The 94,680-nt window shown below is 59.5% G+C and carries 89 protein-coding genes; 39 read left to right on the top strand and 50 right to left on the bottom strand.

All coding sequences use genetic code 11. The annotated features are described in order from the left end of the window. Positions 1 to 108 precede the first annotated feature (108 nt). Both MSNKSG1_RS12665 and MSNKSG1_RS12660 read left to right on the top strand, forming a co-directional pair. A complete protein-coding gene (locus tag MSNKSG1_RS12665) occupies positions 109 to 747 on the top strand; it encodes a thiol:disulfide interchange protein DsbA/DsbL (protein WP_008939675.1) in 639 nt (212 codons plus the stop codon). A 68-nt stretch (positions 748 to 815) separates the two neighbouring features. Beyond that, the gene (locus MSNKSG1_RS12660) at positions 816 to 1,676 is read left to right on the top strand and encodes an endonuclease/exonuclease/phosphatase family protein (protein ID WP_008939674.1); all 861 of its coding nucleotides are present in this window, start codon (positions 816 to 818) and stop codon (positions 1,674 to 1,676) included. 67 nt (positions 1,677 to 1,743) lie between these two features. Here the strand turns inward: MSNKSG1_RS12660 and rpmG are convergent, their stop codons facing one another. The 3 genes from rpmG to radC form a co-directional block, all read right to left on the bottom strand. Next, positions 1,744 to 1,899, bottom strand: coding sequence for a 50S ribosomal protein L33 (gene rpmG, locus MSNKSG1_RS12655; RefSeq protein ID WP_008939673.1), 156 nt, complete (start codon positions 1,897 to 1,899; stop codon positions 1,744 to 1,746). An 11-nt stretch (positions 1,900 to 1,910) separates the two neighbouring features. Next, on the bottom strand, positions 1,911 to 2,147 hold the full coding sequence (gene rpmB, locus MSNKSG1_RS12650; protein WP_008939672.1) for a 50S ribosomal protein L28: 237 nt from the start codon (positions 2,145 to 2,147) through the stop codon (positions 1,911 to 1,913). 219 nt (positions 2,148 to 2,366) lie between these two features. Further along, the gene (gene radC / locus MSNKSG1_RS12645; RefSeq protein WP_008939671.1) at positions 2,367 to 3,041 is read right to left on the bottom strand and encodes a RadC family protein; all 675 of its coding nucleotides are present in this window, start codon (positions 3,039 to 3,041) and stop codon (positions 2,367 to 2,369) included. 187 nt (positions 3,042 to 3,228) lie between these two features. Between radC and coaBC the strand changes: the two genes are divergently transcribed. The 7 genes from coaBC to argA all read left to right on the top strand — a co-directional run bounded on the left by coaBC (position 3,229) and on the right by argA (position 12,377). Beyond that, the gene (coaBC, locus tag MSNKSG1_RS12640; protein ID WP_008939670.1) at positions 3,229 to 4,425 is read left to right on the top strand and encodes a bifunctional phosphopantothenoylcysteine decarboxylase/phosphopantothenate--cysteine ligase CoaBC; all 1,197 of its coding nucleotides are present in this window, start codon (positions 3,229 to 3,231) and stop codon (positions 4,423 to 4,425) included. Further along, positions 4,422 to 4,883: a dUTP diphosphatase gene (gene dut / locus MSNKSG1_RS12635; RefSeq protein ID WP_008939669.1), complete on the top strand. Its 462-nt coding sequence runs from the start codon at positions 4,422 to 4,424 to the stop codon at positions 4,881 to 4,883. The genes coaBC and dut overlap by 4 nt, the downstream gene beginning before the upstream one ends. Positions 4,884 to 4,982: 99 nt before the next feature. Further along, positions 4,983 to 7,622: a phosphomannomutase/phosphoglucomutase gene (locus tag MSNKSG1_RS19645; RefSeq protein WP_008939668.1), complete on the top strand. Its 2,640-nt coding sequence runs from the start codon at positions 4,983 to 4,985 to the stop codon at positions 7,620 to 7,622. Between the two features lie 55 nt (positions 7,623 to 7,677). After that, complete coding sequence (gene argB / locus MSNKSG1_RS12625) at positions 7,678 to 8,574, top strand: acetylglutamate kinase (RefSeq protein ID WP_008939667.1); 897 nt, start codon at positions 7,678 to 7,680, stop codon at positions 8,572 to 8,574. 23 nt (positions 8,575 to 8,597) lie between these two features. Further along, entirely contained in the window at positions 8,598 to 9,851 is a 1,254-nt protein-coding gene (locus MSNKSG1_RS12620; protein ID WP_008939666.1) for an LSm family protein, read from the top strand. Positions 9,852 to 9,886: 35 nt separating this feature from the next. Beyond that, the gene (gene argE / locus MSNKSG1_RS12615; protein ID WP_040886909.1) at positions 9,887 to 11,056 is read left to right on the top strand and encodes an acetylornithine deacetylase; all 1,170 of its coding nucleotides are present in this window, start codon (positions 9,887 to 9,889) and stop codon (positions 11,054 to 11,056) included. Between the two features lie 13 nt (positions 11,057 to 11,069). Next, positions 11,070 to 12,377, top strand: a complete 1,308-nt coding sequence (argA, locus tag MSNKSG1_RS12610) for an amino-acid N-acetyltransferase (protein ID WP_008939664.1) — start codon at positions 11,070 to 11,072, stop codon at positions 12,375 to 12,377. Here the strand turns inward: argA and MSNKSG1_RS12605 are convergent. After that, positions 12,351 to 13,421, bottom strand: coding sequence for an aminopeptidase (locus MSNKSG1_RS12605; protein WP_008939663.1), 1,071 nt, complete (start codon positions 13,419 to 13,421; stop codon positions 12,351 to 12,353). The two genes, argA and MSNKSG1_RS12605, sit on opposite strands and share 27 nt — an antisense overlap. A gap of 165 nt (positions 13,422 to 13,586) precedes the next feature. Between MSNKSG1_RS12605 and MSNKSG1_RS12600 the strand changes: the two genes are divergently transcribed. Then, positions 13,587 to 17,336, top strand: a complete 3,750-nt coding sequence (locus MSNKSG1_RS12600; protein WP_040886908.1) for a DUF1631 family protein — start codon at positions 13,587 to 13,589, stop codon at positions 17,334 to 17,336. 20 nt (positions 17,337 to 17,356) lie between these two features. Next, positions 17,357 to 18,223 (top strand): phosphoribulokinase, encoded by an 867-nt coding sequence (locus tag MSNKSG1_RS12595; RefSeq protein WP_008939661.1) that lies wholly within the window; start codon positions 17,357 to 17,359, stop codon positions 18,221 to 18,223. 8 nt (positions 18,224 to 18,231) lie between these two features. Here the strand turns inward: MSNKSG1_RS12595 and MSNKSG1_RS12590 are convergent, their stop codons facing one another. The 4 genes from MSNKSG1_RS12590 to MSNKSG1_RS12575 form a co-directional block, all read right to left on the bottom strand. Next, the gene (locus MSNKSG1_RS12590; RefSeq protein WP_008939660.1) at positions 18,232 to 19,077 is read right to left on the bottom strand and encodes a pirin family protein; all 846 of its coding nucleotides are present in this window, start codon (positions 19,075 to 19,077) and stop codon (positions 18,232 to 18,234) included. A 33-nt stretch (positions 19,078 to 19,110) separates the two neighbouring features. Further along, positions 19,111 to 19,713 (bottom strand): FMN-dependent NADH-azoreductase, encoded by a 603-nt coding sequence (locus tag MSNKSG1_RS12585; protein WP_008939659.1) that lies wholly within the window; start codon positions 19,711 to 19,713, stop codon positions 19,111 to 19,113. Between the two features lie 156 nt (positions 19,714 to 19,869). Beyond that, entirely contained in the window at positions 19,870 to 20,661 is a 792-nt protein-coding gene (speD, locus tag MSNKSG1_RS12580; RefSeq protein WP_008939658.1) for an adenosylmethionine decarboxylase, read from the bottom strand. A 227-nt stretch (positions 20,662 to 20,888) separates the two neighbouring features. After that, entirely contained in the window at positions 20,889 to 21,311 is a 423-nt protein-coding gene (locus tag MSNKSG1_RS12575) for an OsmC family protein (protein ID WP_008939657.1), read from the bottom strand. 243 nt (positions 21,312 to 21,554) lie between these two features. On the opposite strand from MSNKSG1_RS12575, the gene crp reads away from it, so the two are divergent. Next, on the top strand, positions 21,555 to 22,196 hold the full coding sequence (gene crp, locus MSNKSG1_RS12570; RefSeq protein WP_007153756.1) for a cAMP-activated global transcriptional regulator CRP: 642 nt from the start codon (positions 21,555 to 21,557) through the stop codon (positions 22,194 to 22,196). Positions 22,197 to 22,224: 28 nt separating this feature from the next. Here the strand turns inward: crp and MSNKSG1_RS12565 are convergent, their stop codons facing one another. The 9 genes from MSNKSG1_RS12565 to MSNKSG1_RS12525 form a co-directional block, all read right to left on the bottom strand. Further along, a complete protein-coding gene (locus MSNKSG1_RS12565; RefSeq protein ID WP_008939656.1) occupies positions 22,225 to 23,280 on the bottom strand; it encodes an alpha/beta fold hydrolase in 1,056 nt (351 codons plus the stop codon). Between the two features lie 99 nt (positions 23,281 to 23,379). Beyond that, positions 23,380 to 24,276 carry an alpha/beta fold hydrolase gene (locus MSNKSG1_RS12560; protein ID WP_008939655.1) on the bottom strand — a complete coding sequence of 299 codons (897 nt, stop codon included), beginning with the start codon at positions 24,274 to 24,276 and terminating at the stop codon, positions 23,380 to 23,382. Between the two features lie 106 nt (positions 24,277 to 24,382). Then, the gene (gene modC / locus MSNKSG1_RS12555; protein ID WP_008939654.1) at positions 24,383 to 25,459 is read right to left on the bottom strand and encodes a molybdenum ABC transporter ATP-binding protein; all 1,077 of its coding nucleotides are present in this window, start codon (positions 25,457 to 25,459) and stop codon (positions 24,383 to 24,385) included. Further along, entirely contained in the window at positions 25,456 to 26,136 is a 681-nt protein-coding gene (gene modB / locus MSNKSG1_RS12550) for a molybdate ABC transporter permease subunit (protein WP_008939653.1), read from the bottom strand. Before modB ends, modC begins: the two co-directional genes overlap by 4 nt. 13 nt (positions 26,137 to 26,149) lie before the next feature. Further along, positions 26,150 to 26,932 (bottom strand): molybdate ABC transporter substrate-binding protein, encoded by a 783-nt coding sequence (gene modA, locus MSNKSG1_RS12545; protein WP_008939652.1) that lies wholly within the window; start codon positions 26,930 to 26,932, stop codon positions 26,150 to 26,152. Then, positions 26,932 to 27,882, bottom strand: a complete 951-nt coding sequence (locus tag MSNKSG1_RS12540) for an alpha/beta hydrolase (RefSeq protein ID WP_008939651.1) — start codon at positions 27,880 to 27,882, stop codon at positions 26,932 to 26,934. The genes modA and MSNKSG1_RS12540 overlap by 1 nt, the downstream gene beginning before the upstream one ends. Beyond that, positions 27,857 to 28,822: a sterol desaturase family protein gene (locus tag MSNKSG1_RS12535; protein ID WP_008939650.1), complete on the bottom strand. Its 966-nt coding sequence runs from the start codon at positions 28,820 to 28,822 to the stop codon at positions 27,857 to 27,859. Before MSNKSG1_RS12535 ends, MSNKSG1_RS12540 begins: the two co-directional genes overlap by 26 nt. A gap of 107 nt (positions 28,823 to 28,929) precedes the next feature. After that, positions 28,930 to 29,673, bottom strand: a complete 744-nt coding sequence (locus tag MSNKSG1_RS12530) for a glutathione S-transferase family protein (protein WP_008939649.1) — start codon at positions 29,671 to 29,673, stop codon at positions 28,930 to 28,932. A 93-nt stretch (positions 29,674 to 29,766) separates the two neighbouring features. Further along, positions 29,767 to 31,437, bottom strand: a complete 1,671-nt coding sequence (locus MSNKSG1_RS12525) for a CocE/NonD family hydrolase (RefSeq protein WP_008939648.1) — start codon at positions 31,435 to 31,437, stop codon at positions 29,767 to 29,769. A gap of 333 nt (positions 31,438 to 31,770) precedes the next feature. Here MSNKSG1_RS12525 and MSNKSG1_RS12515 point away from each other — a divergent pair, with 333 nt between their 5' ends. Together MSNKSG1_RS12515 and MSNKSG1_RS12510 are read left to right on the top strand one after the other, a co-directional pair. Further along, a complete protein-coding gene (locus tag MSNKSG1_RS12515) occupies positions 31,771 to 32,670 on the top strand; it encodes a PEP-CTERM sorting domain-containing protein (RefSeq protein ID WP_008939647.1) in 900 nt (299 codons plus the stop codon). Between the two features lie 113 nt (positions 32,671 to 32,783). Next, positions 32,784 to 33,755 (top strand): META domain-containing protein, encoded by a 972-nt coding sequence (locus MSNKSG1_RS12510; RefSeq protein ID WP_040886905.1) that lies wholly within the window; start codon positions 32,784 to 32,786, stop codon positions 33,753 to 33,755. Here MSNKSG1_RS12510 and MSNKSG1_RS12505 read toward each other — a convergent pair. From MSNKSG1_RS12505 to MSNKSG1_RS12490, 4 genes are all read right to left on the bottom strand, one after another. Further along, the gene (locus tag MSNKSG1_RS12505) at positions 33,725 to 34,573 is read right to left on the bottom strand and encodes a substrate-binding periplasmic protein (RefSeq protein WP_008939645.1); all 849 of its coding nucleotides are present in this window, start codon (positions 34,571 to 34,573) and stop codon (positions 33,725 to 33,727) included. The two genes, MSNKSG1_RS12510 and MSNKSG1_RS12505, sit on opposite strands and share 31 nt — an antisense overlap. A gap of 82 nt (positions 34,574 to 34,655) precedes the next feature. After that, positions 34,656 to 35,714, bottom strand: a complete 1,059-nt coding sequence (locus MSNKSG1_RS12500) for a quaternary amine ABC transporter ATP-binding protein (RefSeq protein ID WP_008939644.1) — start codon at positions 35,712 to 35,714, stop codon at positions 34,656 to 34,658. Positions 35,715 to 35,723: 9 nt separating this feature from the next. Next, positions 35,724 to 36,761 carry an ABC transporter permease gene (locus tag MSNKSG1_RS12495; RefSeq protein ID WP_008939643.1) on the bottom strand — a complete coding sequence of 346 codons (1,038 nt, stop codon included), beginning with the start codon at positions 36,759 to 36,761 and terminating at the stop codon, positions 35,724 to 35,726. 110 nt (positions 36,762 to 36,871) lie between these two features. Continuing rightward, the gene (locus MSNKSG1_RS12490; protein WP_008939642.1) at positions 36,872 to 37,843 is read right to left on the bottom strand and encodes an ABC transporter substrate-binding protein; all 972 of its coding nucleotides are present in this window, start codon (positions 37,841 to 37,843) and stop codon (positions 36,872 to 36,874) included. A 279-nt stretch (positions 37,844 to 38,122) separates the two neighbouring features. Here MSNKSG1_RS12490 and MSNKSG1_RS12485 point away from each other — a divergent pair, with 279 nt between their 5' ends. The 3 genes from MSNKSG1_RS12485 (at position 38,123) to MSNKSG1_RS12475 (ending at position 40,674) form a co-directional block, all read left to right on the top strand. Continuing rightward, positions 38,123 to 39,223 carry a M14 family zinc carboxypeptidase gene (locus MSNKSG1_RS12485; protein WP_008939641.1) on the top strand — a complete coding sequence of 367 codons (1,101 nt, stop codon included), beginning with the start codon at positions 38,123 to 38,125 and terminating at the stop codon, positions 39,221 to 39,223. 1 nt (position 39,224) lies between these two features. Next, on the top strand, positions 39,225 to 39,962 hold the full coding sequence (locus tag MSNKSG1_RS12480) for an alpha/beta fold hydrolase (protein ID WP_008939640.1): 738 nt from the start codon (positions 39,225 to 39,227) through the stop codon (positions 39,960 to 39,962). Between the two features lie 94 nt (positions 39,963 to 40,056). Beyond that, on the top strand, positions 40,057 to 40,674 hold the full coding sequence (locus MSNKSG1_RS12475) for a glutathione S-transferase family protein (RefSeq protein WP_008939639.1): 618 nt from the start codon (positions 40,057 to 40,059) through the stop codon (positions 40,672 to 40,674). An 8-nt stretch (positions 40,675 to 40,682) separates the two neighbouring features. Here MSNKSG1_RS12475 and MSNKSG1_RS18730 read toward each other — a convergent pair whose 3' ends face one another. Both MSNKSG1_RS18730 and MSNKSG1_RS19235 read right to left on the bottom strand, forming a co-directional pair. Further along, complete coding sequence (locus MSNKSG1_RS18730; RefSeq protein WP_051067788.1) at positions 40,683 to 41,600, bottom strand: GGDEF domain-containing protein; 918 nt, start codon at positions 41,598 to 41,600, stop codon at positions 40,683 to 40,685. Positions 41,601 to 41,651: 51 nt separating this feature from the next. Beyond that, positions 41,652 to 41,816 carry a hypothetical protein gene (locus tag MSNKSG1_RS19235; RefSeq protein ID WP_160164274.1) on the bottom strand — a complete coding sequence of 55 codons (165 nt, stop codon included), beginning with the start codon at positions 41,814 to 41,816 and terminating at the stop codon, positions 41,652 to 41,654. Positions 41,817 to 41,951: 135 nt separating this feature from the next. Here MSNKSG1_RS19235 and MSNKSG1_RS12465 point away from each other — a divergent pair, with 135 nt between their 5' ends. Continuing rightward, the gene (locus MSNKSG1_RS12465; RefSeq protein WP_040886904.1) at positions 41,952 to 42,560 is read left to right on the top strand and encodes a DUF4202 domain-containing protein; all 609 of its coding nucleotides are present in this window, start codon (positions 41,952 to 41,954) and stop codon (positions 42,558 to 42,560) included. Positions 42,561 to 42,719: 159 nt separating this feature from the next. Here MSNKSG1_RS12465 and trpC read toward each other — a convergent pair whose 3' ends face one another. The 6 genes from trpC to rpe all read right to left on the bottom strand — a co-directional run bounded on the left by trpC (position 42,720) and on the right by rpe (position 48,446). Beyond that, complete coding sequence (gene trpC, locus MSNKSG1_RS12460; RefSeq protein WP_008939636.1) at positions 42,720 to 43,532, bottom strand: indole-3-glycerol phosphate synthase TrpC; 813 nt, start codon at positions 43,530 to 43,532, stop codon at positions 42,720 to 42,722. Positions 43,533 to 43,707: 175 nt separating this feature from the next. Further along, on the bottom strand, positions 43,708 to 44,736 hold the full coding sequence (gene trpD, locus MSNKSG1_RS12455) for an anthranilate phosphoribosyltransferase (protein ID WP_008939635.1): 1,029 nt from the start codon (positions 44,734 to 44,736) through the stop codon (positions 43,708 to 43,710). 16 nt (positions 44,737 to 44,752) lie between these two features. Next, a complete protein-coding gene (locus MSNKSG1_RS12450) occupies positions 44,753 to 45,334 on the bottom strand; it encodes an aminodeoxychorismate/anthranilate synthase component II (protein WP_008939634.1) in 582 nt (193 codons plus the stop codon). Between the two features lie 16 nt (positions 45,335 to 45,350). Further along, on the bottom strand, positions 45,351 to 46,838 hold the full coding sequence (trpE, locus tag MSNKSG1_RS12445; RefSeq protein WP_008939633.1) for an anthranilate synthase component I: 1,488 nt from the start codon (positions 46,836 to 46,838) through the stop codon (positions 45,351 to 45,353). Between the two features lie 235 nt (positions 46,839 to 47,073). After that, complete coding sequence (locus MSNKSG1_RS12440) at positions 47,074 to 47,763, bottom strand: phosphoglycolate phosphatase (protein WP_008939632.1); 690 nt, start codon at positions 47,761 to 47,763, stop codon at positions 47,074 to 47,076. Continuing rightward, positions 47,763 to 48,446 (bottom strand): ribulose-phosphate 3-epimerase, encoded by a 684-nt coding sequence (gene rpe / locus MSNKSG1_RS12435; RefSeq protein ID WP_008939631.1) that lies wholly within the window; start codon positions 48,444 to 48,446, stop codon positions 47,763 to 47,765. Before rpe ends, MSNKSG1_RS12440 begins: the two co-directional genes overlap by 1 nt. 112 nt (positions 48,447 to 48,558) lie before the next feature. Between rpe and MSNKSG1_RS12430 the strand changes: the two genes are divergently transcribed. After that, on the top strand, positions 48,559 to 49,464 hold the full coding sequence (locus MSNKSG1_RS12430) for a DUF3530 family protein (RefSeq protein ID WP_040886903.1): 906 nt from the start codon (positions 48,559 to 48,561) through the stop codon (positions 49,462 to 49,464). An 8-nt stretch (positions 49,465 to 49,472) separates the two neighbouring features. On the opposite strand, the gene MSNKSG1_RS12425 is transcribed toward MSNKSG1_RS12430, so the two are convergent. The 3 genes from MSNKSG1_RS12425 to MSNKSG1_RS12415 are packed head-to-tail and all read right to left on the bottom strand — an operon-like array spanning position 49,473 to position 51,959. Continuing rightward, entirely contained in the window at positions 49,473 to 50,231 is a 759-nt protein-coding gene (locus MSNKSG1_RS12425; RefSeq protein ID WP_008939629.1) for a DnaJ domain-containing protein, read from the bottom strand. Positions 50,232 to 50,235: 4 nt separating this feature from the next. Beyond that, positions 50,236 to 50,916 carry an N-acetylmuramate alpha-1-phosphate uridylyltransferase MurU gene (murU, locus tag MSNKSG1_RS12420; RefSeq protein WP_008939628.1) on the bottom strand — a complete coding sequence of 227 codons (681 nt, stop codon included), beginning with the start codon at positions 50,914 to 50,916 and terminating at the stop codon, positions 50,236 to 50,238. Beyond that, positions 50,913 to 51,959: an aminoglycoside phosphotransferase family protein gene (locus tag MSNKSG1_RS12415; protein ID WP_008939627.1), complete on the bottom strand. Its 1,047-nt coding sequence runs from the start codon at positions 51,957 to 51,959 to the stop codon at positions 50,913 to 50,915. The genes murU and MSNKSG1_RS12415 overlap by 4 nt, the downstream gene beginning before the upstream one ends. A gap of 286 nt (positions 51,960 to 52,245) precedes the next feature. Between MSNKSG1_RS12415 and MSNKSG1_RS12410 the strand changes: the two genes are divergently transcribed. The 9 genes from MSNKSG1_RS12410 (at position 52,246) to slmA (ending at position 60,755) form a co-directional block, all read left to right on the top strand. Further along, positions 52,246 to 54,546, top strand: coding sequence for an LPS-assembly protein LptD (locus MSNKSG1_RS12410; protein ID WP_008939626.1), 2,301 nt, complete (start codon positions 52,246 to 52,248; stop codon positions 54,544 to 54,546). A 58-nt stretch (positions 54,547 to 54,604) separates the two neighbouring features. After that, positions 54,605 to 55,951 carry a peptidylprolyl isomerase gene (locus MSNKSG1_RS12405; protein WP_040886917.1) on the top strand — a complete coding sequence of 449 codons (1,347 nt, stop codon included), beginning with the start codon at positions 54,605 to 54,607 and terminating at the stop codon, positions 55,949 to 55,951. After that, complete coding sequence (gene pdxA / locus MSNKSG1_RS12400; RefSeq protein WP_008939624.1) at positions 55,948 to 56,958, top strand: 4-hydroxythreonine-4-phosphate dehydrogenase PdxA; 1,011 nt, start codon at positions 55,948 to 55,950, stop codon at positions 56,956 to 56,958. The genes MSNKSG1_RS12405 and pdxA overlap by 4 nt, the downstream gene beginning before the upstream one ends. Next, the gene (gene rsmA, locus MSNKSG1_RS12395; RefSeq protein WP_008939623.1) at positions 56,955 to 57,779 is read left to right on the top strand and encodes a 16S rRNA (adenine(1518)-N(6)/adenine(1519)-N(6))-dimethyltransferase RsmA; all 825 of its coding nucleotides are present in this window, start codon (positions 56,955 to 56,957) and stop codon (positions 57,777 to 57,779) included. The genes pdxA and rsmA overlap by 4 nt, the downstream gene beginning before the upstream one ends. Beyond that, positions 57,772 to 58,572, top strand: a complete 801-nt coding sequence (locus MSNKSG1_RS12390; protein WP_040886916.1) for a symmetrical bis(5'-nucleosyl)-tetraphosphatase — start codon at positions 57,772 to 57,774, stop codon at positions 58,570 to 58,572. The genes rsmA and MSNKSG1_RS12390 overlap by 8 nt, the downstream gene beginning before the upstream one ends. After that, positions 58,562 to 58,984, top strand: coding sequence for a DUF423 domain-containing protein (locus MSNKSG1_RS12385; protein WP_008939621.1), 423 nt, complete (start codon positions 58,562 to 58,564; stop codon positions 58,982 to 58,984). The genes MSNKSG1_RS12390 and MSNKSG1_RS12385 overlap by 11 nt, the downstream gene beginning before the upstream one ends. Positions 58,985 to 58,991: 7 nt before the next feature. After that, entirely contained in the window at positions 58,992 to 59,192 is a 201-nt protein-coding gene (thiS, locus tag MSNKSG1_RS12380) for a sulfur carrier protein ThiS (protein WP_008939620.1), read from the top strand. Positions 59,193 to 59,267: 75 nt separating this feature from the next. Next, entirely contained in the window at positions 59,268 to 60,077 is an 810-nt protein-coding gene (locus MSNKSG1_RS12375; RefSeq protein ID WP_008939619.1) for a thiazole synthase, read from the top strand. 90 nt (positions 60,078 to 60,167) lie between these two features. Continuing rightward, positions 60,168 to 60,755 carry a nucleoid occlusion factor SlmA gene (gene slmA / locus MSNKSG1_RS12370; RefSeq protein WP_008939618.1) on the top strand — a complete coding sequence of 196 codons (588 nt, stop codon included), beginning with the start codon at positions 60,168 to 60,170 and terminating at the stop codon, positions 60,753 to 60,755. 408 nt (positions 60,756 to 61,163) lie between these two features. Here slmA and MSNKSG1_RS12365 read toward each other — a convergent pair whose 3' ends face one another. From MSNKSG1_RS12365 to MSNKSG1_RS12345, 5 genes are all read right to left on the bottom strand, one after another. Beyond that, on the bottom strand, positions 61,164 to 61,988 hold the full coding sequence (locus MSNKSG1_RS12365) for an inositol monophosphatase family protein (RefSeq protein ID WP_008939617.1): 825 nt from the start codon (positions 61,986 to 61,988) through the stop codon (positions 61,164 to 61,166). Positions 61,989 to 62,037: 49 nt separating this feature from the next. Then, on the bottom strand, positions 62,038 to 63,333 hold the full coding sequence (locus MSNKSG1_RS12360; protein ID WP_008939616.1) for a pyridoxal phosphate-dependent aminotransferase: 1,296 nt from the start codon (positions 63,331 to 63,333) through the stop codon (positions 62,038 to 62,040). 121 nt (positions 63,334 to 63,454) lie between these two features. After that, positions 63,455 to 64,765, bottom strand: coding sequence for a substrate-binding domain-containing protein (locus MSNKSG1_RS12355; RefSeq protein WP_008939615.1), 1,311 nt, complete (start codon positions 64,763 to 64,765; stop codon positions 63,455 to 63,457). Positions 64,766 to 64,929: 164 nt separating this feature from the next. Beyond that, positions 64,930 to 65,241 (bottom strand): DUF3301 domain-containing protein, encoded by a 312-nt coding sequence (locus tag MSNKSG1_RS12350; protein WP_040886902.1) that lies wholly within the window; start codon positions 65,239 to 65,241, stop codon positions 64,930 to 64,932. Between the two features lie 51 nt (positions 65,242 to 65,292). Next, positions 65,293 to 66,963 carry a methyl-accepting chemotaxis protein gene (locus MSNKSG1_RS12345; RefSeq protein WP_008939613.1) on the bottom strand — a complete coding sequence of 557 codons (1,671 nt, stop codon included), beginning with the start codon at positions 66,961 to 66,963 and terminating at the stop codon, positions 65,293 to 65,295. A gap of 241 nt (positions 66,964 to 67,204) precedes the next feature. Between MSNKSG1_RS12345 and MSNKSG1_RS12340 the strand changes: the two genes are divergently transcribed. Continuing rightward, a complete protein-coding gene (locus tag MSNKSG1_RS12340) occupies positions 67,205 to 68,872 on the top strand; it encodes a putative bifunctional diguanylate cyclase/phosphodiesterase (RefSeq protein WP_008939612.1) in 1,668 nt (555 codons plus the stop codon). A 140-nt stretch (positions 68,873 to 69,012) separates the two neighbouring features. Further along, positions 69,013 to 69,933, top strand: coding sequence for an AraC family transcriptional regulator (locus MSNKSG1_RS12335; RefSeq protein WP_227498020.1), 921 nt, complete (start codon positions 69,013 to 69,015; stop codon positions 69,931 to 69,933). Positions 69,934 to 70,009: 76 nt separating this feature from the next. Here MSNKSG1_RS12335 and MSNKSG1_RS12330 read toward each other — a convergent pair whose 3' ends face one another. The 3 genes from MSNKSG1_RS12330 to MSNKSG1_RS12320 all read right to left on the bottom strand — a co-directional run bounded on the left by MSNKSG1_RS12330 (position 70,010) and on the right by MSNKSG1_RS12320 (position 75,285). Then, positions 70,010 to 73,090: an efflux RND transporter permease subunit gene (locus tag MSNKSG1_RS12330; protein ID WP_008939610.1), complete on the bottom strand. Its 3,081-nt coding sequence runs from the start codon at positions 73,088 to 73,090 to the stop codon at positions 70,010 to 70,012. Continuing rightward, positions 73,090 to 74,193 carry an efflux RND transporter periplasmic adaptor subunit gene (locus MSNKSG1_RS12325; RefSeq protein WP_008939609.1) on the bottom strand — a complete coding sequence of 368 codons (1,104 nt, stop codon included), beginning with the start codon at positions 74,191 to 74,193 and terminating at the stop codon, positions 73,090 to 73,092. Before MSNKSG1_RS12325 ends, MSNKSG1_RS12330 begins: the two co-directional genes overlap by 1 nt. A gap of 294 nt (positions 74,194 to 74,487) precedes the next feature. Then, positions 74,488 to 75,285, bottom strand: a complete 798-nt coding sequence (locus tag MSNKSG1_RS12320; protein ID WP_008939608.1) for a secretin N-terminal domain-containing protein — start codon at positions 75,283 to 75,285, stop codon at positions 74,488 to 74,490. Positions 75,286 to 75,639: 354 nt separating this feature from the next. Here MSNKSG1_RS12320 and MSNKSG1_RS12315 point away from each other — a divergent pair, with 354 nt between their 5' ends. Beyond that, positions 75,640 to 76,692: a 3-deoxy-7-phosphoheptulonate synthase gene (locus MSNKSG1_RS12315; RefSeq protein WP_008939607.1), complete on the top strand. Its 1,053-nt coding sequence runs from the start codon at positions 75,640 to 75,642 to the stop codon at positions 76,690 to 76,692. Here the strand turns inward: MSNKSG1_RS12315 and MSNKSG1_RS12310 are convergent. After that, complete coding sequence (locus MSNKSG1_RS12310; RefSeq protein WP_008939606.1) at positions 76,637 to 77,308, bottom strand: LysE family translocator; 672 nt, start codon at positions 77,306 to 77,308, stop codon at positions 76,637 to 76,639. The genes MSNKSG1_RS12315 and MSNKSG1_RS12310 overlap by 56 nt on opposite strands. A 181-nt stretch (positions 77,309 to 77,489) precedes the next feature. On the opposite strand from MSNKSG1_RS12310, the gene MSNKSG1_RS12305 reads away from it, so the two are divergent. The 4 genes from MSNKSG1_RS12305 (at position 77,490) to MSNKSG1_RS12295 (ending at position 80,808) form a co-directional block, all read left to right on the top strand. After that, positions 77,490 to 78,932, top strand: a complete 1,443-nt coding sequence (locus tag MSNKSG1_RS12305; protein WP_008939605.1) for a dihydrolipoyl dehydrogenase — start codon at positions 77,490 to 77,492, stop codon at positions 78,930 to 78,932. A 159-nt stretch (positions 78,933 to 79,091) separates the two neighbouring features. Next, the gene (locus tag MSNKSG1_RS12300; RefSeq protein WP_008939604.1) at positions 79,092 to 79,565 is read left to right on the top strand and encodes a Dps family protein; all 474 of its coding nucleotides are present in this window, start codon (positions 79,092 to 79,094) and stop codon (positions 79,563 to 79,565) included. Positions 79,566 to 79,784: 219 nt separating this feature from the next. Beyond that, positions 79,785 to 80,033, top strand: a complete 249-nt coding sequence (locus tag MSNKSG1_RS19450; RefSeq protein WP_227498019.1) for a porin — start codon at positions 79,785 to 79,787, stop codon at positions 80,031 to 80,033. Next, positions 80,026 to 80,808: a porin gene (locus MSNKSG1_RS12295; RefSeq protein WP_264622972.1), complete on the top strand. Its 783-nt coding sequence runs from the start codon at positions 80,026 to 80,028 to the stop codon at positions 80,806 to 80,808. The genes MSNKSG1_RS19450 and MSNKSG1_RS12295 overlap by 8 nt, the downstream gene beginning before the upstream one ends. Before the next feature lie 52 nt (positions 80,809 to 80,860). Here the strand turns inward: MSNKSG1_RS12295 and MSNKSG1_RS12290 are convergent, their stop codons facing one another. From MSNKSG1_RS12290 to MSNKSG1_RS12265, 6 genes are all read right to left on the bottom strand, one after another. Next, entirely contained in the window at positions 80,861 to 82,027 is a 1,167-nt protein-coding gene (locus MSNKSG1_RS12290; RefSeq protein WP_008939603.1) for an NAD(P)/FAD-dependent oxidoreductase, read from the bottom strand. Continuing rightward, positions 82,027 to 83,340 (bottom strand): SAM-dependent methyltransferase, encoded by a 1,314-nt coding sequence (locus MSNKSG1_RS12285; protein ID WP_008939602.1) that lies wholly within the window; start codon positions 83,338 to 83,340, stop codon positions 82,027 to 82,029. The genes MSNKSG1_RS12290 and MSNKSG1_RS12285 overlap by 1 nt, the downstream gene beginning before the upstream one ends. 185 nt (positions 83,341 to 83,525) lie before the next feature. Beyond that, complete coding sequence (locus tag MSNKSG1_RS12280; RefSeq protein ID WP_008939601.1) at positions 83,526 to 84,827, bottom strand: TRAP transporter large permease; 1,302 nt, start codon at positions 84,825 to 84,827, stop codon at positions 83,526 to 83,528. Continuing rightward, positions 84,824 to 85,369 (bottom strand): TRAP transporter small permease subunit, encoded by a 546-nt coding sequence (locus MSNKSG1_RS12275; RefSeq protein ID WP_008939600.1) that lies wholly within the window; start codon positions 85,367 to 85,369, stop codon positions 84,824 to 84,826. The genes MSNKSG1_RS12280 and MSNKSG1_RS12275 overlap by 4 nt, the downstream gene beginning before the upstream one ends. Positions 85,370 to 85,474: 105 nt before the next feature. After that, positions 85,475 to 86,551 (bottom strand): TRAP transporter substrate-binding protein, encoded by a 1,077-nt coding sequence (locus MSNKSG1_RS12270; protein ID WP_008939599.1) that lies wholly within the window; start codon positions 86,549 to 86,551, stop codon positions 85,475 to 85,477. Positions 86,552 to 86,706: 155 nt separating this feature from the next. Continuing rightward, a complete protein-coding gene (locus tag MSNKSG1_RS12265; protein ID WP_008939598.1) occupies positions 86,707 to 87,165 on the bottom strand; it encodes a hypothetical protein in 459 nt (152 codons plus the stop codon). 185 nt (positions 87,166 to 87,350) lie between these two features. Between MSNKSG1_RS12265 and MSNKSG1_RS12260 the strand changes: the two genes are divergently transcribed. Then, positions 87,351 to 88,418 (top strand): beta-N-acetylglucosaminidase domain-containing protein, encoded by a 1,068-nt coding sequence (locus MSNKSG1_RS12260; protein WP_040886911.1) that lies wholly within the window; start codon positions 87,351 to 87,353, stop codon positions 88,416 to 88,418. Between the two features lie 11 nt (positions 88,419 to 88,429). Here MSNKSG1_RS12260 and MSNKSG1_RS12255 read toward each other — a convergent pair whose 3' ends face one another. Further along, a complete protein-coding gene (locus tag MSNKSG1_RS12255) occupies positions 88,430 to 89,140 on the bottom strand; it encodes an SIMPL domain-containing protein (protein WP_008939596.1) in 711 nt (236 codons plus the stop codon). Between the two features lie 95 nt (positions 89,141 to 89,235). Between MSNKSG1_RS12255 and MSNKSG1_RS12250 the strand changes: the two genes are divergently transcribed. Then, positions 89,236 to 89,763, top strand: a complete 528-nt coding sequence (locus MSNKSG1_RS12250) for a macro domain-containing protein (protein WP_008939595.1) — start codon at positions 89,236 to 89,238, stop codon at positions 89,761 to 89,763. Here MSNKSG1_RS12250 and MSNKSG1_RS12245 read toward each other — a convergent pair whose 3' ends face one another. Both MSNKSG1_RS12245 and MSNKSG1_RS12240 read right to left on the bottom strand, forming a co-directional pair. Further along, complete coding sequence (locus MSNKSG1_RS12245; protein ID WP_008939594.1) at positions 89,764 to 90,768, bottom strand: ChaN family lipoprotein; 1,005 nt, start codon at positions 90,766 to 90,768, stop codon at positions 89,764 to 89,766. It abuts the gene before it with no gap. A gap of 17 nt (positions 90,769 to 90,785) precedes the next feature. After that, positions 90,786 to 90,968, bottom strand: a complete 183-nt coding sequence (locus MSNKSG1_RS12240) for a hypothetical protein (RefSeq protein WP_008939593.1) — start codon at positions 90,966 to 90,968, stop codon at positions 90,786 to 90,788. Positions 90,969 to 91,092: 124 nt separating this feature from the next. Between MSNKSG1_RS12240 and dauA the strand changes: the two genes are divergently transcribed. Both dauA and MSNKSG1_RS12230 read left to right on the top strand, forming a co-directional pair. Beyond that, entirely contained in the window at positions 91,093 to 92,823 is a 1,731-nt protein-coding gene (gene dauA, locus MSNKSG1_RS12235; RefSeq protein ID WP_008939592.1) for a C4-dicarboxylic acid transporter DauA, read from the top strand. A 189-nt stretch (positions 92,824 to 93,012) separates the two neighbouring features. Then, positions 93,013 to 94,605 carry an isocitrate lyase gene (locus MSNKSG1_RS12230; RefSeq protein ID WP_008939591.1) on the top strand — a complete coding sequence of 531 codons (1,593 nt, stop codon included), beginning with the start codon at positions 93,013 to 93,015 and terminating at the stop codon, positions 94,603 to 94,605. Positions 94,606 to 94,680: the final 75 nt, after the last annotated feature.

Below are 94,680 nucleotides of genomic sequence, written 5' to 3'. Positions count from 1 at the left end.
GGCTGCTTACCATCACGTAATGTGGCATCGGCCGCTGCGGCGTGGAACTTTTGGCGGTGTGTGGGTCATAATCCCTTTCAAACCAATTCGGGAAAACGGAGTTGTTTCATGTTCAGAACCTTTGGAGTGGCCGCCTTCCTGGCACTGGCGGTGATGGTGACCGGTACAGCCAGTGCTGAAACCCAGTGGCAAGAGGGTGTTCATTATAAAAAGCTGGAGACCCCTGTGCCCACGGAGAGCGAAAAAGGCATCGAGGTGGCTGAGGTGTTCTGGTACGGCTGCCCGCATTGTTACCACTTCAAGCCCCTGGCCGAGGCCTGGGAGAAGAATGCCCCGGATTATGTCAACTTTGTCCGCATCCCGGCTGCACTGGGTAAATCCTGGGAGCCGCATGCCCGGGCGTTCTATGCCCTGGAGGCCATGGGACAGCGGAAGAAGGTTCACGATGCGCTCTTTGAAGCACTGGCGGGCGAGCACAAGCGGCTGAACGACGGAAAATCTCTGGCGGCCTTCCTGGCCACGAAAGGGATTGATCCTGACGAATTTCTGAAGAATTACAATAGCTTCGGTGTGAACGCGAAGCTTCAGCAGGCCCAGGCGAAAGTGCGGGGCGCGCGCGTGACCGGCACACCGACTATGCTGGTAAATGGGAAGTACACTGTCACGGCCACGATGGCCGGCAGCTTCGAAAACATGCTCAAGGTAGTGGACTTCCTGGTCGCAAAAGAGCACGCGCAAAGCCAGTAGCCGGTGGCTTGCTGGCTGGTCCATATCGGTCATACCCGGGGTATCGGGCAGGGTAATACTGCCGCATCATGTACAAACGTATTCGGAAACAGTTCAACGAGTTGATCCGGTCGGAGCAGGTCCCGAGGGGGCGCTGCTCCGGGCTTGAGCACGTTCCCGAGTTCGAGCCCCACCGTCACATCCGTCTGCTGACCTTTAATATCCAGGTCGGTATCAATACCTCCTCTTACCGGCATTACCTGACCCGAAGCTGGCAGCACGTGTTGCCACACCGCAATCGCATTGAAAACCTGGATCGCATTGCTCGCCTGATCAGCAGTTACGATGTGGTGGCGCTGCAGGAATGCGACGGAGGCAGCCTGCGAAGCGGCTATATCAACCAGGTTCAGTATCTCGCCGAAGCCGCCGGCATCCCCTATTGGTATCAGCAGCTCAACCGCAATCTCGGTCAGTTTGCACAGCATTCCAACGGCCTGCTCAGCCGGTTCCGCCCCCTTGATGTGACGGAGCACCGGCTACCCGGACTGATCCCCGGGCGCGGAGCGATCATTGCCCGTTATGGCGCTGAAGACGACCCCCTGGTTCTGGTTCTGATGCACCTGTCGTTGAGCAAAGCGGCGCAGCAGCGTCAGCTGGGGTACATTCGCGAGCAGATTGCCGATTATGAGCATGTCGTGCTGATGGGGGACATGAATAACCATGCGGAAGAGCTGCTCTCCAATACTCCGCTGAAAGAGACGGATCTTGTGCCCTTGCCGGCGACTGCCCACAGTTTTCCGAGCTGGCGGCCGGAGAAGGCGCTGGACCATATTCTGGTCAGTCCCAGCCTGGAGATTCGTCGATCCGAAGTGGTGAGTTATCCGGTGTCAGACCATCTTCCCATCGCCATGGATGTGGCCTTGCCCAAGGGCTACCTGGAAAAGTTCTGAACACGGCATTTTCCCCAGGCATAAAAAAACCCGGCAGATGCCGGGTTTTTCGAAAGCCTGATCAGGATTACTTGATCTTGGCTTCCTTGTACTCAACGTGCTTGCGCACAACCGGATCGTACTTTTTGATCGCGATTTTTTCCGGAGTGTTACGCTTGTTCTTTTTGGTCGTGTAGAAGTGACCAGTGCCTGCTGATGAAACCAGCTTGATTTTCTCGCGCATGATGCGGCTCCTTATACTTTCTCGCCGCGGGCACGAAGATCGGCCAGCACAGCGTCAATGCCTTTTTTGTCGATGATGCGCATGCCCTTGGTGGATACGCGCAGCTTCACGAAACGCTTCTCGGACTCAACCCAGAAACGGTGGTTCTGCAGATTCGGCAGAAAACGGCGACGAGTGTGGTTCATCGCGTGGGAAACGTTGTTACCGGATACCGGACGCTTACCGGTAACCTGACAAACTCTGGACATACTTGCCTCCGACCTGAGCAGTGGTCTCAATCAATACGAATTCGTTGTTTATGCGTCTCTGGTTGCCGGGGAGCCTGCTTGCTCCCGGTTCGCGCCTTGAAAACGGAACGCTGCCTGCCAGACGCCGCCAGAAAGGGACGCTTTTATACCAGAACTGGCCCCCCAACGCAAAAAATTGTTGGGAAATTGGCCAGCTTTTCAGCGTCCCGAAGGTTTTACCTACATCAATCCTCGTTCAGCGAGGGATATTACCTCACCATGCCCGACAACCATATGGTCAAGAACCCTGATATCGACGAGTCCCAGTGCGTCCTTCAGTCGACGGGTCAGGGAAATGTCGGCCTGGCTGGGTTCTGCGACACCCGAGGGATGGTTATGGGCGAAGATGACCGCCGCGGCATTGTCCTCAAGCGCCTGACGGACCACTTCCCTGGGATAGACCGCGGCGCCGTCTATGGTTCCCCGGAAAAGTTCACGGTACTGGATCACTCTGTGCCGGTTGTCCAGAAACAGGCCCGCGAAGACTTCATGAGGATAGGTGCCGAGACGGCTGGTCAGGAACCGTCGGGTGTCAGCGGGGGAGCGGAGTGGATCTCCCTGTCGCAGGGGCTCGTCCATGACCCGGCGGGCCATTTCCATGGCTGCCTGGACCTGGGCGTACTTGGCAGCGCCCAGTCCTTTGACCTCGCAGAACTGACGGCGGGACGCGCTCAGTAGCGTCCGCAGACCACCGAATTGCTGAATTAGACTGCGTGCCAGCGCCATGACCGGAGTGCCCGGTGTGCCGGTTCGCAGGAAGATGGCCAGAAGCTCGGCATCGGAGAGGATTTCGGGGCCGTGCTGAAGCAGGCGTTCCCGCGGGCGTTCGTCCGCAGGCCAGGGATCGAGTGTCATGAAACGCATTCCTTGCAGGTGTCAGGGTGACCTCCGGCGCATCCGGCACCGGAACCCGTTCTCGGGGTTACAAAGGTTACTTTAAAAAGTAACATTCAGTAAACGTTGAGGGGGTTCCGCCGGCTGCCCTGTCTGGTCGGGCGTGCTATCTTATACCCCTTTCTTTTTAAGGAATTACGGAACCGGTATGGGTGCCAGGCGAATTCTCGTGGGAGTAACCGGCGGCATAGCCGCCTATAAAAGTGCAGAGCTGGTCCGCCACCTGAAAAAGGCGGGGTGTGAGGTCCGGGTGGTCATGACCCGGGGTGCCGAAGCATTCGTAACGCCCCTCACCTTTCAGGCATTGAGTGGGGAGCCGGTGCGCACGTCGCTTCTGGATCCCGAAGCTGAAGCCGGTATGGGGCACATCGAACTGGCCAAATGGGCCGAGCAGATACTGGTGGCCCCGGCTTCTGCGGATTTCATGGCCCGGCTCGCCAATGGTCTTGCAGACGACCTGCTGACGACCGTTTGCTGTGCGACGGAGGCGCCGATCGCGATTGCCCCGGCGATGAATCAGGCCATGTGGCGCAATCATCGAACGCAGCGCAACCTGTCCCTGCTGTTGTCTGATCCCCAGATCCGCGTCTGGGGGCCGGACCTGGGCGATCAGGCCTGTGGCGATACCGGGCCCGGCCGGATGCTCGAACCGGAGGCGCTGGCAGCGCGGATCCTGGATCCTCAGGATGGTCCGCTTCGCGGCAAGCGCGTCGTGATTACCGCTGGCCCCACGCGGGAGCCGATCGACCCGGTGCGATACATCAGCAATCACAGCTCCGGCAAGATGGGCTATGCGCTGGCTGCGGCTGCCCGGGATGCCGGGGCTGATGTGGTGTTGGTCAGTGGTCCTGTGTCGATACCCGTACCCGCCGGCGTAGAACTCCGGTCGGTCGTTACCGCCGACGACATGCTGCGCGAATCGATGGCCGCAGTCGATGACGGAAGCGATGTGTTTATCGCCACAGCGGCGGTGGCGGACTATCGTCCCGAAACCTGCGCCGGCGACAAGATCAAGAAAACCCGAGAGGCTCTCTCCCTTGATCTGGTCAAGAATCCGGACACGCTTGCCACGGTTGCCGCTCGACCGGATGCTCCGTTTACCGTCGGCTTCGCGGCAGAAACCAACGATGTCGCCCGGTATGCGCTCGACAAGATGGTCCGGAAGAAGCTCGACATGATCGTGGCCAACGACGTGTCCACGCCCGGCATGGGGTTCAACAGCGACAATAACGCAGTCACGGTGTTCTGGCCCGATGGCCGGGAGCATATCGGCCCGGACACCAAGCAGAACATTGCCACCCGTCTGGTGGCGCTGATCAGTCACCACCTGGAAACCGATTCATGAGCAAGAAAAATTTGCAGGTCCGGATTCTCGATGACCGGATTGGAACAACCATTCCTTTTCCTGAATACGCCACTGAAGGCTCCGCCGGTCTGGACCTGCGTGCCTGTCTCAGTGAGCCCCTGGTGCTGGAACCGGGTCAGACATCACTGATTCCAACGGGGCTTTCGATCCATATCGGCGATCCCTCGCTGGCGGCAATGATTCTCCCGCGCAGCGGATTGGGCCACAAGCATGGCATCGTACTGGGCAATCTTGTGGGGCTCATCGACTCGGATTACCAGGGCGAACTGATGGTGTCCTGCTGGAACCGAGGCAACGCCACGTTTTCAGTGGATGTGGGAGAGCGTATCGCCCAGTTGATTCTGGTGCCGGTTGTTCAGGCCGAGTTCGAGGTCGTGGAGCAGTTTGACAGCAGCAGCCGGGGTGAGGGCGGCTTCGGCTCGACGGGTACCCGTTAACGGGTACGGTCGGGAGGCGCGCAAGGGCTTGTTGCGCCGTCTATACTTGGCGGATAACCGCTTGTCCAGAACCAAAAAAATAGAATCGCAGGATGGACTATGAAGCTGGGTAGAAAGAAGTCTTCCGAGGATGTATCGGACGCAGCGCCGGTCAGCAAGAAATCCGCTGGCAAAACCCGTGAAAAGACCGGCGGCCCGAAACGGCGCGGATTGGGAACCGTCGCAATCAGTCAGGCACTGGTGGTCCTCATTGCCGGTATTGTGGCCGTGGCTCTGGCCCATTTCCTGGTGGTGGAGCCCGCCGGTGGCGATCGTCTGGAATCTCAGAAAAATCAGGAAGTTGCTGCCGCTGCGCAGCGCTTCGACCAGTATCTCAGTCTGATGGCTCGTAGCGTTGACGGTCTGGCCTCCCAGGCATACGTGGCAGAGGCCATCGCTAACCGTGTGCCCCTGGAATCGGTACAGCAGGAGTTGGCAAACGCCTTGCCCGGGGTTGCCGCTGTTTACCTGTTTCCCTATCGACAGATTCCCCGTTCCGCCAACGGTGACGAGCTGCTCGGCTTCGCGGGCCTTGAGCTGGCGCGCAAGGCAGCCGACGGAAAGCGTGTAACGCCGGAGGCCGTGCCCCGGAATGCCCAGTGGTATCTGCAGATGGCATCGCCTGTGCGTAATCCGTCCTCCAACGCTGTGGTTGGCAGCATGCTGGTGGTCTTTGACGCATCGGTTCTGCAGCCCCTGTTGAATGTGGTCAATACCAGCCTGGGTGGACGGCTTGCTCTGGTCCAGACCGTGTCCGGAACCTCCCGGGTGGTGGTCAGCAAGGGCAATGGCTCGGGTGATGCGGTGACGCGCGATTTGTCGAACCCCGACTGGTCCGTCACTTATACGCCGGCGCAAAAGCCGGCGGCGCCCGTGGATCTTGTGATGTTGGCGCTGCTGATTGGCCTGCCGACATTGCTGGCGGCTATTGTGGTCTGGTTGCTGCTCAGTAATGCCCAACGGGGCCTGCGTCAGGATGTTGCTGCGCTGATCCAGTGGTCCCACAAAGTCTTTGGCGGAGAGCGGGCCAAGCAGCCTGGCCTGCGCTGGGAGATGGTGGCCTCCATGGCAGAAGTCCTGGGTCGGCTCTCCCAGGTGGTGGAGAAACGACTGGCCAAGGCGGTGGAAACCGCCCGTCCGAAGGTGGCACCGGCGGCCGGCCCGTCACCTCAGGCTTCGGGAGATGAGCCGCTGTTCCAGGACAAGGAAATGCCGGACATTGATATGCTCGATGGTGACGAGGATGTCCTGGGCTTCGGCAGCAGTGATGAGACGGTGTTTGGTGCCTCCGACGCCCCGCAGGTCGAGGAAGTCTCGGTGCCGGCGGTCGATCTCGCGCCCGAAATTTTCCGGGCGTACGACATTCGCGGCATTGTCGGCGAGACCCTGTCCCCCGAGATTGTGCAGGTGATCGGTCGCGCCATTGGTTCGGAGGCTGTGGCACGAGGCGTAAGTAGCTTGTGCATTGGCTACGATGGCCGCCACTCCAGTCCGGAACTGGCCAGCGCCCTGGCCCGCGGTGTCATGGCCGCCGGCTGTGATGTCATCGACATCGGCGCCGTGCCGACACCGGTTCTCTACTTTGCCACCCACGAATTGCAGACCGGCTCCGGCGTGATGGTGACCGGTAGCCACAACCCGGCCAACTACAACGGCCTGAAAATCATGCTGGGGGGTGAAACCCTCTCCGGTGAGGCGATCCAGGGGCTGTATCAGCGTGTACAGACCGGCGACCTGGCCTCGGGGCAGGGCAGCCAGTCGGCCGAGGATGTCCGCAGGGCCTATCTTGACCGTATTTTCGGAGACGTGGCGGTGGCCGCTCCACTCAAGGTGGTGGTGGACGCGGGCAACGGCATTGCCGGCGAACTCGGCCCCATGCTCATCGAGGAACTCGGGTGCGAGGTGATCCCGCTTTACTGTGAGGTCGATGGCGATTTCCCGAATCACCATCCGGACCCCGGAAAGCCGGATAACCTTGCGGACCTGATTGCCCGGGTCAAATCGGAAGGTGCCGATCTGGGCATTGCTTTCGATGGCGATGGTGATCGCCTGGGCGTGGTCACCAATACCGGCAAGATCATCTGGCCCGACCGGTTGCTGATGCTGTTTGCCCGGGATGTGGTTTCCCGCAATCCCGGAGCCGACGTGATCTACGACGTCAAATGCACCCGACGCCTGGCGAGCATCGTGTCGGAGGCTGGCGGTCGTCCCATCATGTGGAAAACCGGCCATTCCCTGATCAAGGCCAAAATGAAGGAGACCGGAGCTCTGCTGGCCGGTGAGATGAGCGGCCACATCTTTTTCGGAGAGCGCTGGTATGGCTTTGATGATGGCCTCTATTCCGCTGCCAGGCTGCTGGAAATTCTCGGGATCGAGGATCGCCATTGCGACGAGGTGTTCGCGGATTTCCCCGAGGATATCAGCACGCCCGAGCTGAATGTCGAGGTGACTGAGAGCACCAAGTTCGCCATTATTGAGCGCCTTGGCCAGGAGGCTGACTTCGGCGATGGCAACATCAGCACGATCGATGGCATCCGGGTCGACTATGCGGATGGTTGGGGCCTTTGCCGGGCCTCGAACACGACGCCGGTACTGGTGCTCCGTTTCGAGGGCGAGACCAGAGAAGCCCTCGAGCGAATCGAGGCCGTGTTCCGCGAGCAGTTGGCCAAAGTGGCGCCGGATCTGCAGATGAGCTTCTGATGTCCGGTCGCTCTCCGTCCCCGTATCAACGTTTTTTGTAAAGGTAAGGAACAACATGGCGCTGGATCGTGATACAGCTATGCAGGTGGCCTCGGTACTGAGCAAGGGCCTCCCCTACATTCAACGGTTTACCGGCAAGACCGTGGTGATCAAATATGGCGGCAACGCCATGGAAAACGAGGAACTCAAGAGCAGTTTTGCCCGCGACGTGGTGCTGATGAAGCTGGTGGGTATCAACCCGATTGTGGTTCATGGAGGCGGGCCCCAGATCGGTGACCTGCTCAAGCGGTTGAATATCGAATCCCGGTTCGTCAATGGCATGCGGGTGACCGATGAGGAAACGATGGACGTGGTCGAGATGGTCCTTGGCGGCCAGGTGAACAAGGAAATCGTCTCATTGATCAATGCCCATGGGGGCACCGCCGTCGGGCTGACCGGCAAAGATGCGAATCTGATCCGTGCCCGTAAGCTCGAAGTGGTCAACCGGACCGATGAATTCGCCAAGCCGGAGATTATCGATATCGGACACGTGGGTGAGGTTGCCAGTGTCAATGTCGAGGTCATCGACATGCTGACCCGCAGCAACGTGATTCCGGTGATCGCGCCGATCGGGGTCGGCCCTGACGGTGCGTCATACAACATCAATGCCGATCTGGTGGCCGGCAAGGTGGCAGAGGCCATGAAGGCCGAGAAACTGATGCTGCTGACCAATGTCTCCGGGCTCAAGAGCAAGGACGACAAGGTGCTGACCGGCCTGACCGCGCAACAGGTGAACGATCTGATTGACGACGGAACCATCCACGGTGGCATGCTGCCGAAAATCCGCTGTGCACTCAGCGCAGTGGAGAACGGCGTTCGTACCTCCCACATCATTGACGGGCGCGTCGCCCATGCCTGTCTGCTGGAAATCTTTACTGACGAGGGTGTCGGTACACTGATTTCCCGTAACTGACCCGTGGTTTCTGGAGTTTCCGCATGAAGCGTCTACTGACATGGTTGATCCTGCTCGCCATCCTGGGCTTTGCCGCCTTCAAGGGGGCAGTCTGGTGGCTGGCAGATCAGCGACTGGCGGAGCTCCGACTGGAACTGGAGACGGCCGGCGTTCTGGACCGGGGCAGCCTGAGTTCAGGGCTGGATGGCCACATCCGCCTGACCAACGCCAGCTGGCAGGATTTCCGGTTGACCCGGCCCCTGGACGTCGGCCATGTCGTCTTTGATGCCGGGTCACCCCTGACGCTGCTTGAGGTACTCGTAGATCCATCCCGCATGCCGCCGCAATGGAGTCTTCAGGCGGACGGCCTGGGTATGGTGCTTGAGTCCACGATGTTCCGGAACTGGGTGACGGCAGAGGGTCGGAAGGTCGATGGCAAGCCGGCACTCATTCAGCTCTCGTGCGCCCCGGATCCGCGACAACAGCTTGGAAGCGGAGACCTGATGCGCATGGGCATTACCGGCCTGGCCGGCGAGGCACTTGTGCAGCAGCAGGCCGATGGCGTGCATGCCGAGCTGAATACTGCCGGCACCGGAAGCCTGGAGCTTCAATGGAAGGGTGCCCGCATTGATCCAATGTCACTTGATACCCTGCTTGCAAGTACCAGAGAGCCGATGATCGTGACCGTCCGGGATGGAGGGCTCATGCGACGTGTCGCGGCTTACTGTTCCCGGGAAGTAGGGGAGCAGGCGGGCGACTGGGCCTCGCAGGCGGCCAGTGCTCTGGAGACGGCTCTCGAGGCCCGCGGGATGATGGCGAGTGATCAGCTGCTGGCACTCTATCGGCAGTGGCTGACCGAAGGCGGTGAGCTGACGGTGGCGCTGCATCCGTCAGAGCCCTGGCTTGGCATACCGGTGTATGACACCGAGGCTGAGGCCGACAGTCCCGGCTGGCGCGTCGAGTACAATGGATCGGTGGTGCCGGACGTATTTCTGAAAACCGCTGCGGCCGAGCCCGAGCCACCATCGTCGAAACCGCCATTGAAGGCGCCGGAGCAAGGCGGCGATGGCCCGGTTCAGCGATGGTATGCTGATTCGGTGGAACAGGCTGCGAGCTGGGTGGGCCACCGGGTGCGAATCACCTTGTCCAACGGCAATGTGGTAGAGGGTCGCCTGGTGGGCGTTACCGACCAGGAGCTGGAGGTTGCCCGGGTCGTCGCCGGCGGGGAAGTCACCTATCCGATGAAACTGAGGGCCGTCACCGGCTTCGAAGTCTGGCGTCGTGGCCACAATCAATGACAGCGACAAGGCCCGGGACGGGCTGAGGGGGCTCTATGTCGAATTCCGCAGGCACAACAGGTGCTTTACCGGATCTCAAATCCATGCTTGCCCGACTGATTGCGCAACCGTCCATCAGCAGCGCTTCCCCCAAATGGGACCACAGTAACGAGGCGGTCATCCGCACCCTCGCGGACTGGTTGGAACCGATGGGGTTCGACGTGGAAATCCTCGACGTCCCCGGCGCGCCCGGAAAGTACAATCTCGTTGCCACACTCGGTCAGGGGCCGGGTGGGCTGGTTCTGTCCGGTCACACCGATACCGTTCCGTTCGACGATCAGCGCTGGCAGAGTGATCCCTTCACCCTGACCGAAAGGGACGGACGATGGTACGGCCTGGGCACCTGCGATATGAAGGGCTTCTTTCCGCTCGCCATTGAGGCCGCCCGGGAGGTTGTTGGTGTTCAGCTTCGGCAGCCGCTGATCATCCTGGCGACAGCGGACGAGGAAAGCTCGATGAACGGTGCCCGCGCACTGGCCGAGGCCGGGCGTCCCAAGGCCAGGTATGCGGTGATCGGCGAACCGACGGGTCTCAGGCCGGTGCGGATGCACAAGGGCATCATGATGGAACGTCTTCGTTTCGATGGCCAGTCCGGTCACTCCTCCAATCCTTCCCTGGGCCGTAATGCCCTGGAGGGCATGCACGAGGCCCTGACCGAACTGCTCGCGTTGCGAGAGCAGTGGCAGGCGAAGTACCAGAATCCGAATTTCGAGGTTCAGGTGCCAACGCTCAATCTGGGGTGTATCCACGGTGGTGACAATCCGAACCGGATCTGTGCCGACTGTGAACTGCATTTTGATCTGCGGCCCCTGCCCGGTATGGACATGGACACCCTCAGGCAGGCGATTCTGGATCGAATCCGGCCGGTCGCGGAGCGACGTTCGCTGTCCCTGCTGTTCGAGCCGCTGTTTGACGGCGTTCCGCCCTTTGAAACCTCGGCCGATGCCGAGCTGGTGCGGGCCTGTGAAAAGTTGACGGGGCACACGGCCCATGCGGTGGCGTTTGCCACCGAGGCTCCCTGGCTGCAGAAGCTGGGCCTGGAAACCCTGGTCATGGGGCCGGGATCCATCGATCAGGCGCATCAGCCGGATGAATATCTGGAACTGTCCCAACTGGATCCAACCGTCCGGATCCTCCGGGGGCTGATCAAGCAATTTTGTCTTTAGCGGAGACTGTGAATTGAAATCGAACGACTGGCTGCACGGGTTTCGCCACTCCTCGCCCTACATCAATGCGCATCGGGGCAGGACGGTGGTGTTGACGTTGCCGGGCGATGCCATCGAACACGGCAACTTCATCAACATCCTTCACGATATCGCCCTTCTGGCCAGTCTCGGGGTGCGATTGGTGGTTGCCTTCGGAGCCCGTCCCCAGATACAGCGCTGCCTGGATCATGCCGGTGTTCAATCGGAGTTCTCGCAGGGGCTCCGGATCACCCCCGAAAGGGATCTTCCCAAGGTAATGGAAGCCATCGGTGGTCTCCGGTCGTATCTGGAGAGCCAGTTGTCCATGGGGCTGGTCAATTCCCCCATGCACAATGCCCGGATCCGTGTAAGCAGTGGTAACTATGTGGCGGCAAAGCCCGTTGGCGTACTGGATGGTCTGGATTTCGGCTACACCGGAAAGGTTCGCCGCATCGATACCGCCGGCATCGAAAAGCTGCTGGAGTTGGGGCATATCGTGTTGTTGCCGCCCATGGGCTATTCGCCGACCGGTGATACCTTCAATCTCTCTTATGAGGATGTTGGCAGCCAGGTGGCGGCGGCCCTTCAGGCGGAGAAACTGATCGTATTTATCGATGATCCGGGTGTGCTGGAGGAAGACGGTTCCCTGATCCGTGAACTCTCGGCCCGCCAGGCCTCCGAACGACTGGCTGCGGGCAAGGTCACAGGGCACGATGCCGCCTTGCTTCAGGCCGCCTGTGATGCCTGCGTCAAAGGTGTAAGGCGTGCTCACATCATCAGTTATATCCAGGACGGTGCACTGCTCGAGGAGCTGTTTACCCGTGACGGGTCCGGTACGCTGGTCAGCAGTGATCACTATGAACAGCTTCGTCAGGCGAGGGTGGAAGACATCGGTGGTATCCTCGAACTGGTCCAGCCGCTCGAAGAGCAGGGTATCCTGGTCAGGCGGTCCCGTGAAATGCTGGAAACGGAAATCGACCAGTTTGTCGTGGCTGAGCGCGATGGCACCATTGTCGGGTGTGCGGCCCTTTATCATTATCCGGATGAAAGTGCGGGCGAACTCTCCTGTTTCGCCGTGGATCCGGCCTACCGGCGATCCGGTCGTGGTGATGACATTCTTTCGATGATCGAGAAAATGGCCCGGAGCCAGGGCATCACCAAACTGTTTGTTCTCACTACCCAGACCGAGCACTGGTTCCGGGAACGAGGATTCCTGCCGAGCTCCGTGCAGTCACTGCCGGGCCCGAAGCTGGCGTCCTACAATGCAAAGCGTGCGTCAAAGGTCTTCTGTAAACCGCTGTGACAGTGCACGCAGCCTGGCCGAGCGTTGTTCCTCGGGCAGGCTGGCCAGCGTTTTGACGGCATCATAGAAAACCGGAAACCGGTTGTCGCAGTCCTTCAGTAATTGTCGGAAGCCCGGAACCAGGTGGTTGTATTGGCGAAACAGGGCCAGGTTGGCGTTGTTGAGCGTGACGGGAGGTGGCCCGAACGGGCCGGGTTCGGACCAGTGCTCCGATGCGTTCGCGTAGCGTTTTGCAAGATCATCCAGCAGCGCCTGTTTGCGATCCCTGAGTGTTTGCGGTGCCAGTCTGTCGGCCTCTTGATAAAGTGCTTTCAGGCGGGCGGTGGTTTTCGTCACCAGAGCCTGTGTCTGGCGGCGACGTTCCAGCCGCGCCTCGACGGCCGGGAAGTGGTCGGCTTCTCCGCGCTGGACCAGCCAGCGCCTGAGGCCTTCCAGTTCTACTGCCTTGGCAAAACTCTCATTGAAATCGGTCGCATTGTCGACGTAAACCACGCGATGGGCCAGTTCGTGGAACATCAGCGCCACCATCCGGTCATTTGAGAGAGCCGTGAACGCGGATTGCAGCGGATCGTCAAACCAGCCGAGTGTGGAATAGGCGGTGACGGCCCCGATGAAGGTATCGAAACCCTCCTGTTCGAAAACCGACTGCTCCTGTTTGGCGTCGTCAAGGCTGAAGTAGCCCCGGTAGGCCTGGCAGCCGAGTACGGGATAGCACCAATGGTGGGGGGGCAGTGAGAATTCCGGGACCGCAACCAGATTGACCACGACCCAGGGCCGTCCCAGCTCGGTATAGTCGAGGAAGGCATCTCCGACGGGTAACGCCAGGGAATCCCGGGCAAATGTCCGGGCGGCGAGTGCTACCTGCAGCCTGGCTCTGAGTGCCGGACTCGTCTCCGGGTCGGCGATGACATCGGAAATGGGTTGGGCGTTGGCCAAAAGGCGGATGTGTCCGGAGATCGCTTGCCCGTAGTATTCCACGGTGGTGCACGCGGTGGTCCCGCAGATCAGTAGCAAAACAAGATAGATCTGACTAAGCTGTTTCATGGGTCCGGGTGTTATACTGGGGCTGGTTGCCTGTTGGAACCTGGCCACTATATTACAGTCATGGTTCCCTTAGTAGCCGGTGGTCCAGTCCACCGTGTCAGGGACGTCAGCCGCCGCAGGGGATAGGCCCTTGGTGGGGTGGTGGTGCGAGATATCAGGTTGTTCATGGATTCAAAAGAACGTCGTAGTAGTCCCCGTCAGCCCATCAAGTTGGCTGCCCAGATCGAGGTGGGCAGTGGCCAGTCATGGCCTTGCCAGATCGCCGACTTCTGCGCAGAAGGGTTATTCATCCGTTATTCCGGCGATACCTCCCGGAAACTGGATCAGGCGCTGTCGAAAGGCGGGCCGTCAGAGCTCGTCGTACGTTTTCGGAGTCCCGAAGGCAATCGTCGGCATGAGCTTCACGTCAGCGTGGTACGCCGGATCCAGGGCGCCATGGGGGTCAACTTCACCCGTTCCAACCCTGATGCGGTTGAAGCGATGCTCAAGTTGTGTGGCGGCTCCCGCCATCAGGACCGGTCCTCGCTGCGCCCTCCCAATGACCGAACCCAGTTTGTTCTGCATCAGGCAGCCAGGGCGGTAACCCAGTACATCGAACCGCTGATGGACGCCTGCTTTGTGCGCATGGCTGCCGACCTCAAACAGGCCGCCCAGCGCGCGTCCAATGACCAGCTTGCCAATGAGTACATGGATGCTTCCGGTCAGATCCAGTCCCGCCAGCGGGCCATCTGGCATTACATGTCAAAAAGCCTGGAGTCGCCGCTGAAACCGGCGCCGAAAGGGTTTCCCGGATCGGAACTGTCGATTGTCGACAAAGGGGAGTTTGAAGATTGGCTGACCATCCGGGTTATGGTCACCAAGGCCGACACCCTCTATCGTGGCGACCTGTTGCAGTTGAAGTTGCGCCTGGATGAACTGGGTGTCGCGAACGCAACCGGGCATCACAACCCGCTGGGGCCTTCGCTGGTCTGCGAAGCCTTTCACGCCGGTCTCAACCAGCTGAAGCTGTCCCGGGAGGTTGAAAAGGTGTGTCTCAAGGCCTTTGAGCATACCGTGCTGCGAGAGTTGGCACCGCTTTACCAGGAGCTCAACAATATCCTGATTCGTCACGGTGTGCTCCCGGATCTGGATCTGAGCAAGTACCTGAGCGAACAACAGCCAAAGAAGCCTGCAGAGGCGGAGGCGGCGCCCCCGCCCCCGCCTACTGAATCCGCTGCCCGGGAAAATCCGCCAGGAGAGGCCAGTGCCCCGCGTGCCAGGTCGATGCCGAGCCGTGTCGGCCAGGAGTTTCGCGGCTATGCCCAGGCCGCGCAGACGGCGTTTGCAACGGTCCGGAACCTGGTCTCCACCCTGACTGCCAGCCGATTGTCCCGGGGGGATCATGAGCCGGTTGACTTTGCGCCGGGAGCCCGGCCGCTGTCCGCCGGAGAATTCCAGCGCGAATTGCAGCAGCTTCAGGTGCAGTCGGTACAGACGGATGCCGAGCACGAAGCTCTTCCGCTGAAGGAGCGGGTGGTCGAGCGGATAAAGGAAACCGGTGAGCATCGGCTCGACGAAGAGCAGCAGGACACACTGGACGTCGTCGACCGGTTCTTCAGGAGCGTGGTGGAAAGCCCCAAGCTGAGCGAATACGCCCAGGGGCGCATGCGCCAGCTGGAGGTTCCGGTATTGAAAGTGGTCATGCGGGATCCGTCCTTCTTTGATGACCAGAACAGTCCGGTCAGGGGCGTCATGAACCGGCTGGCCCAGCTGGGGGTAAAGGGCGGACGGATCAATCCGGTGGTTCAGCGACGGATTGATGAGCTGATCCAGCGTATTGCCACCGACTTCGAACAGGACACCGGCGTGTTCGAACAGACGGTACAGGAGCTGGATTCACTCATCGATCGACAGAATCTGGTGTACCGGCGCAATGTCGAACGGGTTACCGCTGCGGCGGAAGGCGCGCAGAAGGTCGCCGAGTCCAAGAAAGCCGTTTCCGAAGTGTTGAACGAGCGATTGGCCGGTCGTCGGGTCCCCAAAGCTGTGTTGAGTCTGCTTGATGGTGGCTGGCGTGACCTGTTGTCGCTGACCTGGATTCGCCAGGGCCCGGACAGCCAGCTCTGGCAGGATTATCTGTCGGTGATCGACTCTCTGCTGGCTTTTGCCGACGATCCGGACAGTACCATCAACCTGCCCGAGCTGTTGCGGGTCATACAGGATGGCCTGGCGTCCATTTCGAGCAATCACATGCCCTCATCTCAAATCCGCGATGAGCTGAAACAGTTTCTCGTTCGCAGTCCCGACAAGTCGCCGGAAATGGTGGAAGTCCCCGAAGCGCAAGCTGAGGAAGAGAAGAAACAGGTTCTGTCGGAGCGGGAGCAGAAAAGTCTGCAACGCTGGATCAACCGGGCCCAGCAGCTCCGGACCGGAGACTGGCTCCGTGACCAGGAGAAACCGGACGAGCCCCAGTATATCCGACTGGTCTGGATCGCCCGCGGCTTCAGTCGATTCGTGTTCGTAAACCACCAGGGTATGCGGGTGGTGGAGCTCGATCTTGAATCCCTCGCACGGCAGATGCGCAAGGGCATCATTGTGCCCGACAGCCAGTACGAACGGCCGCTGGTGGACGAAAGCATCGATCGCATGGTGCGTAATGTCTACGATCAGCTGTCCTGGGCGTCCACCCACGACGAACTGACGGGGCTGCTGGGGCGGCGTGAGTTCGAGCGAATGCTCGACCAGCAACTTGCTCGCCAGGAAGACGAGCGGGCGCTTCTCCGGCTGGATCTCCGGGGCTTCCGCCTGCTGAACGATACCGCCGGTTACCAGTCAGGGGACGAAGCCCTCAAACAGGTTTCAGAGCTTCTCAAGCAGAACGTGGTCGATGGCATGCCGGTGGCAAGGCTCAGCGGTAACGAGTTCGCCATGCTGGTGCCCGCAGAGCGCGGTCTGGACGCCGCGAGAGAATTAATTCGACTGATCGAGGCCGAACCGTTCCAGTTCGGCGGGCGGTCCTACCAGTTGTCGGCCAGTGCCGGCCTGGTGCCGACTCTCCCGGCGCTGGTCAACGCGGAGCGGTGGTTGCGCGCATCGGAGCAGGCACTTTCCGAGGCAAGGCAGCAGGGACCGGGCCAGGTGGTTGAATATGCACCCGATGCCAATGACCAGCTGCGCCAGGAACAGATCGCCGCCAAGGTGGCGAGTCTGGGCAACCTGGATGAAGAGCGGATGCTTTTGCGTTGTCAGAAGATCATTCCGCTCCACCCCGGTACCGTCATGGCGCCTCAGTATGAAATCCTCATCAGCATGTATGACGATGCCGGCAACCTGATTACCGGCCACGATTTCGTACGGATGGCTGAGCGTTATGACCGGATGCAGATGGTGGATCGCTGGGTGGTCGGCCACATGCTGGATTGGCTGCGGGTTAATGCGCCGGACCCGAGACATTTTGGTGGCGTGTGCATCAACCTGTCCGGCTACAGCCTGAATGACCAGACGCTGCTGGAGTTTATCTACGAAAAACTGAGCGAAAAGGACGCGCCCATCGAACGACTCTGGTTCGAGCTCACCGAGGCCTCGGCCATCAACGACGTCGAAAGCGTGGCGGATTTTATTCGCGAGATGAAAGAACTCGGCTGCCGTTTCTGCCTCGGCAACTTTGGCAGCGGGCCCAGCTCTTTCCATTTTATGCGCTCATTGCCCGTGGACCTCATCAAGATCGACAGTGCCTTTACCAGTCAGCTCACCTCCAGCGAGACCGACAGGGCAATGGTCAAATCCATGGTGGATATGGCGCATTATATGAAACGAGAAATCATTGCATCCCAGGTTGAATCCCGTGAGGTTCTGGATATGCTGAGGCAATTGGGCGTGGATTACGCTCAGGGGTTCGTGGTTGAAAAGCCCCGATCCCTGGACAGTCTCTACTGATTCGGGAAGCGGTCTCCTGCATGTCAAAACGCCATCCGATCATTGCGGTTACCGGCTCCAGCGGTGCCGGTACGACCACCACAGGGCGTATTTTCCGTCGCATGTTTGCCAGCGAGAAACTGCAGGCGGCCATGGTCAGCGGGGACAGCTTTCACCGTTATAACCGGGAGCAGATGGCCCGGTTGGCCGCCAAGGGGCAGTTCGGTGAGCGCAACCACTTTGCCCTGGCCGCCAATCACATCGATAAGCTAGAAGCCCTGTTCTTCGATTACGGTCAGTCCGGTAACGGCCGGTACCGGCAGTATGTTCACGATGAAGACCGGGACCTGATCGAGGCGGGGTACAAGCCGGGTACCTTTACGACGTGGGGGCCGCTGGCTCCCGACTCGGATCTGCTGTTCTATGAGGGGCTGCACGGGGGTGTCGTGAGCGAGGCCTATGACATCGCCCAATACGTGGACCTTCTGATCGGTGTGGTGCCCATCGTCAATCTGGAGTGGATCCAGAAGATCCATCGGGATACGAACCAGCGCGGTTACAGCGAAGACGCCGTTGTCCAGACCATCATCAACCGCATGGACGATTACGTGCACGACATCGTGCCGCAGTTTTCCCATACCGACATCAATTTCCAGAGGGTACCGTTGGTGGATACCTCCAACCCGTTTGTGGTGCGGGATGTTCCCACGGAAGACGAGAGCATGGTGGTCATCCGGTTCCGGGATTCGAGCGATGTCGCCTTTGCCAGGCTGCTCCAGATGATTCCGGGAAGCAGCCTGTCCCGCTATGACACCCTCGTGGTTCCCGGTAACAAGATGGCGCTGGCCATGGACCTGATCATCCGGCCCAGGCTCCGGCAACTGATGGACCAGAGACCCTATGGCTGAGCGGCCGTTCAGGCTGTCAGCGTTCCATCCCGGTAATCCCGCAGTGCCTGTTCGATTTCCTCACGGGTGTTCATGACGAAGGGCCCGTACTGGACCACCGGTTCACCGATGGGCTTGCCCGCGATGAGCAACAGTCTGGCTCCCGTATCGCCGGCGGTAACGGTCACTTCGTCGCCGTCGTCCAGAACGCTGGCGGCGCTGAGAGGAAGCACCTCCCCGCCAACGCCGGCACTGCCCTCATACAGGTACAACAGGGCGTTGTGGCTGGCAGGGACGGGCAGGGTCGCGCGGCCCCCGGCCTCGAGGACAAGATCGGCATAGACAGGCTGGGTGCTGCGATCACTGACAGCGCCCAGGACCCGCTCGCCTGACATCACCAGGTCACCGGCAATCAGCTTCAGTCGCCCGCCCGGGAAGGTCACCTCCGGGATGTCTTCCGGCTGGATATCCCGGTAGCCGGCCCTGGTCATCTTTTCCGCCGCGGGAAGGTTCAGCCAGAGCTGGAAGCCGCGCATGGTGCCCTCTTCCTGTTGTGGCATCTCTGAATGAATGATGCCGCTTCCCGCCGTCATCCACTGGACACCACCATTGCGCAGGTTTCCGCGGTTGCCGAGATGATCCTCGTGGAGCATGTGCCCCTCGATCATGTAGGTGATCGTCTCGAAGCCCCGGTGCGGGTGCGACGGGAAACCGGCAATGTAGTCCCGGGCATCGGACGATCCGAATTCATCCAGCATCAGAAAAGGATCAAGCCGAACCGTCTGCTGTTGTCCCAGTGACCGCTTGATGCGAACGCCGGCCCCGTCGGATGTCTCCGCGCCAGGGATGATCTGTTTGAGCGTACGTTCAGTCATGGTGAACCTCCTGTGTTGAGGTGATTCGCGATGTCACGCGGTCAGAGTTTCAATGTCGCGGTCCGCCCGGTCCAGTGCTCGCTGTTTCTGGTCGTCGCCCAGGTTCAAACCTTCAGCATAGACAAAGTGGACGTCCTTGAGTCCTATGAAACCGAGAAACGACCGGATGTAGGGTGTTTGCGAGTCGTTGGGGGTCCCTGCGTAGATCCCGCCCCTGGCCGACAGCACGTAGACCGGACGATCCTCGAGCAGGCCTACCGGCCCGTTCTCGGTATACCGGAAAGTGACTCCTGCCCGGGCAATGTGGTCGAAATAGGCCTTCAGCGCGGAGGGAATGCCAAAGTTGTACATGGGGACTCCCATGACGATGACGTCGGCTTCTACAATTTCATTGATCAGGGAATCTGAATAATCCACGATCCGCTGCTGATCCCCATCGCGGCTGTCCTGGCTGGCCAGAAAAGCGCCAAACCGCGAGGCATCCAGGTGGGGCACGGGATCGGCAGCGAGGTCCCGGTGGATCGTCCGGAAATCCCCGTGGGTTTCACGCAGCTGCTGCAGGGTCCGGCTGACGAGTTGTGAGGATTGGCCATCTTCGCCAAAGATGCTGGCGGTAATAACAAGGATGGTTTTCATGTTCAATGTCTCCTGAATTCGGTAAATCCGATGTGTTGAGACTATTGAACTGCGTTTCGGGTCGGGAAGAAATCGGAGAAAACTGGAGGGTATGTTCAGAAAATTTGATGCAGGAACCGGCGCGCCGTCGGCGCGCCCGAACCGCATCGGAAAGCGCTATTCCACGTTGCGGGAATAGAAGATCTCGAGCATTTCACGCCGCAGGCGTTCTTCGATGGATTGGGCCTCGCCCGGACCGAGGTCGCTGGCATTCACGCCGAACACGTAATTGTCCAGTTTGAAATCCTTGAGCATCATCTTGGTGTGGAACAGGTTCTCCTGGTACACGTTGACGTCGATCATCTGATACGCGTTCTGGGTATCCTCGGTCAGGTAATTCTGGATCGAGTTGATGTCGTGGTCGATGTAATGCTTGGTCCCATCCACGTCGCGGGTGAAACCGCGAACCCGGTAATCCACCGTGACCACATCGGAATCGAAGCTGTGGATCAGGTAGTTGAGCACCTTCAGGGGTGAAATCAGGCCACAGGTCGACACATCGATATCGGCCCGGAACGTGCTGACGCCGTCGTGGGGATGGCTCTCCGGGTAGGTGTGAACCGTGACGTGGCTCTTGTCGAGGTGGGCCAGGATCGTGTCCGGAAGAGGCCCCGGTGACTCCTCGTTGTCCGTCTCACCATTACCGACTTCGTGTTCGGCAATCAGCATGGTCACGGACGCCCCGTGGGGTTCATAGTCCTGGCGCGCGATGTTGAGAACATTGGCGCCGATGATCTTGACCACGTCGGTCAGGATCTGGGTCAGACGCTCGGCGTTGTACATCTCATCGATGTAGTCGATGTAGGCTTCGCGTTGTTCTTCGGTCTGCGCGTAACAGATATCGTAAATATTGAAACTCAGGGATTTGGTCAGGTTGTTGAAACCGTGCAGCTGGAGTTTGGTTTCCATGCTCAGCCCCTCCGGACATTGGAGATGAATGACTGCAGGACCGTTGGCGCTTTCGGTGTCCTGCCGAGGCCGCCACCGACTACTGACCCGGTGAATCCGTTGTTCACCTTTTGCGCAGACCGGCGGAGAAGGCGCGTATTATGCACACCGCAAGTGGTGTTGAATAGTATTTGCAATGACATTTTAGCATCCGTAATTCCCGCCGGAATGACGCACCTGCAGGCCGGTCAGGCAGGGTCACGGATTTCATAGCTGTGCGTGATCTCCACGCCCGCTTTGCCCAGCATGATGGAAGCCGAACAGTATTTCTCCGCTGACAGGCTCACCGCCCTCTTGACCAGGTTTTCCTTCAGGCTATGTCCGGTAACCACGAAGTGCAGGTGAATCTTCGTGAAAACGGCGGGGACAGCGTCTGCCCGTTCTGCCTCAAGCTCGGTATGGCAGGCGGTGACGTCCTGACGACTCTTCTTCAGGATGCTCATGACGTCAAACGCGGAACAACCACCGACGCCCATCAGCAGCATCTCCATGGGCCGGGGGCCGAGGTTCTCACCTCCGTGATCCGGTGGCCCATCCAGCTGAATGCTGTGACCACTGCCACTGGTGGCCTTGAAACTGGCATTGCCGGTCCAGTCGACGGTTGCTTTCATGGTTTGGCGGTCTCCGTAAGTCAGGTCTGGTTGAAGGCGGATGCTAGCACAGTCGGCTCCGGGGAACAGCCGTCGCCGGATCCCGCAAAGTTGCCGCATGAGGTGCTTTCCGGTTGCCCGAAACAAGGCTTCTTGTTATAAGTTGGCGTGTTTTTCAAGAAAAATGACAGAACCCGCAGGGAAAGCCGGGTTAAATAACAAACATCGGAACCCGCCAGTTTTTGAGGAGGCATGACTCGCACTATGGCCACTATCGTCAAGCCGGTTGAGCAGAAAACCAAGCACCTGGACTACTTCCTGTCGCAGTGTCATCGTCGGCGTTACCCAGCCAAGAGCACCATTATCTACGCCGGAGACAAGAGCGACTCCCTGTTTTACATCGTCAAGGGCTCTGTGACGGTCATTATCGAAGACGATGATGGTCGTGAAATGATCATGGCCTACCTGAACGCCGGAGACTTCTTCGGTGAAATGGGCCTGTTCGACAACATGGACTCCCGAAGTGCATGGGTCAAGGCCAAGACCGAGTGCGAGGTAGCCGAAATCAGCTACACCAAGTTCCGGGAAATTGCCCAGCAGGATCCGCGTGTGCTGTATTTCATTGGCGAGCAGATGGCCTCTCGCCTGCGCCAGACAACCCGCAAGGTCGGTGATCTGGCGTTCCTCGATGTGACCGGGCGGGTCGCACGCACCTTGCTCGACCTCTGCAAGGAGCCGGATGCCATGACCCATCCCGACGGTATGCAGATCAAGATCACCCGGCAGGAAATTGGTCGCATCGTCGGCTGTTCCCGGGAGATGGTCGGTCGCGTGCTCAAGACCCTCGAAGACCAGGGTCTGGTCCGGGTCAAGGGCAAGACCATGGTGGTCTACGGCACCCGCTGAGTCCCGGGGGCGGGTGCCGGACCCGCCCTCAGCTTCCTTTCAATGCCTGCTCCAGGCTGATGGTCCGGCTCCTGACCGCCTCGAAGCCCCGGTCAAGAAAACGGGCCGCATCGCGGACGGTCGTTTCAGGCAGTTCTTCCATGGGTATGTGTCCCGCTGAGGGATAGACAATCAGTTGTGCCTCAGGAATGTCTGCCATCCACTTCCCGGCCAGCGATACCGGCACCCAGTTATCCTCCCCACCCCACATCAGCAGCGTCTCCGCCGTGATCCGTTTGAAAGGCGGGGGATCAAAGTTCTCGGCGCGGGCTTCAATCATCTTCAAGGTCCGGATATACAGGGGCTTGGCGCCGGGGCGCTGGTTCATCTGTACGTAGCGCACGTAATCCTTTTGCTGAATCCTGTCGGCATCTCCGTAAACCCAGTCCAGGTTGAGCGTTACCGCCCAGGCTGGCTGGATGTAGTTTCCGATAAAGGCGACGGGTGGAAAGGTCGCGAGGCCGAGAATCCAGGGGGTATCCTGAGGGTAGCCAAAGGGATCGAGCAGGATCAGTCGACTGACCCGGCCGGGGTTGCGAGCGGCGTATCGCGCGGCGATGTAGCCACCCAGTGAATTGCCGGCCAATGAGACGCTGTCCAGGTCCAGTTTGTTGACGAACGCTTCAAAGGCGTCAAGTGCGCTTTCTTCGTCGAAATCGTCCGGGTTTTCCGGTCCTCCGGTGAGACCATAACCCGGCATGTCCAGAGCGATCACCCGGTGGGTTTTGGCAAGTTCTCCGACCCAGCCGTCCCAGGTCTGAAGTGCTGAGAAGATGCCATGCATCAGGATGACCGGATCTCCGGAACCCCGGTCCTGATAGTGAATGGTGTAGCCTTTCACCCGGACAAACCGCGAGTACTCATTGGTATACCGTGCCTTCAGATCGTCCAGCGGCATGCTGGTGAAACCGGCCCAATTGCTCAGGGTGGGAGTGGCCTTCATGGACGCGCCAATGGCCGAGCAGCCCGAGCCCGCGACGGTCAGGATAAGCAGGGTCAGCAGCGTAAGAAGACGCTGAATAAATGGTGAGTGGTTGGTTCGCATGGGCATTCCCTCGCTGATGAATCAGGACCGCGAGAGTTACAGTCATTGCCGGAAGAGACATTGACGCCACTGCCCGACGCAGGGCGTCAATGGGCTATTTCAGGGGGCGCTTGCCGGATTTGGGTGCTGGGTCACAAAATTCCGGATTGCCTCGACCACCTGGTCGGGCGCGGTAAGTGGCGCCCAGTGTGGCGCGTCCAGTTCAACCCGGGTCAGTTTCCCGGTCCACCGAACCAGCTGATCAAACAGCTGGGGCCCCACATAGTTGTCGTGGCTGGGGAGCAGAACCTGGACCGGACAGTTGGCATAGCGCTTGGCCGGATTGATCAGGTGTGCCAGAAAGTTCGCGCGATACAGTTTGACGCCAAACCGACCATCGGCCTTTTGCAATGGACTGAACCGGGCATCGGTAACGCCTTCGTGTTTTTTCAGGATGTCCGGCCACAGGCGATCCAGTCCGGATTGCCACAACGCTTCCGGAACCACGGGTATCTGGAACAGGAAAACGTACCATGAGCTGGCCAGTTGCCTGAGTACCCGCAATGTGCCACCACCCTTGAAGTCCCGAACCTGATCGCGCAGCCAGAACCCGACGTGATCCAGGCTGGGGCCCGAGATGGATGTGAACGACAGGATGCGCGATGTGAGTGGACCATGGGTGACCGATTCCCAGCTCTGAATGGAGCCCCAGTCATGTGCTACCAGGTGAAAGGGGCGGCCCGGAATCAGCGTTTCGACGACGGCCTCAAGATCCTGACTGAGCAGCGGCAGTCGGTAGTCCCGGGTGCGTCCGGGTTTGTCTGACAGGCCTGCGCCGCGGACGTCATAGCGAACAATAAAGAAGTCGCGGGCCAGTTCGGGAACGACTCTGTCCCATACCCGGTGGTTATCGGGATACCCATGCACCATGACCAGGGCGGGGTTTCCGGGATCGCCGTTGGTAACGGCGTGCAGTTGGATGTTGCCACTGGCGATTCGATGTTCTGTGCCGTTCATGGTTTGGATCAGCCTGACAATGGGTTGAAATGTCAGGAGCAGGGTACTCCGCCCTTGCGGATTCGAAGAGGGCCAAAGGGGCCATAAACCGCGCTCTACGGACACCTCAGTCGACGATGGCAACCGACTTGATCTGCATCCAGACCGGTTGGCCCGGCGTCAGGCCGAGGGTATGAACCGAACGGCTGGTGAGCCTGGCCAGGAAAGGCGTGGACCCGGCCATCAGGCGGACCATCGAGGTGCCCGGAGCGATGTCGGTGACAATATCATCGACGGTCGCCGGCAGCAGATTCTGGATGCTCTGGTCCGGTTGGCGGGTGAGGGCGATACTGACGTCCCGGGCCAGGACCTGGAGACGGGGCCGGCTGCCAACGGTCATGCGGTCATCGGTTCGGAGCCAGAGTTCGCCACCGTCAAACTCGGCCCGGGCCAGATGCCAGGTGTCATCGCGCTCGGAAATGCGGGCAGTCAGAATCACACCCGCGTCCTCTTCCAGTCCAAAGCGCTGGTCTGGCCGAGCCAGCGTGGCCTGCAGCGGGCCTTCGTCGACGACCTGCCCCTGGTCCATGATCACGATGTGATCGGCCAGACGCGCCACTTCGGACACCGAGTGGGAAACGTAGAGGATTGGCATGGCCAGCCGGTCACGCAAGTTCTCCAGATAGGGGAGGATTTCCTGTTTGCTCCGCTGGTCCAGTGCCGACAGGGGTTCGTCCATGAGCAGCAGTCGCGGGCTGGTCAGGAGGGCACGGGCAATGGCGACTCGTTGACGTTCTCCACCGGAGAGTCCGGCCGGCATGCGCGTGAGAAGTCGGGCCAGCCCCAGCCAGGAGACGACATCGTCGAACGACAGAGCCCGGTCGGATTCGGGGATCCGGCGATAACCAAACTCCAGGTTTCGCTTGACCGACAGATGGGGGAACAGGGTGGTGTCCTGAAACACATAGGCCAGTGGGCGCTGGTGGACCGGCAGATGGACCTTTGAATCCTGCCAGACCTCGCCATTGACCGAGAGGGAGCCGGCACAGGTCTGGAGCCCGGCGATACAGCGCAACAATGTGGTTTTGCCGCAGCCGGAGTGGCCAAACAGGGCGGTCAGCCCGGAGCCCGGCATGGACAGGTGTGCGTCGAGGCGGAAGCCGGGAAATTCGCACAGGAAGTCGAGATCAATACGGCCGGTCATCGGACCATTTCCGCGCGCGGACGCCCTTTGAGGGCATACAGACTTACCAGTACGACGAAGGAGAAGGCGACCATCGAGGCGGCCATCCAGTGGGCCTGGGTATACTCCAGGGCTTCTACGTGGTCATAGATCGCGACCGACAGAACCTTGGTCTCGCCGGGAATGTTGCCACCAATCATCAGCACGACACCGAATTCGCCAATGGTATGGGCGAAGGTCAGCACCCCGGCGGTCAGGAAGCCGTTGCGGGCCATGGGGACGACGACCGTGAAGAAACGGTCCAGCGGCGATGCCCGCAAGGTGGCTGCGGCTTCGAGAAAGCCCGCATGAACTGATTCAAAGGCGTTCTGGAGCGGCTGCACGGTGAAAGGCAGGGAGTACAGCATGGATGCAACCACCAGCCCTTCGAACGTGAAGGGCAGAAGGCCGATGCCCAGTTTCTCCGTCAGTTGGCCAACGACGCCCTCCGGCCCCATGACCAGGAGCAGATAGAAGCCGAGGACGGTTGGTGGCAGTACCAGCGGCAAGGCGACCACGGCGGCAATCGGCTGACGCAGCCAGTGTTTGGTTCTGGCCAGCCACCAGGCGATCGGCGTACCGACGACCAATAGCAGAAGCGTTGTCAGTCCGGCCAGCTTGAGCGTCAGCCAGGCGGGTTCCCAGTAGGTCTCGATCATTGGCCCTTACCAGTCACTTCAGGCCCTCATACCCGTACCCTTGAATGATACCGGTGGCTTCCGGGCTTTTCAGGAAGTCGAGCCAGGCCTGTGCTGCCGGGTTCGTCTTGCCCCGGTCAAGCAGGATCGCCTGTTGCTCGAGAGGGGCGTAATAGGATTGCGGGACCAGCCATTGAGTCCCCGCCTGGCCATCCCAGGACCTGATCTGGGACAGAGCGACAAATCCGGCGCCGGCGTTCCCGGAGGCAATAAACTGGAAGGCCTGGGCGATCGAGTCCCCCCGGACGATTCGGTGTTGCAGCGAATCCCAGAGATTCATGGATTTCAGCGCCTGCCTGGCGGCAAGCCCGTAAGGCGCCGTTTTAGGATTCGCGATGGCGACCCGGGCAAGTGCCGTCGATGCCAGGAAAGTTTCCGGTTTCTCGAACGCGTTTGCCTCGGGTGTCCAGAGCGCCAGTTTTCCGATGGCGTAGGTGAACCGGGTGCCGGCTACCGCCCGTCCCTCGGTCTCGAGAAGTCGCGGGCGTCTGGCGTCGGCCGCGAGGAAGACGTCGAACGGGGCCCCGTTCCGGATCTGGGCGTAGAGTTTCCCGGTTGACCCGAAGCTGGCGGATGCCCGGTGGCCGGTTCGGGTCTCGAATGCGGTGATCAGGGCGTGTGTCGTGTCGGTAAAGTTTGCAGCGACGGCGATGCGGACCTCGCCGGCAAACCCCGGAGAGCCTGTCACGAGCAGGATCAGGAAGACAACGGTCCGGAACAGCGGAGAGGAAACCGCTGGTGCGTCAATGCGTACCATCAGGCTGTCGTTGGAATCGGGTTGTCATCGGTTGCACTGGTGTTGGAAGCCTGGCGCCGACAAAGGGAGTACAGGTAGTTGGTCACCTCGGCAGCATTCACTTCGTTCAGCATTTCGTGTCGGCCTTCCTCGAAGAGTCTGAGAGTCACTGTCTGAATACCCGCCTCGCGAATGGCCTGGAAATGGGTGCGTATGCCCGCGCCCATTTCGCCGACCGGGTCCCGGCTTCCGGCAAACAGGTGAACCGGCAGATCCCGTCGCCAGGTTTTCGGATCGATGGAAAGCATACCACTTATGAAATCATGCCACAGGCCGACAGAACATTCGAACCCACAGGAGGGATCGGCAATGTATTGGTCCACCTGCTCCGTATCGCGGCTGAGCCAGTCGTAATCGGTGCGGTTGGGCTGAAACTGGCGGTTGAATTTGCCGAAGGTCAGTCCCGCGATCAGGCGGCTGCGATGGTGTCGTCCCCGGAATGCCCGGATCAGGCTCACCAGGAACCGGGAAGGCAGCAGTTCACCCCGGTTGATTCGATTGGTGGCGCTGAGAATCAGGGTGTCGATGTCGGAGCCATATTGCTGGGCCACGCTCTGCGCGATGAACGAGCCCATGCTATGGCCCAGAAGATTTACCGGCAGGCCCGGAAAGGCCTGCCGGCTGTGGAGAATGACCCGGTGCAGGTCATCGGTCACTTTGTGCCAACCCTGCGCGTCACTGTAGTGCCCCCTTTGGTCCGCCGGGCATTCGGGACCGTGTCCCCGATGATTGCAGGCCACCACGGCTATTCCATGCTGTGCCATCCAGCGGGCCAGCTCCAGGTAGCGGCCGGCGTGTTCGGCCATGCCGTGGGCAATGACAAGGACGGCTTCGGGGTTTGCCGGGGCGACGAGGGTGCCCTTGATGGATCTGCCGTCGTCGGCCTCAATACTCAGAGTGTCTTCGTTCATGGGGGCTGTTTTCATCCATTGATGCCGGCCTTTCCCATTCCGGCGGCTTCCAGAGGTGTTTGAGTCGTGACCATAATCCGCCAGGCCGGGCCATGTCGCGGAACAGGTCCACGTATTCGTGAGTCCAGAGGACAATAAGATTGTTGGAGTGCACCGGACGGGTAATTCCGTATCGGGGTGGATCCTGGGCATCTTCGTCGACGAAGGTGCCGAACAGTCGGTCCCAGAGTATCAGTGTGCCGCCGTAATTCCGGTCGATGTATCCCGGGTTGCGCCCGTGGTGGACGCGGTGGTGGCTGGGGGTATTGAAGACCTGCTCGAGCCAGCCAGGCAGTCGTCCGACCAGGGTGGTATGGATGAAAAACTGGTACACCAGTGAGAAGGCGTAGGCCACACCGATCCAGACCGGATTGAAGCCGATCAGCGCCAGTGGCAGGTAGAAGATCCACATACCGTTGAAAATATTGGTGGCATTCTGGCGCATGGCGGTGGAAAAGTTCATCCGTTCGGACGAGTGGTGTACCACATGAGCGGCCCAGAACCAGCGCATCCGATGGCTGGCCCGGTGCATCCAGTAGAAACAGAAATCCACCCCCAGGAAGGTTCCGAAAGCGGTGAAGGCGTTGAGCTCCAGGTCAAACAGTCTGTGGTGGTAACAAAACGCATAGAGAGGAAACGCGATAATGCCGGCGAACAGCAGTTCGGTGACCTGGTAGCCAGCTCCGAGGGCAAAATTCCGGATGGCCTCCCGGGTATCCATCAACCGGGGATCGTGTCGTATCCGGAGATATTCCCAGAAGGCGACGGCAATAAAAACCGGGGTTGCAAACACGAAGATAAGCTGGCGCTCGTCCAGCGCCAGCCAGGGTGCGATCATGTGCCACAGGGGCAGCAGCCCACTGTTCTGCAGCACGTTTTGCATCATGTCGATCAGGGTCATAGCCGTATCCGCAAAGGGTCTTGTTGTCAGGTTATGGTGCCACAATCCCCGGTCCGCGCGGTGTCACATTACGCCAATGCCGATGGCCCATTGCGACACGGTCTGAGTCAGTTCCCCCGGTGTTTCAGATAATGCTCCCGTAGCGGTGCGATGCTCGGCTCCATGCGCGTGAGCCAGTCGCGCATGGGGGGCAGAAGTTTCTGCTGTGCAGGCCATGGCACTGGGTATTGGCGGGGCTGGAACAAGGGGGCGAACAGGGCGCCCGCTGCAAGATCCGCCCGCGATAGCCGGTCGCCCACGAGGAAGGGACGTCGCCGGTAATGTTCCGCCAGTTCCGTTAGCAGGGATTCCATGATTCGCTCAGAGGCATCCGCGGTTTTCTGATTGATTTTCATCCACTGGCGCATGGTTTCATCGACACGGCTGAACGCCAGGCTCAACAGCCAGCGATTATAGAAAGGCGTGCCCGCGGCCAGCATCGGAATGACCCGCTTGGGGCGCTGCAAAAGGTAGTGGTAAGACCAGCAGCGCACGGCAGGGCCGGCCTCTTCGTCGAGGCGATGTTCCCAGTCCAGGGCCTGTTGACGTTGTTCCGGGTCATCGGGCGTCAGGGAATGCTCTGGAAAGCTTTTATCAAGGTGATCGATGATGGCGGCTGAGCCCTGCACAATTTCGCCGTCGTGATCGAGGACCGGAACCGACGTTGCCTTTCCGGTCAGCGAGCGGATCGGGCGAATGTGTTGGCCCGGCAACAGGTTGATCGTCTCGTAGCGGACGCCCTTGTAATCGAGCGCCCATCGGATTTTCTCGCAGTAATGGGAAATGGCGAACTGGTAGAGCCTGACTGTCATGATGTATGTCTTCCTGACCTTGAGAGAGCTCTACCATACCGTCGAACCGACGTTTTCAGAAGTCCCGGCAGGTCCTGCCGGGACTTCTGTCACCTAGAGGGCAGGGACTTCAAGCGTCGAAGCCCGGTTGTTGCTGAACTCGAAGCCGACCGATGTGGTGCCCTGGTCGGGGTACTTGTAGAGCAGATCCCGGGAGTCGATGACCAGTACCAGACGGTCGCCTGCGGGAATATCGTAGGCGGTTGCGACCAGGTCAATGTCCAGTGTCAGGCTCTGGCCCGGTGTGGTCTCAGGCACTGTAATGGGGGCATGGGTGATGAGTTTGCCGGTGCCTGTCCAGTCCATGTCGTAGAGGTACGCGACCAGTTGCAGGTGATCGGATTTCGGAGTCACCTGGACCGTGGTTTCCGGGATCCCCCGAATTTTCAGCGGAGAACCGAGTTTGGGCGTCTGGAACCAGATGCTCCGGTCACGTCCCAGCGTCAGGATGGGCGCCACCACCGGCACATTGACCTGTTCGAAGAGCTGGGAAGCCAGCGGGATACCTGTATCTGCCAGGGTTCCTGCCCAGGAGCTGATCCATTCGGTCTTTCCGAACCAGCTCTGATAGGGCGTGTCGCTGAGCTCGCCCTGGCTGAACCAGGTGCGGGGGTGGAGGTACCAGCGCCGGGTTTGGGTTGCAGGTACCGGAAAGTCTGCGAAGCCTTCATAGCGGTTGCTCAGCTTTATTTTCATCTGCACGGGGGGTTGTCCTTCCATGGCGTCGGGTTGGCCTTTCAGGTAACGATCAAACCATCGCTGGACGTTATTCCACACGTGGGTATTGCCGTCACCGATCATACCGACGATCTCTACCGTGGCGTGGGTGCCGGGTTGCAGATCAATGTGTTTCGGTCCGCTCAGCTGATGGAACAGGCGCAGGGGGCTATTGGGCTGGAACAGGTTGTCGCCCCAGTTGTTGGCCATGTACACCGCGGTCCCATTGGCGTTCAGCTGATCGACGACGGACAGCGGCGAACGCCGGTTGGCCCAGGCGATGGTCGTATCGACGTCCTGCTGGTGGAGGATGTTCTGCCAGAGTTCATTGATGATCGGATCCGGATGCCCGATCAGTTCGCCGGTCAGGGTCAGCAGTTCGCCCCAAACTAACCGCGGGGTTTGTTGGCCATACAGCGCCTCGGCCAGGTTGCCCCAGCCGCTCATGGCCGCGACAGCGCGGACCCGGGGATCGTGGGCGGCACCGAGAAGGCTGAGCCCCGCACCGTAGGAAATGCCGGCTGCACCAATGGCAGAAGGGTCGACGGGCGTGTTCGTGATCAGCCAGTCCACGACGGCACTGAAATCCGTCATGTCCTTCGGCCCGGCGGTGTTGATCAGGCCGCCGGATTTGCCCCAGCCGCGGCTGCTGTAGCTCAGGACGATGTAGCCCTGCTCGGCCAGCCGACCGGCCGCGGTCAGGTATTCATACTCGTTCAGGCCCCAGCTGTTCACGAAGATGATGGCCGGATAGCTGGATTGGCCGGAGGTCGGGATAAAGACATTGGCTTCCAGGTTGACGCCATCATCAGCGTAGATCACCACGTCGTCGTTGGTGGTGTAGGCATCGGAGACTGGAAACAGCGGCTGGTTCAGCACCCCGGCGACCAGCGAGGCGGTCGGAAAGAGCGCCGATTCACCGGCGCTGGCACGATCCGCCGGGAGGATAAACAGAAAAAGCAATAGGCAGGGTATCAGTGCCCTGACGAGGGATTGTTTCATCATCATTCAGCCTTTCGTTGTTTTTGGATAGAGGCTCGGCCCTTTAGCAGGCCGGTAAGGGATTGTGCTTCTTTACTGCGGAAAGCGGGTCCAGTGTAGAGACATCGCCAGATCCTACCCGGATGCCGGTCACATCCGGGCTTGTCCGTTGATGCCAACTTTCGGGGTAGTGCTTGTCTTCAATCGTTTACAGGGTGTCGAGGTGTTTTACAGAATTTTGCATACGATTTTTCGGAAACGTTTCCAACTTATTGATGTTTTGAAAAAAAATCCGGGTTGGCAGGATTTCCGCTTAGTTGATGATTGCAACAAATTGAACCTTAGAGAAGGAGTTCAGGTATGAACAAGCGATGGATGTCTGGCGCAGCCGGTGTGGCTGCCGCCGTTTTGATGAGTTCGCCGGCAGTGGCGGTACCCACCACGGCGGACGTGGTGTTTCTGGTGGACGAATCCGGCTCGATGTCGGGTGAGCACAGCTGGCTGGGGAACATGATCACCGGCCTGGAATCCGGGCTGACCGCGCAGGGTGTCGGTACCTCCGATGCCAACCGTTACTCACTGATTGGGTTTGGTGGATCCGGAAGTCATTATCCTCCGAATCCCCACGATATGGATGCAGGCACTACCGGTGTCCAGGAGTGGGGCAGTGCCACTGAATTCTCGACCGCCACCGGAACCCTGACGACGGGCGGGGGAACGGAGGATGGCTGGAACGCCATCGACTGGGCCCTGAACAACCTTTCCTATCGATCCGGCGCGGCGGTGAACTTCATCCTTGTCACCGATGAGGATCGGGATAACACCAACGGTGCCCTGAACAAGACGGGATTGTTGTCCGGACTCAGCCGCCTCAATGCCCTGTTGAATGTCGTCGTTGATAACTCCTTTGGGTGTGGTGCGCCATCCGGGGCGATCGGTGTAGACAGCGCTAAAAACGGCTTCGAGGCCGATGGTTCCGGTGGTTATACCGAATGTGAAGGTCTGGGTGTGATTGGCTCCGGCTATGGAACCACTGAATCAGACTACGTTGACCTGGCGTTGCAATCCGGCGGTGCCGGCTGGGATCTGGGCATCCTGCGCAGCGGCGGTGATAACGCTACCTCGTTCACCAAGGCCTTTGTGGATATCAAGGTACAGGAAATTACCGAACAGCCCCCGGTCTCTGTACCGGAGCCAGGCACCCTGGCGTTGCTTGGTCTGGGTTTGACCGGTCTGGCATTCCGTCGTAAAAAATCCTGACAAACCCCGTCCAACCGGAGTCGCCTTTTTGGCGGCTCCGGTTATCCGCTTTCCCACCTGTGCATTCCTGTCTAGAATTGGCGCCGTTAACCGATCGAGATAGGGATATCCAAATGCAATGCCTTCGAACTCTCCGTACCGCGTGCGTTTTTGCCGCGGCTCTTGCGCTTGTCGCCTGCGCATCACTCATGCCGGAAAAGTCGTCATCGAATACCTATAGCTGTGGTCAGCTGGATATTCGTGTCGCAGAAACCGATGCAGGATTGCTGGGCATCGATTTTGCGGATCAGCGCCTGCTGCTCAAGCCTGTGGAGAGCGCGTCCGGAGCGCTTTATGCGGCCCCGGATAACCCGAACACCCGGTTCTGGAGCAAGGGCGAGCGAGCGTCGCTGACCATTGATGGCGAGCGTTACCCCGAGTGTCTGGAACCTGGTGCCATTGAAGAACCGTTTGAAGCCCGCGGTAACGAGCCCTTCTGGCGGGTGCAGGTGGCTGGGGGCCAGTTGACGCTTGAACGACCCTATGAATCGACGACCCCGTTGCGTCTGGACGCGGAACTCGAGCAATCGGGTCGCCATGGCAGGACGTTTGTCGCTGAAGGTTCCGGTGTCCGGGTGAAACTCAGCGTTGCCCGGCAGCTCTGTAACGACACCATGTCCGGGAGCCAGTATCCGGTGCAGGCGCACCTGACCATTAATGGCGAGGCTTTCGAGGGCTGTGGCGGCGATCCCGAACGCCTGTTACGAGGCGTGGACTGGGTCGTCGAGACAATCGATGGAAGCCCTGTTATGGACCGGACCCGGGTGACTGTCCGGTTTCTTGACCAACACCGGGTCGCGGGAAGGTCCTCCTGCAACCGCTATACCGGACGCTACCATCTGACGGGTGAGGGGCTGACGCTCGGCTCACTCGCATCGACACGAATGGCGTGTGCGCCATCGCTCATGAACCAGGCGCATCGTTTTCAGGAATTGCTGGGTCAGGTAAACCGGTTCCGCATCGGAACGCGCGGTGAGCTCAGGTTGCTGGCGCCTGATGGTCGGGCTATTGTCGCTCATCGGAGTTCGGATGGTTCTATACCGTAGCGAGCTACGATCTGATCAAATCGACCGGACGCCTTCAGAGCACGAATACCCTCGGAGAGCTGCTCTGCCCGTTTTTGGGCGGTCGCTTTGTGAGGGGAAAATGCGACGTATATCGGAGACTCATATAGCGGACCCGCACTCCGAAGGCGCGTCTCGGCCGGGCGTTCCCTCATGGTCCAGTTCATCACTTCCCGGTCTTCCGGAAACACATCCGTCCGCCGTTCCCAGACCAGTTGAATGGCACGATTCAGCGGCGAGGGCCCTGACAGGATCAGGATTCGTTCCGGCTCGTCCTGATGGGCCTTGATATAGGCATCAAGATCGGGCGAATAGGAATAACCATTGATAGCCAGCAGTGTCTGGTCCCGGAGGGATCCGGTACCGGTGTACATCCAGGTGCTGTCCGGGTGTGTAAACAGCTCGATCCGGGAATAGCCGGCTGGCTCAGTCGGAAACAGAAAGCCCGGGGCGTCGCCGGTGAAAGCGCCGATAACGCCATCAACGTCCCCCGCCTCGGCCTGGTAGAGTGCCCGGGCCCAGCTCATGTTGATGTACTGAACGGTCACGCCTACTCGAGCAAAGGCTTCTCTGGCAATGTCGACCATGTAGCCTTCCGCTTCGGAGCCAGCTTCGCAATTGTGAGGACACCACGGATCGGCTGCCAGTACCACGAGGGAGTCGGGTGTTTCCGCAGCGTTTGCGGCAGGCGCTGCCAGTGCGGTGTCTGATTCCGGAGTTTCGGGTACAGCGGCAGGTGGGTCCTTGGGAGAACAGGCGGTGCACAGCAGAAGCAGAAAAAGAACCAGGGGCTTGAACATGAGCAGGAACCAAAAGCCACACTCCGGGCGGCGAATACTTCAAGCATAGCCGCCCGGAGGGGATTTGTAACCTGCCGATTGGTTATCGGCCCTTTTGGCGGGACTCCGAGGCTGCCGCCAGGGGCACCAGGGCCCGGGTGAGTTCTTTCATGCTCAGATCGCCGACCGTTTCGCCATCCCGCACGACCCGGAAGGTCAGATTGGTGTCACCGCCGGACAGGGATAGCACGGACTCCAGATTGTCCTTCTCGGAGATATCGCCGGCATAGTCCTGTGCGTCGCCGCTGGGCTCTTTCATCACCGATCGGACACGCAGTACCCGGGCCCGGTTGATGTCGGAAATGAAGTCCACAATGTAGGGATCCCCGGGATTCAGCAGGATGTCCTGGGGGTCACCCTGCTGCACGACTTCGCCGTCCTTAAGAATGACAAGGTGGTCCGCGAGTTTCAGAGCCTCATCCAGATCGTGGGTGATGAAGACAATGGTTTTCTTGAGCTCTTCCTGAAGCTCAAGCAGAAGATCCTGCATGTCGGAGCGGATCAACGGGTCCAGGGCAGAGAAGGCCTCGTCCATCAGCATGATCGGCGAGTTCGAGACCAGCGCCCGGGCGATGCCAACCCGTTGCTGCATGCCCCCGGAGAGTTGATGCGGATACTGGTGCTCGTTGCCTTCCAGCCCCACTCGCGCGAGCCATTTTCGGGCTTCATGCTCGAAGTCGGCGGTGGAGACTCCGCTGACGTCCATGGCCATACCTGCGTTTTCCAGGACGGTGCGATGGGGCAGCAACGCAAATTTCTGGAACACCATGGACATTTTCTTGCGCCGTAGCTCGCGCAACTGGTTTTCGTTAAAGGAAAGAACGTCCTCCCCATCCACGCGGATTTCTCCGGCGGTCGGCTCAATCAGCCGGTTGAGATGGCGGATCAGCGTCGACTTGCCCGAGCCTGAGAGGCCCATGATGACGGTGATTTCGCCATCGTGCATGTCGACGTTAATGTCCCGCAGGCCAAGAACGTGGTTGTGCTTTTCCAGCAGTTCGGCCTTGCCCATACCCCGGCGCACATACTCCAGGGCAACGTCGGGTGTCGGACCGAAGATCTTGTACAGATTCTTGATAGAAATCTTTACATCAGAAGTCACGGGGCGTCCTCACTGTTTCTGTGCCGCGTTGATACGCGCCAGGGAAGCTTTGGTAACCCGATCAAGGATAACCGCCAGAATCACGATACCGAGGCCGGACACCAGGCCAACACCCAATTCCAGATTCCGGATGCCTTTCAATACGAGTACGCCCAGGCCCGGAGCGGATACCAGTGACGCGATGACGACCATGGCCAGGCTCATCATGATGGTCTGGTTCACACCAGCCATGATGTTGGGCAGTGCCAGGGGGATCTGGACCTTGTAGAGCTTTTGCCAGGGCGTCATGCCGAAGGCATCGGCGGCTTCGATGACCTCTTTGTCCACCAGTCGGATACCGAGGTTGGTCAGCCGGATGACCGGCACGATGGCATAGAGAATGATGGCGATGCCGTAAAGCTTGGATTCGGTCACGCTGAACAGGAAAATCAGCGGGATCAGGTAAACAAACGGAGGCAACGTCTGCAGCATGTCCAGTATTGGAATGGTCATGCGCTGCATAACATCACTGCGGGACATCGCTATCCCTATCGGGACACCCACCAATACGCACAGGAACGCGCAGACGAAAATAATAGAGAGCGTCTGCATCGCATAATCGTAATAGTCGATGAAAGCGAGCAGGACGATGCTGCCGGCAACGAAGGACACCAGCTTCCATGACTTGGTGACAAAAAAGACCACGGCGAGCAGGACCGGGATAACGATCCACCAGGGCGTGTGCAGCATCGTGTAGAGCGCGCCGTCCAGAGACCAGCTCAGTGGTTGGGTGATCGGATCAAGCACCAGGCTCAGATTGTCCTTGATCTGCAGAAACCCGTCTTCGAGGCCCTTGGTCAGATCGCGGGACTGTGGCCAGGCTGAACAGGATTTGTGTAGCGCATCCAGGGATGGGAACGGCAGGTCCCAGATGGAGGTGACTTCGGTACCGTCTCCACCTTTGGCTTTGGACAGCAGCTGGGCCATGGACATGGGCGAGCTGCTTTGGCCCTGGGAACACCAGTCTTCCAGCCCCAGGGCGGAAAATACGAAATCGTAGGTAGCCATGATTGTTCTGATTCCCGTCGAACCATCGACCGGACGAGGGGCGAACGGTCGATGGATAGGTTAGAGGGTGGCGGCCGGCAGCCACCACCCTGGCTGGGAGGGTTGGCTCGTTACTTGTTGAGCAGGCTGGACAGATTCTTTCTGGCAGAATCGTTCAGCCAGCCGGACCAGACGTCCGGGTTGTTGCTCAGGAAGTGGACCGTGGCCTCTTCAGCCGACGCGTTATTCTCACTCTTCCATGCAAGGATACCGCTCATGGTTTCGGTCTTGAAGGTCATCTTGCTGAGCATGTCGGCCACTTCAGGATGCTGCTTCTTGAAAGTGGTCGTGACCGAGGTCAGTACCGGCGCTGCCGGGAAGTCGGACACGCCCGGGTTCGGATTGTCCGGGGTCTGGTTCGCCTTGTGGACCTTTGGCTTGATGTCGCCGATTTTGACGCGGGTCATGTCGTACTTGCCCAGCGGTACGGTCGGCCCCCAGTAGTAGCCGAACCAGGGCTTGTGGTCCTGAACCGCAGAGGCCATGGAGGTGGCGAGGGTTTCACCGGAGCCGTGGTTGAACACCTTGAGGCCTGAGGATTCCAGATCCAGAGCGCGGATCAGGTTGTCATTGACCACGCGACAGCCCCAGCCATCCGGGCAGTTGTTGAACGTGCCGCCGACCCACTCAGGGTGCGCCATCACGCCTTCAATGGTTTTAAGCTCCGGATGTTCCTCGGCCAGATAGGTGGGAATCCACCAGCCCTCGACACCGCCTGGATCCAGAACCTTGCCCAGCCGCTCGACCTTGCCCTGATCTTCCAGACGCGTATAGGCCTCACCGGCGGAATTCAGCCAGAGCTCGGTAACGATGTCCGGTTCACCGTTTTCGGCGACGGAGGTCACTGCAGGCACGGTATCAGACGGCACGACAGATACTTTGCAGCCGTAACCCTGTTCCATGATGAATTTGGCCGTGTTGGTCACGACGGCTGCGGAAGCCCAGTTCATCTCGGTGATGGAGACTTCGCCACAGTCACTGGCGTGGGCGAATCCGGGAAGAGCGGCTGCGCACAGCAGGGCCGCGGAAGTAAACTTTTTCATGGTCACTTCTCCTGTTCGGTTGGTGAGGTATTGAAAAGTTTCAGAAAATTACGGACAAGCAATCCTGATGGATTGAAAGCGAGGGGATACGACAAGGCTTCGAGTACGTTGTTCAAAACGACGGATTCCGAAAGCATTGACCTCTAAGGATAAGGATAATGAAGATTCGTTCAAGGTTTTCTGCGAAATCCGTCGTTTCAATGGGCAGATTTAATGTCGGTGTCAGCGCTTTGTAGCATTTCGCTGGTAGCCTCTGCGGCTTGTCGACCGGAGGTGTAAATGACGGAATTACGGAACCTGACCCCACACCGGGTGATTCCTGCGGAACAGGCTCGGCGCGACCGGCAGCAGCGGGGCCGGTTGCGGACCTTTCTGCCCGAGCTGGTCGATCTCGAACGCCTTCTTGCAGAGGCTCCGGGGAGCGTCACAACTCGCGTTGCCGACTACGCCGGTGTGAGCGATATGACCTTGCCGATCTATCGGGTGGACATTGGCTCTGAACGGGAGGATGCACCCGCGGTTCTCCTGGTCGGAGGCGTCCATGGACTCGAGCGCATCGGCTCTCAGGTTGTGATTGCCTGGCTGGGCACCCTGATCAGCCGAATGGGGTGGGACCAGTCCCTGCTCCGGCTGCTCGAGGATATCCATATTACCGTCCTGCCTATCCTCAATCCCGGAGGGATGTATCTGAACCAGCGCAGCAACCCGAACGGCGTCGACCTGATGCGGAACGCGCCGATCAAGGCGCAGGAGCGAAGTACGTTCATGCTGGGTGGACAGCGGTTTTCCCGTCACCTTCCCTGGTATACGGGAGCGCCGGAAACCGGGATGGAAGTCGAAAATCTCACCCTGGAATCGGTCATCCGGGAACTCTTGCCGGACCGGCCATTCAGCGTGGCGCTGGATTGCCACAGCGGTTTTGGCTGGCAGGACCAGATCTGGTTTCCCTATGCCTATCGTCGCCGGCCCATGCGCGGGATCGCATCGGTACTGGCCCTGAAACTGATCTGGGAGCAGGCCTACCCCAACCATGACTACCGATTCGAGCCCCAGTCCCGGCACTATCTGACCCATGGCGATCTTTGGGACTATTTCTACAAGCAGATCAATCGAGACAGCAATGGCATTTTCCTTCCACTGACCCTGGAAATGGGATCCTGGCGCTGGATCCGGAAGCGGCCCCGGCAGCTGTTCCGGCTGGATGGTTTCTTCAATCCTTTGGTACCCCATCGTCATCGACGAGTCCTGCGCAGCCATCTCGCCTGGATCGACTTTCTCCTGCACGCGGCGGCCAGCCATCGACACTGGTTGCCGGATCCGGCATCCGAGTCCATGCTGAGGGAAGCGGCCATCATGCACTGGTATCGGGATACGAACTAGTATGGACTGGATTCTGTTGCGCGGTCTGACGCGGGAACAGGCCCACTGGGGCGATTTCCCGCACCAGCTGGGGGCCGCGTTCCCGGAACATCGGTTCCATACCGTCGATCTGCCCGGCACCGGGGTCCATTTTCGTGAACCCAGCCCCGATGCGATCCAGGGAATTCGCCGCCAGGTCTGTCGGAGCGTCTCGCACATGCCACGCCCCTTCAGCATTCTGGCGCTATCGATGGGAGGGATGGTCGCGCTGGATTGGGCGCAACACGCGGATCCCGGCGAAATCCAGCATCTGGTCCTGGTCAACACCAGCTCCGGATTCAGCCCACCCTGGCATCGTATGCGACCCGCCAGCTGGCCAAAGATTCTGAGGTTACTGGCCCGTCGGGAGTTATTCGAGCGCGAGCGGGATATCCTGCGCCTGACCTCCAACCGACCGGTGCCGCTGGAACTGGCGAAACGGTGGTACAGCATCCAGCGTCAGCGACCGGTAAGTCGGGGCAATGCCTACCGCCAGCTCAAGGCGGCTGCCCGTTACACGCCCGCCGGATCCAGGCCATTGCCAGACGCGTTGCTGCTGGCGAGCCAGGGCGACCGCATCGTGAACTGGCGTTGCAGCGCAGACATCGAGTCCCGTTGGCAGTGGACACTGAAACTCCATCCGGATGCCGGCCATGACCTGCCCCTCGATGATCCCGGCTGGATTCTGAAGCAGCTGGAGAGCTGGTTGCCGGACGCTTAACGGTTGCTTGACGCAACTCTTTTTTCCGGTCAGGCTTTGGTCTGCCTCACTGCCCTGCAAGGGCCCATCTGATGTCCGGAAGGAGTTAAAAACAATGAAAATTTTTGAAACCAAGACGGCTCCCAATCCCCGTCGAGTGCGGATGTTCATGGCCGAGAAAGGGCTGTTGGACAAGGCCGAGTTCATCGAGATTGACTTGCAGAAAGGTGAAAACCTGACCCCGGAGTTCGTTGCCCGCAATCCTATGAAAAAGGTGCCGGTAATGGAGCTCGATGATGGTACCTGTATCGCCGAAACCATGGCGATTTGTCGTTATTTCGAGGAGAGTTTCCCGGACACCCCGAAGCTGCTGGGTGAAACACCCCTGGAAAAGACTCTGGTTGAGCAGTGGTTGCGTTGGATCGAGCTGTATTTTTTCATGCCGACGGGGATGTGCTTCCAGCATACTACCGGCTATTTCAAGGATCGCATGAATCCGATCAAGGAGTGGGGCGAGGAATGCGGCCAGAGTATCGAGAAATTCATGCATTTCCTCGATAAGCACCTGGAAGGAAAAGAGTTTATCTGTTGTGACCGGTTCACGGCCGCGGATATCAATGCGTTCACGACGGTTGCGTTTGCCAAGGTGGTCAACGTCCGTATCAAGCCGGAGCAGACTCACCTGCAGGCCTGGTACGACCGGATCAAGGAGCGCCCCTCAGCTAGGGCCTGATACTCCCGTCAGTCCGATGTGGTGACTGCCTTGGAGGCGGGCGCCAGAATTGCGCGGTTCCGGCCGGTGTCCTTGGCCTGGTAAAGCGCCTCGTCGGCTCTTTTGATCAGATTTTCCGGGTGTTGTTCGCCATGGAAGCGGGCAACGCCCAGGCTGATGGTCTGGCGAATCAGGCCCCTGTCAGTGGGAATCGGGGTGTCAGCCAGGGCCCGCCGGATTTTGTCGGCGACGGTCATGGCGTTCTCGACCGTTGTCTCGGGCAGCATGATCAGTATCTCCTCGCCACCCCAGCGGCATACGACATCTTGCTGACGAAGCGAGGCTGTCACGCGTACGGCGGTCTCACGCAAGACCTGGTCTCCGACGTCATGACCATACCGGTCATTGATATGCTTGAAGTGGTCCAGATCTGCGAGGATGACACTCAGGGGATAACGCTTGCTGCGTCGACTCCGGTTCATCTCATGACGAATCAGGGGCAGGAAGGCATGACGGTTCATCAGGCCCGTGAGCTGATCCGTTGTGGCGAGCTGCCGAAGTGATTGCTTGGTCAAGAACTGATTGATCGAGAGGTTTCGCAGTGCCTCACTGGTCAGAAAACCGATGATCACCATGATCATCGGGCCAAACAGGAACGGCATCAGGTCACTCAGCGGCACCCTCAGATAAAATGCGGCGCCTGCAAACAGGGCCAGAGGCACGCCGATCTGTATCATCCAGTCCCTGAAGCCCCGCGTGGACATGAGTGTGACGCCGAACAGACTGATCATCAGGCCGTCGGTGATCTGGTGAAGCCCCTCCCGTTTCCAGTAGAAGTAAATGACAAACAGGATGAGGATCATGCCCATCAGGGACATGCTCATCGCGCGAATCAGGATTTTGGGTTGCCACCGGGGCCAGCCAGCATAGTGGCTCAGGAATGTCATCAACAGACTGGCATAAACCGGAATCCGGACCAGGTATTCGAGGGACCATATTCACGGTGTGGAGACTCCCCGAATGCTGTAGCTGAGTTGATAGGCGAGCATGGTGAACAGGATGAGCCAGGCACCCAATATGGCGAGCAGCGCTTCCAGCCGCTGTCGGTAGTCACGGTAGGCCGGTTGCCACTCGCGGGGAATGTCGGGCTGGGTGAATAGCATATCGGGTAAAGAGTTTGCGAACTTGAATGTGTGTCTTTTGAAATTATCCTGTGACTCTGCTTACGGTTACAACCGGCCATAGGGGGTATATCGCTTGAGATATACACCTATAAATACTACATATTGGGGGTATAGATGACAGAACCTGGTGCCGGACGTCTCGGATGCGTGCTCGACAGGATTGATCGCGCCAATCGGCAGGACCCTCATCAAGAGGTGGTGGATGGTCAGTCCCTGCCTCGCGAATATGCCTACAGCCTGCACATGACTCGCTGGCTGTTTGCCATTGAAGAGGCACCCTCCGAGCGCATGCAGATTGCCTGCCGGGCCCAGCACATTGAGCGCTGGCGGCTTCCCCGGAGTGACTATCCGGAAGGTCGGAAGGACTACTATGAATGGCGTCAGGCCTGTGGTCGCATGCACGGCCGCCGGGCCGCGGAGATCATGGCGGAGTGTGGGTGTGCGCCCGACGAATGCGCGCGGGTTGAAACCATTCTGACCAAGCGGGAGTTGCGAAACGATCCCGACACGCAGCTACTCGAGGATGTGGCCTGCCTGGTTTTCCTGGAGCGCTACTTTTCCCGGTTCTACGAGGAAAAGCCGGACTATGATTGGGAAAAGTGGCTGCGAATCGTACGCCGGACCTGGGGCAAGATGTCGCCCCGGGGGCATGAGGCGGCGTTAAAGCTGGCGGGGCAGTTGCCGGAGCACCTGCAAACCTTACTCGGCGAAGCGTTGGCTTAACGATTTTTGGATCGCAGGCGGTGGTGTACAGTCCGGCGGGCAGCCTCGGCCAAAATACGCTGTGAATACTTCCCTGTACGCTCGGCTACGCCATCCATGGCTCCGCACGATTTTGGCCGAGGCTGCCCGCCGAACTGACGCGGCTTCTGGAGGGACCTCTCAGAAAAACAGCTCCTGGAGTCTGGCTCCTGGATCTTTCGCCCTCATGAACGATTCGCCTACCAGAAAGCCATAAATACCCTGGGAAGTCATGGCTTCCACATCCGCTCGCGTCGTGATGCCGCTCTCGGTAATGGTCAGCCGGTCGGAGGAGATCCGTTCGTGCAGGTTGAACGTGGTGTCCAGTGACACGTCAAAGGTGTGCAGATTCCGGTTATTGATGCCCACCAGCGGCGTTTTGAGAGTCAGCGCATCCTCCAGCTCCTCGCCATCGTGGACTTCCACCAGCACATCCAGACCAATTTCGTGAGCAATGCCCTCGAGTTCCTGCATCTGGTCTTTGGTCAGACACGCCGCAATCAGCAGGATGCAGTCGGCACCGATGGCCCGGCTCTCGTATACCTGGTAGGGCGCCACCATGAAGTCCTTGCGGATAACCGGCAGGTTGCAGGCAGCACGCGCGGCCTTCAGGTAGTCCTCATGGCCCTGGAAAAAATCCCTGTCGGTGAGCACGGACAAACAAGCCGCACCGCCTTGCTCATAGCTTTCGGCAATCGCTTCTGGTTCGAAGGGGTCGCGCAGAATGCCTTTGCTGGGGGAGGCTTTCTTGATCTCGGCAATGACAGCGGGCGTGCTCGCTTCAATCCGGTTTCGAAGTGCGTTTGCAAAACCACGGGCGGCGGGTTGATCGCCTGCCATGGCTTTCAGATCGTCGATGGAAACGGTCCGCTTCCGCTCATCAATTTCTTCCCACTTCCGGTCGACGATTTTTCGAAGAATGGTGGGGGTCTTGTCCAGATGTCTGTTGGTCATTAAGGGCCTGCTACAGATACAGAGTATGCGAGAGCCGGTGGGGCTGGGCTTTCCAAAACTGTCTGCAGCCATGGAAGGCTGCAGCCAAGCCCTACAGGGATGTATTTACGGGCGTGTTTTGGAAAGCCCAGTTCCGCCGGGTCGTCCTGCCGAGACGTTGGCAGGGATTATCACATCAAAAACATTGAGAAAAATCGGCCAGCTCGGACATCTTGCCCGCCGCCAGCCCGGAGCCCATGGCATCGAGAGCCATATCCACGCCTTCTTTGGCGTTGCGGGCCAGACCGGCGACATAAATCGCTGCCCCGGCATTCAGTGCAATCATATCCCGGGCCTTCTCGGTAATCTCGTCATGGGTCCGGCCGAAGGCGGCCTTGATCAGTGTCAGTGATTCGTCAGACGTTTCGACGGTCAGGCCCACCAGCGATTGACTCTTGATGCCCAGATCCTCCGGCGTGATGTCGTATTCACTGATCTCGCCATCCTTGAGTTCCGCCACATGGGTCGAACTGGCAAGGCTGATCTCATCCAGTCCGTCCTTGGAATGGACCACCATGATGTGCTCGGCACCCAGACGATGAAGGACTTCTGCCATGGGCCGGCAAAGCTCCCGCGTGAACACGCCGATCAGCTGGCGCTTCACGTCGGCCGGATTGGTCATCGGGCCGAGAATGTTGAAAATCGTCCGGCAACCGAGCTCCCGGCGTGGGCCGATGGCATGCTTCATCGCGCCATGATGGGCCGGGGCAAACATAAAGCCGACGCCGATCTGCTCAACGCAGCGAGCGACTTCCTCCGGTTTCATGTCCAGGTTGATGCCCACTTTCTCGAGAAGGTCGGCGCTGCCGCTTTTCGAAGAGACCGCGCGGTTACCGTGTTTGGCGACGTAGCCACCGGCGGCAGCGACCACAAACGACGCCGCCGATGAGACGTTGAACAGATTGGCGCCGTCGCCACCGGTCCCGACGATGTCCACCAGCGGTTCGGCATTGACGGTGACGGAGGTGGCCAGTTCCCGCATCACCTCGGTGGCGCCGGTGATCTCGTCAATGGTTTCACTCTTCAGGCGCAGCCCCATCAAAAACGCGCCGATCTGGGCATCTGTGGCTTCGCCATTCATGACAATGCGCATGACCTCCTTCATTTCCTCCCGGGACAGGTCCAGGTTGGAGGCAATGCGGTTCAGAGCTTGTTTCATGTCCATGGAAAATCGGCCTCTTTTATTGTGTTCGCAGGAAGTTGCGCAGCAGCTCGTGTCCCTGTTCCGTCATGATGGATTCCGGGTGGAACTGAACGCCTTCGATGGTCAGCGTTTTGTGGCGCACGCCCATGATTTCCTCGACCGACCCATCGTTATTCCGGGTCCAGGCCGTCACTTCCAGGCAATCCGGCAGTGTGTCCTGTTCGATCACCAGGCTGTGGTATCGGGTGGCCTGAAGCGGATTGCTCAGGCCCCGGAAAACCCCCGCATCCTTGTGGTACACCGGCGACACCTTGCCGTGCATGACGTGGCCCGCGCGAACGATGTTGCCTCCGAAGACCTGGCCAATGGCCTGGTGTCCGAGGCAGATGCCCAGGATCGGGAGCTTGCCGGCGAAATGCCGGATCGCCGCCATGGAGATGCCGGCTTCGTTGGGGGTGCAGGGGCCCGGGGAGATCACCAGACGTTCGGGCTGGAGGGCTTCAATCTCTTCAACGGTAATGTCGTCGTTGCGGAAGACACGGACGTCGGCCCCCAGCTCGCTGAGGTACTGCACCACGTTGTAGGTGAAGGAATCGTAGTTGTCGATCATCAGGAGCATACTCTTTCCCTCCGCCTCAGTGGTCGTAGTCGTTGTAGGTCATGGCCACGGCCCGGAAGATGGCTCGGCCCTTGTTCATGGTTTCCTTCCACTCGAGGCGCGGGATCGAGTCGGCGACAACGCCGGCACCCGCCTGTATGTGCAGGGTATTGTCCTTGATAACAGCAGTGCGGATGGCAATAGCCGTGTCCATGTTGCCGTTGAACGAGAGGTAGCCCACGGCACCGCCGTAGACGCCCCTTTTCACCGGCTCCAGTTCGTCGATGATTTCCATGGCGCGGATCTTGGGTGCGCCGCTGAGCGTTCCCGCTGGCAGGGTGGCGCGCAGGACATCCAGGCAACTGGTGTTTTCTTTCAGTCGGCCAGTCACGTTGGAGACAATGTGCATGACGTGGGAATAGCGCTCCACAATCATCTTGTCGGTGACCCGAACCGTACCCGTCTCCGATACCCGGCCGGCGTCATTGCGGCCCAGGTCGATCAGCATCAGATGTTCGGCAATCTCTTTCGGATCCGCCAGCAGTTCCGATTCCAGGGCCCGGTCTTCGGCGTCCGTGGCACCCCGTTTCCGGGTGCCGGCGATGGGGCGTACCGTCACTTCCTCGTCCTCCACTCGGGCCAGGATTTCCGGCGAGGAACCGACAATGTGGAAGTCCTCCAGATCCAGGAAATACATGTAGGGGGAAGGGTTCAGCACCCGCAATGAGCGGTAGAGGTTCAGGGGCGGAGCCTCGAACGGGATCGACATCCGCTGGGAAATCACGGTCTGCATGACATCGCCATCCAGCACGTATTCCTTGATCCGGTCGACAGCGGCTTCGAAGCGCTCCTGGGTGAAGCCGGACACGAAGTCGCTTTCATCAACGCTCTTTCCGCGCAGGTGCTCGGGTGTTCTCGGAGCATTGGCGGTCTGACGGTGCAGCCGGCTTTCCAGTTCGTCGATCCGCTGCTGAGCCTGGTCGTAGGCCCCCTCATCGCTCGGATCCACGTGAACGATGAGGTGCAGCTTGCCCCGGAGGTTGTCGAACACCACGATTTCATCCGACACCATCAACAGAATATCGGGCGTGCCGATCTGGTCCGGCGGACAGGAACGGCGCAGGCGTTTCTCGATGTAACGCACCGTGTCATACCCGAAATAGCCGACAAGGCCGCCGTTGAAACGGGGCAACTCCGGAAGGTCCGGGGCATGGAAGCGCTTCTGGTACTCGTCCACAAACGCGAGTGGATCCTCGACGTCTTCCTGTTCCACAACTGCGCCGTCCCGGCTGACTTCGATACGGTGATCGAACACCTTCAGGACTTCCCGGCTCGGGAGGCCGATGATGGAGTAACGCCCCCACTTTTCGCCACCCTGGACCGATTCGAAGAGATAGGAATAGGGGCCACTGGCGAGTTTGAGGTAGGTGCTCAGGGGGGTGTCCAGGTCCGCCAGGACTTCGCGGTACACAGGAATACGGTTAAAGCCGGCTTGGGCGAGCTCGGAGAATTGCTCGGGTGTCATGTCTGGGTTTCCTGAAATCTGATCTGCATGAGGACGCAATCGCCGGTTGCCATTGCGTCAGGTGTTGCGGCGTCGACACGCACGAAGCAGTCTGCCGCCGGGCCATTCAGCCAGTGCGCCATCGCCACCATCGTGTTGCGCGGGTTGTCAATACGCCTCGCGCTGCAGTCAGATTCAGTCCCTGCACGGCAGGAATCTCCCGATCAGAAGTGTTCACTATAACGTCCTTGCGAGATTACAAAAGCTCGGCAAGCGAATCAACAACCGCGTCCGCTCCGAGGCTGTCCACCGGTCCGCCAAAGTTGTAGCCATATCGCACGGCCACGCAGGGAATGCCGGCTGCGATGGCGGCATTTACGTCGGCGGCGGAGTCTCCCACCATCACCGAGGTCCCCTTGGTACCCCCGAGTTGTTCCATGGCATGGAGCAGCGGTGCCGGATCCGGCTTCTTGACCGGCAGGGTGTCGCCACCAATGCTCAAATCAAACCAATGGTCGAGTCCCATCTGCTCCAGTAGCGGGGCCACGAACTGTTCCGGCTTGTTGGTCACGACCGCCAGACGGCAGCCCTGCTGCCTGAGCTGTGTGAGGCAGTCCTCGACACCGGGATACACCCGGGAATAGCGACCGTTGATGAGGCCATAGTGGTGGTAGAAAATCGTCAGCGCGTCCTTGAACAACGCGTCGTCCGCGGGCCGGGCGGGCTCCCAGTCGGTCTGGCCCGCCAGGGCCCGGCGGATCAGAATGGCGGCACCATTGCCGACCCAGTTCCGCACCTTGTCGATGCCGGCGGGCGAGCGGCCCAGGTGTTCCAGCATCTGGTCGACTGCGGCCGCCAGGTCCGGGGCGCTGTCCACGAGCGTGCCGTCAAGATCGAACAGGGCAACGCCGGGCCAGCGGGCATTGAATAACCCTTTCAGGCTCATCAGCCGATCACCTTTCGGGCCTGCTCGAGCTCTTCGCGCATGGCGTCGATGGTGGCCGAATAGTCGTCGGTATTGAAGATCGCGGACCCGGCAACAAAGGTATCGGCGCCTGCCTCGGCAATCTCCCGGATGTTGTCCACTTTGACGCCACCGTCAATCTCAAGGCGGATATTGTAGTTGCTGGCGTCGATCCGCTTACGGGCGTCACGGAGTTTGTCCAGGGTGCCATGAATGAACTTCTGGCCACCGAAGCCCGGGTTGACCGACATCAGCAGAACCATGTCCAGCTTGTCCATCACGTAATCCATGTAGCTCAGCGGCGTTGCCGGGTTGAACACCAGCCCTGCCTTGCAGCCACCTTCGCGGATCAGTTGCAGGGACCGGTCGATGTGGTTGGATGCTTCCGGGTGGAAGGTGATGTAGCTTGCTCCCGCGTCAATGAACATGCGGATCAGGTCGTCCACCGGCGATACCATCAGGTGTACGTCAATGGGGGCTGTGACGCCGTGTTTGCGCAGGGCCTCACACACCATGGGACCGATGGTCAGGTTAGGCACGTAGTGATTGTCCATCACGTCGAAGTGAACGATGTCGGCGCCTGCGGCCAGCACATTGTCGACTTCCTCGCCCAACCGGGCAAAATCAGCCGACAGGATGGATGGGGCAATCAGATACGGATTCATGCTGTCTCTCTCAATGCGGGTCGGTTTGGAGGATGCTAGTCTACCAGTTTGAATTGTCCTTTTCGCCGCCAAAGAGTCAGGATTCGTGCCTAGAATTCATCGCAGACCGGTAATGTCCGTTTGGGTTGGTTGCATCGTCGGGCTGTTATGGGCGGTGACGGCCCAGGCCCAGTCGTCGGAACCGCCTGCTCAGCCCCAGAGTCAGTCCGCCCAGTCTCAACCCAGAGCGGTTGCCCATGCGGGCTCGGGAGAAGTTGGATTGGCCGGTGAGTTCCCGGACCGGTATCGCGGGCTTGACCTTGAGGAGGGGGGGCAGGTGCCTGCGTTGTATTTTGCCGCCCAGACAGTGCCGGCCAAAGGCGCGATTGTGCTGCTCTCGGATGCGGGACAGGGCGCCGCGAGCGAGTTTGCCCAGGGCCTTGGCAGGCGCCTGTCTGACAGCGGTTGGGCGGTTGTTTCGCTTGGGCTTGAGACGCCTGCTTCCGGTCTGGAACGCCTGCTCGAGGAACCGGGAAAGGCTCCGGGCGGTGCCGATCCGGCCAAGTCGGGCAAAGAATCGGTCATGATCGATGTGATGAAGGGCAAATCACCGGACGATGCCGTTGCCGCGTATCGAACCCGAGTCCTTCAGGCCCTGACCGCGGCTCTCACGTTTGCATCCGATGAGGGGTACAGCCGGCCGGTGCTGGTCGGAGTCGGCTATGGCGCCGGCCATGTCCTGGAACAGGCGGTTGCCCAGCCCGGCACGTCTACGCTGGTGTGGGTGGCTCCGGATTTTTATCCGGCAGATGCGTCGGTATTGCCAGAGACCCTGTCCGGTGCCGGCGGGCTGTCCGTGCTTGAGCTATCTCCGGGAGAAAGGATGGACGAGGCCCGCCGTCGTTCGGTCGCCGTCCGGAAATCCGGCTTCCCCGGTTATTCCCTGCAGCCGGTTGCTATGGCCTCTCCGCCCGGTGAAGCATCGGCGCATGCGGTCGCGAATCGTATTCTGGCCTGGCTGGCCAAGCAGAATCCGTGATTGCGGGCTCAGAGCGGACGCTGGCGCTGTCGGATCAATTCCCAGGCCTGCTGGTAACGCAGTAACTGCTCCTTGGCAAGGCTTAGCTCCCTGGGTGACAGTCGTTGCTGGGCCAGTTTGTCCGGGTGGCATTCGGAGACTTTCTTGCGGTATGCCCGTTTGATGGTGGCCTGAGAATCCCGGCGAGTCACGCCCAGAAGCCGGCAGGCGTCATCGTAGGTTTCCGGTTTTGCCGGGATGTCCGCGGGGCGTATCCAGACTTTACGGGCGTAACTTTCCAGAATGTCGTCACAGATTCCGACCGGCAGCCCGAGTCGGTCAATGGCATCCTCGCAACGGTAGCGCCGGGCCTTGCCGGGTGGTCCTTTGAGTTGCGCTGCGTGGCACAGGCAAACCGCCAGCGTCAGTGCCGGTCTCGGCCAGAGCCGGCTGAAAAGCCGAACAGGCAGTCCGGTCATGTGCGGCAGCGATTTCCTGGTTTTGCCGTCCTGGAACCGTTTGATGGCTTTCCTTCGTTGTCGCGCCGACAGTCCCAGGGCCCGGATCAGTCCCTCTGCGTATGCAATGTCGGCTTCAGTTACCCGGCCGTCGGCACGGGCCACATAGCCCAGGCAGAAAAACAGGCAGCGACGACTCCAGCGGGGCAGTGGCGACTGTTCGAGAAAGCCGGTGGCCTGATGGTTGCAGTCCGTCAGTCGGTTGAGCAGCGTTGAGAAGGTGGCTTCCATGCGGGCCGGCAAGGCCGGATGGCTGGGGTTGCCGCTCATCGCGTCAGTACCTCCCGGCCGAGAGGTGTTGGTCCAGCGCCTGCAATCGCTCCGGAGTGCCAACGTCGACCCACTCGCCACCGTGATAACGCCCTGCAACGCGGCCCTGGGCCATGGCTCTCCTCAGTATCGGTCCGAGCTTCCCGGCACTGTCGTCCAGTCCCTGGAAGAGCTGGCGGTGTAACAGGCTGATGCCGGCAAAGGTCAGCTTCCCGGGGCCGACACTGGCGAGCGTGCCCGAGGGCATCATCCGGAAATCACCGTCGGGGTTATGAGCGGGATTGTCGACCATCACAAGGACTGCGTCCTGGCCTTCGATCGGCTGCAATGCTCCGAGCGGAAAGTCGGTCCAGATATCGCCGTTGATCACCAGGAACCAGTCCGATCCGGTGTTCGTCAGCATTGGCAGCGCGCGGATGATGCCGCCAGCGGTCTCCAGCGGTTCTCCTTCCCGGGAATACTCCAGGTTCAGTCCGAAGCGCTGGCCACTCCCCAGTGTGTTTTCGATACGGTCGCCCAGCCAGGCATGGTTGATCACCACGTCCCGAAAACCGGCCTCCCGAAGATGCTCAAGATGGTATTCGATGAGAGGTTTTCCGCCAGCCGTCAGAAGTGGTTTGGGCGTCGTCAGGGTGAGAGGCCGCATTCGTTCGCCTTTGCCGGCGGCGAGAATCATGGCTTTCACGGGCCGGGCGCCTCCGTGGCTGATGTCCCGAGCTGTTGCTCGATTCTCGGCATGACTGTGACTGATAGCCATTCGTGGAAGTGACGCAGGGCCGGTTGACGTGCGCTGGCGCGGATCAGGTACCCCACGGTGCGGGGAATATCCTTCAGATAGCCGTGTTTGCCGTCGCGAATGGACAGGCGTGCAAAGATACCTGCTGCTTTCAGGTGGCGCTGCATGCCCATCAGCTCAAACCACTGGCGAAAGGTATCGGCATCGGCGTGATGCAGGCCGGCCGTCAGTCCCGACTGACGGAAATATTCCAGCCATTCGCCCAGCTGTGCCTCCGGCCACTCGATGTAGCAGTCCTTAAGGAGTGAGACCGCGTCGTAGGTTACCGGCCCGATAACGGCGTCTTGGAAGTCGATCACTCCGGGGCGTCCGGCCCCGGCGCGGATCAGCAGATTCCTGGAATGATAATCACGATGGACCGTAACCTCCGGCTGAGCCAGAGCACTTTCGCGCAGGAAGGCAAAGGTGGTATCGAGCAGGCAGCGCACGCTGTTGTCCAGCTCCAGGCCCAGTTTCCGTTCCAGCAGCCAGTCGGGAAACAGGGCCATTTCCCGGTCGAGCAGCGCCGCATCGTAGGGTGGAAGTCGATAATCCTCCGGAGACGGCAGCCGCTGGATGTCGATCAGTTCGTCCAGTGCCTGCCGGTAGAGCATGTCGGCGTTGGCGGGATCGTCCAGCTCCCCCAGCATCAGCCGATCGCCAAAGTCCTCGATCAACAGGAAACCCTGGTTGAGGTCTTGCTCCTCGATGGCAGGCACCGCAACGCCCCGGGAGTGCCAATGCCGCGCAATTGCGACGAAGGGTTGGCAATCCTCATGTTCAGGCGGGGCATCCATGACGATAAACGGCGAGCGGCGCGCGTCGGTGGTGCGCCGCCATACCCGGAAATAACGGCGGAAGCTGGCGTCACCCGACACCGGCTCGGCCTCAGCCTCTTCAAAGCCGGGAAACTGCCTGACCCACTGGGTCAGGGATTGCAGGCGTGTGTCCATAAACGGTCTGGTCGTTCCCGATGTAGTTTGTTCTTCAAGCGAAAGTTAGCAGAGGAGTATAAAGCGGGTAAATCCGTTTTACAGCGGCGTTGGCGTTAACAAGGTCGGGGGGCACGTGTAAACTAGGCGGCTCGAATTCAGCATCCGATCACCCATCAACCGGAACAGGAATCCTGCCACCGTGCCATCCACCAGTTGCCGTTCCATGTTGCCGGCCGGCCGCCGACCCGTGAGCCGGACACGCGTGGCCGCGAAAGCGGTCGTGGCGACATTGGGGAGTCTTGCGATGGCGGCGCCGGTTCTGGCGCAGCAGGCAGCGGCTCCGTCCGCAGCGGAAATAGACTGGCGCCCGAAAGCCGATTTGCCGGAGTCGGTTCGCAGCCGGTTACCGGTGTTTTGCGATGGCGGTTATCTGCCCTCAGGCGGAAGTGATCAGCCCGGGGTGTTCGGAGGCGATCAGTCGGACACTTCCGCGCCGCTGGAAGCCAGCGGACTGAATGCTCGTTACGAAATAGACCGCACCCTCCGTCTTGATGGCGATGTGCGTATCCGCCAGGGACGTTTCGAAGTCACCGGTAAAGAGGCCCGGTACGACCAGGCCCAGGGCGAAGTCTCCATTCTGGGGCCACTGGTGAGTCGTGGCGATGGCTTTCTTCTGACCGGAGACACCGCCCGCTACAGCCTGGACAGCGGGCGCTTCGATATTGACGCTGCGACCTTCCTGCTGCACGGACCGGAAATGCGGGGTAATGCCGACAGCCTCTCGCGGGTGAGCGAGAGTGAAGTGGTGATACGGGACGGGTTGTTGACCACCTGTGGCCCCCGTCAGAACGACTGGGCCCTGGTGTCCTCGGACATTCGCCTGGATCGGGCGGAGGGCTTTGGAACCGCAAAGAATGTCCGGCTTGAGGTGCTGGACGTCCCCGTTTTCTATTGGCCCTGGGTCAGTTTTCCCATTGATAACCGACGCAAGACCGGTTTCCTGTATCCACAGTTCGGCTCGTCGAGCGCGGGCAGCGGCGGATTTCTGGCACTGCCGTACTACCTGAACCTGGCGCCGAATTACGACGCAACGCTCACACCCCAGTACATTCATGGTCGCGGCCTGTTCAATGAGGTAGAAGGGCGGTACCTGAGCCAGTACGGGCAGACCGTGCTGCAGCTGGGCTACATCGACAACGATAAGGCCTATGCTGATGCCAATCCCGGCGATAATGGCCAGCGTTGGGCGCTGGATGCATCGACCCGGGCCCGATTCGGCAACGGCTGGACCGGCTACGGGGATTTTTCGGTGGTCAGCGACAACGACTATCTCAGTGATCTGAATCGCAGCCTTTCCATCAGCCAGGCAACGCACCTCAGGCGCCGGGGCGGTTTTCGCTACCGCAGTACCGGCCAGTATTTCGATGCCTTCCTGAACGATTACCAGACCATCAGCAATTATATCGCTGACGTGAATAAACCCTACGCCCAGTTGCCGGAGGTGCTGTATGGTGCCACCGCGGACTTGGGCGGGCTGGAAATGGGGCTTGAGAGTCAGTACACCAATTTTTACCGGGACAACTCCGGCCTGACCGGCCTGGACCGGGCCAATGGACAGCGCTTACGGGCCATTCCCGAGCTGGCAATTCCGATGCGGGCGCCGTGGGGCTTTACCCGTCCTTCCGTCAGCGTTGATTACACCCGCTATGACCTGACCGATTACTCGCTGGGAGACGGCAGCTTTGATCGCACCGTTCCGGTGGCGGAATGGGACAACGGTCTGTATTTCGATCGTCGCTCGGAGTTGTTCGGGGTGCCCTACAACCAGAGCCTCGAACCGCGACTCTACTATGCCTGGGCTGGCGCCCCGAAGGACCAGAACTACATTCCCGATTTCGACACCGCCATCAAGAGCTTCCGTTTCGACCAGCTGTTCGAACCCAATCGGTTCAGTGGTGGCGACCGGGTTGGTGATACCAATCAGATTACCGTCGCCCTGACCAGTCGGATCAACGATCTGGTCACCGGGGCGGAACGGGCCAGGGTCAGCATCGGGCAGGTGCACTATCTCGACGACCGGGAGGTAACCCTGTTCGGCAGCGGCGGCAGCACCCGCAGCGAGTCCCCGCTGGCGGGCGAGGTGGTGCTTAATCCGCTGGACACCCTGGAAATCCGCTCATCAGGGTTGTGGGACCCGAAAACGGGAAGCACGGAGGAAGGGCGGAGTCAGCTGACCTTCCACTCGAAGGATTACCGCTATCTGGCCAGCATCGGCCATACCTACAGCAAGGATTCGCTGGATCAGTCGGATGTGGCGGCGGTTTTTCCGGTTACCGACCGTGTTAGCCTGATTGGCCGCTGGGTTTACGATTCGGTGCTCGACCGGACCGTTGGCTCACTGGCCGGAATTGAATACAACAACTGCTGCTGGAGTGTGCAAGTCGTCCACCAGGGCTATTTCACCGAAGATCAACAACTGGATAATCGCCTGCTGTTCCAGATCCAGCTGAAAGGACTGGGTGGCAGCGGGGGTGCGTCGACACGTTTGTCCGAAGCGATTTACGGTTATGACGAACGGGAAAAACGTCGTTTCGGAACTCCATAAGCCCGGGCCGGACAAAGAATGCCAACGGTGCATGCCACCATTCAATGAAGAGGTGATTATGAGGGCGACCTTTCGCCAGGGTGCAAGAAGTTTCCTGTTGCTGCTGATGCTCGTGCTGTCTGTGACGGCCCACGCTGAGCGTAAGCTGCTCGATCAGGTAGTGGCCATTGTTGACGATGACGTCATTCTTCAAAGCCAGCTTGATGCCAGGATTGAAACCATCGTGAACCGGTTGCAGTCCCAGGGTACCGGGTTACCGCCACGGGACGTTTTGGAGCGCCGCGTACTGGACCAGCTGGTGACCGAATCCATCCAGCTGCAGATGGCCGACAAGATGGGTATGCGGATCAGCGATAATGAGCTGAATGACACCATGACCAACATTGCCAAGCAGAATGGCATGACGCTGGCCGAGTTCGAGCAGCAGCTTGGCGCTGAAGGTGTTACCTATCGACAGGCCCGGGAACAGATCCGCAATCAGATGCTGACCAGCCGGGTACAGCAACGCCAGGTCGGCAACCGGGTCCGTGTCACTGACCGCGAAGTGTCAAATTATCTGGAGGCCAAGCAAAACCAGGGGGCAGACAGTGCCCAATACCATCTGGCCTATATCTTTATCCAGGTGTCGGATCCCGACAACGACGCGGCCGTCAACGCCGCCCGGAAAAAGGCTGAGAATCTGCGTCAGCAGATCGTGAACGGCCGGGACTTCCGAGAGGTTGCCGTGGCGGAGTCGGATGCCAATAACGCTCTCGATGGCGGCGACATGGGCTGGCGGACGGAAAGCCAGTTGCCGTCCCTGGTCGCACCTATTGTACCGAAACTGCCTGTTGGAGAGCCTTCCCGGGTGCTGGAGAACAAGAGCGGCTTTCACCTGGTGATGGTGATGGATAAAAAGGGTGGCAAGGAGAAGCAGCTCGTCGAACAGTATAAGGTGCGACACATCCTGGTGCGTCCGTCCGATGCCCGGACCGACGACGAGGCGGAAGCCCGCATCCGGGACATCTACCAGCAACTGAAGGACGGCGCTGACTTCGAGAAACTGGCGAAGGAGTATTCGGATGACCCGGTCTCCGGTTCCGATGGCGGCAACCTCGGCTGGGTCAGTCGTGGACAGATGGTGCCTGCCTTTGAGCAGGTCATGATCGAGGCGCCCGTGGGTGAATTGGAGGGGCCGTTCCGGTCTCGCTTCGGCTGGCACATACTTCAGGTGCTGGATAAGCGTACGAAAGACGTCAGCAGCGAAATGCGTGAGTCCGATGCCCGCCAGGCGATCTATCGTCGCAAGTTCGAAATCGAATTGCAGAAATGGCTGCAGGAAATACGTGACGAAGCCTTCGTGGAGTTCAAGGGCAAGTATGCCCGGGATGAGAACTCGACAGGCGAGGCAGACCAGTCCTCATGACCAGCGCCGTGACTCTGGCATTGACCGCCGGTGAACCCGGCGGTATTGGTCCGGAGCTGTGCCTGCAGCTGGCGCTTGAACAGCGTCAGGCCGGCATTGTGGTGGTGGCCAGTCCGGACCTGCTGGCGGCCAGGGCAAAGAGCCTTGGGCTGGATGTAGAGCTGCACACCTGGCAACCCGGCGACACCGCTCGTTGTGAGCCCGGCGTGCTCTCGGTTTGGCCCGTGGAAGGATGCTCCGGTCTGGAGCCGGGTGTGACGGATCCGGCCAACAGTCGTTATGTGCTGGACACCCTCGAAACGGCCGCCAGGGCCTGTCTGGATGGTGTTGTGGATGGCATGGTCACCGCACCGGTCCACAAAGGCGTGATCAACGAGGCCGGCATCCCGTTCAGCGGTCACACCGAGTTCCTGCAGGATATGTGCGGGGTGGAGCGGGTTGTCATGATGCTGGCCACGGAGGAACTCCGGGTTGCACTGGCAACCACCCACTTGCCGTTGAGAGACGTGGCCGATGCCATCACACCCGAGCGACTGGCTCAGGTGATCCGGATACTCAACGCCGATCTGAAAACCTTCTTCGGCATTGAGCACCCGCGGATCCTTGTTGCAGGGCTCAATCCCCATGCCGGGGAGGGTGGCCATCTGGGCCATGAGGAAATCGACGTCATCGAGCCGACGCTGGACCGGCTCCGCTCCGAGGGCATTGTGCTCACCGGTCCCATGCCCGCGGACACACTGTTTACGCCGCACTGGCTGGACAATGCCGATGCCGTGTTGGCGATGTATCACGACCAGGGCCTTCCGGTGCTGAAGTTCCAGGGTTTTGGTCGTGCGGTGAACATTACCCTCGGGCTGCCGATCGTGCGCACCTCGGTGGATCATGGTACCGCTCTGGATCTGGCCGGGACCGGTACGGCGGATGCCGGCAGCCTTCACACCGCCATCCGGGTAGGCGAGCACATGGCCCGGTGCCGTCAGGCGGCCAGGCAAGAGAGGTCATCGTGAGCCAGAAAACCGGACATCAGGCAAGAAAACGTTTTGGGCAGAATTTCCTGCACGATCCCGGGGTGATCGAGCGTATCGTGCGCGCAATCAATCCGAAGCCGGAAGACGCCCTGGTGGAAATCGGCCCCGGTCTGGGTGCGATTACCGAGGAAATCCTGACGGTGAACCCTCGGTTGCAGGTGGTCGAGCTCGACCGGGATCTGATACCGGTGCTCCGGACCAAGTTTTTCAACTACCCGGAATTCCGAATCCATGAAGCGGATGCGCTGACGTTCGATTTCAGCCAGTTGATGGAAGGCACCCCGTTGCGAATCATCGGGAATCTGCCCTACAACATCTCGACGCCGCTGATTTTCCACCTGCTGGAGCAGGCGGGCGTGGTGAAGGACATGCATTTCATGCTGCAGAAAGAGGTGGTGCAGCGCCTGGCCGCTGTGCCGGGAGATCGCCATTACGGACGTCTGGGTATCATGGCCCAGTATTTCTGCAAGGTTCAGCCGCTGTTTGAAGTGGGCCCGGGTGCCTTCAAGCCGGCGCCGAAGGTGGACTCCGCCATTGTCCGCCTGGTGCCCCATGACCGGCTGCCTCATCCGGCCAAAGATCTCCGCACGCTGCAGACGGTTGTCCGGACCGCCTTTAACGCGCGCAGGAAGACTCTGCGCAAGGGGCTGGCCGGGCTGATCTCGGCCGAACAGTTGCGTGAACTTGGCATTGATGATGGACTGCGGCCCGAGAATCTTGGCCTGGAGGAGTACGTGCGCATCGCGGATTTCCTGGTCGACCAGACATCCGGATCCGGTAATGAGGGCGGCGATGACTGACTACGCCATCGGAGACATTCAGGGTTGTTACGAGCGTCTCAGGGATGTCCTGGACAGGGTGAGTTTCTCACCCTCCCGGGACCGTCTGTGGGTGGCCGGGGACCTGATCAACCGCGGTCCCGACTCACTTGAGACTCTGCGTTACATAAAGAGTCTCGGTGCCAGTGCCGAGGTGGTGCTCGGCAATCACGATCTGCATCTGCTGGCTGTCGCGCTCGGCGGCCATGCCACCAAAAGCAAGGACACACTGCACGAGATACTGGAAGCGCCGGACTGCGACGATCTCGTGGAATGGCTGCGACGCCAGAGCTTTTGTGTCTACGATGAGCGTCGGGATCTGCTCATGGCACACGCCGGACTGCCGCACATCTGGAGCGTAGGCGAGGCGGTTGCGCTTGCCCGGGAAGTGGAGGCGGTGATCCGAGGCGACGATGCGGAGTATTACTTCAGTCACATGTACGGTAATGAACCGGGCTGCTGGACACCATCACTCGAAGGCATGGACCGGTGGCGGATGATCACCAACTACTTCACCCGGATGCGCTTTATTGCCCGAGATGGCACGCTGGAACTGGCGACCAAGGAATCGGCGGGCAATGCGCCCGAAGGGTTCGAGCCCTGGTTCCATTTCCCCCGTGCCGATCGTGTGCGGGTGATTTTCGGCCATTGGGCCGCCCTCGAAGGCAATACCGGCAGCGAGCGGTTCATCGGCCTGGATACCGGTTGTGTCTGGGGCGGGGCGTTGACGGTGATGAACCTGGATACCGGGGAGAGAATCCACTGTGACTGCTGAGCACGCCCCAACGGAACCCCTGTTACGCTGGCCGCTGGTCACCGGCGCCGGTTTTGCGCTGTTGGCTGTGATGGCTGGCGCATTCGGGGCCCATGGCCTCAGATCCATGGTGAGCGACCGGACACTGGAGGTGTTTCAGACCGCGGTCACCTATCAGATGTACCATGCTCTGGCGCTGGTATTGGTATCCCTGCTGGCCGGTCGGGGACTGTCGAGTCGTCTGCTGGAGTGGGCCGCGCGGTTTTTCCTGGCGGGCATCGTGCTTTTTTGCGGTAGCCTGTATCTGCTGGTGCTGGTTGGAGCGCACTGGTTGGGGCCAGTTACGCCCATGGGCGGTCTCTGTTTTATGGTTGGCTGGGCGCTGCTGATAACGGCCGGCGTCCGGCAACGAGCCGGGCAAAAAGAGGTGTGAGTGCACTATGCAGGTCAATGTGAACGGCGATGCAATGCAGCTTCCGGACGGGGCCACCGTGTCGATTCTGATTGAGCACCTGGCGCTCTCTGGCAAGCGCCTTGCGGTTGAGGTGAACGAGGACATCGTCCCGCGAAGTCGGCATGCGGAATTTCAGCTCAATGATGGAGACCGGGTGGAGGTGGTGCATGCGATCGGTGGTGGCTGACGACAGCGTACACGGCCGACGCGAGGCGGCGTCTTTTCTATAAATTGTTGATGAACAGAACAGCTCGGAAATCTTATGACTGATACCCCCGAAATTGCATTGCCCGAAGACAAGCCCCTGGAAATCGCCGGAAAGGTCTACCAGTCGAGATTGCTGGTCGGCACCGGCAAATATCGGGACCTGATGGAGACGGGCCACGCGATTGAGGCCAGTGGTGCCGAGATCGTGACTGTAGCCGTGCGCCGGACCAACCTGGGCCAGAACCCGGATGAACCCAATCTGCTGGACGTCATTTCACCCGACACCTACACCATCTTGCCCAATACCGCCGGCTGCTACACCGCCCGGGATGCGGTACGCACCTGCAAACTGGCCCGTGAACTCCTGGACGGTCACGACCTGGTGAAGCTCGAGGTGCTCGGCGAAGAGAAAACCCTCTACCCGAATATGACCGAAACGCTGGTCGCTGCCGAAGAACTGATCGCTGACGGTTTCAAGGTGATGGTCTACTGTTCCGACGACCCGCTTCTGGCCAAACGCCTGGAAGACATGGGGTGCGTCGCCATCATGCCGCTGGGTGCGCCGATCGGGTCGGGACTCGGTATCCAGAATCGCTATAACATCCGGCTGATCGTCGAGAACGCCAGTGTGCCGGTTCTGGTGGACGCCGGTGTCGGTACCGCATCGGATGCCACCATTGCCATGGAACTGGGCTGCGATGGTGTCCTGATGAACACCGCCATTGCCCAGGCGAAAGACCCGATCCGCATGGCCAATGCGATGCGTCTGGCCATCGAATCGGGTCGTGAGTCCTACCTCGCCGGTCGTATGCCCAAGAAACTCTATGCCAGTGCCTCATCCCCCATTGATGGCACCTTCTTCTGAACTCGGGCACAATCCCAATCGGTAATTATTAAAAGCCGGCCGCCAGACGCCGGCTTTCATAACAAATACTCAGAGCGCTGTAGTCCTGTCATGACCGACCAGAAACCGAGTCGCCGAGAGGCGATCCTCCAGGCCCTCGTGGCGTTGCTGGAAACCGACCCCGGTGCCCGCATCACCACCGCCGGCCTGGCCAGAACCGTGGGTGTCACCGAGGCGGCACTGTACCGCCACTTCCCCAGCAAACGAAAAATGTTCGAGGCGCTGATCGAGTTCGCCGAGGACGCTGTGTTTTCCCGTTGCCAGGTGATCCTCCAGGAGCAGGAGGATGTGCGTACACGGTTGCAGCAATTGGTGCATCTCGTGCTGGTGTTTGCCGAGAGGAATCCTGGCTTGTGCTGTGTGCTGACCGGTGATGCCCTGATGGGCGAAAACGAGGCTTTGCGAAAGCGCGCATCCCAGTTCTTCGAACGTCTGGAAACTCAGATTCGCCAGGCCCTGAAGGAAGGTGAAATCCGCGAGGGTCTGCGTCCGCGCACCAGTGCAGCTCGGGGTGCCGACTTCGTAATGGTGTTCCTCGAGGGACGCATCCAGCGGTTTATCCGGTCGTCGTTTTCCCGGCTGCCCTCCACGGACTTCGAGGAAAGCTGGGGGCTGGTTTCCGAGAGTGTCTGGGGCTGATTTGGGCAGGGGCTTCTCTGAACCTAGCCTGAAAGTTTGGGTGCAGGGGAACGGTGGGATTGCTCTGCACAGAACCGCTACGAGCACATCCATGTGCGCTTGTTTCAGGCCATCCCTGGCCTTCTACATTCTGTGCAGAGCAATCCCACCGCTCCCTGCAAAGTCGTCAGATATATCCTTCAATACCGGGCCGTAACACCCCAAATTGTAGATTTCCACAGCCTGATATCACTTTGAGCCTGATCGGTCCGATGGGAGCATCCCTTTCCCGGAATGTCGGAGGCCATGGATGGCCGGAGTCAAGCGCACAGGGATGTGCTTGTAGCGGTTCCGGGAAAGGGATGCTCCCATCGGGCCAGCCCGCAAAGCACGAAGGCTGGGGAGCAGGCCAGGCATGAGGCCGAAGTTTCAGTCATACCCCGAAGCAGACCGGAGAATAGAACGAACCGGCTCCCAGACTGCGGGCGCGGAGATCAGGATGTCGCGGCCCCAGAGGTCGGCCGGGTAACCTTCCGGGACGTCGCCGAAGTGCCCGGCCGTGGCACCAGCTTCTTTTGCAATCAGGCGTGCGGCCGCAAAGTCCCAGGGACTCACGTTCTCGTAGTAGACATCCAGCCGGCCACAGGCCACCCAGCAGATATCCAAAGCGGCTGAGCCGATCCGGCGCAGGTCCCGGCATTGGTGGATCATGGCGTCCAGGCGGCGGACCAGGGGTTCGAGATTGTCCTTGTCGTAGGGAAATCCGGTGGCGAACAGGGATTGCCGTGGTTCGGTGGCCCCGCTGTGCCGGATGGGCTGGCCGTTGAGCGTTGCGCCTTCACCTTTGGTGGCGCGGAAGGTTTCGCCGGGGAAGGGGGCGTGGACGACACCTGCCTGAACTTCGCCTTTTTCGGCGTAGGCAATCGACACGGCAACCTGGGGGTGGCCGTACGCGTAATTCACCGTGCCATCAATCGGATCAACGATCCACAGCGGCGTGTCCAGCTCTTCCGCCTGGGACAGGTCCGGCATGGTTTCTTCGGACAGGATTCGGTGATCGGGAAACCGTTTGCGGATGGCGCCGGTGATGAATTCGTCCGCCATGACATCGGCGTGGGTCACCAACTCGGTCTGGTGTTTGTAATCCGTGCGCAGGGTGCTGGTTTCCCGTTCTCTCCGGATCAGAACACCGGCATCCAGTGCCAGGGATTCGGCAAAGTCGGTAATGTCGCGAAGAGAAGTGGAATCAGACATGGCGCCCCCGTAGGATCTCGAATGAGGGCGCCAGTCTAACACGAAGGAGTTACAGGCTGTTGAGCCAGCGTTCCATCTTGTCCATGGCGGTCACCAGGCGCGGACAGGCCTGCTCGACGAAGCTGTCGCCCAGTTCCTGTTCAGCGTAATCACCGCCGGCGAGCTTCAGGGCTCCGGCACCATCGAAGTCGACAAACGCCAGTCGGGCACCCAGGTGATCCGGTACGAAACCGAAGTCGCTCGAAGGCAGGATGGCAACGCCGGTGTTTTCCAGCAGTGCGGTGCAGAAGGCCTGTGACGTCATGATGTCCTTGCGGGCGAGCTTGTCGCGGAAGTTCGAGAAATCCGGGAACACGTAGAAGGCTCCCTGGGGCTTCTGAACCACGGCGCCCATGTCCGTCAGACGCTTGTGCATGTACTCGCCAACCACCTTGAGTACCCGCCGTGACTGGTTGAGATACTCGTCGATGTCTTCCCCGCCGTTAAAGGCGGTGATGGACGCGTGCTGGATGGGGGCGCTGGTGGCCGTGTAGGTTTCGCTGGCGATAATGGCCATGGCGTCCTGCAGGGGCCGCAACTCCGGCGGGAAAATGAAGGTGCCCACTCGCCAGCCGCCGGCACCGGCCCACTTGGACAGACCCGTGCTGATGATCGTGCCTTCCGGATAGTAACGGGCAATGGATTTGTGCTTGCCTTCGAAATGCACTTCGCCGTAGATCTCGTCCGACAGCAGGATCAGCTTGTACTTGCGGGCGACGTTGGCAATCGCCAGCAGCTGGTCGTCGGTATAGGTACAGCCAGTCGGGTTGGACGGGTAGTTCAGGATCAGGATCCGCGGACGGGAGGGGTCATCGCGGCAGATGATGTCCAGCTCTTCGGCGGTGAGCTGCCAGTTGTTCTCGGCATGGGTGGGCAGCCAGTGGACGGAGCGGCCGATGATTCGGGCCTGGGGCGCGTAGGATACCCAGCTCGGGCGGGGAATCAGCAGGTCGCCGTAGTAGGCCAGTTGCAGCATGAACAGCAGCTCCTTGGAGCCCGGGCCGATGAGTACGTCCTCCCAGGTGCAGCGCATGCGCTCACTGCGATTGATGTAGCCGGCAATGGCTTCACGCAGGCCTTTCAGGCCCCTGACGGGAAGGTAGTCCTTTTCGTGGGCGTGCTCTTTGAGCGCTTCCACCACGCGATCAGGGACCGGGAACGGGGACTGTCCCAGGCCGAGTTTGATGATGTCTTTGCCTTCGGCTCGAAGCTGGTTGCTCAGTTCGTTGATGCGGAGGGTGGCGGAGGGCTGGATGCCCCGGACGTTGAGGTTGATCGCGAAACGGTGGTCGGTTTGTATGTCCATTGTCCCAGTCTGTTGGTTGGCTTTGACAGGAACAGTATAGGAAACCCAAACATATCTGTGACGAGGGTGCGGATAAGTGTTTGCCGCATCCGAACCCCCGACTTTGGTCGAAGAGGGCGGTTCAGAGAGACCGGATCCAGACCTCGACGCGTCCGTTTCTGGGGCTGCCCTTGCCTCCCACGGGCATGTAATGCCCATATCCGGTATAGGCGACGTCGTTAACCTTGAGCTCGTTGAGTGCCTTGCGGACAGACAGCGCCCGTAATTCGGAGATGAGCTGGGCCCGCAGTTCATTGCTCTGGCGGTCGGCAAATCCGATCAGCATCAGGTCGTCTGCGCTTCGCCCGTGTTGCTCGAGGTACTGTTTGACCCGTCGCAGATCCCGCATGGCCTTGTTATCCAGTTTGGTGCGTCCACGGGAAAAGCGAAAGTTCACCGTCAGTCGCTGATAATGGGCGGTCAACCGGCGGAAGGTATCAGGCACGGTGGCATCGAAGTCGGGTTTGACGGCGATCGGGTTCTGGGAAATGAACCCCGATTTGGCAACGATCGCCTGCCCCTTGCTGCTCAAGGCAAAATCGACCAGCGCTGCGGCCATGGGTGTAACCCTGGAACCCGGCGTATACATGAACAGCCGCCGTGCCAGGGGATAGTCCTCACTGGCTACGGTCAACTGATTGGGTTTCAGAGCCGGTGCATCGCCGTCGGATATGGCCAGCACCTTGCTGTTCCTGACCGAGGCGAGGCCGGCAAAGCCGATTCCGCCCGGATCCTGACTGACATCATCTGAAAGACGGTCGTTGGACTCGTAGCGTTTGGCGGTTTGGGAGAGGCTGTATCGCTTGCCCAGAACCAGGGATTTGAACGTGTCCCAGGTACCGGAACGATCGTCGCGGGCATAGATATGGATCTTGCGGTTTGGCCCACCCACTTCGGACCAGTTACTGATCTCTCCGGAAAAGATTTTGCCGAGCGTGTCGATACCCAGCTGGCTGACCGGATTTGCCGGGTTGACCAGAACCGCAAGGCCATCAATAGCGATCACGTGTTCGCTGTCCATCGATGTCAGGTCGGCCCGATCACTGAAGCTCTGGATTTCTTTCACCTTCGCCGGGCGGGATGCGGCCCAGATGTCCGCGTGTCCGGCCGCCATGGCCTTGAAGCCCGTGCTGGAACCATGGGCCGCGACCAGTACGCTGATCCGGCTGGTGCCATCCAGTGCCGTCAGGCGTTTCTCGTTTTCCCGGCCGGTGCCTTCCTCTCGGACCCTGTGCCCGGTGCGCTGCTCGAGGTAGGCGGTTACCAGCATCGGTGCCAGGGCTGCACCAACCGTGTTCGATCCCTGGATTTCGAGATCGACAGCGAGCGCGGCGTGGCTGAGTAGGAGACTGGCAAGGAGCCATGCCAGTCGGTAGGTGTTCTTCCTGATCATGTGTGATTTCCTGAAAAATATCGACAAGACAGATAGTTGCGTCGCGTCAGAGTGATTCAGAAATGTGACATTTATGTTTCAGGGGGGAGTTTTGATGGGCTCCACGGCGCGGAAAATGGTAAGAGTTTGTAACCGGTCCGGAGCTTCCGGGGACGCAGCGATGTTCAGAATCGGTGGGGTTCCAGTTCCATGTGGATGATACTGGCGCCCAGCATGATCACCCGGCCGGTGTAACGTTCCTCGCCGGTTGCCGTAAAGTCGAACAGGAAACGTCGCCAGACGCGGAGGTGGCCCTGGTTGTCGCGCTTGAACCAGAGCCCGCGAAGGTAGACGGCATCGTCCAGCAGCATGACGTCCATGGTTTTGCAGTACCGGCGAGCGGCCTGGAGTACCGAATCCTTGATCGCCTTCGCGCGCCACCAGTACCAGGCGCAAAAACCGCCGACGAGTAGCCAGAACAGCGTTTCCAGTGTCAGATTCAGAAGAATTCCCCGTGTCTTGGCGTTTTGGAACGCCAGACTACCGCATCATGCCGGCTCGGGGAATGCCCGCTTGCCATCAGCCGCAGGGCCTTTCGCCGGCGTCAGGCCGGTTGGCGCCCCCTGGCTGACAGGGACGAGTTTGTCGCACAGCATCTGCAGGAAATGACTGGTAAGCAGCTGGGCCTGGTCCACGTTATGACCCAGTTGTTCGGATTCCTCATGAGCGCTTTCGCTACTCTGGACCGACCGGTTGCCCATCTCCAGAAGGCGTTCTGCCTGACGCCCGACCTGCAGGCTCAGAGCGGACTGTTGCTCGGTGGCGCCGGCCACTTCCTGGGTGCAGCTGGCGATGACATCGACGTCCCGAAGGGTATGGTCAATGCTGGTGTTGGCTTCTTCCGCGATACTCGAGGTGTCTTCGCAGGCTTTCGTTCCTTCGGCGATCACATCGGCGACGCTTCGGGTTTCCTTCTGCAGCGCATCGATCATTTCTTCGATCTTGCGTGTGGAATCGTGGGTCCGCCGGGCCAGACCGCGGACCTCGTCGGCAACTACGGCAAACCCTCGTCCGGATTCACCCGCCCGGGCGGCTTCGATGGCGGCATTGAGTGCCAGAAGGTTGGTCTGTTCCGCAATGTCGGAAATGACGTCCAGCACCAGGCCGATGGCATCGCTCTTTTCGCCAAGGGTGGTCATGTGCTGCCGGGCCAGTGTCAGCCGACCGGCCAGATCGGAGAGGGCCTGATTCACCCGCGCCATCTGTTCGCCGCTCTGGCTGGCGGACTGGCGGGCGTCCCGGGTGGCATCGTGAGTACGGGCGGTCAGCTCGCTGACCCGATCGACACTTACCGATAATTCCTCGAAGGCCCGGCTAATGTCCTGGATGTCCCCTTGCTGGTGGCGAATACTCTCCACGGACTGGTTCACCCATTCCATGGTCTTCTGCTTGCGCCCGTGCAGGCGACCGATGTTGGCGTGCATGCGCGCTGAGACAGCTCTCAGGGTGTGGTCTCTCTTCTGTCGGTCGAACTCGATCCAGGCGCCCTCATCCCGCCGGCCGGTGTAGATCCAGGGCATCGCCGGATGAGCTTCGCAGCAGGCGAGGCGGGCACTCTGCACCATGGGGCGGGTCAGGGTGAAGAGGACGGCAAACACGGTAAACAACAGTGCTTCGAGCACCGCTACGCTGGCCACCGGCAGGCCGCCGGTAAGCCCGATGGCGGGTAACGCGAGAGCGAGAACGCCGTAAAGACACCCGATTTTCCACGTCAGTGACGGGCTGAGTGCCTGATACCGACGGGGTACCTTCCCCTGATTCCAGGTGTGATACACCTTCTCTGCCCGTCGGATCTGGTCCCGGGTCGGACACACCCGGACAGACTGGAACTCGACAATCTTTCCGTGCTGACGGATGGGGGTTACAAAGGCGTCTACCCAATAGTGATCGCCGTTCTTGCAACGGTTCTTGACCATGCCCCGCCAGGATTCCCCCGATTTGATAGTGTCCCACAGGTCTGCAAATGCGCCTGGTGGCATGTCCGGGTGACGAATCAGGTTGTGGGGCTGCCCGACCAGTTCCTCGACGGTGTATCCGGCGACCTCGGCGAACTCGTCATTGGCCGCGGTGATTCGTCCCTTGATGTCGGTGGTGGTGATCAGGTGATAGGTAGCAGGGTAGGTACGCTCCTTCTGGGTGACTGGCTCGTTCCGTCTCATCGTTTTCTCCGCACGCGCAGTATTTTTTTCGTTCTTTCACCCACTATCGACGCCCAATTGCCAACGCGATATCCGGATACTGCAAACTTGCGACAATTCGTCACTTTTCATCATGCTTTCGTCGAATAACGCGGCGTTTTGCAATATGTGGCTAGGTTGGCGACATTTCCGCCCTATGCTTATAAACCGGGGACTGGTCGGACCATGGATCAGGTTATCAGGACGGAGGATCCGAAAGACGATGCAGGCACTACAACAACAAGACTTCAAGTCTTTGATAGACAATCATCCCCGGGCCATCATGCTGGCGACGCCAGAGCCGAGAATTACTTACGTCAACCGGATGTTCCGGTCGGTAACGGGATATCAGGCGGACGACGTGGTCGGCAAGCCGCCATCGGTGCTCAGCTCCGGGCTCCATTCAGCACAATTTTACCGGTCTATGTGGGAGGGGTTGTCGCAGCGGGGCCGCTGGGAAGGTTTGATCTGGAACCGGCGCAAGAACGGCGAAGTCTATCCCCAATGGCTATCGATCTATCCCGTGGATTTTGCCGGCACACGGATGTTTGCAGGTGTTTTCATGGACATCGGCGAGCTGACAGAGAATGACGAGCGCCTGGCCTCTCTGGCGTATTACGATCCTTTGACCGAACTGCCTAATCGTGCGCTTTTCAAGGAGTTCCTGAAAGCCCGGGTATCACAGAAAGAGACAACGCGTCGGGGCTTCGCGGTTCTTTTCGTTGATCTGGATTTCTTCAAGTCCATAAATGATCTCTATGGTCACGAATGTGGTGACCGGGTCCTGCAGGAGGCCGCCCAGTGTGTGCGCAGTGTTCTGCGAGAGGGGGACGTGGTGGCCCGTCTGTCCGGCGACGAGTTCGCCGCCATTGTTGAGCTCAACGGACAGGACACGCCCGACAGCATCTGCCAACGCATGGTCCGGATTTTTCAGGCCCCGGTGGTGGTCGATCAGCGGGAGTATTTCCTGTCAGCATCGGTGGGGGCGGCACTTTTCCCGGATCACGGTCGAACCGGCCCCGAGTTGCTTCAGAATGCAGACAGGGCCATGTACAGCGCCAAACTTGCTGGTCGGGCCTGCTATCGCATGTACAGTGCAGTGGACAGCGAACAGGGCCGGCGCCACCAGCGCCTTTCCGAGGCGCTGGTAGCGTCGCTGAAAACCGCCCCGGAGGAGTTCAGCGTCGTGTTTCAGCCGCAGCTCAACCTGGAATCCGGTCAGGTGGTTGGGTACGAGGCATTACTGCGTTGGTGCCATCCCGAGTTCGGTTCCGTATCACCTGCGGATTTTGTCCCTATTGCGGAGAATCGGGGACACATTCATGAGTTAACGGAACACCTGATCCGATGCGTTATGAGAGATCTTCCTACGGCACTGGTTCCGGGTATTGACGAGGGGTGCCGGGTGGCGATCAATATTTCCGCCCGCCAGATCAATGATTCCAGACTGGAAGTGGTTCTCGCACCCTTCTTCGACCGATTGAAGGGCCTCGGATGGCAGCCTGAACTGGAAATCACTGAAACGCATATGATGAACCTCTCGCCGCGATGCCTTCAGCGCCTGTCGAGCTTTCGTGAGCGGGGCGTGGCTGTCGCCATTGACGATTTTGGTACCGGGTATTCCTCCCTTGCGTACCTGCACACACTCCCGGTCCAGGTTCTTAAAATTGACCGGCAGTTTACCCAACGTCTGGGAGAGAACAGTCGGGATTCCCGGATTGTATCAGCGATTCTGGGCATTGCTGACGCACTGGAGATGGAGGTTGTTGCCGAGGGAATTGAAACGGCGGCCCAGCTGGAGAAACTGCGAGAGCTGGGATGTATGCGAGGGCAAGGGTTCCTTCTTGGCCGTCCTGCAGAGCTGAAATCATTGTTGCCGATCAACAATTGATCAGAATCAAGTCTTTACCTGAAACTGTCTCTTGAAGCTGCATTTTGCAAAATTCGGCTAGGGGATTTTTACCGGGTGTTCTAAAAAAGGGCACCATCTCTATTTGTTGTAACTTTATGCCATTGGTGCATCCAACACAGTTGGAGCTTGAAGCTTATCTGAAGCTGAATCGGGCTTCGCTCGAGGAGTGGCAAGAAGCCCTCCGCAGGCTCAGCGATATCCCTGCCCTTGAGTGCCACCTGCAATGCCCGGAATCCTCGGCGCCGGTGGGAGCGCTGTCATTGCTGGAATCACCGGTCGGAAGCGTCATTTGTCTGCAGGCTTCCAGGCCGATGATCGTCAAAGGCTGGCACTCCTCTACGCCGGTCTGGATTCGGGTTCTGAACGGCGCCATGCAGTCTGCAGACGATGCGATTCCGTTCGCGCCCGGTGACGCCCGATCTCCGGGTTCGCTGGCGTTTCAGCTGAGTGCCGGTTCCCAGGTCGCGTTGGTGATTCCTCGTGAATTCCCCGGGGAAGCTGAGGGGGAATGGCGACGGGGTTCCCGGAGTCGCATCTGTGCCCTCTTCGATCGCTTCCTGTTTCAGGTCGCCTTTGCCCGGTCCCATGCTCATTCAGTAGCGAGTGCCCGCAAACTGATCCAGGGCCTGATTCGGCATTCGCTGAGCGAGGAGGGTGTGGATCTGTGCTGTGTGCCGAGCCTGGATCGGCGTCTTCAACGGGCGATTGAAAAAATTGAACAGGAGTCGGACTGGGAGTTCGATCTGCCTCAACTGGCCCGGCATTCCGGGGTCAGTGAACGCAACCTCTACTACCTGATGCGGCGCGAGACCGGGTTGACACCCTATCGATTCTACCAGCGATGCCGGCTTATCCGGGTTCGGCGCAGGCTGGTGGACTGCCAGTGTGAGATTCCCCACATTTCCTGGTACGCCGCCGATGAGGGCTTCTCCCACCTGGGCCGGTTTGCAGCACTCTACCGTGAGCATTTTGGCGAACTGCCCAGCCAGACGGTTCAGTGGCGCCGAAGTTTGCTGGATACCGCCGATGAGTTCGCCTGATATCCCAGCTACCCTCCGTCCATAAAAAAAACCGGCCACCTTGTGGCCGGTTTTTTCTTGCGCAGTTGGCGATCGATCAGTGGCTTGCGGCCACCGCCTTCCGAGTGCCATCGGTATCCTCGTCGCCGCCCTTGTTGTGATCCCGGGCCAGCAGGATGTAGAACGCGGGCAGTACGAAGAGAGTGAACAACGTGCCAATGCCCAGGCCGGCACTGATCGTCAGGCCGATGGCAAACCGGCTTTCCGCACCCGCGCCTACGGCGATCAACAGCGGAATCATGGCAACGATCAGGGCCAGCGAGGTCATGATAATGGGCCGGAGCCGGATGGCTGCCGCTTCGATTACCGCCTCGACTTTGCCCAGTCCCCTCTGCTTCTGCAGCAGGTTGGCAAACTCCACGATCAGTATGCCGTTCTTCGACACCACGCCGATCAGCGTGATCAGCCCAACCTGGGTATAGATGTTCATGGACGCGAAGCCCAGCACGATGAACGACATGGCACCGGCAACCGACATCGGGACCGACACCAGGATGATCAGTGGATCACGCCAGCTCTCGAACTGCGCCGCCAGTACCAGGTAGATCACCAGCAGTGACAGGAAGAAGGTCACCATCAGGGCGTTACCCTGGTTCGCCTGCTGACGGGTCTGGCCGGTGTAGTCGAAGCTGTACCCCTGGGGCAGTGTGTCCCTGGCGGTCTGTTCCATGTAGTCCATCGCGCTGCCCATGGCGACACCCGGCTTGATCACACCCTGAAGGGTCAGTGAGTTGAGCTGGTTGAATTGGGTACGATTCGACGGTTCCACGTCCCGGGTGAAGCTCACGACGCTGCCCAGGGGGACCAGTTCACCGTTGCCGCTGCGAACGTAATAGTCGTTCAGCGCCTGCTCATCCAGACGGAATTTCTGATCCACCTGGGGGATCACCTTGTACGACCGGCCTTCCATGCTGAACCGGTTGACGTAACCGCCACCCAGCATGCTGGACAGCGCCTGGCCGATGTCCTGCATGGACAGGCCGAGATCCGCGACCCGGTCGCGGTCGACGTGGATTCGGGTGACCGGTTTGTCGAAGTTGATCGACTTCTGCAGGAACAGGAAGTTGCCGCTGCCCATGGCCTTGCCGAGGAGTTGGTCGGCTGCCTGGTTCAGCTGGTCATAGCTGTTGCCTGTGGTGATCACGAACTGGAAGGGCAGGCCACCGCCGGAACCCGGGAGGGAAGGCCTGGGGAAGACTGCTGTCTGCAGACCGGTCACCTTTTTCAGCTCGGCATTGAGAATGGGCTGCACTTCAAACTGGGAGACATCCCGTTCGCTCCAGGGCTTCATCTTGTAGCCGCCGAAAACCGCATTCGGTCCCGTGAAGCCGATAACCATGAAGTCCTCGTTGTAGCCCGGCAGTTTGGACATGCGGTTCTGGATCTCGGCCCCGTTCTCCCTCAGATAGTCCAGTGTTGCCGTCTGCGGCCCCAGCCCCTGGTAGAACAGAATGCCCTGGTCTTCCGTGGGCGCCAGTTCGTTCTGGCTCATGGCCACCATGAAGTAGATGGACCCGAGTACCACCGCGGCGAAGAACACCACCACTGATTTGGTCTGCATCAGGGAGCTGAGAGCCGATTTGTAGCCGCTGGAGAGGCCGTTGAACGTTCGCTCCACCACCTGTTCGAACCGGCCGGAACTGCCATGAGGCTTCAGGACCTTACCGGAAACCATGGGGGACAGGGTCAGGGCGACGATGCCTGAGATCACCACGGTACCGGCGAGAGTAAAGGCGAATTCGGTGAACAGGGAGCCTACCAGGCCTCCCATGAAACCGATGGGCGCATAAACGGCGACCAGGGTGGTGGTCATGGCGATGATCGGAGTTGCCATTTCCCGGGCGCCGTGGAGAGCCGCGTCGAACTTTGACTCGCCTTCTTCGATATGTCGGTGCACGTTCTCAACGATGATAATGGCATCGTCCACGACCAGCCCGATCGCCAGCACCATCGATAGCAGCGTGAGCAGGTTCAGCGAGAAACCGAACATCAGCATCACAAAGGCGCCCCCGATCAGGGACAGTGGAACCGCCACCGAAGGCACCACCGAAGCCCGGACGGAGCCCAGGCACAGGAACACGACCACGAGTACGATGATCAATGCTTCGGCCAGGGTCTTGATGACTTCGTCAATGGAATCCTGGATGAAGTCCGACGCGTCATAGGCCAGGCGAACATCCAGTCCGGACGGCAACTGACTTTCGATATCCGGCAGGGCGCCCTTGACCAGATTGGCGACGGTCAACGGGTTGGCGCCCGGTGCCAGCTCGATGGCAACGTAGGTGGCCGGCTTGCCTTTGTACAGTGCAAGTTCGTTGTAGCTTGCCGAGCCGAGCTCCACCCGGGCAATATCCTGCAGGCGAATCTGGGTGCCGTCCTGGGTCTTGACCACGAGGTTGCGGAAGTTGTCAGGATCAGCCACATCGGTGTCGCTGGTCATTGCGACCTCGACATACTGTCCTTTGGTGTTGCCCACTGCGGCCTGGTAGTTGTTGGCGCGCAGCTTGGCGGCCACCTCGGTGGGCGTGAGGTTGACCGCGGCCAGACGCTCAGGATCGAGCCATACGCGCAGGGCAAACTGCCGACCAATCAGGCGGGCCTTGCCGACGCCGGAGAGGGCCTGCAGTTTGGGCTGTACCACGCGCGTCAGGTAATCCGTGATCTCGGGAACCGCCAGTTCCTCACTGTAGAAGGCGATGTACATCAAGGCCGTTGAGTCGCCAGTGGACGACTCAATGATCGGATCCTGGGCTTCGGCGGGCAATACGTTGCGCTGACTGGCAACCTTCGCCTGGATCTCGGCCAGGGCGGCATTGGCGTCGTAGTTGAGCTGCATGTGCGCTTCAATCTTCGACGTGCCCTGTGAACTGGTGGAGGTCAGGTAGTCGATGCCGCTGGCTTCGGCAATGGCCTGTTGCAGGGGCGTGGTGATGAAGCCCTTGATCAGGTCAGAGCTGGCACCGGGGTAAGCCGTGGTGACGGTTACGGTGGTGCTCTCCAGTTCCGGATACTGCCGGATCTCCATCTCCATGGCGGCCCGTGCGCCGATCAGAAGGATCAGCAGGCTCACCACCGTCGCCAGTACGGGACGGCGGACGAAAATGTCGGTAAACCGCATTATTCAGACGCCTCCTGCGTGTTGTCTTGCGCTTCCTGAATCTGGACCTTCTGGCCGGCGCGGAGTCTCAGCAGGCCTTTGGATACCACGGTGTCGCCGGCTTTCAGGCCGGACAGAACTGCCACGCGACCGTCCCGGGTCTGGCCAGTGGTTACGGTGCGACGTTTGACCACCAGGTCGCCATTGTCGTTCTTCTCGACGGCAAAGACGAAATCTCCATAGGTGTTGTAGGAGATGGCGGTACGGGGGACGGTTACCACCTCGTTCTGCTCGGGTTGTTCGGTCTGGATGGTCGCGAACATGCCCGGCCGGAGGAGGTTATCCGGGTTGCTCACGGTCGCGCGGACACGAACTGTACGGGTTTGTGGATTCACCGAGGTATTGATCGCACTGACCTTGCCGTTGAAGGCCATGTCCGGAACGGCGGCCACCGTTGCAACCACCGGATAGCCCGTGGCGACATTGGGCAGATTTTTCTCGGAGAGGGTGTAATCGACGTAGATCGGGTCGAGCATGTTGACCTCGACGATGGGTGTGCCGGTCGCAATGTATTCGCCCTGGTCCACCATCCGGATGCCCAGCCTGCCGTCGAACGGTGCCCGGATCACTTTCTTGCCAAGTTGCGCTTCGGCCTCGTTCACCCGGGCGCGCGCCGCGTCATAGTTTGCCTTTGCCTCGTCGTACTGTGACTGCGATACCGCCCGTTTCGGGAGCAGGTCCGATACCCGCTTGAACTCCTGCTGGGCCAGCTGGGCTTCGGCGCGACGGGTGCGCAGGGCTGCTTCGTCGATCTCGGAGTTCAGGCGGATCAGGACATCGCCTTCTTTAACGGTATCGCCTGACTCGAATTCGATGCTCTGAATCACCCCGGGGACCTCGTTGGCGACCTGAACGCCATTGACCGCCTCAATACTGCCCACGGCCTTGATGCTGGGGGTCCATTTCTCGACCTTTGCGTCCGTAGCGGAAATGGCGGTCGGCGGCTGGGGCTGGGACATCTTTTCCTTCATCTGTCCGAACTGGTAGAACTTGTACCCGAAAATGCCGCCAAGGACGACGCCAAGGAGAATGATGACAATCACGAAGCGGGAGGCAGTACGCATAATGAATATCCTGGAATCCGTATCCATGTGAGTGTGCCTGAACAAACCGTGTGGATAGTTCGTTCAGACGGGGCTGTTGAGCTCGTTCATTAAATGAAGTTCACGAAACATAGCATCCTATAAAAACTGGTAACGGTTTGTCACCCGTTTGTGAGTAATTCTCGTTACTGTTTTCGCCCGGTTGGTCTGAGTCGGGTCCAGGATGCTTTTTTTTGACGTTCGTCCGGTATCGTAAATCACTCTAGGTGACAGAATTACGAGAGCGTGGGGGCATGAGATTAGTCGGCAAGTCAATCAGCGAAGGATATCCACCTTGACGTCGACGATGCGGCTTCGGGATTGATTGCTCTTCAACGTGTAGGTGATGTCACTGTTAGCACTCTGATTGCTGGTATCGACGCTTCCCAGCGAGACCCAGTGTCCGGGTTCCACCCGCCGAATCGTCAGCAGGGCCTCTGTGTCGTAACCCTGGATCTGGGCCGGATCCTCCTCGAAAGACACAATGTTCAGTTCAACGGTCTGGTCGGAGATGACCTGGGGGCTGACCAGGAAACCGGAATGCGTCTTGACCTGTTCGAGGATGGTGGCCGGGTTCCGGCCGCCGCGGATGGCGAAGGGCAGGGTCCGGACCTGACCAGAGGTGATCTGGGCAGTCTGGCCGTCCTGGACGATGATGGTCCGCTGTGCCTGGTTTGCCGTGGTGATGACCTTGTTCTGCGCCTCGATTCGCAGCGATTTGTCGTTGCCGCTGACGCCTCCGCCGGACTCTTTACCGCCGATGTCTTCCCGGGTTCGAACCGTAATCCGGATTTGCGCCGGGGCTACATCCAGGGACTGGACCAGGGTACCGATCTCGTCAAGAAGCCTGGGTTCGCCACGCACGACCAGTTGTTGCCCCCTTGCAGTGACAGTGATCTGACTGTCCTGGTAGAGGTCGCGTATTTGCGTGGCGACGTCGTCTCCGGTACGCGCAGTCAGTTGATAGATCCGGGTCTCGGTCTGCGCCTGTGCGCTCGCCGCAGCCAGCCAGAGAGGAACCGTCACTATCAGGACGAGCAACAGCCTCAGTTGGGGGAAAACGGTTCGATTCATGGAGTCTCCGGATAAAGAACGTCTGCAAAAAGTCTGGCCAGCAGGTTGCCAAGCCTGAAACCGGGGGTATATAGTGAAGAGCATGAATATTTCGAGCGCGACCTGTCAATTCAATCTTTCGCAAGCTTTCAGCCCGATCAGGCTGACGGCGGCGGTCGCTGCTGTGTTTTTCTGGTGGTTTGGTTATGGCTTTTATTTTAGCCAGAACCCGGGCCGCCTATCGGACGCTTAATCCGAAACATACGAGGAAGGCAGCCCGGCAGACACCCAGGCTGCCACCGGACTCAAAAAGCCCCGACTGGTAGCCCAGCCGGGGCTTTTTTGATTCTGATACAGGGAAACGGGAACCACGCTATGAACATGCCAGTCAACGCCGAAACACTGAACGAGGGACTCGCCGCGGCCAGTTGTCACCGGAAAGAGAGAGCATTGCCATCGCCCGAACAGCTCCGCCGCGATTATCCTGCAAGCCTGGACCTTATGGCCCGGATAGGCGCCCAACGGGACGCCGTCCGGGCCATTTTGCAGGGGCGTGACACGCGGATGCTGATCGTTATGGGACCCTGCTCCATCCACGACGAACAGGCTGCCCTGGAGTATGGTCGCAAACTCAAGGCGCTCTCGGATGAGGTCAAGGACCGTTGCCTGATCGTGATGCGGGCCTATCTGGAAAAGCCGCGAACGACGGTTGGCTGGAAGGGATTGCTCTACGATCCGGAGCGCAATGGTCATGGTGACATTGAGCAGGGACTCCGGCGTTCCCGGATGCTGTTGCTGGAGTTGGCGGGTCTGGGCCTGCCGCTGGCCACGGAGGCACTGAGTCCGCTGGTGATGGACTACCTGGGTGACCTCGTCAGCTGGACTGCCATCGGGGCCCGCACGACCGAATCCCAGGTTCATCGTGAAATGGTCAGCGGTCTGCCGATGCCGGTCGGATTCAAGAACGGAACCGATGGCAGCATCGGGGTGGCGACCAACGCCATGAAATCGGCAGGTCATCCGCACCATCATCTGGGGGTCTCGGCCAGCGGTGCTCCGGTGATGATCTCGACCCGGGGCAATCCGGACACCCATCTTGTACTCCGCGGTGGCCGGGGGATCACCAACTACGATGCTGACAGCATTGCCCAGACCGTGGATGAGTTGACCTCCGCGGGCCTGTCTACCAGCGTGATGGTGGATTGCAGTCACGATAACGCCCGCAAACAGGCAGAGCGCCAGATCGACATTGCCCGCGAAGTCATGGCCCAGCGCCGGGCCGGCAATGACCACATCCGGGGTCTGATGCTCGAAAGCTTCCTGGAACCGGGGCGTCAGAACGATGGCCCTGACCTGGTTTATGGCTGCTCGATTACCGATCCGTGCCTGGGATGGTCGCAGACAGAGGCTCTGATTCGGTCACTGTAGAGAACAGGAGTTCGGCCGCCAGCAGGAGCAGGAGACTACCCATGAGCCGGTCCAGCCAGTGTCCGAAGCGACCGAAGGCCTGGCGTACACGTGGCAGAGTGAAGAACACCGCCACCAGAGAGAACCAGATACCGGTGGCAATGGCCATGTACACCCCGTAACCGGCCTGAATCATCAGCGGTGTTCCGGGACTGATCACAACAGAGAAAAGAGCGACGAAAAACAGGGTCGCTTTCGGGTTCAGTGCGTTGGTCAGAAAACCCAGTCGGAAGGCGGCCAGGGCGGACTGTTCGGGGCCAGAGGTCGTTTCCACGTGGATGCTACCGGCCCGGGCGCGCAGGCACTGGATCGCAATCCAGCCGAGGTACAGGGCGCCGACGATTTTCAGTGCGGTGAACAGGACAATGGACTGCTGGATCAACCAGCCAATACCCAGCAGTGAATAGGTGACATGCACCAGGATGCCGGCCCCCACACCCGCGGCGCTCAGCAACGCATTACGCCGTGTCTGGCACAACGCCTGGCGCAGCATGACCGCAAAATCCGGCCCCGGGCTGACCACAGCCAGCAGGTGGGCGACGACAATTGTCAGAAACTCCGGCCAGTACTGGATCATCCTATGGGCTCCGCATCGGGCTTTCCTGTTGCAGTGGCCAAGGGTATGCGATTTCCGTCCTGCTGTCTGCCCCGCCTCTATTACCCCCGGCTTTACGACAACCGGGCCGGAACCTCTATACTGAACCTTCCAGGGAACATTCAACAATGAACCGGCCACACGTCGGATCAGGAGGCGCAGGGTGGAAAAGCGAGAAGTGGATGTGGCAATCATCGGAGCCGGGACGGCGGGAATGGTGGCCTATCAGAGCGTACGCAAGCTTACCGACCGGGTGGTTCTGATCGAAGGTGACCGCTATGGCACCACCTGTGCACGTGTGGGCTGTATGCCCAGCAAATTACTGATTGCCGCCGCTGACCATGCCGACGCCATGCGCCAGGGTGACGCCTTCGGTATTCGTGCGGATGCCGTGACCATTGATGGCAGGGCCGTCATGGAGCGTGTGCGTCGGGAGCGCGACCGGTTTGCCGGATCGGTAGTTAAAACCGTGGAATCCTTTCCCGAAGCACACCGGCTGATGGGGCATGCCCGGTTCATCGCACCCCATCGTCTGGTCGTGGGAGACGCGGTGGAGGTTGTTGCAGACCGGATCGTCATTGCAACCGGTGCTCGGCCGAACATCCCGAAGATGCTCAGGGAAGCGGGAGATCGGCTCGTGGTCAATGACGATATCTTTGACTGGACCGATCTGCCTGAGTCGGTCGCCGTGTTTGGTCCCGGTGTCATAGGACTGGAGCTGGGACAGGCGCTGAGCCGGCTTGGTGTTCGGGTCCGGATGTTTGGTGTCGGCGGTCCGGTGGGGCCAATCCGCGACGAGGCGATCCGCGCCTGTGCCCTGGAAACGTTCAATCAGGAGTTTCCTCTGGATCCATCGTCCGAGGTCAGTGGGGTCTCCCGCGACGATTCCGGGGTCCAGGTGACGTTCCGCAGTTCCGACGGTGAGATCATCACGGAGACGTTCGACTACCTGCTTGCTGCGACGGGACGCCGACCCAATGTCGACGACCTTGACGTCCAGAACGCGGATATCGAACTCGATGCGAACGGCTCGCCGATATTTGATCCGTATACCCTGCGGTGTGGCGACAGTCACATTTTCATTGCGGGGGACGCCAACCACGAAAAGCCCCTGCTTCACGAAGCCGCCGATGAGGGGCGGATCGCCGGAACGAACGCCGCCCGCTGGCCCGATGTGCGTACCGGGTTGCGGCGCACGCCGCTGGCCGTGGTGTTTACCGATCCGCAGATTGCCACGGTCGGCCTGACGGTGGACCAGGTGCGAGAGCGATGCCAGGAGTGTTTTGCCGTAGGAGAGGTGTCTTTTGCGGAGCAGGGACGCGCCCGGGTGGTGGGCAAGAACCGGGGGCTGCTAAAGGTCTATGGCGAACACGGCAGCGGCCTGTTCATGGGGGCCGAAATGTTCGGCCCGGCAGCAGAGCATATCGGTCACCTTCTGGCCTGGTGCGCCCAGAAGCGTATGACGGTCAGCGAGATGCTTGATATGCCATTTTACCATCCGGTCATTGAGGAGGGGCTCCGGACCGCGCTGAAAGACCTGAACCGGAATCTGGCCATCGGGCCTTCGCCAGCCGAGGGCTGTCTGGAATGTGGGCCGGGGGGCTGAAACACCGGTCTGTTCAAAGTTTTCATAGCGACCGGGTTTCATCGAGTTGTTATTTATAGGTATTGGCTATCATCCGGATTGTCTGATATCACTTCCTGGCGTCCGGTTTGGTTTCCATAATGTACTGAGTTTTCTGGAGTAACTCTCAAGGAGGCCAAAATGGCGAAGAACTTCATTGGACTGGATCAGGCAAAAACGGGGGGCCTCGCGGACGCTCTTAACGATTTGCTGTCCAACTACCAGATTTTTTACATGAACGTCCGCGGTTACCACTGGAATATCAAGGGTGAAAATTTCTTCGAGTTGCATGCCAAATTCGAAGAACTCTACGACGATCTGCTGCTCAAGATCGACGAGATTGCGGAGCGTGTCCTGACTCTTGGTCACCGTCCGGCCCACGCCTACAGTACTTACATGGAACGCTCCGAAATTCCTGAGCGAAAGGATGTGTCGGACGGTCGTGAAGCCGTGGAAAACATCTTGGAGAGTTTCGGAAAACTGATTGGCAAGCAGCGTAACCTTCTGAATCTGGCCGGCGATGCCGACGACGAAGGCACGGTTGCCCTGATGAGCGACTATATTTCCCAGCAGGAGAAAACGGTCTGGATGTATCGAAGCTACCTGGGCCAGTGATAGGCCTTTAACGTCTTTGAAATGGCGGCGTCAGCCGCCATTTTTCGTTCCGGCCATTCTGCCTTCTCAAGGTTATTCTGCCGACCCTGGCTGCAGGGGCTGATCAAGACGATTCATATAACTGAAATGAAGGTGTAAGCAATCTGAAATAATTTACCGTCATTCTTTCCCCACTCAGTTACCCACCGATCATATTCGATCACTGATGGAGAGAGATGAATGAAAAAGCAATTGCTGGCCCTGGCTGTAGGTTCCATGGTTGTCGTGCCGTCCGTCGCGCTTGCTGATAAAGGGCCGACCGTTTACGGCAAAGTGAACGTGTCCTATGAGAATCAGGACAATGGCACCAACGATGAGTGGAAGCTGGAAAGCAACTCTTCACGCATCGGAGTCAAAGGTGCTCTGGATCTGGACGTCGACCAGCTGATAAGCGGTCTATCAGGCGGAATTCCAGATTGCCGTGGATGATGGCGACAACAAGGGACAAACCTTTTCCCAGCGCAACATTTTTGGCGGGTTTGAACACGCGACCCTCGGCCGGCTGATTGCGGGCAAGTTTGATAGCCCGTTCAAGAAATCTCAGGGTGAGATCGATCAGTTTGGCGATCTGCGTGGTGACATCAATACCATCGTCGGTGGCTCCGAACGGATCAGCAATATCATTCAGTACAGCACGCCGAAGCTGGCCAATGCGGTAACCGTTAACGTGGCAATGGTGCCCGGAGAAGGCAACACAGATTTTGCCGATCGTCGTGACGGTCCGGCCGACGGCTTTTCCAGCTCTGTCGTCTTTGACAATGGCATGCTGTACGGCTCCGTCGGCTATGACTCGGAGATCAAGACCAATCTGTTTGATCTTGGCAATGCCGACACTCTGGTTGATGCCATGCACGTCGCTGCCAAAGTGAACATGGACCAGTTTGAAGTGGGCGCGCTCGTCCAGCAGTCCAAGAGCTCGGATTCTGCGTTTGATGGTGGGGACTTCAAGGACACGACCTACATCGTCAGTGGTGCGTTCAAGGTTGATCGCTGGAAACTGAAGGCGCAATACGGTGTGACTGATACCGACCTGACCAGTGACAAGGTGAAGCTGACGGCTGTCGGTGCGGACTACAAAATGGCCAAAGCCAGCAAGGTATTTGGTTATTTCGCCAAGGTTGAGTCAGACAATACCGGCGCTGGAGCGCTCGCTATCGACGACACAACCTTCGGCGTCGGTTTCGAGCACAAGTTTTCAATGTAATACCCTTTCTTTGAGTTATCAGGACATTGCCGGGGCGTAAGCCCCGGCTTTTTTATGGAAGCTGGGCGGCGCCTCGTTGCAGGTTGAGGCCGGGGGCTGCGGTGATTTCCAATGGTGGCACCTCCTGGTGCAGAAACCATTTCTCTGTCACGATTTTCCGGGTGAACCAGTGTGACTTCATCAGCGAACTGGCCAGTGGCATCCGGACCCAGTCTGGAATCTGCCAGCCTTGCTGTGCCTCATTCGCGCGGTTACCGAATCGTTCTGCGATGGCCGAGCCGTAGCTTTCCAGAGACGAAGCGGAATAGTCGGTCGCATCACTGATCACCTGCGCTGCCAGCAGGGCCGATTCGATCGCCGGCCGGATGCCCTCCCCGCTCTGGGTATAGGCCAGCCCGGCCGCATCACCGATCAGCAGGACGCCATCGTCCACGAGGGGACGATCGGCATGATCGTAGAGCAGATAGGCGTGTCCCTTGAAGCGACCGGGGAGATCCGGCGGAATTCGCCCTGAATCTTTCATTTCCCGGACAAAGGACTCAAGGTGATCGCTGAGTTTGTGGTTGTCTTCCCGGCCCAGGCCAATATTCAGGTAATTGCCTTTCCGGAAAACCCACGCATAGCCCTTCAGGTCCCGGCAGAACCAGAGTTCCGGCGTGTCGCCCCGGGCGTTGCAGTGTTCCGCCTGCTCAGGGGTCATCTCGAATTCGACTTCCTTGGCAGCGACCACCGTCTCGTGGCCGCCCGGGCCCTCCCCAAGTAGCCGGGCGACCGGGCAGAAGTGGCCCCCGGCACCGACGATCAATGGGGCTTCCCAGGTATCATTCACCACCCAGTTGCCATCGCGGCGAACAATCGATTTAACCGGGGTTCCCAGTTGTTTTGGCGCGGTGACACGATCAAGCAGGTACGTGTCGAATTCACACCGGCGGATGCCATAGCTGACCACCTGCCCGTGGTCGTTTTCCACCGCAGGTTGACCCATCATGCCGATGTGGAAGCGCCGAATCGGCTGGAGGGTGCGACCGATCTGGTAATCCTCGGTGTCGATCTGAAGGGTTTCCAGGACGCTCGGCGTTACCCAGCCGGCACAGGTCTTGTCCCGTGGAAAGGTCTGCTTGTCGATGAGCAGGATGCGTTTGTTGCTGCTTTCCAGCGCTTTGGCCAGCGTCGAACCCGCCGGACCTGCGCCGACAATGATCAGGTCGTAGTACTCCATCAGGCCTCCTTGGGCGCCGCGGGGGATTGGTACAGGTCAGCCCGGTTCCGGGGGAGGTGATTGTTGTCACCGTGGGTAAACACCACCTGGAATAGCTGGAGGGAACCGGCACGGAACGCCGCAATGGAGCCTGCCAGGTACAGACGCCAGGCCCGGGTGAAGTGCTCGTCATACATGTCGGCGACTTCGTCTTCGCTGGCGGTGAACCGTTCAAGCCAGTGAGTCAGGGTCTGGGCGTAATGCAACCGGAGATTTTCGACGTCAAGCACCGAGAAATCGCCGTGTTCGCACAGCTCCATGAACTCACCGATGCTCGGTGGGTAGGCGCCGGGGAAAATCCGTTTTTCAATCCAGGCGTTCATCAGCATGGGGCGGTTTCGCCCGATGCTGTGCAGCAGTGCGATGCCATCGGGTTTGAGGGAACGCTTGATCAGCTCGGATAAGGCTTCGAAATTCTCCTTGCCGACGTGCTCAAGCATACCTACGGAGACAAAGGCATCGTATTGCCCTTCGATGTTCCGGTAGTCGTCTTCGACATAGGTGATCAGGTGATCCAGGCCCTGTTTCTTCGCCTCCTGTTCGGCGTAGGCGAGCTGCTCACGGGATATGTTGTAGGAGTGGACAGTGACCCCATAATGCCGCGCCATGTACCGGGCCAGACCGCCCCAGCCGCAACCGGCTTCAACCACGGTCATGCCCGGTTTCAGCCGAAGCTTGCGGCAGACGTGTTCCAGTTTGGCCAGTTGGGCCTGTTCCAGGGACAGGTCCGGTTGCTCGTAATAGGCGCAGGTGTACTGCATTTCGGCCTGATCAAGCCAGAGCTGGTAGAACTCATTGCCAAGATCGTAATGGTGGTGAATGTTTTCCTTGGCTTCGGCGATGCCCGTGGCCCTGGGGTTATGGTTCTTCCAGAGCGCATCCAGCCATTTCGGCCACCTTTGTCGCGCGTTATGAACGGCCCGGTACAGGGTTTCCATCAGGTCCGGCAAGTCACCGTCGACCGTGAGTCGCCCGGCCGCATACAGGTCACCAAACGCCAGGTTGGGATTTGCGACGAGCGAATACAGTGCCTTGTGATCGGTGAGCGTCAGGATGAACTGTGCTTCCTGATCTTCAGGTTCGATCAGCTCTCCGTTCCACAGCCGGAAGGTGACCGGCGGCGAGCCTGCCATTCGCATGAGCTTGGCAATCAGCCAGCGCTCATAACTGTGGGGTTCCCGGTCTGCCTGGGCGTTTTCCAGCGGCAGGGTCAGAACGTGTGCTTTATGGGGCTGTTCCGTTGAATCGGTCTTTCGTACCGTACTGTCTGTCATGGATTCCGCTCTCCCTTGCCGGTTTTTGCATCGATTTCTGGCGCGAACTGGTCAGGCGTATCCCGATTACCTGGCTGGGAATTACCAGTTTTCAGTTCAGTATAGAAAAGGATGGCAAAATGTCAGGTTCGGCGAGCGGGCATAAAAAAGCCGGGCACTGGGCCCGGCTTTGGCAATCACAGTGGCTAGTAGGTCGCCAGATCGGTCATCCCGAACCATTCCGGGAAGATGATGATCATGGCCAGTACCAGGATCTGCAGGAGAATGAAGGGGATAATGCCCTTGTAGATATCGATCGTCCTGACCTGCGGTGGCGCGACGCCCTTGAGGTAGAAGAGTGCGAATCCGAAAGGCGGAGTCAGGAAGCTGGTTTGCAGGTTCATGGCGATGAGGATCGCGAACCACAGCATGTTGACGCCCATCGCTTCGGCCACCGGTGACAGGATGGGCACGATGATGAAGGAGATCTCCACGAAATCGATGAAGAAACCGAGGATCAGGATGACCACCATCGACAGGATGATGAAACCCCAATGGTCTCCCGGAAGCATGTGCAGCCAGTCTTCCAGCAGGTAGTCGCCGCCGGTGTAACTGAACACCATGGAGAATGCGGTGGCGCCGATCAGGATCGCGAACACCATGGCAGTCACGCTGACGGTATCCTTGGCCGCGTCCCAGACCATTCTGAACGAAAACTGCCGATAGATGATCGCAAGTACAATGGCGCCTACGCCGCCCAGGGCCGAGGACTCGGTTGGTGTGGCGATGCCCGCGAAGATTGAGCCCAGAACGACAACGATCAGGGCCAGGGGTGGGATAATCGCCAGCAGTGCGGCTCCGATTTCCTGCTTTCGGGACAGGGAGTGATCGGCCGGCATGGCGGGGGCTGTTTCCGGTTTGAACCGGGTCATGATCAGGATGTAGGCGATGTAGAGGCCGATCAGAACCACACCGGGGCCGACGGCAGCCCGGAACAGATCGCCCACCGGGAGTCCGAGCACGTCACCGAGAATGATCAGGATGATCGAGGGGGGTACGATCTGGCCGAGGGTGCCCGAGGCACAGATAACGCCGGTGCTGAGGCGCTTGTCGTAGTTGTGTGCGAGCATGACTGGCAGAGAAATCAGGCCCATGGCCACGACACTGGCACCTACCACGCCGGTGGAGGCGGCGAGCAGGGCGCCGACCACAATGGTGGAGATTGCAAGGCCGCCCGGTAATCCGCCAAACAGGCGTCCCATGGAGGTCAGCAGTTGTTCTGCCAGTTTGGTGCGCTGGAGCACCACGCCCATGAAGATAAACAGGGGAACCGCCATCAACACCTTGTTCTGCATCACGCTCATGATGCGGAACGGCATAAACGCAAACAGATCCATGCCCTGTGCATAGATGCCAAAGAACAGGGCCACGCCACCAAACGTGAAGGCGACGGGAAAGCCGACCATCAGCAGGAGCAGGGCCGCTCCGAACATTACAATACCGGTCATGCCAGGCCCTCCGCACTGTGTTCAACGTCATAGGACTTGTCGCCGGCCAGCACCCGAATGGCAAAGGTGACCATGTTCAGGCCAGCGGTGCCGATGAAGAACGCGGTCAGGGGAATGACGGATTTGATGATCCAGCGATACGGCAGGCCGCCGGGGTCGCCACTGCCTTCTCCCATCTTGTAGGAGTCCAGGGCGAAGTCGTAGCCGTAGGTGGCGATCAGGTAGGCGAAGGGGATTACAAAGATAATGGCCCCAACCAGGTTAACCCAGGCCTTGGTTTTCTGCCCCCATTTGGTGTAAAGCACATCCACGCGAACGTGGCCATCCGTGCGCAACGCGTAGGGAATACCAAGCAGGAAGACAACCGAATAAAGGTGCCATTCCATCTCCTGCAAACCGATTGAAACCGAGTTGAATGCGTAGCGGGCCACAACGTCGTAAAACACGTTGAGTGCCATCAGTATCATGGCCCCACAGGCGACCCAACCACACACCTTGGACGCTGTGGCGAGCCACTCGTCCAGTTTGATAATCCACCTCATTGTTGATGATCCTCCGCCATGCGGACTGGCGACTTTATCAGTTGCTATAAACGACAAAACCGGGATCACTGCTTGAGCGATCCCGGCTCTGAAACGGACGATAGTTTACTCGACTTCAGCCATCGTGTTCAGGTAAGCGCGTTCTGAGATGTCCGTATAGGCGCGGGTTTTCTTGAGATACGCTTCCTGGTCCTTGATGATCTTGGCCGCCAGGTCGCTCTTCGAAGCCATTTCCTTCAGCAGCTCGTTGTTGGCCTTGTACATGGCCTTGAACACGCTATCCGGGAAGTGCTTGATTTTTACGTTGGGGTACTTTTCCTTGATGGTTGACCAGGCTTCGGCGTTGGCATCCTGGGATTGGACCAGCATGTCGTAGGCAGAGACGCGCATGGCAGTCTTCAGGATGGCCTGGAGGTCCTTGGGCAGTTTGTTCCAGCTGTCCTTGTTGATCAGGAACTGTAGTTCGGTCGCAGGCTCGTGCCAGCCGGTGTAGTAGTAGTCAGCGATCTGCTGGAAGCCCAGGCGCAGGTCCAGGGCCGGGCCGACCCACTCTGCCGCATCGATGGTGTTGCGCTCGAGCGCGGTGTACAGCTCACCCGGTGGAATGTTGGTCGGGCTGACGCCCACTTTCGCGAATACTTCGCCGGCAAAGCCCGGGATCCGCATCTTGAGGCCCTGCAGGTCGTCCAGCGATTTGATTTCCTTGCGGAACCAGCCGCCCATCTGAACACCGGTGTTACCGCCGGGGAAGGACAGCAGGTTATGCGGGCCGTAAACTTCCTGCATGAGCTTCATGCCATTGCCCTCGTAGAACCAGGCATATTGCTCAATAGCGGTCATGCCAAAGGGCATGCTGGTGAAAAACAGGGTCTCGGGAACCTTGCCTTTCCAGTAGTAGGAGGCAGAGTGGCCCATGTCGTACTGGCCGCTTTTGACCATGTCGAAAATACCGAAGGGGGCCTTGTGTTTGTTGGACGAGTCGATGCGAATACGCAGACGACCGTCGGACATTTCATTGGCCAGTTTGGCAAAGCGCTTGGTCGTGTCACCGAAAATGGGGAAGTTTGGTCCCCAGGTTTCTGCAAGGCGGAGGGTGTAGGTATCCTGGGCGAGCGCCTGTGTGCTGGCAAAGGTAGTTGCCACAGCTAACACAGCCGCGGAAAGAACAGAACGGATCTTCATTGCTCTTCTATCCTCTTATCGTTTTTGTGGGTCTTGTCTTTCCCTGTAGGGACTAACAACTCCATATGTTAGTTCAAGGTAGCAATTATTGCGCCCAAGCGAAACGATAATGCGGCTGTTCTACTACTTAGGTCTTATGACACCCAGCGCAGGCGTCAGACATCCTCCATGCGGCCAATCTGGCGGGAAAGCCGCATGGCTTCATGCTGCTCCAGGGACTTCAGATCCTCCAGCAGCGCTTTGGCCTCCCGTATCTCCGCTTTGCCGATCAACGCATCGTAAAGATCCATGACCTGTTTGTGGAAATCTAGGACTTCCCGTTCAATGCCGTCAAAATCCAGGCTGGCATAACGGGCATCGCAGGTGCGATGGGTTTCAATGGGTTTGTGGCTCGAATAGTCGTAAAGCCGTGTTTTCATGGCCTTTGGATCGGCCTGCCGCTCAAATTCTGCAACCGCCTTCTCCAGGAGGGATTCATGGCTGCTCAGATAGTCGAGCAGGGCACTCGCCCGCTCATTCTTGTTCTGGCCCGCCGATTCATGCAGGCATTTCGCCAGGTGGGCGTGGAGTTGTCGGGTCCAGTCGATGAGGTCTTCGAAGGTTCTGATTTCCATGAGGGCTCCTGTACCAATCGTTGTCTGATTTCTTTGAAGTGAGTCTAGTCAAGATTATGGAGCCTGGCAGAGATAGGCAGGTTGACCCAGATCAGCGGGCGATCTCTGTGAGCAGCCACCGGCATGGCTGCAAGGACGTTGCCGGGATAGACTGTCGGGTAATGCGAGAGTTGGAGGATGTCGACATGACCCTGCCACTGGGTATCATCGAGGGATTTTACGGGCCATTGTGGACGTGGCAGGAGCGCCGGAGCCTGGTCTCGACGCTGGCTCCCCACGGCTATGGCTTCTACCTTTACGCCCCCAAAGCGGATCCGTTTCTGCGCCGGCGCTGGCAGGAACCCCATGGCCCGGCCGAGACCGCCGAGCTGGCCTCGTTTGGCCGGTTCTGCCGGGAACAGGGGGTCCGGTTCGGTATCGGGCTGAGCCCGTTCGAGGTGTTCAACCGGTTTGACGATGAGGCGCGGGAGGCTCTGGCCCGTAAGCTGTCCTGGTTGGAACGCCTGGACATTGACGAGCTGGCCATCCTGTTTGACGACATGCGCTCGGACATCCCCGGGCTCGCAAACGTGCAATCGGATATCGTTCACTGGATCCGGGACCGGATCGACGTGAATGCCCTCAGCGTTTGCCCCAGCTACTATTCGGATGATCCGGTGCTGGACCGGGTGTTCGGTGAACGGCCGAGCGACTACCTGCCTTCGTTGGGGAAGTCGCTGGATCCGGCCATTAACGTGTTCTGGACCGGAGAAGAAGTGTGCTCACGGGAAATTACGCCTGGTCACCTCCGGCGTGTCGGTGACCTTCTCGGTCGTAAGCCGGTACTCTGGGATAACTATCCGGTCAACGATGGCGACCGGATGTCGCGCCATCTGCATCTGCGCGCCTTTACCGGGCGACCTGCCGCAAACGCCGCCTACCTGGCCGGACATGCCATCAATCCTGCATTGCAACCGACTCTGACCGCGGTACCGGCGCTCACCCTGGCAGAGAGTTATCGCCGGGGGCCCGACTATCAATACGGCCAGGCGTTCCGGCATGCGGCTATGGAGGTGCTCGGTCAGGATCTGGCCCATCAGCTGCTGACCGATTTGCTGGTGCTGGAAGATGCCGGCCTGAATCGGATCAGTGATGAAAAACGTCAGAGTCTGCAGCACACCTACGATGCTTTTGATCATCCGGCAGCGAATGAGGTGCTGCGCTGGCTGGCGGGTGAGTACCAGGTGACGGACGAAATGGTCGCCACCCAGTAACCGGATCGCCGTTACTGGAGGTAATACTCGACGGTGGAGACCACCCGCACAGTCTTCACTGGCTGCTGACCTTCGCTGATGCCCGGGGCCTGGTCCCGTGGCAGGATCTGGAAAACGCCCTGATTGGCCCGTCTCAGGCCTCCGAGCTCCGCCTCGGCGTCCTGGGCGAACTGCTCCGCCGCTTTACGGGCAGAGGCTGTGGCCTGTGCAATCATCGCCGGTTTGATGTCGTTCAGGCCGTTGAAAAGGTAGGTGGGGCCAGAGGGGCCATAGTCGGCAGACAGTACGACACCGGAATCGACCAGGTCGCCAACATTCTGCGCTGCCTGACGGATTCGCTCGATATCGTCGCTGCGCACCATCAGCGTCTGGTTGATGATGAACTTCTGCGGAGTGTCCGCGCCCGGGTAAGGTGTCGCACGGGTGTCGGTGACGTCGAGCTTCAGTAGCTCCACGTTGGCGGCATCAATGGCCTGAAGTTTAAGGAACGCCTGGATACTGTCCAGGCTGGCGCGAGCCCTGTCCCGTGCTTCGGCGAGAGTATTGCCGGTGGCAACAAAGCGAATGGGCCAGAGCGCCAGGTCCGCTTGTACTTCCCGTTCCGCAACACCCTTGACTGTCACGAACCGGTCGCCGGTGCGCAGGTTGGTCAACCCGTCTCCGAGCAGGGACGCGGCAATGATGGTGCTGATTCCGAGAATAAGGGCAGAAACGGCTTTCATGGAGGACTCCCTGTTCGGGCAGGTTTCGTGGTTGGCCTGCTATCCTGAGAGCTGAAAGAGTACCGGTAACCTGTCATTCAGGAAAGAGGGGGCGTATGGCGGATCTCACCATTGAATGTGTTCAGGGCGATATAGCCAATCAGCCGGACATGGAATCCATCGTCAATGCGGCCAACGCGCGGTTGATGCCCGGGAGTGGCGTGGCCGGGGCCATCCATTCTGCGGCCGGGCCAGAGCTGGCGCGCGAATGTGAATCGCTCGCCCCCATTGCTCCGGGGCAGGCGGTCATTACCGGTGGGCACGGCTTGCCCAATCCTTACGTGATCCATTGTCTTGGACCGGTGTATGGCGTCGATAAGCCGTCGGATGAACTGCTTGGCAACTGCTATCGCAACGCCCTGATGCTGGCGGATCGAAAGGGGCTGACGTCCATTGCATTCCCGGCGATTTCAACCGGTGTTTTCGGTTATCCGATCGAAAAGGCTGCCCGGGTTGCCGTGGATGCGATTCAGGCGGTGGCCGGAAAGTTGACATCGGTTCGTCGGGTTCGTCTGGTGTTGTTCAGTGACCAGGACCTGGCGGTTTTCCGGAAGGCGTTGAACGCGGGCGGAACTTCGGGGTAATCAGTCGCAGTCGCTGGTGGGGGACTTGCCAAACCGTGCCCGCATGGCCTCGCGCTCGCGCTCCGGATCGGTGTATTCCTCCGGCAGTGGCTGGATGAAATACAGATAATCCCCCGCGTTGCGGTGCTCGGCGATGGGCGGAGATTCTGCGTCGAATGGCCAGAACACCGGTGTGATCACGGCAATATCGAGTGATGGGGCCCGCTGGTGGAGAAGGGCCACGGTGCCCAGCCGGTCTTCGCTGTGGAAGGTGCCGGTGGTGTGGAGGATTTGCGCGCCCGGATGGTTTTGCAGGGCGCCAAGTATGGAGACAGCCATGGTGTTGTCCCGAAGCAGTTGGGCACGATAGGTGTTCCTCATGCGGTCGGAGAGGCTGGCATTCTCCGTGCCGTGGCTGCCGCCGATGGCCTCCACGAATTTGTCGAGGTAGTCGGGAGTATCAAGGAACGGATCGGTCGGCAGCGTCTGCCGCTGGGCCGAGGGAAGGCTGTCGAGGTAGCCGGGGCCCTGCCTGCCCACGCACCGGACAATGTTGGCCGGTGCATTTGCGGCGACCACCGGAATGTCATGCTGGCGGGCAAATTCCACCAGGGGGCGGTAGGAGGCCCGATAGTTATCCCAGGCAGCGGCGTCTTCGACCATTTCACTCTCGCCGCTCTGGCCGTTCAGGTAGCGATCCAGATCCTGCTGGTGATCGACGTTGAACTGTTCCATGGTCAGCACCTGATTCGGGTGCTGCCGGTAAAGTGCCTGCTGCAGTCGCGCTTCCAGCAGGTGGGCGGCATGATGACCGTGATACTCGCCCACCACCACAACGTCCACGCTGGCCAGTCGTTCGGCCAGTGTCGTTACACTCAGGTGGGCGCCGGTCGCAGGATCCACCAAGACGGCGTCGTATTGGCTGGCAGGCGGAATAATGGCGGAAACAGAAGGCTGCATGGCGGCGCATCCGGTGAGCGACAGAAGGGCACTGGTAAAGCTGATTCGGAAAAGTCTCATGGCCATAGTATACGCCGGTGTGCCTAATCGGTTTTCTGATCCTGCTGGGTACGCCAGTCCGGCCCGAGCCGGGCTTCGACGTATTCCCGGATAAATTGCCGGACTTTCTGGGACGGGGTGACGTCCTCCTCTTTGCAAAGGGCTTCGAAAACGGCTTTCTTTTCCGGGTCGATGAGCAGTGTCAGTCGCGCAGTGCGGTTTTCCATGGTTGGTCCGGATCCGGTTAAAGGGTTAGGTGACATGCCTGATATGTTAATCACATTAACATTGAATGCGCAATGCCTGATCATGTAATGTAAATGATGTTACAGTTCTGGCGAGTTTACCATCATGCCCCATCGAGCCCATCTTTTCTCTCTGCGTGTCGCCCATGCCTTCCGCGAGGCCTGCATGGACGAGCGCTATACCGGGCGACGGTTTTTTCGCGACGCCATGGCAGGCCTCACCGTCGGCATTATTGCGATTCCTCTCTCCATGGCGCTTGCGATCGCCAGTGGCGTGGCGCCCCAGTACGGTCTCTATACCGCGATCATCGCCGGTTTTGTGATTGCGTTGACGGGCGGCAGCCGGTTCAGTATTTCCGGCCCGACCGCGGCGTTCGTCGTGATTCTTTATCCGATTGCGGAGAAATACGGACTGGGTGGGCTGCTGCTGGCCACACTGATGTCCGGCTTGCTGCTGATTCTGATGGCGGCCATGCGGTTGGGGCGGTTTATCGAGTATATCCCGGAGCCGGTCACGCTCGGCTTCACCGGCGGCATTGCGGTGGTGATTGCCACGCTCCAGGTCAGGGACTTCTTTGGCCTGCCGGTGACGGACCTGCCAGAGCATTACTGGGATAAACTGGCGACGCTTGCCCATGCATTTCCCGCCTTCGATGACATGAGTCTGCTGGTTGCCGGTACCACGTTTGCGATCATGCTGCTCTGGCCACGGCTGCGAACGCCGATTCCGGCGCATCTGCCGGCAGTGCTTGGCGGAAGTGCATTGGCATTCTGGCTGAATGCCCATGGCGCCAGCATCGAGACCATCGGTTCCCGGTTCACTTATCTGTTGGCAGACGGTACCCAGGGCGCCGGTATCCCGGCAGTGCTTCCTGCCTTCCAGTGGCCCTGGCTTCAGCCGGGGCCGGAGGGACAGGTGTTGGGGCTGTCCTGGGACATGGTCAGGGCGCTACTGCCGGACGCCTTTGCCATCGCCATGCTGGGCGCCATCGAATCGCTGCTCTGTGCGGTTGTCCTGGATGGCATGACGGGAAAGCGCCACAGCGCCAACAGTGAGCTGCTGGGGCAGGGCATCGGCAATGTCCTGACCCCCCTGTTTGGTGGCATCACCGCGACGGCGGCCATTGCACGCTCCGCCGCCAATTTTCGGGCAGGCGCCGAGTCTCCGGTCGCCGCCATGATCCACGCTCTGGTGGTGCTCCTGGCGCTGGTGCTGCTCGCCGACGTGCTGGCTTATTTACCGATGCCAGCGATGGCAGCCCTGCTGGTCATGGTGGCGTGGAATATGAGTGAGGCACCCAAAGCGGTTCACCTGCTCAAAACCGCGCCCTCCAGCGATATTCTCGTGTTCCTGACCTGTTTCGGGCTCACGGTGGCACTGGATATGGTCATTGCGATCACCACGGGCGTGCTGCTGGCGTCGGTTCTGTTCATGCGGGAAATGGCCCGGATGACCCGGATTACCGACGTAACCGATGACCGCCGGGTGGTTCCGGCAACGCTCCCCGACGGCTGGCAGGTCTTCAAGATCAACGGGCCACTGTTCTTTGCCGCTGCGGATCGGGTATTCGGCGAATTGGCGGAGCTGTCCAGGCACTCCCGCGGGTTCGTGCTTTACATGGATGGAGTCACGATTCTTGACGCCGGTGGTCTGGCGGCACTGGTCAAGCTGATCGGGACCTGTCGCCAGTCCGGCACCCAGGTGGTGATTGCCGATCTGCAATTCCAGCCGCTGCGCACTCTGGCCCGTGCCGGGGTGGTTCCGGAGGAGGGCGTAAGCCGCTTTTTTCCGAGCCTGGAAGCGGCGCTTGAGGCCGTCCGTTCCGGGCGGGATTGACGGCGATCATGCATTCATAAGAAAAATGCTGGAAATACAGCATATAAATTTCAATTATAAAATCGAAACCACTAAAGTAACGGTCAATGTCAGCGCGCCGCTCAAAAAATGAGCAGTCGATTGGCTTCGGAGGGGGCGTCAGAGCCTCTTCGCACGAGATCAGAAAACCACGTAGAAAGGATGAGACCCATGCCCTACGCACAAGACGTTGACCAGATTGCTTCCATCCTGAAGCAGAACCCGACCTGGAATGCCATCAATCCCAAGCACGCGGCCCGTATGCGCGCCCAGAACAAGTTCAAGACTGGTCTGGATATCGCCAAGTACACCGCCAAGATCATGCGCGAAGACATGGCGAACTACGACAATGACACGTCTCAGTACACCCAGTCCCTGGGTTGCTGGCACGGCTTCATCGGTCAGCAGAAGCTGCTGTCCATCAAGAAGCACTTCGGTACCACCAAGCGTCGCTACCTCTACCTGTCCGGCTGGATGGTTGCGGCCCTGCGCTCCGAGTTCGGCCCGCTGCCGGACCAGTCCATGCACGAGAAGACTGCGGTTTCCAGCCTGATCGAAGAGCTTTACACCTTCCTGCGTCAGGCGGACGCCTGGGAACTGAACCACCTGTTCCGCGCTCTGGAAGAAGCTGAGAATGCCGGCGACAGCGCCAAGGCTGAAGAGCTGATCAAGCAGATCGACAACCACGAAACCCACGTTGTCCCCATCATCGCTGACATCGACGCTGGTTTCGGTAACGCCGAAGCGACTTACCTGCTGGCCAAGAAGATGATCGAAGCGGGTGCCTGCTGCATCCAGATCGAGAACCAGGTCTCTGACGAGAAGCAGTGTGGTCACCAGGACGGCAAGGTTACCGTTCCCCACGCCGACTTCCTGTCCAAGATCAACGCCGTACGTCTGGCGTTCCTGGAGCTGGGTGTTGATGACGGTGTGATCGTTGCCCGTACCGACTCCCTGGGTGCTGGCCTGACCCAGAAGCTGGCTGTTACCGACGAGCCGGGCGACCTGGGTGACCAGTACAACAGCTTCCTCGACGGCGACTACATCGAAGACGCTTCCGAGATCAACAACGGCGACGTTGTGATCAAGTCCGACGGCAAGCTGATGAAGCCGAAGCGTCTGGCGTCTGGTCTGTTCCAGTTCCGTCCGGGCACTGGCGAAGACCGTGTTGTTCTGGACTGCATCACCAGCCTGCAGAACGGTGCTGACCTGCTGTGGATCGAGACCGAGAAGCCTCACGTTGGCCAGATCGCCGGCATGGTTAACCGCATCCGTGAAGTCGTGCCCAATGCCAAGCTGGTTTACAACAACAGCCCGTCCTTCAACTGGACCCTGAACTTCCGTCAGCAGGTATTCGATGCCTGGAAGGAAGAAGGCAAGGACGTATCTGCCTACGATCGCGACAAGCTGATGAGCGAAGAGTACGACAGCACCGAGCTGGCCCAGCTGGCCGACGAGTGGTGTCAGAACTTCCAGCGTGATGCGTCTCGCGAAGCGGGTATCTTCCATCACCTGATCACCCTGCCGACTTACCACACTGCGGCCCTGTCTACCGACAACCTGGCCAAGGGCTACTTCGGTGACGAAGGCATGCTGGCCTACGTTGCAGGTGTTCAGCGCAAAGAGATCCGTCAGGGCATCGCGACCGTGAAGCACCAGGACATGGCCGGTTCCAACATCGGTGATGACCACAAAGAGTTCTTCGCTGGTGACGCCGCGCTCAAGGCCGGTGGTAAGGACAACACCATGAACCAGTTCGGCTAAGTCGACGGTTCGGTTGTCATTGGTCGGGGCACTTCGTGTGGCCCGAACCGATACCCGAAAGCCCCGCCACCCGGC

Source organism: Marinobacter santoriniensis NKSG1 (assembly GCF_000347775.1).
Classification (GTDB): Bacteria; Pseudomonadota; Gammaproteobacteria; order Pseudomonadales; family Oleiphilaceae; genus Marinobacter; species Marinobacter santoriniensis.
Note: the sequence above shows the minus strand (reverse complement) of the source record. Positions and strands in the feature narration are given on the sequence as shown.

Excerpts from the sequence above, each read along its gene's own strand:
- MSNKSG1_RS12360 (WP_008939616.1), bottom strand. The coding sequence starts at position 63,333 with ATGGACATACAAACCGACCACCGTTTCGCGATCAACCTCAACGTCCGG.
- MSNKSG1_RS12620 (WP_008939666.1), top strand. The coding sequence starts at position 8,598 with ATGAAGCGTCTACTGACATGGTTGATCCTGCTCGCCATCCTGGGCTTT.
- MSNKSG1_RS12250 (WP_008939595.1), top strand. The coding sequence starts at position 89,236 with ATGGCGGATCTCACCATTGAATGTGTTCAGGGCGATATAGCCAATCAG.
- modC (WP_008939654.1), bottom strand. The coding sequence starts at position 25,459 with ATGACCGGCCGTATTGATCTCGACTTCCTGTGCGAATTTCCCGGCTTC.
- MSNKSG1_RS12365 (WP_008939617.1), bottom strand. The coding sequence starts at position 61,988 with ATGTCTGATTCCACTTCTCTTCGCGACATTACCGACTTTGCCGAATCC.
- MSNKSG1_RS12260 (WP_040886911.1), top strand. The coding sequence starts at position 87,351 with ATGACCCTGCCACTGGGTATCATCGAGGGATTTTACGGGCCATTGTGG.
- MSNKSG1_RS12560 (WP_008939655.1), bottom strand. The coding sequence starts at position 24,276 with ATGAACGGCACAGAACATCGAATCGCCAGTGGCAACATCCAACTGCAC.
- trpD (WP_008939635.1), bottom strand. The coding sequence starts at position 44,736 with ATGGACATGAAACAAGCTCTGAACCGCATTGCCTCCAACCTGGACCTG.
- dut (WP_008939669.1), top strand. The coding sequence starts at position 4,422 with ATGAGCAAGAAAAATTTGCAGGTCCGGATTCTCGATGACCGGATTGGA.
- thiS (WP_008939620.1), top strand. The coding sequence starts at position 58,992 with ATGCAGGTCAATGTGAACGGCGATGCAATGCAGCTTCCGGACGGGGCC.
- MSNKSG1_RS12515 (WP_008939647.1), top strand. The coding sequence starts at position 31,771 with ATGAACAAGCGATGGATGTCTGGCGCAGCCGGTGTGGCTGCCGCCGTT.
- MSNKSG1_RS12440 (WP_008939632.1), bottom strand. The coding sequence starts at position 47,763 with ATGAGCCTGAAAGGGTTATTCAATGCCCGCTGGCCCGGCGTTGCCCTG.
- MSNKSG1_RS12390 (WP_040886916.1), top strand. The coding sequence starts at position 57,772 with ATGACTGACTACGCCATCGGAGACATTCAGGGTTGTTACGAGCGTCTC.
- MSNKSG1_RS12325 (WP_008939609.1), bottom strand. The coding sequence starts at position 74,193 with ATGCGTACTGCCTCCCGCTTCGTGATTGTCATCATTCTCCTTGGCGTC.
- MSNKSG1_RS12245 (WP_008939594.1), bottom strand. The coding sequence starts at position 90,768 with ATGGCCATGAGACTTTTCCGAATCAGCTTTACCAGTGCCCTTCTGTCG.
- MSNKSG1_RS12415 (WP_008939627.1), bottom strand. The coding sequence starts at position 51,959 with ATGGACACACGCCTGCAATCCCTGACCCAGTGGGTCAGGCAGTTTCCC.
- radC (WP_008939671.1), bottom strand. The coding sequence starts at position 3,041 with ATGACACTCGATCCCTGGCCTGCGGACGAACGCCCGCGGGAACGCCTG.
- MSNKSG1_RS12665 (WP_008939675.1), top strand. The coding sequence starts at position 109 with ATGTTCAGAACCTTTGGAGTGGCCGCCTTCCTGGCACTGGCGGTGATG.
- MSNKSG1_RS12575 (WP_008939657.1), bottom strand. The coding sequence starts at position 21,311 with ATGAAAGCAACCGTCGACTGGACCGGCAATGCCAGTTTCAAGGCCACC.
- dauA (WP_008939592.1), top strand. The coding sequence starts at position 91,093 with ATGCCCCATCGAGCCCATCTTTTCTCTCTGCGTGTCGCCCATGCCTTC.
- MSNKSG1_RS12525 (WP_008939648.1), bottom strand. The coding sequence starts at position 31,437 with ATGATGATGAAACAATCCCTCGTCAGGGCACTGATACCCTGCCTATTG.
- MSNKSG1_RS12605 (WP_008939663.1), bottom strand. The coding sequence starts at position 13,421 with ATGAAACAGCTTAGTCAGATCTATCTTGTTTTGCTACTGATCTGCGGG.
- MSNKSG1_RS12540 (WP_008939651.1), bottom strand. The coding sequence starts at position 27,882 with ATGAACGAAGACACTCTGAGTATTGAGGCCGACGACGGCAGATCCATC.
- MSNKSG1_RS12240 (WP_008939593.1), bottom strand. The coding sequence starts at position 90,968 with ATGGAAAACCGCACTGCGCGACTGACACTGCTCATCGACCCGGAAAAG.
- rpe (WP_008939631.1), bottom strand. The coding sequence starts at position 48,446 with ATGAATCCGTATCTGATTGCCCCATCCATCCTGTCGGCTGATTTTGCC.
- MSNKSG1_RS12485 (WP_008939641.1), top strand. The coding sequence starts at position 38,123 with ATGACGGAATTACGGAACCTGACCCCACACCGGGTGATTCCTGCGGAA.
- MSNKSG1_RS12345 (WP_008939613.1), bottom strand. The coding sequence starts at position 66,963 with ATGAGACGGAACGAGCCAGTCACCCAGAAGGAGCGTACCTACCCTGCT.
- MSNKSG1_RS12280 (WP_008939601.1), bottom strand. The coding sequence starts at position 84,827 with ATGACCGGTATTGTAATGTTCGGAGCGGCCCTGCTCCTGCTGATGGTC.
- pdxA (WP_008939624.1), top strand. The coding sequence starts at position 55,948 with ATGACCAGCGCCGTGACTCTGGCATTGACCGCCGGTGAACCCGGCGGT.
- MSNKSG1_RS12530 (WP_008939649.1), bottom strand. The coding sequence starts at position 29,673 with ATGACAGTCAGGCTCTACCAGTTCGCCATTTCCCATTACTGCGAGAAA.
- rpmG (WP_008939673.1), bottom strand. The coding sequence starts at position 1,899 with ATGCGCGAGAAAATCAAGCTGGTTTCATCAGCAGGCACTGGTCACTTC.
- MSNKSG1_RS12465 (WP_040886904.1), top strand. The coding sequence starts at position 41,952 with ATGACAGAACCTGGTGCCGGACGTCTCGGATGCGTGCTCGACAGGATT.
- MSNKSG1_RS19645 (WP_008939668.1), top strand. The coding sequence starts at position 4,983 with ATGAAGCTGGGTAGAAAGAAGTCTTCCGAGGATGTATCGGACGCAGCG.
- argB (WP_008939667.1), top strand. The coding sequence starts at position 7,678 with ATGGCGCTGGATCGTGATACAGCTATGCAGGTGGCCTCGGTACTGAGC.
- MSNKSG1_RS12535 (WP_008939650.1), bottom strand. The coding sequence starts at position 28,822 with ATGACCCTGATCGACATGATGCAAAACGTGCTGCAGAACAGTGGGCTG.
- MSNKSG1_RS12230 (WP_008939591.1), top strand. The coding sequence starts at position 93,013 with ATGCCCTACGCACAAGACGTTGACCAGATTGCTTCCATCCTGAAGCAG.
- MSNKSG1_RS12340 (WP_008939612.1), top strand. The coding sequence starts at position 67,205 with ATGCAGGCACTACAACAACAAGACTTCAAGTCTTTGATAGACAATCAT.
- modA (WP_008939652.1), bottom strand. The coding sequence starts at position 26,932 with ATGGTACGCATTGACGCACCAGCGGTTTCCTCTCCGCTGTTCCGGACC.
- MSNKSG1_RS12425 (WP_008939629.1), bottom strand. The coding sequence starts at position 50,231 with ATGAGCGGCAACCCCAGCCATCCGGCCTTGCCGGCCCGCATGGAAGCC.
- MSNKSG1_RS12450 (WP_008939634.1), bottom strand. The coding sequence starts at position 45,334 with ATGCTCCTGATGATCGACAACTACGATTCCTTCACCTACAACGTGGTG.
- MSNKSG1_RS12595 (WP_008939661.1), top strand. The coding sequence starts at position 17,357 with ATGTCAAAACGCCATCCGATCATTGCGGTTACCGGCTCCAGCGGTGCC.
- MSNKSG1_RS12310 (WP_008939606.1), bottom strand. The coding sequence starts at position 77,308 with ATGATCCAGTACTGGCCGGAGTTTCTGACAATTGTCGTCGCCCACCTG.
- argE (WP_040886909.1), top strand. The coding sequence starts at position 9,887 with ATGTCGAATTCCGCAGGCACAACAGGTGCTTTACCGGATCTCAAATCC.
- MSNKSG1_RS19235 (WP_160164274.1), bottom strand. The coding sequence starts at position 41,816 with ATGCTATTCACCCAGCCCGACATTCCCCGCGAGTGGCAACCGGCCTAC.
- MSNKSG1_RS12270 (WP_008939599.1), bottom strand. The coding sequence starts at position 86,551 with ATGAAGATCCGTTCTGTTCTTTCCGCGGCTGTGTTAGCTGTGGCAACT.
- MSNKSG1_RS12410 (WP_008939626.1), top strand. The coding sequence starts at position 52,246 with ATGGCGGCGCCGGTTCTGGCGCAGCAGGCAGCGGCTCCGTCCGCAGCG.
- rpmB (WP_008939672.1), bottom strand. The coding sequence starts at position 2,147 with ATGTCCAGAGTTTGTCAGGTTACCGGTAAGCGTCCGGTATCCGGTAAC.
- MSNKSG1_RS12480 (WP_008939640.1), top strand. The coding sequence starts at position 39,225 with ATGGACTGGATTCTGTTGCGCGGTCTGACGCGGGAACAGGCCCACTGG.
- modB (WP_008939653.1), bottom strand. The coding sequence starts at position 26,136 with ATGATCGAGACCTACTGGGAACCCGCCTGGCTGACGCTCAAGCTGGCC.
- MSNKSG1_RS12510 (WP_040886905.1), top strand. The coding sequence starts at position 32,784 with ATGCAATGCCTTCGAACTCTCCGTACCGCGTGCGTTTTTGCCGCGGCT.
- speD (WP_008939658.1), bottom strand. The coding sequence starts at position 20,661 with ATGGAAACCAAACTCCAGCTGCACGGTTTCAACAACCTGACCAAATCC.
- MSNKSG1_RS12565 (WP_008939656.1), bottom strand. The coding sequence starts at position 23,280 with ATGCGAACCAACCACTCACCATTTATTCAGCGTCTTCTTACGCTGCTG.
- MSNKSG1_RS12495 (WP_008939643.1), bottom strand. The coding sequence starts at position 36,761 with ATGGCTACCTACGATTTCGTATTTTCCGCCCTGGGGCTGGAAGACTGG.
- MSNKSG1_RS12265 (WP_008939598.1), bottom strand. The coding sequence starts at position 87,165 with ATGGAAATCAGAACCTTCGAAGACCTCATCGACTGGACCCGACAACTC.
- MSNKSG1_RS18730 (WP_051067788.1), bottom strand. The coding sequence starts at position 41,600 with ATGACATTCCTGAGCCACTATGCTGGCTGGCCCCGGTGGCAACCCAAA.
- MSNKSG1_RS12430 (WP_040886903.1), top strand. The coding sequence starts at position 48,559 with ATGTCCGTTTGGGTTGGTTGCATCGTCGGGCTGTTATGGGCGGTGACG.
- MSNKSG1_RS12355 (WP_008939615.1), bottom strand. The coding sequence starts at position 64,765 with ATGATCAGGAAGAACACCTACCGACTGGCATGGCTCCTTGCCAGTCTC.
- MSNKSG1_RS12330 (WP_008939610.1), bottom strand. The coding sequence starts at position 73,090 with ATGCGGTTTACCGACATTTTCGTCCGCCGTCCCGTACTGGCGACGGTG.
- MSNKSG1_RS12475 (WP_008939639.1), top strand. The coding sequence starts at position 40,057 with ATGAAAATTTTTGAAACCAAGACGGCTCCCAATCCCCGTCGAGTGCGG.
- MSNKSG1_RS12255 (WP_008939596.1), bottom strand. The coding sequence starts at position 89,140 with ATGAAAGCCGTTTCTGCCCTTATTCTCGGAATCAGCACCATCATTGCC.
- MSNKSG1_RS12660 (WP_008939674.1), top strand. The coding sequence starts at position 816 with ATGTACAAACGTATTCGGAAACAGTTCAACGAGTTGATCCGGTCGGAG.
- trpE (WP_008939633.1), bottom strand. The coding sequence starts at position 46,838 with ATGACACCCGAGCAATTCTCCGAGCTCGCCCAAGCCGGCTTTAACCGT.
- MSNKSG1_RS12315 (WP_008939607.1), top strand. The coding sequence starts at position 75,640 with ATGAACATGCCAGTCAACGCCGAAACACTGAACGAGGGACTCGCCGCG.
- MSNKSG1_RS12285 (WP_008939602.1), bottom strand. The coding sequence starts at position 83,340 with ATGACAGACAGTACGGTACGAAAGACCGATTCAACGGAACAGCCCCAT.
- MSNKSG1_RS12505 (WP_008939645.1), bottom strand. The coding sequence starts at position 34,573 with ATGTTCAAGCCCCTGGTTCTTTTTCTGCTTCTGCTGTGCACCGCCTGT.
- trpC (WP_008939636.1), bottom strand. The coding sequence starts at position 43,532 with ATGACCAACAGACATCTGGACAAGACCCCCACCATTCTTCGAAAAATC.
- MSNKSG1_RS12275 (WP_008939600.1), bottom strand. The coding sequence starts at position 85,369 with ATGAGGTGGATTATCAAACTGGACGAGTGGCTCGCCACAGCGTCCAAG.
- MSNKSG1_RS12405 (WP_040886917.1), top strand. The coding sequence starts at position 54,605 with ATGAGGGCGACCTTTCGCCAGGGTGCAAGAAGTTTCCTGTTGCTGCTG.
- MSNKSG1_RS12600 (WP_040886908.1), top strand. The coding sequence starts at position 13,587 with ATGGATTCAAAAGAACGTCGTAGTAGTCCCCGTCAGCCCATCAAGTTG.
- MSNKSG1_RS12300 (WP_008939604.1), top strand. The coding sequence starts at position 79,092 with ATGGCGAAGAACTTCATTGGACTGGATCAGGCAAAAACGGGGGGCCTC.
- MSNKSG1_RS12590 (WP_008939660.1), bottom strand. The coding sequence starts at position 19,077 with ATGACTGAACGTACGCTCAAACAGATCATCCCTGGCGCGGAGACATCC.
- MSNKSG1_RS12375 (WP_008939619.1), top strand. The coding sequence starts at position 59,268 with ATGACTGATACCCCCGAAATTGCATTGCCCGAAGACAAGCCCCTGGAA.
- slmA (WP_008939618.1), top strand. The coding sequence starts at position 60,168 with ATGACCGACCAGAAACCGAGTCGCCGAGAGGCGATCCTCCAGGCCCTC.
- MSNKSG1_RS12320 (WP_008939608.1), bottom strand. The coding sequence starts at position 75,285 with ATGAATCGAACCGTTTTCCCCCAACTGAGGCTGTTGCTCGTCCTGATA.
- MSNKSG1_RS12585 (WP_008939659.1), bottom strand. The coding sequence starts at position 19,713 with ATGAAAACCATCCTTGTTATTACCGCCAGCATCTTTGGCGAAGATGGC.
- coaBC (WP_008939670.1), top strand. The coding sequence starts at position 3,229 with ATGGGTGCCAGGCGAATTCTCGTGGGAGTAACCGGCGGCATAGCCGCC.
- MSNKSG1_RS19450 (WP_227498019.1), top strand. The coding sequence starts at position 79,785 with ATGAAAAAGCAATTGCTGGCCCTGGCTGTAGGTTCCATGGTTGTCGTG.
- MSNKSG1_RS12490 (WP_008939642.1), bottom strand. The coding sequence starts at position 37,843 with ATGAAAAAGTTTACTTCCGCGGCCCTGCTGTGCGCAGCCGCTCTTCCC.
- MSNKSG1_RS12290 (WP_008939603.1), bottom strand. The coding sequence starts at position 82,027 with ATGGAGTACTACGACCTGATCATTGTCGGCGCAGGTCCGGCGGGTTCG.
- crp (WP_007153756.1), top strand. The coding sequence starts at position 21,555 with ATGGCCACTATCGTCAAGCCGGTTGAGCAGAAAACCAAGCACCTGGAC.